This is a genomic window from Salibacterium salarium (assembly GCF_030813635.1).
GTDB classification, from domain to species: Bacteria; Bacillota; Bacilli; order Bacillales; family Marinococcaceae; genus Salibacterium; species Salibacterium salarium.
The window spans coordinates 461,371-576,713 of sequence record NZ_JAUSUM010000002.1; the positions used below are offsets into that span (position 1 = coordinate 461,371).

At 37.3% G+C, this 115,343-nt stretch carries 117 protein-coding genes, 1 tRNA gene, 1 other RNA gene and 1 pseudogene (1 of these 120 running past the window's edge); 63 read left to right on the forward strand and 57 right to left on the reverse strand.

The window, feature by feature from the left end:
• Positions 1-12: 12 nt before the first annotated feature.
• The 4 genes from tkt (at position 13) to J2S78_RS08135 (ending at position 3,664) form a co-directional block, all read left to right on the forward strand.
• The gene (gene tkt / locus J2S78_RS08120; protein ID WP_306897660.1) at positions 13-2,010 is read left to right on the forward strand and encodes a transketolase; all 1,998 of its coding nucleotides are present in this window, start codon (positions 13-15) and stop codon (positions 2,008-2,010) included.
• Positions 2,011-2,206: 196 nt separating this feature from the next.
• Complete coding sequence (sirA, locus tag J2S78_RS08125) at positions 2,207-2,644, forward strand: sporulation inhibitor of replication protein SirA (RefSeq protein WP_306897661.1); 438 nt, start codon at positions 2,207-2,209, stop codon at positions 2,642-2,644.
• A 118-nt stretch (positions 2,645-2,762) separates the two neighbouring features.
• A complete protein-coding gene (locus J2S78_RS08130; RefSeq protein WP_306897663.1) occupies positions 2,763-2,987 on the forward strand; it encodes a YneF family protein in 225 nt (74 codons plus the stop codon).
• A 173-nt stretch (positions 2,988-3,160) separates the two neighbouring features.
• Positions 3,161-3,664, forward strand: coding sequence for a CcdC family protein (locus J2S78_RS08135; protein ID WP_306897665.1), 504 nt, complete (start codon positions 3,161-3,163; stop codon positions 3,662-3,664).
• Positions 3,665-3,714: 50 nt separating this feature from the next.
• Here the strand turns inward: J2S78_RS08135 and J2S78_RS08140 are convergent, their stop codons facing one another.
• On the reverse strand, positions 3,715-4,143 hold the full coding sequence (locus J2S78_RS08140; protein ID WP_306897667.1) for a DUF2621 domain-containing protein: 429 nt from the start codon (positions 4,141-4,143) through the stop codon (positions 3,715-3,717).
• A gap of 158 nt (positions 4,144-4,301) precedes the next feature.
• On the opposite strand from J2S78_RS08140, the gene J2S78_RS08145 reads away from it, so the two are divergent.
• Positions 4,302-4,736: a YueI family protein gene (locus tag J2S78_RS08145; RefSeq protein WP_306897669.1), complete on the forward strand. Its 435-nt coding sequence runs from the start codon at positions 4,302-4,304 to the stop codon at positions 4,734-4,736.
• Positions 4,737-4,818: 82 nt separating this feature from the next.
• On the opposite strand, the gene J2S78_RS08150 is transcribed toward J2S78_RS08145, so the two are convergent.
• Positions 4,819-4,916: transfer RNA gene (locus J2S78_RS08150), tRNA-Sec, on the reverse strand.
• Positions 4,917-5,040: 124 nt separating this feature from the next.
• Here J2S78_RS08150 and selB point away from each other — a divergent pair.
• Together selB and J2S78_RS08160 are read left to right on the forward strand one after the other, a co-directional pair.
• Positions 5,041-6,963 carry a selenocysteine-specific translation elongation factor gene (gene selB / locus J2S78_RS08155; RefSeq protein WP_306897671.1) on the forward strand — a complete coding sequence of 641 codons (1,923 nt, stop codon included), beginning with the start codon at positions 5,041-5,043 and terminating at the stop codon, positions 6,961-6,963.
• The gene (locus J2S78_RS08160; RefSeq protein ID WP_306897672.1) at positions 6,953-7,978 is read left to right on the forward strand and encodes a glycosyltransferase; all 1,026 of its coding nucleotides are present in this window, start codon (positions 6,953-6,955) and stop codon (positions 7,976-7,978) included. The genes selB and J2S78_RS08160 overlap by 11 nt, the downstream gene beginning before the upstream one ends.
• Here J2S78_RS08160 and J2S78_RS08165 read toward each other — a convergent pair.
• Entirely contained in the window at positions 7,975-8,844 is an 870-nt protein-coding gene (locus J2S78_RS08165; RefSeq protein WP_306897674.1) for a selenium metabolism-associated LysR family transcriptional regulator, read from the reverse strand. The two genes, J2S78_RS08160 and J2S78_RS08165, sit on opposite strands and share 4 nt — an antisense overlap.
• 126 nt (positions 8,845-8,970) lie before the next feature.
• On the opposite strand from J2S78_RS08165, the gene phnD reads away from it, so the two are divergent.
• Genes phnD through phnC form a run of 3 tightly spaced genes read left to right on the forward strand, consistent with a single transcriptional unit; the run spans position 8,971 to position 11,436 of the window.
• Positions 8,971-9,876 carry a phosphate/phosphite/phosphonate ABC transporter substrate-binding protein gene (phnD, locus tag J2S78_RS08170; RefSeq protein WP_306897676.1) on the forward strand — a complete coding sequence of 302 codons (906 nt, stop codon included), beginning with the start codon at positions 8,971-8,973 and terminating at the stop codon, positions 9,874-9,876.
• Between the two features lie 33 nt (positions 9,877-9,909).
• Positions 9,910-10,671 carry a phosphonate ABC transporter, permease protein PhnE gene (phnE, locus tag J2S78_RS08175; protein ID WP_306897678.1) on the forward strand — a complete coding sequence of 254 codons (762 nt, stop codon included), beginning with the start codon at positions 9,910-9,912 and terminating at the stop codon, positions 10,669-10,671.
• A gap of 15 nt (positions 10,672-10,686) precedes the next feature.
• Positions 10,687-11,436, forward strand: a complete 750-nt coding sequence (phnC, locus tag J2S78_RS08180; protein ID WP_306897679.1) for a phosphonate ABC transporter ATP-binding protein — start codon at positions 10,687-10,689, stop codon at positions 11,434-11,436.
• Between the two features lie 40 nt (positions 11,437-11,476).
• Here phnC and selD read toward each other — a convergent pair whose 3' ends face one another.
• Positions 11,477-12,529: a selenide, water dikinase SelD gene (selD, locus tag J2S78_RS08185; protein ID WP_306897680.1), complete on the reverse strand. Its 1,053-nt coding sequence runs from the start codon at positions 12,527-12,529 to the stop codon at positions 11,477-11,479.
• A 155-nt stretch (positions 12,530-12,684) separates the two neighbouring features.
• Here selD and J2S78_RS08190 point away from each other — a divergent pair.
• The 16 genes and pseudogenes from J2S78_RS08190 to J2S78_RS17130 all read left to right on the forward strand — a co-directional run.
• Positions 12,685-12,867: pseudogene (locus tag J2S78_RS08190) on the forward strand (Rdx family protein); the annotation flags it as partial.
• Between the two features lie 92 nt (positions 12,868-12,959).
• On the forward strand, positions 12,960-14,399 hold the full coding sequence (gene selA / locus J2S78_RS08195; RefSeq protein ID WP_306897681.1) for an L-seryl-tRNA(Sec) selenium transferase: 1,440 nt from the start codon (positions 12,960-12,962) through the stop codon (positions 14,397-14,399).
• Between the two features lie 150 nt (positions 14,400-14,549).
• Positions 14,550-17,288 carry an aconitate hydratase AcnA gene (acnA, locus tag J2S78_RS08200; RefSeq protein WP_306897683.1) on the forward strand — a complete coding sequence of 913 codons (2,739 nt, stop codon included), beginning with the start codon at positions 14,550-14,552 and terminating at the stop codon, positions 17,286-17,288.
• Between the two features lie 200 nt (positions 17,289-17,488).
• Entirely contained in the window at positions 17,489-17,614 is a 126-nt protein-coding gene (locus J2S78_RS08205) for an FbpB family small basic protein (RefSeq protein WP_306897685.1), read from the forward strand.
• A gap of 194 nt (positions 17,615-17,808) precedes the next feature.
• The gene (locus tag J2S78_RS08210) at positions 17,809-18,330 is read left to right on the forward strand and encodes a VanZ family protein (RefSeq protein ID WP_306897687.1); all 522 of its coding nucleotides are present in this window, start codon (positions 17,809-17,811) and stop codon (positions 18,328-18,330) included.
• An 89-nt stretch (positions 18,331-18,419) separates the two neighbouring features.
• Complete coding sequence (locus J2S78_RS08215) at positions 18,420-20,762, forward strand: AAA family ATPase (protein WP_306897689.1); 2,343 nt, start codon at positions 18,420-18,422, stop codon at positions 20,760-20,762.
• Between the two features lie 16 nt (positions 20,763-20,778).
• Complete coding sequence (locus J2S78_RS08220; RefSeq protein ID WP_306897692.1) at positions 20,779-21,201, forward strand: acyl-CoA thioesterase; 423 nt, start codon at positions 20,779-20,781, stop codon at positions 21,199-21,201.
• 77 nt (positions 21,202-21,278) lie between these two features.
• On the forward strand, positions 21,279-21,587 hold the full coding sequence (locus J2S78_RS08225; RefSeq protein WP_306897694.1) for a hypothetical protein: 309 nt from the start codon (positions 21,279-21,281) through the stop codon (positions 21,585-21,587).
• A 65-nt stretch (positions 21,588-21,652) separates the two neighbouring features.
• A complete protein-coding gene (gene nadE, locus J2S78_RS08230; RefSeq protein ID WP_306898759.1) occupies positions 21,653-22,477 on the forward strand; it encodes an NAD(+) synthase in 825 nt (274 codons plus the stop codon).
• Positions 22,478-22,542: 65 nt separating this feature from the next.
• The gene (locus J2S78_RS08235) at positions 22,543-23,091 is read left to right on the forward strand and encodes a DUF4352 domain-containing protein (protein WP_306897695.1); all 549 of its coding nucleotides are present in this window, start codon (positions 22,543-22,545) and stop codon (positions 23,089-23,091) included.
• 182 nt (positions 23,092-23,273) lie between these two features.
• Positions 23,274-24,182 carry a homoserine O-acetyltransferase MetA gene (metA, locus tag J2S78_RS08240; RefSeq protein ID WP_125556367.1) on the forward strand — a complete coding sequence of 303 codons (909 nt, stop codon included), beginning with the start codon at positions 23,274-23,276 and terminating at the stop codon, positions 24,180-24,182.
• Positions 24,183-24,390: 208 nt separating this feature from the next.
• Positions 24,391-25,608, forward strand: coding sequence for an EAL domain-containing protein (locus J2S78_RS08245; protein ID WP_306897697.1), 1,218 nt, complete (start codon positions 24,391-24,393; stop codon positions 25,606-25,608).
• A 150-nt stretch (positions 25,609-25,758) separates the two neighbouring features.
• Positions 25,759-26,097 (forward strand): cyclic-phosphate processing receiver domain-containing protein, encoded by a 339-nt coding sequence (locus J2S78_RS08250; RefSeq protein ID WP_306897699.1) that lies wholly within the window; start codon positions 25,759-25,761, stop codon positions 26,095-26,097.
• Between the two features lie 263 nt (positions 26,098-26,360).
• The gene (locus tag J2S78_RS08255; RefSeq protein WP_306897700.1) at positions 26,361-26,525 is read left to right on the forward strand and encodes a hypothetical protein; all 165 of its coding nucleotides are present in this window, start codon (positions 26,361-26,363) and stop codon (positions 26,523-26,525) included.
• A 48-nt stretch (positions 26,526-26,573) separates the two neighbouring features.
• A complete protein-coding gene (locus tag J2S78_RS08260) occupies positions 26,574-27,479 on the forward strand; it encodes a dipeptidase (RefSeq protein ID WP_306897702.1) in 906 nt (301 codons plus the stop codon).
• 71 nt (positions 27,480-27,550) lie between these two features.
• Positions 27,551-27,841 carry an iron-sulfur cluster biosynthesis family protein gene (locus J2S78_RS17130; RefSeq protein WP_432653158.1) on the forward strand — a complete coding sequence of 97 codons (291 nt, stop codon included), beginning with the start codon at positions 27,551-27,553 and terminating at the stop codon, positions 27,839-27,841.
• A gap of 103 nt (positions 27,842-27,944) precedes the next feature.
• On the opposite strand, the gene J2S78_RS08265 is transcribed toward J2S78_RS17130, so the two are convergent.
• Entirely contained in the window at positions 27,945-28,871 is a 927-nt protein-coding gene (locus J2S78_RS08265; protein ID WP_306897704.1) for a glycine betaine ABC transporter substrate-binding protein, read from the reverse strand.
• A 445-nt stretch (positions 28,872-29,316) separates the two neighbouring features.
• Here J2S78_RS08265 and J2S78_RS08270 point away from each other — a divergent pair, with 445 nt between their 5' ends.
• From J2S78_RS08270 to J2S78_RS08320, 11 genes are all read left to right on the forward strand, one after another.
• A complete protein-coding gene (locus tag J2S78_RS08270) occupies positions 29,317-30,111 on the forward strand; it encodes an ABC transporter ATP-binding protein (RefSeq protein ID WP_306897705.1) in 795 nt (264 codons plus the stop codon).
• A 98-nt stretch (positions 30,112-30,209) separates the two neighbouring features.
• On the forward strand, positions 30,210-31,016 hold the full coding sequence (locus tag J2S78_RS08275) for a SurA N-terminal domain-containing protein (protein ID WP_306897707.1): 807 nt from the start codon (positions 30,210-30,212) through the stop codon (positions 31,014-31,016).
• 173 nt (positions 31,017-31,189) lie between these two features.
• Complete coding sequence (locus tag J2S78_RS08280) at positions 31,190-32,113, forward strand: chemotaxis protein (RefSeq protein ID WP_306897709.1); 924 nt, start codon at positions 31,190-31,192, stop codon at positions 32,111-32,113.
• Positions 32,114-32,630: 517 nt separating this feature from the next.
• Positions 32,631-34,916, forward strand: a complete 2,286-nt coding sequence (locus tag J2S78_RS08285; protein ID WP_306897711.1) for a DEAD/DEAH box helicase — start codon at positions 32,631-32,633, stop codon at positions 34,914-34,916.
• Positions 34,913-36,163, forward strand: coding sequence for a ribonuclease H-like domain-containing protein (locus tag J2S78_RS08290; protein WP_306897713.1), 1,251 nt, complete (start codon positions 34,913-34,915; stop codon positions 36,161-36,163). The genes J2S78_RS08285 and J2S78_RS08290 overlap by 4 nt, the downstream gene beginning before the upstream one ends.
• 163 nt (positions 36,164-36,326) lie before the next feature.
• Complete coding sequence (locus J2S78_RS08295; RefSeq protein WP_306897715.1) at positions 36,327-36,890, forward strand: SLOG family protein; 564 nt, start codon at positions 36,327-36,329, stop codon at positions 36,888-36,890.
• A gap of 101 nt (positions 36,891-36,991) precedes the next feature.
• The gene (gpsB, locus tag J2S78_RS08300) at positions 36,992-37,318 is read left to right on the forward strand and encodes a cell division regulator GpsB (protein ID WP_306897717.1); all 327 of its coding nucleotides are present in this window, start codon (positions 36,992-36,994) and stop codon (positions 37,316-37,318) included.
• 30 nt (positions 37,319-37,348) lie between these two features.
• Entirely contained in the window at positions 37,349-37,762 is a 414-nt protein-coding gene (locus J2S78_RS08305) for a reverse transcriptase-like protein (protein ID WP_306897718.1), read from the forward strand.
• A gap of 62 nt (positions 37,763-37,824) precedes the next feature.
• An RNA gene (gene rnpB / locus J2S78_RS08310) (RNase P RNA component class B) lies at positions 37,825-38,207 on the forward strand.
• A gap of 149 nt (positions 38,208-38,356) precedes the next feature.
• Positions 38,357-39,496, forward strand: a complete 1,140-nt coding sequence (locus J2S78_RS08315; RefSeq protein WP_306897719.1) for a THUMP domain-containing class I SAM-dependent RNA methyltransferase — start codon at positions 38,357-38,359, stop codon at positions 39,494-39,496.
• Between the two features lie 82 nt (positions 39,497-39,578).
• Entirely contained in the window at positions 39,579-39,764 is a 186-nt protein-coding gene (locus J2S78_RS08320; RefSeq protein WP_306897720.1) for a hypothetical protein, read from the forward strand.
• 2 nt (positions 39,765-39,766) lie between these two features.
• Here the strand turns inward: J2S78_RS08320 and J2S78_RS08325 are convergent, their stop codons facing one another.
• Complete coding sequence (locus J2S78_RS08325; RefSeq protein ID WP_306897721.1) at positions 39,767-40,069, reverse strand: HesB/YadR/YfhF family protein; 303 nt, start codon at positions 40,067-40,069, stop codon at positions 39,767-39,769.
• A 150-nt stretch (positions 40,070-40,219) separates the two neighbouring features.
• Between J2S78_RS08325 and J2S78_RS08330 the strand changes: the two genes are divergently transcribed.
• The 8 genes from J2S78_RS08330 (at position 40,220) to J2S78_RS08365 (ending at position 50,445) form a co-directional block, all read left to right on the forward strand.
• Complete coding sequence (locus J2S78_RS08330; protein WP_306897722.1) at positions 40,220-41,734, forward strand: carboxypeptidase M32; 1,515 nt, start codon at positions 40,220-40,222, stop codon at positions 41,732-41,734.
• Between the two features lie 127 nt (positions 41,735-41,861).
• Positions 41,862-42,929 (forward strand): ABC transporter ATP-binding protein, encoded by a 1,068-nt coding sequence (locus tag J2S78_RS08335; protein WP_306897723.1) that lies wholly within the window; start codon positions 41,862-41,864, stop codon positions 42,927-42,929.
• Positions 42,930-42,938: 9 nt separating this feature from the next.
• The gene (locus tag J2S78_RS08340; protein WP_503167823.1) at positions 42,939-44,462 is read left to right on the forward strand and encodes an ABC transporter permease/substrate-binding protein; all 1,524 of its coding nucleotides are present in this window, start codon (positions 42,939-42,941) and stop codon (positions 44,460-44,462) included.
• A 24-nt stretch (positions 44,463-44,486) separates the two neighbouring features.
• On the forward strand, positions 44,487-44,909 hold the full coding sequence (locus tag J2S78_RS08345; RefSeq protein ID WP_306897726.1) for a CoA-binding protein: 423 nt from the start codon (positions 44,487-44,489) through the stop codon (positions 44,907-44,909).
• Positions 44,910-45,043: 134 nt separating this feature from the next.
• A complete protein-coding gene (parE, locus tag J2S78_RS08350) occupies positions 45,044-47,008 on the forward strand; it encodes a DNA topoisomerase IV subunit B (RefSeq protein WP_306897728.1) in 1,965 nt (654 codons plus the stop codon).
• A gap of 2 nt (positions 47,009-47,010) precedes the next feature.
• Positions 47,011-49,470, forward strand: a complete 2,460-nt coding sequence (parC, locus tag J2S78_RS08355) for a DNA topoisomerase IV subunit A (protein WP_306897729.1) — start codon at positions 47,011-47,013, stop codon at positions 49,468-49,470.
• A gap of 53 nt (positions 49,471-49,523) precedes the next feature.
• Entirely contained in the window at positions 49,524-50,021 is a 498-nt protein-coding gene (locus tag J2S78_RS08360) for a metal-dependent hydrolase (protein WP_306897732.1), read from the forward strand.
• A 133-nt stretch (positions 50,022-50,154) separates the two neighbouring features.
• A complete protein-coding gene (locus J2S78_RS08365; protein WP_306897733.1) occupies positions 50,155-50,445 on the forward strand; it encodes a putative quinol monooxygenase in 291 nt (96 codons plus the stop codon).
• Positions 50,446-50,676: 231 nt separating this feature from the next.
• Here the strand turns inward: J2S78_RS08365 and J2S78_RS08370 are convergent, their stop codons facing one another.
• The 8 genes from J2S78_RS08370 to J2S78_RS08400 form a co-directional block, all read right to left on the reverse strand.
• A complete protein-coding gene (locus J2S78_RS08370) occupies positions 50,677-50,940 on the reverse strand; it encodes a hypothetical protein (RefSeq protein WP_306897734.1) in 264 nt (87 codons plus the stop codon).
• A 58-nt stretch (positions 50,941-50,998) separates the two neighbouring features.
• Positions 50,999-51,289, reverse strand: a complete 291-nt coding sequence (locus J2S78_RS08375; protein WP_306897736.1) for an HAD-IIIA family hydrolase — start codon at positions 51,287-51,289, stop codon at positions 50,999-51,001.
• 4 nt (positions 51,290-51,293) lie between these two features.
• Positions 51,294-51,521: an HAD family hydrolase gene (locus J2S78_RS08380; protein ID WP_306897738.1), complete on the reverse strand. Its 228-nt coding sequence runs from the start codon at positions 51,519-51,521 to the stop codon at positions 51,294-51,296.
• A 262-nt stretch (positions 51,522-51,783) separates the two neighbouring features.
• Positions 51,784-52,293, reverse strand: coding sequence for a YfiT family bacillithiol transferase (locus tag J2S78_RS08385; RefSeq protein WP_306897739.1), 510 nt, complete (start codon positions 52,291-52,293; stop codon positions 51,784-51,786).
• Positions 52,294-53,080: 787 nt separating this feature from the next.
• The gene (fosB, locus tag J2S78_RS08390) at positions 53,081-53,491 is read right to left on the reverse strand and encodes a metallothiol transferase FosB (protein WP_306897741.1); all 411 of its coding nucleotides are present in this window, start codon (positions 53,489-53,491) and stop codon (positions 53,081-53,083) included.
• 694 nt (positions 53,492-54,185) lie between these two features.
• Positions 54,186-54,455: a rhodanese-like domain-containing protein gene (locus J2S78_RS08395; RefSeq protein WP_306897744.1), complete on the reverse strand. Its 270-nt coding sequence runs from the start codon at positions 54,453-54,455 to the stop codon at positions 54,186-54,188.
• 33 nt (positions 54,456-54,488) lie between these two features.
• Complete coding sequence (locus J2S78_RS17100; protein WP_370871538.1) at positions 54,489-54,650, reverse strand: rhodanese-like domain-containing protein; 162 nt, start codon at positions 54,648-54,650, stop codon at positions 54,489-54,491.
• A gap of 76 nt (positions 54,651-54,726) precedes the next feature.
• A complete protein-coding gene (locus J2S78_RS08400) occupies positions 54,727-55,146 on the reverse strand; it encodes an MBL fold metallo-hydrolase (RefSeq protein WP_306897746.1) in 420 nt (139 codons plus the stop codon).
• A 55-nt stretch (positions 55,147-55,201) separates the two neighbouring features.
• Here J2S78_RS08400 and J2S78_RS08405 point away from each other — a divergent pair, with 55 nt between their 5' ends.
• Positions 55,202-55,537, forward strand: a complete 336-nt coding sequence (locus tag J2S78_RS08405; protein WP_306897747.1) for an MBL fold metallo-hydrolase — start codon at positions 55,202-55,204, stop codon at positions 55,535-55,537.
• Between the two features lie 129 nt (positions 55,538-55,666).
• Here J2S78_RS08405 and J2S78_RS08410 read toward each other — a convergent pair whose 3' ends face one another.
• Positions 55,667-56,068, reverse strand: a complete 402-nt coding sequence (locus J2S78_RS08410) for a polysaccharide deacetylase family protein (RefSeq protein ID WP_306898760.1) — start codon at positions 56,066-56,068, stop codon at positions 55,667-55,669.
• A 58-nt stretch (positions 56,069-56,126) separates the two neighbouring features.
• On the opposite strand from J2S78_RS08410, the gene J2S78_RS08415 reads away from it, so the two are divergent.
• Positions 56,127-56,342, forward strand: a complete 216-nt coding sequence (locus J2S78_RS08415; protein ID WP_306897749.1) for a small acid-soluble spore protein Tlp — start codon at positions 56,127-56,129, stop codon at positions 56,340-56,342.
• 72 nt (positions 56,343-56,414) lie between these two features.
• Here J2S78_RS08415 and J2S78_RS08420 read toward each other — a convergent pair whose 3' ends face one another.
• The 10 genes from J2S78_RS08420 to J2S78_RS08465 all read right to left on the reverse strand — a co-directional run bounded on the left by J2S78_RS08420 (position 56,415) and on the right by J2S78_RS08465 (position 69,645).
• Positions 56,415-57,938, reverse strand: coding sequence for a glycine betaine uptake BCCT transporter (locus tag J2S78_RS08420; protein ID WP_306897751.1), 1,524 nt, complete (start codon positions 57,936-57,938; stop codon positions 56,415-56,417).
• A 106-nt stretch (positions 57,939-58,044) separates the two neighbouring features.
• Positions 58,045-59,964, reverse strand: a complete 1,920-nt coding sequence (locus tag J2S78_RS08425; RefSeq protein WP_306897753.1) for a glycoside hydrolase family 127 protein — start codon at positions 59,962-59,964, stop codon at positions 58,045-58,047.
• A gap of 18 nt (positions 59,965-59,982) precedes the next feature.
• The gene (locus J2S78_RS08430; RefSeq protein WP_306897755.1) at positions 59,983-60,837 is read right to left on the reverse strand and encodes a carbohydrate ABC transporter permease; all 855 of its coding nucleotides are present in this window, start codon (positions 60,835-60,837) and stop codon (positions 59,983-59,985) included.
• A gap of 30 nt (positions 60,838-60,867) precedes the next feature.
• On the reverse strand, positions 60,868-61,755 hold the full coding sequence (locus tag J2S78_RS08435; protein WP_306897757.1) for a carbohydrate ABC transporter permease: 888 nt from the start codon (positions 61,753-61,755) through the stop codon (positions 60,868-60,870).
• 35 nt (positions 61,756-61,790) lie between these two features.
• Complete coding sequence (locus tag J2S78_RS08440) at positions 61,791-63,068, reverse strand: extracellular solute-binding protein (protein ID WP_306897758.1); 1,278 nt, start codon at positions 63,066-63,068, stop codon at positions 61,791-61,793.
• Between the two features lie 355 nt (positions 63,069-63,423).
• Positions 63,424-64,914, reverse strand: a complete 1,491-nt coding sequence (locus tag J2S78_RS08445) for an alpha-N-arabinofuranosidase (protein WP_306897760.1) — start codon at positions 64,912-64,914, stop codon at positions 63,424-63,426.
• Positions 64,915-65,134: 220 nt separating this feature from the next.
• Entirely contained in the window at positions 65,135-65,413 is a 279-nt protein-coding gene (locus J2S78_RS08450; RefSeq protein WP_306897762.1) for a hypothetical protein, read from the reverse strand.
• A gap of 158 nt (positions 65,414-65,571) precedes the next feature.
• The gene (locus J2S78_RS08455) at positions 65,572-65,766 is read right to left on the reverse strand and encodes a YfhD family protein (RefSeq protein ID WP_306897764.1); all 195 of its coding nucleotides are present in this window, start codon (positions 65,764-65,766) and stop codon (positions 65,572-65,574) included.
• Positions 65,767-66,045: 279 nt separating this feature from the next.
• Positions 66,046-67,773, reverse strand: coding sequence for an assimilatory sulfite reductase (NADPH) hemoprotein subunit (gene cysI, locus J2S78_RS08460; protein ID WP_306897765.1), 1,728 nt, complete (start codon positions 67,771-67,773; stop codon positions 66,046-66,048).
• Between the two features lie 24 nt (positions 67,774-67,797).
• On the reverse strand, positions 67,798-69,645 hold the full coding sequence (locus J2S78_RS08465) for an assimilatory sulfite reductase (NADPH) flavoprotein subunit (RefSeq protein WP_306897767.1): 1,848 nt from the start codon (positions 69,643-69,645) through the stop codon (positions 67,798-67,800).
• Between the two features lie 805 nt (positions 69,646-70,450).
• Here J2S78_RS08465 and J2S78_RS08470 point away from each other — a divergent pair.
• The gene (locus J2S78_RS08470; RefSeq protein WP_306897768.1) at positions 70,451-71,290 is read left to right on the forward strand and encodes a protein-glutamine gamma-glutamyltransferase; all 840 of its coding nucleotides are present in this window, start codon (positions 70,451-70,453) and stop codon (positions 71,288-71,290) included.
• A gap of 571 nt (positions 71,291-71,861) precedes the next feature.
• Positions 71,862-72,686: a squalene/phytoene synthase family protein gene (locus J2S78_RS08475; RefSeq protein WP_306897769.1), complete on the forward strand. Its 825-nt coding sequence runs from the start codon at positions 71,862-71,864 to the stop codon at positions 72,684-72,686.
• A gap of 271 nt (positions 72,687-72,957) precedes the next feature.
• On the opposite strand, the gene J2S78_RS08480 is transcribed toward J2S78_RS08475, so the two are convergent.
• The gene (locus tag J2S78_RS08480) at positions 72,958-73,284 is read right to left on the reverse strand and encodes a hypothetical protein (RefSeq protein ID WP_370871541.1); all 327 of its coding nucleotides are present in this window, start codon (positions 73,282-73,284) and stop codon (positions 72,958-72,960) included.
• 135 nt (positions 73,285-73,419) lie between these two features.
• Here J2S78_RS08480 and J2S78_RS08485 point away from each other — a divergent pair, with 135 nt between their 5' ends.
• Positions 73,420-73,848 (forward strand): VOC family protein, encoded by a 429-nt coding sequence (locus J2S78_RS08485; protein WP_306897771.1) that lies wholly within the window; start codon positions 73,420-73,422, stop codon positions 73,846-73,848.
• A 146-nt stretch (positions 73,849-73,994) separates the two neighbouring features.
• Positions 73,995-74,744, forward strand: a complete 750-nt coding sequence (locus J2S78_RS08490; protein ID WP_306897772.1) for a sulfite exporter TauE/SafE family protein — start codon at positions 73,995-73,997, stop codon at positions 74,742-74,744.
• 10 nt (positions 74,745-74,754) lie between these two features.
• On the opposite strand, the gene J2S78_RS08495 is transcribed toward J2S78_RS08490, so the two are convergent.
• A complete protein-coding gene (locus J2S78_RS08495; RefSeq protein WP_306897773.1) occupies positions 74,755-75,558 on the reverse strand; it encodes an alpha/beta hydrolase in 804 nt (267 codons plus the stop codon).
• Between the two features lie 134 nt (positions 75,559-75,692).
• On the opposite strand from J2S78_RS08495, the gene J2S78_RS08500 reads away from it, so the two are divergent.
• On the forward strand, positions 75,693-77,249 hold the full coding sequence (locus J2S78_RS08500) for an FAD-dependent oxidoreductase (RefSeq protein WP_306897774.1): 1,557 nt from the start codon (positions 75,693-75,695) through the stop codon (positions 77,247-77,249).
• A gap of 57 nt (positions 77,250-77,306) precedes the next feature.
• Here the strand turns inward: J2S78_RS08500 and J2S78_RS08505 are convergent, their stop codons facing one another.
• The 7 genes from J2S78_RS08505 to J2S78_RS08535 all read right to left on the reverse strand — a co-directional run bounded on the left by J2S78_RS08505 (position 77,307) and on the right by J2S78_RS08535 (position 81,966).
• Positions 77,307-77,888, reverse strand: coding sequence for a thioredoxin family protein (locus J2S78_RS08505; RefSeq protein ID WP_306897776.1), 582 nt, complete (start codon positions 77,886-77,888; stop codon positions 77,307-77,309).
• 233 nt (positions 77,889-78,121) lie between these two features.
• A complete protein-coding gene (locus J2S78_RS08510) occupies positions 78,122-78,805 on the reverse strand; it encodes a M50 family metallopeptidase (RefSeq protein ID WP_306897778.1) in 684 nt (227 codons plus the stop codon).
• Positions 78,806-79,026: 221 nt separating this feature from the next.
• On the reverse strand, positions 79,027-79,881 hold the full coding sequence (locus J2S78_RS08515; protein ID WP_306897780.1) for a CvfB family protein: 855 nt from the start codon (positions 79,879-79,881) through the stop codon (positions 79,027-79,029).
• Between the two features lie 3 nt (positions 79,882-79,884).
• Positions 79,885-80,778 (reverse strand): 5'-3' exonuclease, encoded by an 894-nt coding sequence (locus J2S78_RS08520; protein ID WP_306897782.1) that lies wholly within the window; start codon positions 80,776-80,778, stop codon positions 79,885-79,887.
• A 129-nt stretch (positions 80,779-80,907) separates the two neighbouring features.
• Entirely contained in the window at positions 80,908-81,105 is a 198-nt protein-coding gene (locus J2S78_RS08525; RefSeq protein ID WP_026700837.1) for a cold-shock protein, read from the reverse strand.
• A gap of 170 nt (positions 81,106-81,275) precedes the next feature.
• Positions 81,276-81,617 carry a bacillithiol system redox-active protein YtxJ gene (ytxJ, locus tag J2S78_RS08530; protein WP_306897787.1) on the reverse strand — a complete coding sequence of 114 codons (342 nt, stop codon included), beginning with the start codon at positions 81,615-81,617 and terminating at the stop codon, positions 81,276-81,278.
• A 100-nt stretch (positions 81,618-81,717) separates the two neighbouring features.
• The gene (locus J2S78_RS08535) at positions 81,718-81,966 is read right to left on the reverse strand and encodes a YkuS family protein (RefSeq protein ID WP_306897789.1); all 249 of its coding nucleotides are present in this window, start codon (positions 81,964-81,966) and stop codon (positions 81,718-81,720) included.
• Positions 81,967-82,306: 340 nt separating this feature from the next.
• Between J2S78_RS08535 and J2S78_RS08540 the strand changes: the two genes are divergently transcribed.
• A complete protein-coding gene (locus J2S78_RS08540) occupies positions 82,307-82,582 on the forward strand; it encodes an HPr family phosphocarrier protein (protein ID WP_185819578.1) in 276 nt (91 codons plus the stop codon).
• Positions 82,583-82,610: 28 nt separating this feature from the next.
• Here J2S78_RS08540 and J2S78_RS08545 read toward each other — a convergent pair whose 3' ends face one another.
• Complete coding sequence (locus J2S78_RS08545) at positions 82,611-83,735, reverse strand: helix-hairpin-helix domain-containing protein (RefSeq protein ID WP_306897793.1); 1,125 nt, start codon at positions 83,733-83,735, stop codon at positions 82,611-82,613.
• A gap of 118 nt (positions 83,736-83,853) precedes the next feature.
• Here J2S78_RS08545 and yxiS point away from each other — a divergent pair, with 118 nt between their 5' ends.
• Entirely contained in the window at positions 83,854-84,144 is a 291-nt protein-coding gene (yxiS, locus tag J2S78_RS08550; protein WP_306897795.1) for a protein YxiS, read from the forward strand.
• Between the two features lie 86 nt (positions 84,145-84,230).
• Positions 84,231-84,740, forward strand: a complete 510-nt coding sequence (locus J2S78_RS08555; protein WP_306897796.1) for a cupin domain-containing protein — start codon at positions 84,231-84,233, stop codon at positions 84,738-84,740.
• Positions 84,741-84,771: 31 nt separating this feature from the next.
• On the opposite strand, the gene J2S78_RS08560 is transcribed toward J2S78_RS08555, so the two are convergent.
• From J2S78_RS08560 to J2S78_RS08590, 7 genes are all read right to left on the reverse strand, one after another.
• Entirely contained in the window at positions 84,772-85,767 is a 996-nt protein-coding gene (locus J2S78_RS08560) for an aldo/keto reductase (RefSeq protein ID WP_306897797.1), read from the reverse strand.
• Between the two features lie 94 nt (positions 85,768-85,861).
• Positions 85,862-87,109 carry an ABC transporter permease gene (locus tag J2S78_RS08565; protein ID WP_306897799.1) on the reverse strand — a complete coding sequence of 416 codons (1,248 nt, stop codon included), beginning with the start codon at positions 87,107-87,109 and terminating at the stop codon, positions 85,862-85,864.
• Positions 87,102-88,001 (reverse strand): ABC transporter ATP-binding protein, encoded by a 900-nt coding sequence (locus J2S78_RS08570; RefSeq protein WP_306897801.1) that lies wholly within the window; start codon positions 87,999-88,001, stop codon positions 87,102-87,104. The genes J2S78_RS08565 and J2S78_RS08570 overlap by 8 nt, the downstream gene beginning before the upstream one ends.
• A 250-nt stretch (positions 88,002-88,251) precedes the next feature.
• Positions 88,252-88,389, reverse strand: a complete 138-nt coding sequence (locus J2S78_RS08575) for an anti-repressor SinI family protein (protein ID WP_306898761.1) — start codon at positions 88,387-88,389, stop codon at positions 88,252-88,254.
• Between the two features lie 140 nt (positions 88,390-88,529).
• A complete protein-coding gene (locus J2S78_RS08580) occupies positions 88,530-89,231 on the reverse strand; it encodes a response regulator transcription factor (protein WP_306897802.1) in 702 nt (233 codons plus the stop codon).
• 42 nt (positions 89,232-89,273) lie between these two features.
• Complete coding sequence (locus tag J2S78_RS08585; RefSeq protein WP_306897804.1) at positions 89,274-92,606, reverse strand: ATP-binding protein; 3,333 nt, start codon at positions 92,604-92,606, stop codon at positions 89,274-89,276.
• Between the two features lie 167 nt (positions 92,607-92,773).
• Positions 92,774-93,301, reverse strand: coding sequence for a DUF4178 domain-containing protein (locus tag J2S78_RS08590; RefSeq protein WP_306897806.1), 528 nt, complete (start codon positions 93,299-93,301; stop codon positions 92,774-92,776).
• Between the two features lie 145 nt (positions 93,302-93,446).
• Here J2S78_RS08590 and speD point away from each other — a divergent pair, with 145 nt between their 5' ends.
• Positions 93,447-93,839 carry an adenosylmethionine decarboxylase gene (gene speD / locus J2S78_RS08595; RefSeq protein WP_306897807.1) on the forward strand — a complete coding sequence of 131 codons (393 nt, stop codon included), beginning with the start codon at positions 93,447-93,449 and terminating at the stop codon, positions 93,837-93,839.
• Positions 93,827-94,855 carry a potassium channel family protein gene (locus J2S78_RS08600; RefSeq protein ID WP_306897809.1) on the forward strand — a complete coding sequence of 343 codons (1,029 nt, stop codon included), beginning with the start codon at positions 93,827-93,829 and terminating at the stop codon, positions 94,853-94,855. The genes speD and J2S78_RS08600 overlap by 13 nt, the downstream gene beginning before the upstream one ends.
• A 55-nt stretch (positions 94,856-94,910) precedes the next feature.
• On the opposite strand, the gene J2S78_RS08605 is transcribed toward J2S78_RS08600, so the two are convergent.
• The 3 genes from J2S78_RS08605 to J2S78_RS08615 form a co-directional block, all read right to left on the reverse strand.
• Entirely contained in the window at positions 94,911-96,497 is a 1,587-nt protein-coding gene (locus J2S78_RS08605; RefSeq protein WP_306897811.1) for a polyamine aminopropyltransferase, read from the reverse strand.
• 64 nt (positions 96,498-96,561) lie between these two features.
• Positions 96,562-96,960 carry a DUF350 domain-containing protein gene (locus J2S78_RS08610; protein ID WP_306897812.1) on the reverse strand — a complete coding sequence of 133 codons (399 nt, stop codon included), beginning with the start codon at positions 96,958-96,960 and terminating at the stop codon, positions 96,562-96,564.
• Positions 96,961-96,988: 28 nt separating this feature from the next.
• Positions 96,989-97,534 (reverse strand): DUF4247 domain-containing protein, encoded by a 546-nt coding sequence (locus J2S78_RS08615; RefSeq protein ID WP_306897814.1) that lies wholly within the window; start codon positions 97,532-97,534, stop codon positions 96,989-96,991.
• 292 nt (positions 97,535-97,826) lie between these two features.
• Here J2S78_RS08615 and J2S78_RS08620 point away from each other — a divergent pair, with 292 nt between their 5' ends.
• The 4 genes from J2S78_RS08620 (at position 97,827) to J2S78_RS08635 (ending at position 100,636) form a co-directional block, all read left to right on the forward strand.
• On the forward strand, positions 97,827-98,504 hold the full coding sequence (locus J2S78_RS08620) for a PspA/IM30 family protein (protein WP_306897817.1): 678 nt from the start codon (positions 97,827-97,829) through the stop codon (positions 98,502-98,504).
• A 73-nt stretch (positions 98,505-98,577) separates the two neighbouring features.
• A complete protein-coding gene (gene modA, locus J2S78_RS08625; RefSeq protein WP_306898762.1) occupies positions 98,578-99,375 on the forward strand; it encodes a molybdate ABC transporter substrate-binding protein in 798 nt (265 codons plus the stop codon).
• Complete coding sequence (gene modB / locus J2S78_RS08630; RefSeq protein WP_306897819.1) at positions 99,372-100,034, forward strand: molybdate ABC transporter permease subunit; 663 nt, start codon at positions 99,372-99,374, stop codon at positions 100,032-100,034. Before modA ends, modB begins: the two co-directional genes overlap by 4 nt.
• A 17-nt stretch (positions 100,035-100,051) precedes the next feature.
• Positions 100,052-100,636, forward strand: coding sequence for a molybdenum cofactor guanylyltransferase (locus J2S78_RS08635; protein ID WP_306897822.1), 585 nt, complete (start codon positions 100,052-100,054; stop codon positions 100,634-100,636).
• Here J2S78_RS08635 and J2S78_RS08640 read toward each other — a convergent pair.
• The 3 genes from J2S78_RS08640 to J2S78_RS08650 form a co-directional block, all read right to left on the reverse strand.
• On the reverse strand, positions 100,625-101,431 hold the full coding sequence (locus tag J2S78_RS08640; RefSeq protein ID WP_306897824.1) for a uroporphyrinogen-III synthase: 807 nt from the start codon (positions 101,429-101,431) through the stop codon (positions 100,625-100,627). The two genes, J2S78_RS08635 and J2S78_RS08640, sit on opposite strands and share 12 nt — an antisense overlap.
• A 146-nt stretch (positions 101,432-101,577) precedes the next feature.
• The gene (locus tag J2S78_RS08645) at positions 101,578-102,984 is read right to left on the reverse strand and encodes an MDR family MFS transporter (RefSeq protein WP_306897827.1); all 1,407 of its coding nucleotides are present in this window, start codon (positions 102,982-102,984) and stop codon (positions 101,578-101,580) included.
• Between the two features lie 31 nt (positions 102,985-103,015).
• Complete coding sequence (locus J2S78_RS08650; RefSeq protein WP_306897828.1) at positions 103,016-103,885, reverse strand: TetR/AcrR family transcriptional regulator; 870 nt, start codon at positions 103,883-103,885, stop codon at positions 103,016-103,018.
• A 223-nt stretch (positions 103,886-104,108) separates the two neighbouring features.
• Here J2S78_RS08650 and J2S78_RS08655 point away from each other — a divergent pair, with 223 nt between their 5' ends.
• Positions 104,109-105,710, forward strand: coding sequence for an ABC-F family ATP-binding cassette domain-containing protein (locus tag J2S78_RS08655; protein ID WP_125555403.1), 1,602 nt, complete (start codon positions 104,109-104,111; stop codon positions 105,708-105,710).
• Positions 105,711-105,758: 48 nt separating this feature from the next.
• On the opposite strand, the gene J2S78_RS08660 is transcribed toward J2S78_RS08655, so the two are convergent.
• The 7 genes from J2S78_RS08660 to J2S78_RS08690 all read right to left on the reverse strand — a co-directional run bounded on the left by J2S78_RS08660 (position 105,759) and on the right by J2S78_RS08690 (position 110,670).
• Entirely contained in the window at positions 105,759-106,583 is an 825-nt protein-coding gene (locus tag J2S78_RS08660) for a S1C family serine protease (protein ID WP_306897829.1), read from the reverse strand.
• Positions 106,584-106,902: 319 nt separating this feature from the next.
• Entirely contained in the window at positions 106,903-107,292 is a 390-nt protein-coding gene (locus J2S78_RS08665; protein WP_306897831.1) for a hypothetical protein, read from the reverse strand.
• A 79-nt stretch (positions 107,293-107,371) separates the two neighbouring features.
• Positions 107,372-107,575 (reverse strand): DUF6501 family protein, encoded by a 204-nt coding sequence (locus tag J2S78_RS08670; RefSeq protein ID WP_306897833.1) that lies wholly within the window; start codon positions 107,573-107,575, stop codon positions 107,372-107,374.
• An 18-nt stretch (positions 107,576-107,593) separates the two neighbouring features.
• Entirely contained in the window at positions 107,594-108,016 is a 423-nt protein-coding gene (locus J2S78_RS08675) for a GNAT family N-acetyltransferase (RefSeq protein WP_306897835.1), read from the reverse strand.
• Positions 108,017-108,125: 109 nt separating this feature from the next.
• Positions 108,126-109,340 (reverse strand): NupC/NupG family nucleoside CNT transporter, encoded by a 1,215-nt coding sequence (locus tag J2S78_RS08680; protein ID WP_306897837.1) that lies wholly within the window; start codon positions 109,338-109,340, stop codon positions 108,126-108,128.
• 202 nt (positions 109,341-109,542) lie between these two features.
• A complete protein-coding gene (locus J2S78_RS08685) occupies positions 109,543-110,031 on the reverse strand; it encodes a hypothetical protein (RefSeq protein WP_306897839.1) in 489 nt (162 codons plus the stop codon).
• A gap of 204 nt (positions 110,032-110,235) precedes the next feature.
• On the reverse strand, positions 110,236-110,670 hold the full coding sequence (locus tag J2S78_RS08690; protein WP_306897841.1) for a hypothetical protein: 435 nt from the start codon (positions 110,668-110,670) through the stop codon (positions 110,236-110,238).
• A gap of 335 nt (positions 110,671-111,005) precedes the next feature.
• On the opposite strand from J2S78_RS08690, the gene J2S78_RS08695 reads away from it, so the two are divergent.
• On the forward strand, positions 111,006-111,341 hold the full coding sequence (locus J2S78_RS08695) for a CHY zinc finger protein (protein ID WP_306897843.1): 336 nt from the start codon (positions 111,006-111,008) through the stop codon (positions 111,339-111,341).
• Positions 111,342-111,472: 131 nt separating this feature from the next.
• Here J2S78_RS08695 and J2S78_RS08700 read toward each other — a convergent pair whose 3' ends face one another.
• Both J2S78_RS08700 and J2S78_RS08705 read right to left on the reverse strand, forming a co-directional pair.
• Entirely contained in the window at positions 111,473-112,216 is a 744-nt protein-coding gene (locus J2S78_RS08700) for a ZIP family metal transporter (RefSeq protein WP_306897844.1), read from the reverse strand.
• 85 nt (positions 112,217-112,301) lie between these two features.
• On the reverse strand, positions 112,302-115,343 hold the 3' portion of the coding sequence (locus J2S78_RS08705) for an SbcC/MukB-like Walker B domain-containing protein (protein ID WP_306897846.1). Its footprint extends 369 nt past the window's final position; 3,042 of the gene's 3,411 nt are visible here — the last part of the coding sequence; the start codon falls outside the window, past its right edge; its stop codon occupies positions 112,302-112,304.

The following is a 115,343-nucleotide window of genomic DNA, read 5'->3' on the forward strand; positions in this document are numbered from 1 at the left end:
GGAAGGGAAAATATGACTTCGAAAAAAGTAGAAGAATTAGCTATTAATACGATTCGTACGTTATCGATTGATAGTGTAGAAAAAGCGAATTCAGGACACCCGGGATTACCTATGGGTGCAGCACCGATGGCATATGTACTATGGAGTAAATTTATGAACCATAACCCAGCAAATCCTGAATGGCATAACCGAGATCGTTTTGTCCTTTCAGCAGGTCATGGGTCAATGCTGCTATATAGTTTGCTTCACTTATCGGGCTATGATTTATCACTAGAGGAATTAAAAAACTTTCGCCAGTGGGGAAGTAAAACACCGGGGCATCCTGAAGTAGGTGATACGCCAGGCGTTGAGGCTACAACGGGTCCATTAGGTCAAGGTATTGGCATGGGTACCGGTATGGCAATGGCTGAACGTCATTTAGCTGCAACGTACAATACAGATAGTCATTCAATAGTGGACCATTATACTTATGTATTGTGCGGTGATGGAGACTTGATGGAAGGGATTTCAGCAGAGTCTGCATCATTGGCTGGTCACTTGAATCTCAATAGATTAATTATTTTATATGATTCTAATGACGTTTCATTAGATGGAGATTTGAATCAAGCATTTTCAGAAGACGTGATGAAACGTTACGAAGCATACGGTTGGCATACGATATTAGTAAAAGACGGAAATGATGTAAACGAAATTGAAAATGCAATTGCTGAAGCTAAACAATCGGATAGACCTTCTCTTATTGAAGTAAAAACAGAAATTGGATATGGTTCTCCTAACAAAGGCGGAAGCAGTGCAGCTCATGGTGCTCCCCTTGGTGGAGACGAAGTCAAACTTGCAAAACAGATGTATAAATGGGAGTTTGAGGAAGATTTTCACGTTCCAGAAGAGGTCCGTGCACATTTTGCAGATGTGAAAGCCGAAGGTGCTAAAAAAGAGCAAGAATGGAACAAAGAATTTGATGAGTATAAGAAACAGCACCCAGAACTTGCTGCCCAATTTAGTCGAGCTATGCGTGGCAACCTTCCGGAAGGTTGGGAAAAGGAACTGCCTGTATATGAAAATGAAAAGGCTGCGACTAGAGCAATCTCCGGTGAAGCGCTTCAAACACTATCAAAGTCTGTTCCTTCTCTCTTCGGCGGTTCAGCTGATTTATCGGGATCGAATAAAACGTTAATTAAGGAAGAAAATGACTTTTCATTTAACAATTACAAAGGACGTAATATTTGGTTTGGAGTGCGTGAATTCGCCATGGCTGCAGCGGCTAATGGGTTAAAACTTCACGGAGGAGTCCATCCTTATGTTTCCACCTTTTTAGTATTTTCTGATTACTTACGTCCGGCTTTGCGTTTAAGTGCACTAATGGAACTTCCGGTAACGTATGTGTTAACACATGACAGTATCGCAGTCGGTGAGGATGGACCAACCCATGAACCGATAGAACAAACGACCTCGCTTCGGGCGATACCGAATTTGAATGTGATCCGCCCGGCAGATGGAAACGAAACGGTGGCCGCTTGGAAAGTAGCTTTAGAAAGTGAAACAACACCTACGGCCCTTATTTTGACTAGACAAGGGGTTCCTACACTTCCTGGTACTGCCGAAAAAGCAGAAAAAGGTGTGCAAAAAGGAGCTTATGTGTTGGTCGAAACAGAAAAACGTCCAGATGTTTTACTACTAGCTGCGGGTTCTGAAGTATCTCTTGCTGCAAATGCCCAGGAAGCTTTAGAAAAAGAAGGTGTAAAAGCCAATGTCATCAGCATGCCGAACTGGCACGCTTTTGACCAACAACCTCAAGATTATCAAAGAGATGTTTTACCAGAGGGTGTGCCTGCCCTTGCTATCGAAATGGGAGCTTCTCATGGTTGGCACAAATATACAGGAGCATATGGAGCTGTACTTGGTATTGATACATTTGGTGCTTCTGCTCCTGGGGATCGAAATATTAAAGAATTTGGATTCAGTGTGGACAACGTGGTTGCTAGAGTGAAAACGTTGCTAGATTCTAAATAAAACGATACAAAAGAAAGAGATTGCCGTTATCTAGGCAATCTCTTTTAAGTTATTTGAAGTTCTACTCGATTCGCTCTTTATATCGAAGAAAATATAGGGTTTCGACAAAAACAGTTTTTTTATTTTCAGAAAATGACAGTTCTTTTGCTTCTTATGCGATATGATTTATATAAAGAAGGGAAAGGAGAGCGAATCCATGAGTCGATATCAACTAACAATAATTACAAAAGAAGTGGCGCTCCACTATTACCAATCCGAGGACAAGCTTTATCGGTTATTTCTTGATTATCACAAAGCATATGATTGGGCTCGCCCCGTGCTAGAAAAACAAATACGTTATGTGACAGAAACATTCTTGTATAACGGATTTATAAATACTGTACGAAAAGATTTACAATCGATAGGGTTTAAGGAAGAGCTGAGAAATGGAGAGTATTTCTTTTATTCCAACCATTCATGTAGTAAAATTCATATGCATAAAAGATATATAATATTCGAACATAACGGTAGTGTTAAAGAAGAATGGGAAGTGTTTGATTGCTTGAAAAATATATCACCTTATATCTTTGCAGTAAATATAAAAAAGGGAGCATTTGGTTGGCTTAAACCGCTGAAAGTTTTCTCTGTTTTGTAATCAAATAGTCTCTCCCTCTTTCAATGTCACAAGGGATACGTTATAATTATGTAGGTTAAACGCTTAATAACTATACACTATTCGTTTTATGGTTTTTTAGAAGGAGGAAGAAAACAGGATGGACTGGCTTTGGTTTGTACTCGTCGGTGTTGTTTGTTTGTTGGCGGGTGCTGCATTAGGATTTTTTATAGCTAGAAAAACGATGATGAATTACTTAAAGAAGAACCCACCAATCAATGAACAAATGCTCCGGGTTATGATGATGCAGATGGGGCAAAACCCTTCGCAGAAAAAAATAAATCAAATGATGAAGGCAATGCAAAAGCAACAGGATAAAAAATAAGGACAAGGCTGTTTCAAACGACAATCGCGTAACGTGCGTGTCAATTTTGAAGCAGCCTTTCTTATTTTTGGCCAGCACGTTGCATAAGTACATTTTATCATTGTATGATAGGGATAATTGTTATACATGAAACCCTCTGCATAGAAAAAGCAGAGGAGGGAGTTGGACCTTTAATGAATGCGATGCTAATCATTACAACAGTTGGTGCTGCCTTCATGGCACTGGCTACGATATTTATACGAATGAAGGCGATTAAAAAGCCGGCAAACATAAAAAAAATTATTTTACCGCCTGTTTTTATGTCGACAGGTTTTCTTATGTTTATTTACGAACCTGCCCGATTAAATATCTCACAGATATTGGAAGCTTTATCCGTAGGGATTTTGTTCTCCTTTTTATTAATCAAAACCTCTAGTTTTGAAATCAGGGACAATGATATTTATATGAAACGCTCGAAGGCTTTTGTATTTATTCTTTTCGCTCTTCTCATCGCACGAGTTATTTTTAAACTTCTTATGGGGGATGTTATTAACGTCGAAGAGCTAGCAGGAATGTTTTTCATTCTCGCTTACGGAATGATTATTCCTTGGCGGATTTTTATGTTTATCCAATTCAAAAAAATAGAGAAGAAAAAATTATTAGCCGAAAAAAGCGAATCTGCCATATTTCGGTCTTAACATAAAAACAGACCACCACATTACGATGAGGGGGGGTCTGTTTTTTGTGTTTATAAAAATAAATGTTCATATGGTGACATATCAACCTGTTTTTCATTCAATTTTTTTCTTAAAAATTTATGATCTCGCTTTGGCGTTGCGACGATATAACCGCGAATCAATAAATCTTCATTAATTTGTTTTGCGTTCTCTTCCAAGGCAAGTTCCCCGACTTTTCCTGCAATTTTCTCTCTTGCCGTATCGCGGAACAACTCTGGAACGGGTTCTACTAATTCTTCCAGCAAATCTTTTTTGTCCTGTGGCCATAAATGTATTGTTTTCTCAAGGTAGTGATCCTGCCAGTCTAAAATGGACCTCCCATCTTCCTTAGGAAGACGCTTTAAAAACTTACGAAACATGAAGTAGCCGCCGATAAACATCATAACCGTTATAAAAATAGACCAGAACACAATAAACCACATAAACATATCAGAAGGCATCCGGTTCACCTCATTATCTTATCTCACATTCGATATTTTATCATAAGTAGATAGGAAAAATCATCTGCTAGATACGATTTGTAGATATATCGATAAGCCATTGTTTTTTGATATACTTTGTAAAAGCATAATTGCTTTATGAAAGGATGGGCTGTTTTATGGCGCGTAAAAGTGTGGAAGATTATATTGAAGAAGGTATTTATGGTCCAAAAGAGACGAAACCTGATGAAAAACGTCGATATCTTGGAACATATCGTGAGCGAATTTTGTTAGCTCTTACAAAAGAACAAGTGATGAAAAAAGGAACATTTCCAGAAGTGGAGGAAGAATTAAAACAAAATCAGGATGTTATTATGGTAGTGAATGGAAAACTTGGTTATAAAGCTTTATCCGCTTACACGAAAATGGCTTCAGATTATGGAGTACAAGCCCAACGAGTCACAAGCATAGATAAGACTAGTGACGTAGGGCTGGTTCTTGCTAAAAAATACGCCATTCATCGTGAAACGATATTTATCGAAGAGAATCAAGAAGAAGATATAGAACAACCTGAAAAATCACCGTGGTGGAAAAGGTTACTAGGTATTCACTAAATCAAATAATACAAAAACCTTCCGAATATCATTCGAAAGGTTTTATTATTATTGAGCGGTAGCAACAATTATTTTTAACATTTGGCGGGACCGTCTGGGAATCGAACCCAGCGGAGACGGCACGCGCCTCCCAGGAAAGTTTTGAAGACTTCGGCGTGCACCAGCATCGCAACCGGCCCCATATTATTTCACGGAGTGTATTGTATCGCGTAACACGACACAATGCAAGAAAACAGAATGATTTTCATTCTATTTCTACCTGTAGTAAGATAAATAGCAAGAATTCATATCAGGAATGATTGAAATGAAGGCGGGAATAATGATGGTGAAACGAACATTTACGATAGGCATGGCAGGTCATATTGACCATGGCAAAACGACGTTAACGAAAGCATTAACAGATATAGATACAGATCGATTAAAAGAGGAAAAAGCACGGAATGTATCAATAGAACCAGGATTTGCTCCACTTCACTTAACCGAAGATATGGATGTGTCAATCATAGATGTTCCGGGCCATGAACGTTTTATCAGACAAATGATCGCTGGTGTGGCTGGAATTGACGCAGTTGTATTGACTGTAGCTGCAGACGAAGGTGTAATGCCTCAAACGAAAGAACATCTTGAAATACTGTCGCTTCTTGGCGTGACAGGTGGATTGATTGCTGTAACAAAAGTAGACAACGTTGAAAAGGAATTGCTCGAATTAGCTGCAGAAGACATCCGTGAAGAGGTGCAAGGAACCCCCTTTTCTAACGCAGAAATGGTCTTTGTTGATAGTATTTCACAAAGCGGGATACATAAGGTACGCGAAAAACTAACGGAAGTTTTGCAAACCGTTCCGATGAGAAATACACGAGGGGCATTTCGGCTCCCTATTGATCAAGTATTTAGTGTCCACGGTCAAGGAACGGTTGTAAGAGGAACAGTCTATGAAGGATCTATTACAGAGGGAGATACGATTCAAGTTTTACCTTTGCGAAAAATGATGAAGGTTAGGCAATTACAAATACATGGCACTCAGGTAGAAAAAGGGGTTGCGGGCCAGCGTCTTGCAATGAATTTGAGCGGTGTTGATAGAGAGGAGCTAAAACGAGGCGATGTCGCTGTATCGGCGGAGCATTACGTGACAACTCAACTCATAAATATTGTTTTACATACATCGAAGGAAATGCACTATGCTTTAAAGCAGCGGGGACATATAAAGCTCCATCTGGGTACAGCAGAAGTATACGGAAATATAGTCTTTTTTGACCGCAATGTATTAAAACCTGAGAAACAAGAAGTCCTATGTCAACTTAGACTTAATGATCCTATCGTCACTAAACGCAATGATACATTTATTGTACGCCGTCCATCCCCGACTGAAACCGTTGGTGGGGGCTGGGTGATTAATCCGAATGCCGAACGTTTGAGGTTTGGAGAAACAAGCATCAGACTGCTCGAACAAGAGATGGAAGGAACTCCTGCGGAGCATATAAAAAAAGCAATTTGGGTTAACTATTGGCTCAGCGCAGAAGTACTAGCAAAGGAAACTGGTATTCTTATTGATGACGTGAAGGAAATTCTTCAACAATTAAAAGAGAATGGTGAAGTAATAGAGTATTCAAATGGAAAACTGGTTCTTCGAGAACGGTATGACCAATTTTTAAAAGCTATAAAACAAGAACTACAGGAGTTTCATCAAACTCATCCTTTACAGAAAGGAAAAAATAAACAGGAACTCCAAGCAATGAAAGAAATGGATATGCCTAAAGATTTGACAGAAAGGTTCATAGAAAGAGCTGAAGCGGAGGGTGAGATAAAACGGGACAAACAATTTATTTCTCTCTATCCTTTTAGTCCAGCATTTCCTAAAGGATGGGAAACGAAAATGACACAAGCAAAAGAGAAATGGGTGAAAGATGGCTTAACACCTAGGCCATGGGCGGAATATATGCAAGAACAAAGCATACCAATGGAGCTCCGAGAAGAATTAAAATATTCATTTCTACAAGCGTATGAAGCTATAACAATGGATGAAAAGCATATTTGGCCTGCTTTTAAAGTAGTAGAAGCTGCCAAGCAATTGAAACAGCAATATCCCGCCTCTTTCACATTACAAGATGCAAAAGAGGAACTAAATATTACGCGAAAGTACCTTGTCCCTTTTCTTGAGTGGCTTGATGAACAAAATTGGACGAAACGACAAGAAAATGAAAGAGTGTGGCGTAACTATGACAAATAGAAAAGGATTGTCCATTCTTTATCTTACTCCTTATTTTTATTCGAAGCGAGGCAATGCGACGACAGCAAAGAGGATGAAAAAGTATTTAGAAGAAGCAGGACATCAAGTGAATGTGTTTGCTTTTGAAGAAGAAGATGGACCTATAGAGGATTTAATTAAAGAATCAGATATCATCCATGCTCTGCATGTAAGAAGAACAGCGGAATATGTGGCATCGAAAGGCATTACGTTTCAGAAGCCGTTTGTTCTAACAACAGGTGGAACAGATGTAAATATTGACTTAAACCATCCTAAAAGAAAGAAGCAAATGGAAGAATTTTTAAGTGAATCAGAAGCATTAACTGTGTTCACGGAGGATGGGAAAGATAAAGTAATAGCTGACTTTCCTTGGTTAAAAAACCAAGTGTATGTTATTCCTCAAGCTGTAGAATTTGAGTCTGACACGAGTTTCGTTCCTTATTCGCTTCCTGAAGGCTTTCCGAAGCTCGTTCTTCCGGCGGGTTTAAGACCGGTTAAAGACGTATTATTCGTTTTAGAAGAACTCGATAAACAAGTATTAGATTACCCTAACCTACAATTTTTAATTGTTGGAGAAGTGCTAGATAATAATGTAGCCCAGCAAGTGATGGAAGCTAGTTATTCTCGGCCATGGCTTACGTATAAAGACCCGTTGGATAGTAAACAGATGATAGCTGTGTACAAATGGGCTGATGTTGTGATTAACACGTCTAAGTCAGAAGGACAGCCGATGAGCTTGCTCGAAGGAATGGCAGCAGGTATTCCAGCACTAGCACGAGTAAACCCTGGCAATGACAGCGTAATTATTCCTGGCTATAATGGGTACTTGTTTACCTCTGCCCTAGACTTTTCTCAGCAGTTACAGCGATTGTTTCAGAATAAAAGTCATTATGAAGAAATAGCAGCGAAAGCGGCAGATTATGTCCAAACCCATCACAATCCAGAAGAAGAAGCGCAACATTATATTGATTTATATTACTCGTTATTGTCGTATTAACTTCTGCTCTCGGCTAACTTTTTAAAAGCTTTTATCGTTTCTTTCTCCTGATTTTCTTTTCTAAAAGCTAAATAAAATTGTCGTTTATACGGCAGGATTCCTTTGAATACACAATCTCGTTTTAGAGCAGCATTTAAGGCGTATTCCGATAGAAATCCATAGCCAATGCCTGCTTCTACTAGCGAAAGCAGGCTTTCGGTATTTGGAACGATGGCTGCTGTTTCAAGCTCCGCAAGGGAACCTCCCCACTGTTTTAATCCTGTTTCCACCGCTTGGTATGTTCCTGATGCTTGTGGTCTTTTAACAAATGCATGTGAAGGTAACTCTGAAAAACCATCTATTTCATGCCGATTTTCACCAGGAGGGGCTACAATAGCTAACCTATCGCTTTGAAATTTTTGAGACACAATGTTAGATTGCTCTGTCGGAACTCCTACGATGGCGACATCAATTTCTTTTTCAGTTAATAAAGACAAGACAGTGGAGGAGTCTTCTATATGAAGGTGTAGTCGCCAATTTGGATAATGATAGTGACATTCTTTACACAATGAAGGCAAAAAATAAGTGCCTGGTGTAGTGCTCGCTCCTACGCTTAAGGTTTCTGTGTATTTATTTCCGCGTGATTGACAAACGGATCGTAATTGCTGCCAATCTGTCAACAAGCTCTTTGCTTTTTCATAAACCATTAATCCTTCCTCTGTAAGCGAAACGGTTTGCCGTTGAATAAGGGGGCTGCCAAGTTCATGCTCCAGACTTTGCAGCTGTTTAGTAACAGTGGATTGAGACACATTCAATTGATAAGCTGTTTGGGAGAAACTTCGTTGTGAAGCTAGTTCTATAAATAGTTGTAATTGCTTTTCGTTCATATTGTCACGTCACTTTCTTAACATGCTGATTTCTTTACAATTATCGTAAACAATGATAGCTTAATAACGCAACATTATTCCAAAAACGAATAAAGATTATTATTTTAACGAAACAGGGGGATACATATGAAAAAGTGGACAATGGCTTTGGTAGCAACGTCATTTCTCCTGCTGACAGCATGTGGAGAATCGAACGAAGAAGAACAGGGAGAAAGTTCTGATCCTTTGGAAGTTGCAGTAATTCCGGCTCAATCATCAGGGGAAATGAGTGATGGTTTAAATGCTTTAGAAACATCTTTGAATGAGTCAATGGATCAGGAAGTAAATGTTGATCACTATCCGAGCTATAATGCAGTCGTGGAAGCTTTAAACTTTGAACGGATTGATCTTGCTTATTTAGGGCCGCTTACCTATGTTATTGCGAATGAAGAAAGTGGAGCAGAGGCTATTTTGACTCAGGAAGTAGGAGGGGAACCTTTCTACTATTCATATATTATTTCTCACGTGGACCAACCATGGGACAGCTTGGATGAGATGCTTGAACAGTCCGAGGAGGTTGACTTTGCATTTGGCAGTGTTTCATCTACATCGGGGTCTTTGATCCCAGGACTTGAATTGAGAGATAGAGGTGTATTTGAATCGGAAGAAGAAAACGAATTCGCTTCTGTTCGTTACACAGGGTCCCACGATGTTACCGCAAATGCGGTACAAACCCAAGATGTACAAGCAGGTGCTATTGATAGTGCTATATATAATGAACTTGTTGAAGACGGTACAATAGATGATAGTCAGATCAAAAAAATATGGGAATCTGATCAGTTGTATCAGTACCCTTGGGCTGTTCCACAAAGTATGGATGATGATACGAAACAGCAGTTTCAGGACGCATTTACAAAGATTGAAGATGAAGAGATATTAGAAATATTCGGAGGAGCTTCAGCCTTTGTCGAAACAGATCACAGTAATTATGAAAGTATCGCTCAAGCTGCGGAAGATTTCGGAATGCTTAACATGGAAAGTATTGAAGAATAAGCTGTCTGCAAGTTTATTAAAGGAGTATTAGCAATGAGTTGGTTTCGTAAAAGGGCCTGGATATATGTACTCCTTCTTGTATTATTCGCATGGTGGAGTATGGGTAAAACAGAATTTGAGTGGGGCAACTTCAAAGAGTTTGGCAACGCGGTAACTTTTATTCGGGAGCAGTTTTTTCCAGCCAGATGGGATATACTACCAAATTTGATTGATCCAATGTTAGTTACACTAGCAATGGCGTTTTTAGGAACGTTTATTGCACTGGTTGTCGCTTTGCCGTTGGCTTTTGCTGGAGCTAAAAATACAGCTTCCCATCCCGTTCTTTATTACTTGGACCGTTTTTTCTTATCAATTTTACGATCTATTCCTGAAATCGTATTTGGCTTGATATTTGTCGTTGTTTTAGGGTTAGGTCCTTTTCCGGCGGTTATAGCGATTTTACTTCATAATATTGGTGTGTTAGGGAAACTTATTTCAGAGTTGATTGAAGCAGCTGATCCCGGGCCGCAAGAAGCGATGAAATCAGTTGGGTCAGGCCGTCGTCTTGGTAATATATTCTCGATAGTTCCACAAATATGGCCAAATGTGTTATCTCACTATTTTTATCGGTTCGAAGTTGCGATTCGCACTTCTTTGATTTTAGGATTTATAGGTGGCGGCGGTATTGGGCAAAAGCTTTTCAACGATTTTAATAGTTTTAATTATTCTGCAGTAACGGTTGAAGTTTTATTTATTATGTTATTAGTTATTATCGTCGATTTATTTGGGGCTTTTGTGCGCAAACGAGTGATTTAAGGGAAGGACGATTAGATGATTGAATTAGAGAATGTTAGTGTATATTATCCTAAAGCGGAAGAACCTGCTGTTAAAAACATTAACCTTACCCTGAATCCGGGAGAATTTATATGTGTGCTAGGACCTAGCGGCGCTGGTAAATCCACACTCATCCGTACGATAAATGCATTACAACCAGTGACAGAAGGTTCGGTTTTTATTAATGGACAAGACCTGAAAGAGATGTCAAAAGCTAATCACCGCAAATGGAGAAGTAGGACGGGCATGATATTTCAGCACTTTCATCTTATTCCACGATTAACAGTCGAGCAAAATGTATTAACGGGATTGTTTGGAAAAAGAAAATCATTTTCTAACTTTGCAGGCATATTCTCTCAAACAGAAAAAAACAAGGCGAATCAAATAATGAATGAAGTGGGTCTTGGAGACTTGTCAAACCGCCGTGTTGAATGGTTGAGTGGAGGACAAAAGCAGCGAGTAGGAGTAGCTCGCGCTTTGATGCAGGAACCAGATGTATTTTTAGGAGACGAACCGGTTGCAAGCCTTGACCCCGGAACGGCACGCTCCATTTTTCAGTTACTAAAAAAAGTGCACGATAAACAAAATCTTCTATCCTTGATCAATGTACATGATGTTACATTAGCTAAGTCATTTGCAACGAGAGTGATTGGTCTTTCAAATGGAGAGATTATTTTTGATGGTACTCCGGACCAAATGGGTGAGGGAAACCTAGAAATGATATATGGTAAAGCAATACATGCTTAAAAAGCTTCGTGTTCCCTGTTACGGGAATACGAAGCTTTTCTTACTTTAGATGAATCGCATGACTATTTCTATCTTCAACGTAACCGATAATTGCTGTATCGATTTTCCCTTTATTGTGCATATCACGAACATATTGCTCTGCTTCTGATTTGCTCATTGCAACGAGTAAACCACCAGACGTAATGGCATCACAAAGAATTTGTTCGGTTAGTTCTGTCACATTGTTATTTCTATAGATAGAATCAGCAAGATAGGAAGCGTTAGCCTTGGAACCACCTGGAATTATTCCTTGTTCCGCTAATTCTTTAGCGCCATCCAACATAGGAATGTTATTAGTCTCAAATGAAAAAGTAACTCCGCTTGCATCAGCCATTTCAAACCCGTGCCCAAGCAAGCCAAAGCCAGTAACATCTGTAACAGCATGTGGACGGTAAGGAGCTAAAGATTCGGCCGCTGTTTTATTGAGCTCAGCCATAACGTTGGTGACAGCATCAAGTTGAACAGCTGTAAGTGCATTCCGTTTAATTGCTGTTGTCATTATACCGACGCCGAGCGGTTTTGTAAGAACTAAAACATCACCTGGCACCGCTCCTTTATTTGCCCATACTTTTTCAGGATGAACAATTCCGGTGGCAGCAAGACCGTATTTAGGCTCTTGGTCATCAATCGAGTGACCGCCGACGATTGTCGCTTCAGCTTCCAATACTTTGTCAGAGGAACCTTTCATCATCCCAGCTAATATATAATCTGGTAATTCATTAATCGGAAAACCGACAATATTTAATACTGTTGTTGGTTTTCCGCCCATTGCGTAAATATCGCTTAGAGCATTTGCGGCAGCAATTTGTCCAAAGTGATATGGGTCATCTACAATAGGTGTGAAATAGTCTACAGATTGTACGAGTGCGATTTCATCCGTTAATTTGTAAACACCGCCATCATCAGATGTGTCCATGCCTACTAAAAGGTTAGGGTCTTTTTCTCGTTCTGGTAAGTGACGCAAAACTTGCGTCAGGTCTTCTGGACCGATTTTGCATCCTCAACCAGCTTTTGAAGAAAGACTAGTTAATTTAATATTTTCTTCGTTGTTCATTATTTCACCTCCGTAAATTGTTCTTTCGTTAGTATAATCCGTTTTATTGCGTGAACACAAATAATAAACTAAAATAAAAATAAATAATCATTTTAGAAAGGATGGATATAATGAATATTAGTATTACATTTTGTATGCAGTGAAACTATGCTCCAAAGGCCGTGAGTCTCGCGGATAAATTATATGACGTGCATCAGGCAAACATTGACTCTATACAGTTAATTACCGGATCAGGTGGAGTTTTTGAAGTGACAGTAAACGGTGAAAAAGTTTACTCCAAAAAAGAAACTGGTAGTTTTCCTGATGAAGAAAAACTAGTTGCCGACATAGGTAAATAAAGAACGACGACCGGCTATCAAAAGAATGGTTTATCGATTGCCGGTCGTTTTTTGCCTTTATGCTTGATGCAATAACAAAGAAGGTGTTGAACATGAAAGAGAAAGTAAGATGGATACCACCTGTACATGACTTCCAAAAGAACATAAGGTTTCAAACATTAACGAAAGAAACGGGAGATGTTTCTCTCTTAACTAAATGGCTGCGAACCGAAATCGAAAGTCTGCGAAATGTTTTGTTACAAAATAACGGGCCGGTGCTGCACTCTTCAGAAGAACTGAAAAAGTATATATTGGATCGACTAGAAGAAAAGGCAAATAGTTTTAATCAAGACCGCATCTGTCGGGTTATTAACGCAACTGGAACTATTCTTCATACAAATCTTGGGCGTTCTAACATGAGTGAAGCTGCAGTGGAAAAAGTTTTATTAGCAGCCCGTTATTATTCCAATCTTGAATATGATATAACCACGGGTGAACGAGGTTCCCGTCATGCAATACTAGAAGATATTATTAAAGAAACCACCGGGGCTGAAGCAGCAATGGTTGTAAATAACAATGCTGCAGCCGTCTATTTTGTATTAAAGGCATTAGCCGAAGAAAAGGAAGTGATTGTTTCTAGAGGCCAGCTCGTCGAGATTGGCGGATCTTTTCGCGTGTCTTCTATCATGAAAGAAAGCGGTGCGAAATTGGTAGAAGTCGGGACAACGAACAAAACACATCGATATGATTATGAAGAGGCAATTGGAGAACACACGGCGATGTTGATGAAAGTCCATACTAGTAATTTCAAAACAGTTGGCTTCACAAAAGAAGTCCCATTAACGGAACTTACAAATATCGCTGAAAAGGATGGCAGGCCGCTTGTATACGAAGATTTAGGAAGTGGAGCATTATTTGATTTTAAACAATATGGTATTGGGGATGAACCGACTGTCAAAGAGGCTTTAGCAACAGGTGCTGATCTAGTTACTTTTTCGGGAGATAAACTGCTAGGAGGGCCACAAGCAGGTATCATAGCCGGAAAAAAGCAGTGGATTGATCAGTTAAAAAAACATCAACTTGCAAGAGTGTTACGTGTTGATAAAATGACTTTAGCCGCGTTGGAAGAAACACTGAAAGCATATTTAAAAGGAGAGGAAAGCCTGCAGGAAATCCCAGTTGTCCGAATGGTTTCTGAATCGAAAGAGGTAGTTACTGAACGAGCAGAAAAACTGTTACATAAACTTGAGTTTTCTACCTGGTATGCTGAGATAGAAAACGATGTTTCAAAAGTAGGTGGCGGTACGATGCCAGAGGTAACATTACAGACAGCAATTGTTAGTATCGCCACGAATCTCATCCCACCTGATACTGTTATAGAAAAACTTCGCACAGTATTCCAACCTGCTATAGTGACAAGAGCAAAAGATAATAAAGTATGGTTTGACTTACGTACAGTAATGGAAGAAGAAATAGAAGATATAGCTGCTGCACTCATGCATTTGGAAAAAGAATTTGAAAAAAACGCAAGCGGTGGTGAAACACTAAGCTGATTTTTCAAAAAAAATATTTATATTTCGAAGAAGTTTTGCTATTCTTAGAGAGGGAAACCTTAGCTTTTTTCGATAGAATGATAGAGAAGAGCATTTGTTTCGACTTTTTTATCAATCTGTTATATTATAGTTTAAGAGGAGGGACTACATATGAGTGCAAATCAAGATGTATTTAATGCCCGAAAGTCGTTCGTTTCTGACGGCAAAACGTACCATTATTATGACATTAAGGCACTTGAAGAAGCAGGCGTGGCTAACGTGTCTAAGCTTCCTTATTCAATTAAAGTGCTACTTGAGTCTGTTCTAAGACAGCTGGACGGAAAAGTTATAAAGAAAGATCATGTGGAAAGTCTGGCAAATTGGGGAACAGAAAAGGGCGGTTCAGAGGATGTTCCGTTTAAACCGTCTCGTGTTATTCTTCAAGATTTCACCGGTGTTCCAGCAGTAGTTGACCTTGCTTCCTTACGTAAGGCGATGGCAGATATCGGTGGGGACCCGCAAAAAATTAATCCGGCTATCCCGGTTGATCTTGTGGTAGACCATTCTGTACAAGTTGACCAGTTTGGAACATCAGATTCCCTTCGCCAGAACATGAACTTGGAGTTTGAACGTAACGAAGAACGTTACAAGCTATTAAGCTGGGCAACAAAAGCGTTTGATAACTATAGAGCAGTTCCACCTGCTACTGGGATTGTCCATCAAGTAAATCTTGAATATTTGGCATCCGTTGTACACACAAAAGAAACGGAAAATGGAGAAGTGGATGCATTCCCTGATACCCTTGTTGGTACAGACTCCCATACAACCATGATTAATGGTCTTGGTGTTCTTGGTTGGGGTGTTGGCGGTATCGAAGCTGAAGCTGGTATGCTGCAACAACCATCTTATTTCCCTGCACCAGAAGTAGTTGGCGTTCGTTTGAAAGGGGCGCTTCCAAATGGTGCTACTGCAACTGACTTAGCTCTTAAAGTGACACAAACCCTTCGTGAGACAAACGTCGTTGGTAAATTTGTCGAATTTTTCGGTCCAGGTCTGAAGGAAATGCCGCTCGCAGATCGTGCGACTATTTCCAACATGGCACCTGAGTATGGGGCAACTTGTGGCTTTTTCCCTGTTGATCAGGAATCGTTGAACTATCTTCGTTTAACAGGGCGCTCGGAAGAACATATTAAAATGGTGGAAGAATATTCAAAAGCCAATGATCTCTTTTATGATGACAGTAAAGAGGAACCGGAATTCACAAAAATCGTAGAGATTGATCTTTCCAGCATTGAGCCAAGTCTCTCTGGCCCAAAACGTCCACAAGACTTGATTCCAATGTCGCAAATGAAAGACACATTTAACGAAGCCTTAACAGCACCGGCGGGTAATCAAGGCTTTGGATTAGCACCGGAAGATGTCGACAAAAAAGTAGAAGTGACACATCCAAATGGTAAAACATCTGTTCTTGAAACAGGTGCATTGACGATAGCTGCCATCACAAGCTGTACGAATACGTCTAACCCATACGTTATGATTGGTGCGGGTCTGCTTGCGAAAAATGCGGTTGAAAAAGGCCTTGACGTACCTGAGTATGTAAAAACTTCTCTTGCTCCTGGTTCTAAAGTAGTAACCCGTTACCTCGAAGATGCTGGTTTAATGCCGTATCTCGACGAACTCGGCTTTAACTTGGTGGGTTATGGCTGCACTACATGTATTGGTAACAGTGGGCCGCTTCCAGAGGAAATTGAAAAGGCTATCGCTGATAACGACTTGCTCGTTTCGTCGGTGCTAAGTGGTAACCGTAACTTTGAAGGTCGTATTCACCCGCTTGTAAAAGCGAATTATCTTGCTTCACCGCCACTTGTCGTTGCTTATGCTTTAGCTGGGAATGTCAATTTTGATATGAACAACGATTCTTTTGGTAAAGATAAAGATGGAAATGATATATACTTCGAAGACATCTGGCCATCCGCATCTGAAATCAAGAACTTTGTTCACGAAAACGTATCTCCGAAATTGTTTAAAGATGAGTACGAAAGTGTGTTCGATAATAATGAACGTTGGAATGAATTACAGTCTGATGATAATTCCGCCCTTTATGATTGGGAAGATGAATCAACATATATTCAAAATCCGCCGTTCTTTAGTGAAATGTCAGAGGATCCAGAAGACATTAAACCGCTTGACAACTTACGTGTCATCGGTAAGTTTGGAGATTCAGTGACAACTGACCATATCTCACCTGCTGGTGCTATTGCAAAAGATAGCCCTGCTGGCAGATACTTGTCAGATAAAGGTCTTAAACCAGCTCAATTTAACTCTTACGGATCTCGTCGCGGAAACCACGAAGTAATGATGCGTGGAACCTTTGCAAATATCCGTATTAAAAACCAACTTGCGCCAGGAACTGAGGGTGGCTACACGACTTACTGGCCAAATGGTGATATCATGGCAATTTACGATGCTGCTATGAAATATAAAGAAGACAATACAGATCTTATGGTAATTGCCGGTAAAGATTATGGTATGGGTAGTTCCCGTGATTGGGCTGCCAAAGGTACAAATCTATTAGGTATTAAAACGGTCATTGCTGAAAGTTTTGAACGGATTCACCGCAGTAACCTTGTGTTAATGGGTGTGCTTCCCCTTCAATTTAAAGACGGCGAAAATGCTGAATCCTTAGGCCTTACGGGTAAAGAATCATTTGATGTGAAAATTGACAATAACGTCAATCCGCATGACCTAGTTGAGGTAAAAGCTACAGATGAGAATGGCAACACAAAAACATTTGAAGCTATTGCACGATTCGACAGTGATGTAGAGATGGATTATTATCGTCATGGTGGTATTTTGCAATTAGTACTTCGCGATAAGCTTGCAGAAGCCAAAGGCGAGAAAAAAGTTTAATGTAAGAAGCTAGAGAATGGGGCTGCTCCAAAAGTAATTCACTTTTGAGAGCAGCCTTATTTTATGTTGCCAGAAAATTTCTGTGTAATGAACGAAGCGGCAAGCTAGAGTATCCATCTACAAAAAATAAAATTTCAATTACCGTACTTATTGAATAAAAATAATAAATATAGTTAATAATAAATTAAAAAGGAGGCGCTATGTATACTAAAAGAAATCAATCGATGAAAGAACTCATTGAAGCCAATAAAAAAGAAATTAAAAATAACCCGGCTATTTTAGAGCAAATCGAAAAGAAATGGGAAGAAAAGCGAGCTATGACATAACCCGCCATATACAGGTGGGTTTTTCAATTAAAAAGAAGGTAGATTAGATGGCATAGATATCTTGTTCTGCCTGATTGCAAATGTTGTCATTACCATTTGTTTATTTTTGCTTTATTACGAAGGATTTCTCTTGTCAAACTAACCATCAGAACCGATAATAGAAGAGGGATTAGGTTAGAAGTCAGGAGATAATTATGAAAAATTCAGATGTACATATTAATGAAAAAAACGAAGAACCGAATACAGTTGCTTGGCGGCGTATACTTCTTTTGCTGCTGTTCTTATATTTAGCTATCCTTTTCTATGTTACTCTATTTGCTTGGAACCATGGATCTTCCTACGGTCCTTTAGGACCTGGGGGACGTAATTATAATGTTGTGCCGTTTCGAAGCATATACAGAATTGCTAATTATAGTCCAAATTTGGCAGATCCGATCTTAATTTTAGGCGGTAATGTTATTATGTTTTTCCCGTTCGGGGCAATTATCGCTTTTTTAGTGAAAAAGAAAAGAAAAGCATTATGGCTTATTCCATCTGTAGCAACACTGTTATCTATCTTCATAGAAATGAATCAATATATTTTTACTCATCGTGTAGCAAACGTTGATGATGTGCTGTTAAATTCACTTGGGGGTTTTTTGGGGGCATGGTTTATTTTAATTTTTCGATGGGGATTTCTGAAATTTAAAGAAAAAGATAAAAGGAAAACCGATTAGCTGTTCGTTGAAGGAACAGCACTTTTTTATGAACATAAACCTAATATAATGTAAAATGGCTGAGACATGGTTACTAAAAGGAGAGTTTTATGTTGGACATTTCAACACTCAAGACGGTCCAAAACAAAGTGACCGAATGGGAAAAAGATAGAGATGTTGTTCCCATTTCACAAGCTCAATCTTGGTTGGAACTCATTGATTCAAACAAGCAGGACGAACGAACTTTAGCTGGTGCTATTTATGCTCTACTGGCAAGAGACCGTTTCAGTAAATACTATCGTTTTGACCCAATGATAAAAAATTGGATGGCTAATAGTTTTCAAATGGATCAACATAATCCATTGATAAACAAACTTTATGCGTTGGAACAACTTGAAAAAATAAAACATTCGACTTTTTCACTATCACTCACGTCTATTCGTGAAACCGATCAAAGTAGTGCTAGAAAAAAAGCCGCCTATCAATTGAACGATGTAGCTGAAAAAGAGCTTACTCTCTTAAACGAGGCTTATGACTTGTTATATCATCACCAAACAAACTCATTATATAATGCTGCAGCTGAACACTCCTACAATCTCGAATCCATGCTAAAAATGGTAGAACAAGGATTAGAGGAATATACTGTATTAAGAGAGGCATCAAATGAATATTTAATATCTGCTTCTGGTTCTTTTTATTCCCCTGAACAAGTGAAAAGAATAAAACACACTATTTCGCGGATAACAGAACTAAAAGAACAATGGGAAACGCTTATGGAACAAACAACCACTTCTTCAGCATACGAAACAAATCCGCTGCAAGAGCTGGAACATATGATTGGATTAGAAAGTATCAAAAATCGAGTGCAACGTCTATATCATTATCTTCAGTATCAAAAATCACGCAAAGAAAAAGGATACTATTTAAATGATGAACGAAGTCTTCATATTATTCTAACGGGGAATCCAGGAACCGGGAAAACGATGCTTGCCCGATTATTAGCGCAAATTTATAATCAACTGGGACTTTTACAAAGAGATGAAGTACTCGAAGCTGACCGTTCGCACCTTGTAGGTGGTTATGTTGGACAAACAGAAGAGAAAACGATGAATTTGGTGAAAGAAGCTGTAGGCGGTGTGTTATTTATAGATGAAGCTTACAGTCTAAAAAGAGAAGGAATGTCAGGCAATGATTTTGGTCAAACCGCCGTGGACACTCTGGTTTCCGCTATGACAAGCGGTGAATACGCCGGGACATTTGCGGTTATTCTAGCTGGATATCCGGAAGAAATGAGACACTTTTTAAATACAAATCCAGGATTGCGAAGCAGATTTCCGGAAAGTAATCACATTCATCTCCCTGATTATTCCTTGGACGAACTTAAACAAATAGCAGAGAAAGTAGCTTTAGACAATGATTTCATTCTAAGCAATGAAGCTAATAAAGAACTAGAAAAACGAATTGAAAAAGAACAAGTAGACGAGAGTTTCGGAAACGCCAGAACAGTAAAAAATATTATTATGGATGCAATATTCCAAAAAGGGGCTGAAGTTGGAGGTCAACGTTCCTCTAATATGGATGATTTTGCTTTATTAACGGCTGAAGATATGAAAAACCCTTCTATGAAAGAAGAAATGAATAATGAAGTATCAGCGCTTCATCAGTTAGATACATTAATAGGCTTAGATGAAGTCAAGCAGGAAATGAAGAAACTGGCATCGTTTATTGACATTCAAAATAGAAGAAAAAAAGAAGGATATCAAGCCGTTCCCATTCAACTACATACCGTTTTTTCGGGACCGCCTGGGACTGGTAAAACCACAGTTGCCAGTTTATATGCAGAGATATTAAAAGAAATGGGATTTTTAAAACGAGGACATCTTATTGTGAGTGGCAGAAGTGATCTCGTCGCTGAATACACTGGACAAACGGCGATAAAAACTAGGCGAAAAATACGAGAAGCTCTCGGAGGTGTGCTTTTCATTGACGAAGCATACGCTTTGGCATCACCTGCTCAAGCGGATTTTGGCAGAGAAGCATTAGACACATTGGTAGAAGAGATGACAAAACAAGATGAGAATCTAGTTGTTATTCTCTCGGGTTATCCTGGTCCGATGAATCAGTTATTTAAAGCAAATCCAGGCCTTCAATCTCGTTTTAAAAAATCGTTTTATTTTCCTTCATTTGAAGCAAATGATTTAGTGAGGATTACAGTACAATATAGTAATAATTACGGTTATTATTTTGAAAATGAGGCAGAAAAATATTTAAAAGAAACGTATGAATATATGGATACTTCCGGGAACGCTCGTTTTGCTGAAGATATGGCAGAAGAAATATTCCAACAACAAGCATTTCGACTTTCAAATTCTTCCGAACTAACGAATGAACAACTACAACTACTCACAAAAGAAGATATTCAGGCTGCCCGGGATTATAAACAATCAGAATAAAGAAAAGAGGATCACAATGTTACAGTCAAAAACAGAAATTGAAGTGAGATACGCAGAAACAGATCAAATGGGAATCGTTCATCATTCTAATTATGTAGTTTGGTGCGAACTTGGACGCACGCATCTTATCCAAAAATTAGGGTTTACGTATACAGAACTAGAAGAAACAGGTATTGTTTCTCCAGTAATAAATATTGATCTCCGTTATCGCTTCCCTGTTCATTATGGGGAGGCTCCGACTTTATATACGTGGATTGAATCATATGACGGAGTAAGAGTAGTTTATGGTTATTCTATTGTGAATGCCAATGGTGAACAGTGTGCCGATGGAACTAGCAGTCACGTGTGTGTAAAAAAAGATACTTTTCGGCCAATATCTATAAAAAAGCACCTGCCCGAATGGCATCAAGTTTATGAGAAGAATAAAAAGAAAACATAAAAGAATGTCAATTTTCCTGTCACATTTTCCTCCTAAAAAGTATTTTGTGGTATAAAAAGCAGGAGAGGGGAATAAGTATGGCTTTTGGGATTAACAAACGCGAATTAGAAAATTGGAAACAACAAGCACAAAAAGAAGAAATAGCATTGATTACTCATTTCTGGTATGATCCAAAGTTCCCTCACTACCATTCCGTTACAAAAGCAGCGAATTCCAATGTAAATAAACTAGCCGAGTGGGGACTTCAATATGGATTAAAACCAGAATGGATTCATCATAGAGATCCATTCCCACACTTTGATTTGCTAGGAGAAAAACAAGTTCAAGTACTAAAGGAAGAAGGAAAATATTCTCAAATTGAGCGATTTTGTTTAAATCTTAAATGAAAACAGTGTTTAAGAAAAAGGAAGAACAGGAATATGTAAAACAAAACCCACGGAGGGAACAAATGATGCCAATAACACAAAATGAAATTATTAATGCACTAGAAGTACATCCTTCTATAGACGCAAAACAAGAAATAGAAACTAGAAAAACGTTCTTAAAAAACTATTTAAAAAAAACCGGCGCTAAAGGATATGTTCTTGGTATCTCTGGAGGGCAAGATTCGACCTTAGCTGGAAAATTGGCTCAACAATCCATAGAGGAATTGAATAAAGAAACGTCAGAAACGTATGTATTTATAGCCCTGCGATTACCGTATGGCAAACAATTTGATGAAGAAGATGCGATGGCAGCGATGGACTATATTTCTCCAGATAAGTCTATTACCGTTAATATTAAAGAAGCTGCAGATGCATCGGAGAGAGCTTTTGAAGAGGCCACCGGTCAAAAGATGAGTGATTTTAATAAAGGAAACACAAAAGCGAGAGAGCGCATGAAAGTTCAATATGATATTGCAGCTGCATATCATTGTCTCGTTATCGGGACAGATCATGCTGCTGAAGCGTTAACTGGATTCTTCACAAAATATGGAGACGGCGCTTGTGATATTGCTCCACTTTTTGGTCTTGATAAGCGCCAAGGCAAACAATTACTTCGTGAATTAGAAGCTCCATCTATTACATTTGAAAAAGCACCTACAGCTGACCTTGAAAGTGATCAGCCAGGCTTACCCGATGAAGAGGCACTTGGATTCACCTATCATCAAATTGATGACTTTTTAGAAGGAAACGAAATTGATGCACAAACAAAAGAAAAAATCATAAAAAGATATGAGCAAACAGAACACAAGCGTCACTTACCCGTCACGATTCACGACAGTTGGTGGAAATAACGAAACGCTTCTTTCTCTTTTCGTAAATGTTTTTAATAAATATTAATGTAAAGGAGAAAGAAGAAATGGAGAGAGCAAGGAAAATGGATAAAAAATACTACCTATTACTTGGACTTACGCTGATATTAGGTGTGTTCAGCGGTATGTTTTTACAATCACAACGTACCAGTGTAGAAAGTGAAACAGAGCAGTTTTATCAGACAGTAGCAGCCAATTCAAATCAGTTAATGGAAATGGGAGAAACAGCTAGGATAAACAAGTTTGATATTACGGTACATGATGCATATAAGACCCAAGCAGAAGACTCGCAATACGTGGTAGTTGATTTATCTTTTTTCAACGCTTCAGATGAAGCGAGGGAAATCCCATTATTTAATTTACTAGTAACAGATGAAGAAGGATATACCTCAGAAAATGATTCCAGCCATGAAGATCAACGCCTTGTTGGCGGTCAAGTACGTCCAGAGGGGCTTCGCAGGGGAACTCTTGCTTTTGAAGTAAATCCTTCAGAGCACTATGAACTCTCTTACACAGATCACTCCGGCCGAGGACTTGGCAGTTGGAAACTCGATCTAGATGAGACAAAAAACAAAACAAACAGAGATAAATCATAACAAATGAAGGCAATTTATAACGCACGTAACTACTTCATGATTCATTTTTTTAAGTAAACAAAGATAGAAGGTACGGCGTCTCTTAAGAATTGATTCTTTTCCTATTTCATGATATTTTGTAGAATTAAGATACCTACAATAAAATCATATAGAGAAAAAGAATGAAGGAGTAAGAGAGACGTATGCCAATAAAAGTACCTGATCACCTACCTGCTAAAGATATATTATCAAAAGAAAATATATTTGTTATGAATGAAAGTCGTGCTTATACCCAGGACATTCGTCCACTTAAAATTCTCATTTTAAATTTAATGCCATTAAAGGAAACGACAGAAACACAAATATTAAGAATGCTTGGTAATACTCCATTGCAGTTAGATGTATCATTTCTACATCCAGATACACATCGTTCCAAAAACACACCTCATGAACATCTTTCAGCATTCTATAAAACGATTGATGAAGTAAGCAATCGGACGTTTGACGGAATGATTATAACTGGTGCTCCTGTAGAGAAACTTCCGTTTGAAGAAGTCGATTATTGGGAAGAAATGAAGGAAATTTTAGAATGGAGCAAAACAAATGTAACATCTACATTACACATTTGTTGGGGTGCTCAAGCTGCTCTGTATTATCACTACGGTGTACCTAAACATCCATTAGAGAAGAAAATATTTGGTGTATTTGAACACAAAGTCAACCACGTAAATCATAATCTCTTGAGAGGATTTGATGACGTATTCCATGCACCTCACTCAAGATATACAGAGACAAGAAAAGAAGACGTTGAGCAAGTTCCTGAGCTAAATATATTATCAGAATCCGAAGAAGCAGGTCTATATCTGCTCTCTTCAAACAATGGGAAGCAGATTTATATTACAGGACATAGTGAGTATGACGCAGAAACATTACGAGAAGAATTCAAAAGAGATGCAAGACGAGGAATTTCAACAGAGTTGCCAAAAAACTATTTCCCTGAAGACAATCACTTGCGTAATCCTGCTTTACGTTGGAGGGCACATTCTAATTTGTTATTTCTTAATTGGTTGAACTACTATGTATATCAACAAACACCTTATGATTTTGCGTAATTTTTACTAGTGAAGGTCTGTATAACAGATAGTTTATACAGACTTTTCTAATGAGATAGGGAAATATAAAATTTTGCTGTTTTCTAAGTTTAGCGCAAGATGATCATACGCTCGGACTTTTAGGACACCTTGCGCTTTTCTTGTTGCAAACATTAATACGTTATAATAACGAGGTCGTTTACAAGAAAGAAGAAAAGGTGATAGAGATATGGATGCTCTTGAAATTGTCATGAATAAACAAAATGTCTTTCCTTACTATCAACCTGTCATAAGTGCAGATAGACAAGAAATTACAGGATATGAAGTCATAGGCTGTTACAAGCAAGAAGACGAAACTGTAAGTTTAAGCGCTTTTTTTCGCGATCGGTCTATCCCTGAAGAATACCGCCTCGAAATAGAAGAGCACATCCATCACCAAGCCTTGTCTATTTTTCTTCAAGAAAAACAAAATGATTATATATTTTTAAATATTGATGCTAATTTAATCATTTCGGATGGTGGAGAACACTTTTTTGAAAGGTTATATTCATATAAAGAACAGGGTATTCTATTTGAAAATATTGTTTTAGAAATAAAAGAACACGAGTTTGACGGTGAATTATCACAATTGAAACATTTTATCCAATATGTACAAAGTATGGGAATCAACATTGCTATGGATGATGTCGGGAAAAGCACGATTCATTTAGATGAAATTGCTTTTTTGAAACCAAATATTATTAAAGTTGACTTAGCGTTTATGGAGGATCAATCGTTCCCTGACATATACAGAGACGTATTACAATCACTGTCTGCTTTATCTAGAAAGCTTGGTGCTTCCCTTTTATTTGAAAATATCAGTCAATTTAACCAATTAAATTTTGCTTGGAAACATGGAGCCCGCTACTACCAAGGATCTTATTTAGGACAGCCAAGGTCATATTTTTTAGACAAATGCACGTTTGTTGAAACATTACGCAAAAATTTTAATCACTTTCTTCATTTTGAGAAAAAGAAGATTGAAGCTCAAATTGAATTAACCGCTACTTTAAATAAACGGTTGCGTCATGTAATTAAAGACAATGATGCACCAATTGATATAGATAATCTAACAAAAAATATTGCCGTCAACTTAGAAGATATGACATTTCGAGTATATATTTGTAATTATGAAGGATTTCAACAATCGGGAAATGCAGTTATTGATGATGAAGGAAATTGGCAGTACCATTTTGAAGAACGTAATCGTAACTGGAGCTGGCGTCCTTATTTTCTCGAAAACATTGTGCGAATGCATTTTGAACAAAAAGGGATTCTATCTGACCTATACACTGATATTCATAAAGAAGAACGTATTCGCACGTATTCTTATCCTATCAATGAAGATTTATATGTATTCATTGATATTCCATATTCTTATTTATTTGAAAAAGATTTTCTCTTATAAAATAAGTATATAAACATAGAGCTTGATTGGCTGTTTGTTAAGCAAAATTTGGATATAATAGGATCTATATGATAGAATATAAATGCATAGGCATAGCATCAACTTGTTTTTCCGACGTTCAAACGGAAACTAAAAGGATGATGATGATAAATGGAACGACGCAATATTTTTTTAGACGATGTGAGGCCTGGACCAGATGATCACATTTTAGTGAAAACAGCAGAAGAATGTATTTTGTTACTGAAAGATGAAGAACCTGTTTCTCATCTATCGCTTGATCATGATCTTGGTAGTAAAAGAAAAAATGGTTTTGAAGTGGTCTTATATTTACTCGAAACTCAACAGTTTCCAGACCGTATTACTATACACTCTGCCAATGCTTCAGCTGGTAAAAAGATGTATAATCATCTTGTAGAGGGGAAAAGGTCAGGCTTTATCCCTGAACGAGTGAAAGTAACACATAGACCGCTTCCGTTAACTTTTTCATAATGTAATCATACCGATTGTCTCTTAGTAAGAGAGACAATCTTTTTTCATCTTAAAACATTATAATTTCAATCTTTTCGAGAAGTTTGAAAGGGGAAAAGATAAAAATGAACAAAACGTTAACAATAACAGACAGAGCCACTCAAAAAATACAACGATTTCACAAAAAAAATTCATGTATCACCGTACAAGCTTCTTATTCTGGAGGATGAGCTGGAAATATAAATTACTCCCTGATTCTGGATGAATCGGTTGACCTTGATAAAATGATAGTTAAAACAAGTGATGAAATATATTCGCTCTTAAAACCAGATCCAATGCTCGACCACCACCCAACGTTAGGATGGACTCTTAAAAATAAAAATGAAACGGTAGCAATTGGAGTGAAAATGGCAAGATACGGGAAAAACGAGGAAGAAACGTCTGTGTAATAAAGCGCATAAGATGAGATAAACAATAGTAGGAAGAAGGAATTACTTATGTATACCGCAGATGCTCATTGCGACGCTTTATTAAAAATTGCACAATCCGACTCCCCCTTAGTCAATGTGGACACATTGACTAAGGGAGGAGTTGGGCTTCAAAATTTTGCCCTGTTTGCGCCTGTGGAATCCTCTATTAACGAACAGCAGGAAATGATAAAAAAGGAAATCACTTTATTTCATATGTGTGTAAAACAATCTGACAACCTGCATTCGAATCCTTTCACCTTCATTAAAAATGATAATACTTATACGGACGCCATTTTATCTTTAGAAGGAGCAGGAATGATCGGAGATAATTTAGACATGTGGAATGATTTAAAAAACAAAGGTGTAGAAATGGCTAGTTTAACGTGGAATGAAAAAAATACTTTAGCAGCCGGGAGTTCTCAATCTAATCGACATGGATTAACAAAAGCGGGAAAAAAGGTGATACAGTGGCAAAATAGTAATAATATTGTTACAGACACAGCGCACCTAAATGAACAAAGCTTTTGGCAAGTTATAGAACGAGCTGACACCGTTGTCATAAGCCATACAAATACCCGAGCATTACATGACCACCCCAGAAATGTAACAGATAAACAAGTAGCTGCATTAGTAAATAAAAATGGGTTTATAGGACTCACATTTTACCCGTTGTTTATAAACGGTACAAATAGGGCAGATTTTTCTGATTTTGGCCGTCAAGTGGAACATTTATGTTCTATTGGTGCCTCTGATATTATTGGTCTTGGTTCTGATTTTGATGGAATACCGTCCACCATCAATGGGCTATCCACCCCTTCAGATTATCCTGCTTTAATTGATTGGTTGTTGGCCCGTTTTGATGAAAATATTGTAGAAGGGCTTGTTGGAGAAAATTTTCGTCAATTTTGGAATCGCAGACGAATAAAACGATAAAGAGTTCGTTTTTATTTCTTTGAAAATCAGTTAAATTGTTCTAAAATAGTAGAAGAAAGAGGTGAAAACTTATGCAAATTACAGATGAAGCAAAACAATTTATCGAGAGTGTTATGAATGAACATAACATGTCTACGATTCGTGTTGTTTTTTCCGGCATGGGCTGAGGAGGTCCTAATTTAGGACTGGCTCTGGATGAGCCGGCAGAAGACGACATAAAAAGAGATATTAATGGTATTCACGTTGCCATAGAAGAACAAATCCTTTCGCACGTAGATGGGGTCACTCTTGATGTGGAAACAACGGATGATAACCAACAGGGGCTTGTCATGCATGGTGGACCTGACAGCGATTGCTGTTAACACGTGCACTCTGAATTAAATCTAAAAAAGGCTGTTCCTAATGAGTATGAGTATACTCTATCAAAGGAACAGCCTTTTATTCGTTCATCTCATTCACTTATGCTTATTCGTTAATCCATTCATCTATCAAGTCTTGATTTTCTTCTACCCATTCTTCTGCTCCATCAATTGGTTCTTCAGCTTCATTGACGGCAACCATTAAATCACCGATAGAATCGTCATCCATTTTCCAGTTTTTGAACCATTCATCAACTTCTGGATAATCTTCTGCGAAACCTTGACGAGTTGCGTGGTGAATTTTTTCTGAATCTCCATAAGTGTTTTTAGGATCTTCTAAATACTTCAAGTCATGTTCAGCAAACACACGGTGTGGACTCCATAGCGGAGCAACAATTGGTTCTTCGTCTTGAATTGCTTGATTAATCTCTTCAAGCATAGCTGGTTCAGAACTTGGAAGAAGTTCATAATCTAAGTCATATTCGTCGATTAGAGTTTCTGTTACTTCCATTGTACCAGCGCCTGGATCAAAGCCAGTGATCTCACCGTTAAACTTATCACTATTTTCATTAAGGTCCTCAATGCTATTAACATCTTCCATGTATTCTGGAACAACTAATCCGACTTTGGCATTCTCATACCAAACTTCTTCAGAGAAATTAATTTCATCTTCATATTCTTCAACATAATTAGCATCTTGTATAGGGAGCCAAACTTCTAGACTGACATCTAAGCCGCCTTCAGCCACTGCTGCCATTGTAGTTCCCATATCAAGTACATTAAACTCAACGTCATATCCTTGATCTTCAAGGATAACTTTCCACATATTTGTAACTGCTATATTTTCAGCCCAATTTATTTGTCCCATCATAATCTTGTCATCACTATTTGCTTCTTCGTCGGCAGCTTCTTCATTTTCTTCGCTTCCTTCATCATTTCCTTCAGAAGATTCTGAGTCGTCACTTCCACAAGCAGAAAGACCAATGATAAGAATTAAAAATGTAATAAAACTTAACTTTTTTTTCAATGTCATAAATTACCCTCACTTTTAAGTATTAGTTTTCTTTAGTAATAATGAGCCCCCAATGAGCTTCAGTCCACGTTTTCATGTTTTCGGAAAAACATTAATATTGCATCTTTTAGATGAAACTGGCACAAAGGTTTATTCTCACCCCCTCTTTGTTAATAAAATTAGATTAATTAAATATTTTTTTAACAAAATTAACGTAACATTTTTTGAGGAAAAGTCAAATGATGAAGAATGTATAAATCGACTCTATCTACTGATATAAGCACTATTAAAAAAATTTAAATTTTTTTCGATAATAAACGTTAATTTCATCATACACTAAATTACACAATCTGCATAATCACCTGTAACAGCAGTAAAAAGTATAGCAATACTGTAAAATACCTAAATATTTTGTTATTCTAACTATAGAAAATAAGGGGACAAAGTGATAGATAGGGAGGAACACATGGATAACGAATCAGTGCTCTCGTTTCAGAATATCGATGTTATTAATAACGGGAATGTTCGATTAAAAGATATTTCCTTTGATATAAAAAAGGGAGAACAATGGGGACTTCTTGGTCTAAACGGTTCGGGGAAAACAACCCTTTTACAATTAATTGCTGGATATGTTTGGCCAACTTCAGGAAGTTTATTCAGTTGGCAAGGAAAATATGGACAAATCAATATTCCAGAATTGCGAAAAAGTTTAGGATGGGTAAGTGATGCATTAGAGGATAGGTACCGCACAAGACAAAGTGATACGGCTATTGAGATTGTTTTAAGCGGCCTTTTTGCGTCTGTAGGATTATATGAAAGTACGAATATTACTGAAGTGGAGCTCGCCGAAAAATGGATGCGTTTTTTTGGAATTGAAGAATACAAGGATAGACGCTATTCACAATTGTCCCAAGGGGAAAAGAAGAGGACTATGCTAGCACGGGCATGGATTGCTGAGCCAAGTGTGTTGTTATTGGATGAACCGTGCACCGGTCTTGATGTGAAAGGAAGAGAAGAATTTTTGGAATCCTTAGAATCATTAATGGCATTAAATAATGCTCCGGCCCTTCTATATGTAACGCATCACATTGAAGAACTGCCTCCCTCTATAAAAAATGTTCTGCTGCTGAAGAATGGAGAAATACTTCATAAAGGGAAGAAATATGATGTTTTAAACGATACAAACGTGCAACAAACATTTGATGTAAAGGGCAATGTTCACTGGGAAAATGAACGACCATGGCTTGTAGTGAGCCGTTAAAGAAAAACTCAACCTATCCGAGTACGGTTAAAAATATGTGTTACGAATATGGATATGTTACAATACAAAGAAGTACCAATTACGAAAGGAGAATATATTTGAGTAAAAAACACATACTGGGTATCGCTCTTGCTGTTTCTATATCGATGATTGCAGCTTGTGGAGATGAAGATGCATCAGACGAACAAGAAAACAATCAGCAACAAGAAGAGTCGAACGAGGAAAATACGAATGAGGATGGAGAAAATGAGGGAGAAACAGCGCAAGAAATAGAGATGCCTGAACCTGATTTATCAGAAATCCCCGACGTTGTAGCCCAAGTTAACGCAGAAGATATATCAAAAGATGAATTTGAAACGTCGTATGAAAGACAGTTTCAACAAGCAGCATTACAGGCACAGATGACAGGGGAAGACCTTGACCAAGACCAATTAAAAGAACAAGTTGCCGAAAGTATGATTGTTACAGAATTACTTATACAAGAAGCAGATAATCGTGATATTGAAGCATCACAAGAAGACATAGACAACACATTAAATGAATTAGTGGAACTAAATGAGCTTGAATCCCAAGATGAATTTATATCTACTATCAAAGAACAACAAGATATGAATGAAGAAGAGATTATGGCTGAAGTTGAAACACAAGTGAAAGTAGATCAACTCATTGCTGAGGAATCAGGGGACACGGAGCCAACGGATGAAGAATTAGAAGAAGCTTATGATCAGTTGACAGCTCAACAAGAACAAATGAGTGGAGAAAATGAGGAAGAGGTAGAAATTCCACCATTTGAGGAAGTAAAATCAGACCTTAAAGATCAACTAAAAAATCAAAAAGAAACAGAGCAAATGCAATCTTTAGTAGAAGAACTTCGTGAAAATGAAGATGTAACTATAAATCTTTAATTAAAAAAGAGGGAGCCCGACAGTAAGGATTGTCGGGTTTTTTACATAATATAGAACAAGAGGAAAGTTTGATTTTTAGCATTTTGTTTAAATAATTCTTGCAGTTCTTTCGTAATGCGGTAAAATAGAGACAAAAGTACTAATTGATATATGATTGTTTGGAGGGAGTTTCCATGGCACTTGGTACAAATGAAACTGATATTTTGCTCGAAAGTGGCACAAACGAATTAGAAATTGTCATGTTCGAGGTTGGAACCGGTACATTCGGGATAAATGTATTAAAAGTTAGAGAAATCATCCAGCCAGTAGAGATTACAGAAACACCAAATCGACATGAACACTTAGAAGGGATTGTACGACTGCGAGAAGAGGTTATCCCTGTAGTTGATCTTGCTAAAGTCTTAGGGTATCCTTCGGCTGAGGAACCTGAACACGATAAATTTATTATTGCGGAATTAAATCAAATGAAAGTAGCGTTTCATGTTCACTCTGTTTCTCGTATTCATCGTATTTCCTGGGAACAAATTGAAAAACCAGGTGAGTTATCTCAAGGATATGACGCAAATACGATAGGAATCGTTAAAATGGAAGGTATTATGTCCTTATTGCTCGATTATGAAAAAATTGTAATGGACATTGCACCTGAAGCAGGCATAAACATGTCTCAAACAAGTAACATAAGTTATAAGGACCGCTCTGAAAAACATTTAATGATTGTAGAAGATTCTCCTATTCTAAGAAAAATGTTAGAAGATGTTTTAAAAGATGCGGGTTATCTAGGGACTGTTGTTTATGAGGATGGAAAAGCTGCATGGGACTATTTAGAATCAATAGCTGAAAGTGAAGATGAAGAAGCACAGCATCAGAAACCGGATTTGATTATTACAGATTTAGAAATGCCTAAAATGGACGGGCATCATTTAACCTGGAAAATCAAAGAAAACAAAAGTTTAAAGAACATTCCTGTTATTATTTTCTCCTCTTTAATAACAAATGATCTATATCACAAAGGAGATCAAGTAGGAGCAGATGCTCAAATAAGTAAACCGGAAATTGTTCATCTTGTAGATGAAATAGACAAATTTATTATAGAGTAACGAGGAAAAGCTTCAGACGCACAAGCGTTTGAAGCTTTTTTATAGAAACCATGAGTGAGAAATCACAAATCAATTTTCTAAAAATTCAACCAAAAGCCATTGACTGTATTATAACAACTGTGTATAATAAGCATTACATTATAACAATACAAGGAGTGATCATCATGAAAAAAAGTAACAGTAAACCTAACGACAGACGTGTATTGCCTGAAAAAGACGAAAAAACAGTTCTTCAATTAATTAACGACTACCACATGGAAAGATAAGTTTGGTAGTATCATTTCTCTATTTTATACAATAACGTTTCTATCGTTATTGTATTTTTTCTGTGCTAATAAATACTAAACTACAATAATTCTGTTATACTACAAATTTTTCATGTCTTAATAGTACTCAAACAATAATCCGTACTACCACCGTTTTTAATAATGGTGGTATTTTCTATTACTACCGTCTGTTAAAATGATTGGAAAACAAACGTACATTCTCTATAATAGATGTATGAGGTGAACTAGGAATGCAAAAGCAATCGTTAAACCAACTAATTGAATGGATGAAAACGGATGAAACAATAAAAGACCACATCCAACATTGGCATACTATAAATGAACAACAGGCACAAACAAACCCGTTTCCAGCGGAACTGCACGAAAAATTGATTCGTGCACTCATGGATAAAGGTATTACCGAATTGTATACTCATCAATACTCCGCTTATGTAAAAAGTGGTTATGAAAAAAGAAATACCGTGTCCGTTACCCCAACCGCTTCTGGCAAAACGCTTTGTTATAACCTGCCAGTATTACAGTCCATTTTAAATAACAAAGAAAGCCGTGCCCTATATTTATTTCCGACAAAGGCGTTAGCACAAGACCAAAAAAGTGAAATTAATGAATTAATAGATGCTATGGAAGAAGACATAAAAAGTTTTACATACGACGGAGATACTGCTGCAAATATTAGGCAAGTCGTTCGAAAAGCAGGACATGTTGTGATTACAAACCCGGATATGCTTCACTCCGCTATATTACCGCATCATACGAAATGGGTATCATTATTTGAAAATCTTAAATACATTGTCATTGATGAATTACATACCTATCGAGGAGTATTTGGCAGTCATGTTGCAAACGTGATTCGTCGTCTAAAAAGAATTGCCAATTATTACGGAAGTAATCCTGTATTTATTTCAACTTCAGCCACTATCGCTAACCCGCAAGAACTTGCGGAAAATTTAACTGGAGAAACGTTTGATTTAATAGATAATAATGGTGCTCCGCGGGGAAAAAAACACTTTGTCTTTTATAATCCCCCTGTCATCAATGAAGCGTTAAATATTAGAAAAGGCGCTACATCGGAAGTAAATGAGTTAGCTTCTCGTTTTCTTAATGAAAAAATACAAACGATTATTTTTGCGCGAAGTAGAGTAAGGGTAGAAGTAATCTTAAGTCATTTACAAGAACTAGTGAAAAAAGAATTAGGTCCCAAATCTATTCAAGGATACAGAGGCGGATATCTTCCCAAGCAACGAAGAGAAATAGAAAATGGGCTGCGCAACGGAGATATTATGGGTGTTGTTAGTACGAACGCGTTAGAATTAGGGGTGGATATAGGTCAACTTCAAGTATGTATTATGACTGGTTATCCAGGTTCTGTTGCTAGTGCGTGGCAACAAGCCGGCAGGGCTGGAAGACGTCAAGATGAGTCATTAATTATTTTAGTCGCTAGTTCAGCACCAATAGACCAATATATGATTCAGCAACCTGAATTTTTCCTGGAGCAATCCCCGGAATCAGCCCGCATTCACCCTGATAACCTAATTATATTAGTCGATCATATCAAATGCGCTGCGTTTGAGCTGCCGTTTCAGGACGGAGAAACATTTGACGGGGTCGATGTAGTGGAAATACTTGAGTATTTAACCGAAGAACAAGTTCTTCATCATAGAGGGTCTAAGTGGTACTGGATGAATGATGCCTTTCCTGCCCACGGTATTAGTCTACGTTCTGCTTCCCAAGAAAATGTCGTTATCATTGATCAAACGGATATTTCCAATGTGAAAGTAATAGGGGAAATGGATAGTTTTAGCGCGATGACATTATTACACGAAAAAGCAATTTATCTACATCAAGGCATACAATATCAAGTAGAAGAACTCGATTGGGAAGAAAAGAAAGCCTTTGTCAAAGAAGTACAAGTTGAATACTACACGGATGCTAACCTGGCTGTTGACTTAAAAGTGTTAGAAGAAGATAAAACATCGTCACACCCTAGTTTTGAAACAGCATTTGGTGATGTGATGGTAAATGCTAAAGCAACCATTTTCAAAAAAATAAAAATGACAACATTCGAAAACATTGGTTCCGGTACTATTCACTTACCGGAAGAAGAATTGCATACAAATGCTTGTTGGGTTACCTTCCCGGCACATACTGTACAAGAATTTGGAAAACAGCCATTGGAGCAGGCTCTTATCGGACTTGCTAATGTATTTCGTCATATTGCTCCCATTCATGTTATGTGTGATCGAAGTGATTTACATGTCGTTCCACAAATGAAAGCCACTCACTCGGAACAACCTACGATATTCCTATATGATAGGTATCCGGGAGGTGTCGGATTATCATCAGCTGTCTATCAACTACTTCCGGATATTTTAAGTGATTGTAAAAATTTGATTAAGTCTTGTCCATGCAGCACGGGATGTCCGTCTTGTGTCGGATCTGATTTAAATCTAGATGAAGAAGCCAAAACTTTAACTCTACGTTTGATTCATGTACTCCGAGGAGGAATAACGGATTGAAGCTTAAAAACAAATTGAATCGAATGAAACATCATATGAGTCATGAGCAACAATCAAGTGATGAAGTTAGTAGTTCTGACAATGAAGACCATTCATCCAACGTACAGAATGAAGTTCCTTTTGAAACAGAATGGGAGAACCTCCAATCCAAGCCTTTGTTTTTGGACGATCAATATATGATTAAACGAGAAAAAGAGTACTCGTTTAGTTATTATCATGGGAACCATGCTTTAGGAGAACTGTTTGATATTTGGGATCGTTGGAGTAAAGTAACAGCGTCACATCCGCTTCATCCAAAAGAACGGACACCTGAAGACCTTCTCTTTTTTGATACTGAAACAACTGGATTAAACAGTGGAGCAGGGAATATGATATTTTTACTCGGTGGATCCTATTTTTCTGAGACGAACGTACATGTTCGTCAATACTTTTTACCGGGACCAGAAGCTGAAGTACCACTATATTATTATTTCCTTAACGAAATGAAAACATCGATTCAACATCTTGCTACCTTTAATGGGAAATCATTTGACTGGCCTCAGCTCAAGACAAGGCACACTTTTGTTCGAAATGAAGTTCCGAAACTTCCAGAGTTTGGTCATTTTGATTTATTACATTCCTCACGCCGACTGTTTAAACATGTTCTTCCATCCTGTAAGCTTTCCGTGATTGAAGCAGAAATATTGGAGTTCGAACGAGAAGACGACACTCCTGGTTATCTTGCTCCTATGCTTTATTTTGATTATTTAAATGAGCAGAATCCAGCCTTTATTGAAGGAATACTTACCCATAATGAGTGGGATGTGCTGTCATTAATCACTCTTTATATTAACCTATCCGACCGTGTTCTTCGTTATGGTACAACAAAGAGAGAAACATTTGAAATTGGCCGCTGGTATGAGCAGGTAAAGGAATGGAAACAAGCGGAATGGTGCTACAAGCACGCTTTATCCAACAGGATGACATTAGATGATTGGAAAGAGGATAATTATTTTGCTTTAGCTCGTGTTTTGAAAAAGCAAAAGCGAGACGATGAGGCACAAAGGTACTTTAGCGAAATATTTCTGAATAAAGGCAAACGCAGCATAGAAGCTGCAGTTGAATTGGCAAAATATAAAGAACACATAGAAAAAGATATGGAAGGCGCGATGTTTTACGCACAAGCAGCAAATAGCGAATCACCGAAAGAATATGGTATAGAAAAAAGAATTATTCGATTAGATGATAAAATAAGGAACAGGAAATAACGTCCATCATTATTTCCCGGGCAAGCGCATAATAGCAAGTGTTTATCTAGGAATTATCAATAACCGACATTATTTGAATGCCAACCCTCAATAAATATATCTGTTTTTGTCGAAACAGCAGCTGCATGTAGGAAATTACAATAATAAAGCAGGAGGAACAAATATGAAGGTGTTAGCTGTAACAGGATATAAGCCACAAGAATTAGGCATATTTGATCCAAATGCAAAGGAGATATCTTATATAAAAGCCACTCTTAAATCCAAAATATATGGTCTCTTAGAAAATGGTTTGGAATGGATTGTCATTTCGGGACAACCCGGAGTCGAACAATGGGCTGCAGAGGTTGTGATTGATTTGAAGATGGAATGGTCTCAACTTCGTCTCGCCGTGCTTCCTCCTTTTCTTCATCAAGATAGCATATGGCCAGATCATGCAAAAGAACGATATCAGCGTATTATCCAATCGGCTGACTATTGTGAAGCCATATCGAAAAAAGAATATGACAACCCAGGTCAATTACGTGCTAAAAATGATTTTATTATCATGAAAACGGATGCGTTGTTACTTTTGTATACCGAAGAACAAGAAGGAACACCGAAATATTATTTAGAAGCAGCCGAACGACGATCGCAGCAAGGTTATCCAGTGTATCGAATTACCCCAGACGATTTACAAGAAGCCGTTGAACATGAACTAGAGTCTCAAAGTCTTGATAACGAATGGTAAACGGATTGAAAATTGACTTTTCAAAGAAGTTCTGAAAAAATAAAATACAAATAACGTTTTAGATATTCAATACGATAATTTATTCGGGGTGAATCATAACGATGCAAAATATTCAATTAACTGGAAAAGAAATTTTAGATAAAGACTTTAAAAGCAGTATGAAAGGGTATAATAAAGACGAAGTGGATCAATTTTTAGATATGATTATTCAAGATTACGAAGCATATGAACAACGGGTGCGTGATTTAGAATCACAGTTAGAACAGAGTAAAAACCAAACAACTCAACGAGAAACCCGCTACAGCCGTGAACATAATACTGCTTCAGAGGAACAACCTATGCCAAACACTGGTGGGACTAATTACGATATATTAAAACGTTTATCTAACTTGGAAAAAGAAGTCTTTGGAAACAAACTTTATGATTAATATGAACGTTTGTATAACGGAGGGATTTGCTTGTTAAAAATTTTTATAGATGGAGCAAGCGCTGGAAATCCTGGTCCTGCTGGCGCGGGTATCTTTGTCAAAGATGGAAACGGCAATAACGAACACCATGCTATTCCACTCGGTACGATGACAAACCACGAGGCGGAGTTTGCTGCTTTGTTACAAACATTAAAGCTTTGTTACAAACGAGGATGGTCTATGGCATCTATTAACACCGATTCTAAATTGGTAGATGAAGCTGTTGAAAAGGAGCATACGAAACATTCATTATACAAACCATATTTAAAAGAAATATTGTCCATGTTTGATTCATGCGAGTTATGTTTCGTGAAATGGATTCCTTCTACTAACAATAGAACTGCTGACCAGTTATCTAAAAATGCTATTAAGAAAAATAAATCTTCTCCTGCGTTTATGAAATGACGACTTGCCAAACTATGTTGAACAGGATATAATGGCATTTGCATTAACAAAAGACGCTAAAAACATTCTGGCAGTTGCTGCGCTTAACAGCGTAGAGGAAAGTCCATGCTCGCACAACCTGAGAGGGTTGTAGTGTTCGTGCCTGACTAAACAATAAGTCAGGGCGGCCTGGTATTAGACTGGGCTGATGGCGGGGAAGAGACCTGTGTCTATTGGATATGGTCTTATTACCCTGAAAGTGCCACAGTGACGTAGTCTGTTTGGAAACGAACAGAGTGGAACGCGGTAAACCCCTCGAGCGAGAAACCCAAACATTGGTAGGGGCACTTTTCTGATGGAATTCAACAGAAGAAAAGGCAGATATAATCTGCAGATAGATGACTGCCCCCGGAGTGCAAGGTGAATAACCGTAGCAGCACAAAGGGACAGAACATGGCTTATATGAATGTTTTGGCCTCTGATGACCCCTGTACAAGGGGTTTTTTCTTTATCTAAATGACTAACAACAAACAACAATAAAAATACTTAGAAGAAACGAAACATACAAATAGCTGCATAAAGCGTACAAATTTGCAATTCAAAGGAGTAAACTATATGGAGGATCACGTTACATTAATAGCAACAGCTACAATGGGGCTAGAATCACTCGTTGCCCGTGAAATAAAAGATCTCGGATACCAAGATGTGAAAGTAGAAAACGGACGAGTAGAATTCAACGCTCCCACAGAAGCAATCGCACGAACTAATATGTGGTTACGAACAGCAGATCGTGTGAAATTAAAAGTGGCAGAATTTAACGCTTATTCATTTGATGAGTTATTCGAAAAAACAAAAGCTGTGTCTTGGGAAGATTATTTACCGGAAAATGCAGAATTTCCGGTTGTCGGTCGCTCGGTAAAGTCAACACTTTACAGCGTTCCAGATTGCCAATCCATTGTAAAAAAATCCATTGTCGAACGACTGAAGCAAACGTATAACAAAGATTGGTTCAGCGAAAATGGAGCTTTGTATAAGGTAGAAGTGGCTCTTAACAAAGATGTCGTGACGTTAACGATAGATACATCCGGACCAGGCCTTCATAAACGCGGGTACCGGGCTGTACAAAACTTAGCTCCATTAAAAGAGACACTTGCTGCAGCGTTAGTTATGTTAACGAATTGGAAGCCGGATCGTCCGTTCGCTGATCCTTTTTGTGGTTCAGGGACAATACCAATTGAAGCGGCTCTTATTGGACAACGTATCGCACCTGGGTTTAACCGTGAATTCATTGCAGAAGACTGGACATGGCTCGAAAATGCCATATGGGAACGGGCGCGAGAAGAAGCAGAAGATAAAGCAAATTACGACCAACCGCTAGATATACAAGGATCAGATATTGATCACCGAATTGTTGAATTAGCCGAAGAAAATACGATGGAAGCTGGGTTGTATGGGGTGATTTCATTTAAGCAAATGCAGGCTTCGGATTTCACATCTAAAAAAAACTATGGTTGTATAGTGTCCAATCCCCCATACGGAGAACGTCTTGGCGAAAAAGAAGAAATAGAAGCACTGTACAAAGAAATCGGACAAGCGCTACGCCCGCTTGAAACGTGGTCTGTCTATATGTTGACATCAAACGAGAATTTCGAGTCCTTGTACGGGAAACAAGCGACGAAAAGACGCAAACTCTACAACGGCAAGATAAAGACCGACTACTACCAATTTTGGGGACAGCGTCCGCCAAAATCATAGGGAAAGTTTGAAAAAAATAAGCATATTTTCCCCTCCACCTGGATACTCTTTAAAGTAGAACCATTTCAGGGAGGGAATCAGGTTGGAACGAATTCAAAAAGAACAACGCCTGCATTCATTGCAAAAAATTGAAAAGGCAATTGGAAATGCCGAAAAAGCACTCCAATCGCCGGATAAACAATCCATATCACAACCGCTACAGTCACTCATTCAAGCGAAGCAGACATTAAATATGGCCTGGGACTATCATTTAAAACAACATATATAACCTTATTTAGGGTTAGTAACATCATATATCTTAGGATTTTCAAACTCAAGCAAGTCAATGGTTTTATCATAAGATATCGTCATACCATCTAGATACCATTGATCTTGCGGATTAACAAAAAAGAATATTCCTTTTGCCTGAAGCGTATATGCACCAGCTTCAGGTTTTTCTTTGGACACTCCAATGGAATAGCCCCCGGAACCAACGCCTCCAATGCGAACAAACAAGCGAAGATATTCTTCATCTTCTAAATTCATTTCTTCTTTGTAAAGCCGGGCAGCCTCAGGTTTTATTGTGAGTTCCATTATTATTGCTCCTTTCTGCTCTGTTTTGTTATATCATGATTTTTGAAACGTTTCAAAAATGAAAAATGGATTAGGAATGTGTTAGGCTGAAAGTATAACAAATTTTCCTATATACTAACATTATCATGCAATAATAAGGAGCGATTATTTTTGACAAAAACAATAAAACAAACAGAAAAAGATTTTAAGGAACTAATGCAAAAAATGTCCTCCTATGAACAAGCACTTGGTCTTTTGCAGTGGGATGCACGAACAAAAGCACCAAAAAAAGGAGCAGATCAACGTTCAGAAGTGATTGGTTCGTTGTCGACTGAATTATTTAAATTAAAAACATCGGAAGAAACAGGAGGACTTTTAGAAGAAATATTGCAAGCGGACAAAGACGTTGTATCAAATGTTACTCGTCAATCAGCAAAGGAATTAAAAAAGGAATACGACCGTTCTATCAAAATACCTGAAGATGAATTTCGGGAATATAGTATTTTAACCGCAAAGTCCGAGTCCATTTGGGAAGAGGCCAAAGAACAAAATGACTTCGAGATGTTTCGTCCTTATTTGGAGAAAATTGTGCGGTTCAGCCGCAAATTTGCTGATTACTGGGGATACGAAGGTCATCCCTACAATGCCTTACTCGAAGATTTTGATCCTGGAATGACTGTTGACACGCTCGATCAAGTGTTCAGTCGATTGCGCGATGGATTGATTCCCTTGGTAGAAGGTGTTACATCGTCTTCTAATAAACCGCAGACTGATTTTATTTTCCGTTCTTTTCCTAAAGATAATCAAAAGCAATTTAGTTCAGAAATATTGTCTCAAATGACATATGATTTTGAAGCAGGAAGATTAGACGAAACCGTTCACCCATTTGCCATTGGTTTAAATCCTAAGGACGTACGGGTAACAACTAAATATGACGAGAATGATTTTCGCACTGCTGTGTTTGGTACTATCCACGAAGGAGGTCACGCTTTATACGAACAAAATCTTCCTGAGGAACTCGCAGGCACTGTTCTCAGTGATGGCACATCTATGGGAATTCACGAATCTCAATCACTGTTTTGGGAAAATTTTGTCGGTCGAAACAAAATGTTTTGGGAGAATAATTACGATTTATTACAATCCTATTCTAATGGACAATTTGAAGATGTAAATCTCGATCAATTTTATCATGCTATCAATGAGGCTAAACCTTCTCTTATACGTATAGAAGCAGATGAAATGACATATTCGCTTCACATTATATTACGATATGAAATAGAAAAAGGGTTGATAAATGGAGATATAGAAGTGGCGGATCTCCCGAAAGTATGGAATGAAAAAATGGAAGAATATCTCGGTGTAATCCCACCAAATGATAGCCAAGGGGTATTACAGGACGTCCATTGGTCTTTTGGTGCATTTGGTTATTTTCCATCTTACGCTTTAGGATATATTTATGCTGCTCAACTTCATCAGGCAATGCGTAAAGAGATACCAGAGTTTGATCAATTGTGTCAAAAGGGAGAGCTTTCCTCTATCAGAGAATGGTTAACTAAACATGTTCACCAGTACGGACGTATAAAATCTCCAGCTGAGATTATTAAAGATGCCACCGGTGAAAATATCAATCCAGAACATTTACTGAATTATTTATCAGAAAAATATAAACCACTCTATCAATTTTAACAACTTGGAACAAAGCCTATTGTATAAAGATAGGCTTTTTCTTTTTACTCAGTAGTTTAAAAACTTGTTCACGTGATATAAAGTACTACTTACTAATACTCGGCTTTGCCAAGAAAGGAATGCAGCAATGATTACGTTTGAGAATATCTCTAAAGAATTTCCAGATGGGACAAAGGCGGTTCGTCAATTTACAACGACGATACAAAAAGGAGAACTATTCGTATTAATAGGTCCGAGCGGGTGTGGTAAAACAACAACATTGAAGATGATTAACCGTTTGATAGCTCCTACAAATGGAACAATTTATATTGAAGGAGTTGATATAAATAATTGGAACAAGCAAGCATTACGCTGGAATATAGGGTACGTTCTGCAGCAAATTGCACTATTTCCAACAATGACCATAGCAGAAAACATTTCTGTTGTTCCAGATATGGTGAATTGGAGTAAAAAGGAAATATCAGAAAGAGTGGATGAGCTGCTTCGTATGGTAGATTTAGATCCGGCCACTTACAGATCAAGGAAGCCAGTCGAGTTATCAGGCGGGCAACAACAACGAGTTGGCGTGTTGCGAGCACTCGCGGCAGACCCTAATATTTTAATTATGGATGAGCCTTTCAGTGCTTTAGATCCGCTCACCAGAGAACAGTTGCAACGAGATGTGAAGGAGTTACAATCTCGTATACAAAAGACGATTGTGTTTGTTACTCACGATATGGATGAGGCAATGGCTTTAGGAGACCGAATTTGCATGATGAATGAAGGCAAAATCGTTCAGATAGGAACACCTGCAGAGATTACGAGAAATCCCGTTAACCAATTTGTGAAGGACTTTATCGGAAATCGAACAAATGAATGGGAATCTCCAGTAAAAGATATAATGGATCCGTATAGTGATTATATCGTGAATATTAATGAGCTATTACAGCTGTCGTTACAAAATGAACCAGTTTACGTTATTGATAACGAAAGTTATTTTTTGGGACGAAAACAAGGACATGAAGTAATGGAACATAATATTACGTTGTCCCCTGATATGTCATTAAATCAATCTATTTATTATTTTGATGTAATAGATGTCGATGTGCTCCCAGTACTAGAAAACAATACACTTGTTGGAACAATGAGTTACAAAAATATCGTCTCTTACATGAAATCTACAACCATGGATACAAAAAGAAAGGGGGAGATATAATTGAATACAATCCAGTCCGTAATTGAGCTTTTCCAAAGCCGTCAATCCATGTTTTGGACATTGGTATGGGAACATATACATATGTCCCTGCTTGCTTTATTATGTGCCGTATTTATTGCGATCCCCCTTGGCATTTATTTATCAAGAAAAACAAAAATCGCAGAACCTATTATTGGGATTGCTGCTGTTCTGCAGACAATTCCTAGTTTAGCTCTACTTGGGTTTATGATTTTATTATTGAATAAAATAGGCACTTTACCTGCTGTAGTCGCCTTGGCTGTCTATGCCTTACTGCCTGTATTAAGAAACACATATACTGGTATTAAAGAAGTGGATCCAGCCATCATTGAAGCTGCCACAGGTATGGGAATGTCCTCTTTTCGACGTCTTCGAAAAATCGAATTGCCAATGGCGATGCCAATCATTATGGCAGGTATTCGTACTTCTATGGTACTGATTGTTGGAACAGCTACGTTGGCTGCTCTAATAAGTGCCGGCGGACTCGGTGACTTTATTATGACAGGAATAGACCGCGCAGATAATGCTTACATATTGTTAGGTGCGATTCCTGCTGCCTTATTGGCATTATGTTTTGATATCATACTACGAATCGTAGAGAAAACGTCTCAAGGAAAATCCTTGTTTCCTATTGGAGCCGTTCTCACCGCATCTTTTTTGGTGGTGGCAGCACCATTAATATCATTTGACCAAGAATCCGATATAATTATCGGAGGTAAACTAGGGGCTGAACCCGAAATTATTGCTAATATGTATAAATATCTCATTGAAGACGAAACAGACCTTCAAGTATCCGTCGAATCCGGTTTCGGAAGTACAGATGCTGCATTTAACGCTTTGTCCGTTGATGAAATTGATATCTATCCTGAATTTACAGGAACAGCAATGTCAGCATTATTAGAAAAAACACCTGAATCAGGAAGTACAGAAACAGAAGTGTATACCCAAGCAAGACAAGGTATGGCCAATGAGTACAATATGGCATATTTAGAACCAATGAAGTTTAATAATACATATGCGATAGCGATGAGAGAGCAGCATGCTCAAGAATTGGGTATTCAAACCATATCAGATATGGAACCCTATACTGACGAATTGACGGCAGGATTCACATTTGAATTTGCTGATCGAGAAGATGGTTATCCAGGAATTCAAGATGTGTATGGATTTAGTTTTGAAACCGTTGAAACAATGGACGCTGGTCTTCGTACAAGAGCCGTCGAGACGGGAGAAGTAGACTTCATTGATGCCTATTTCACTGATGCTGATATGGTTGAGTACAACTTAAGAGTATTAGAAGATGATAAAAATTTATTCCCTCCATACCAAGGAGCGCCTTTGATGAAACAAAAAACATTAGACAAACACCCGCGTCTAGAAAATATATTGAATCAACTATCCGGGAAAATAACCAATGAAGATATGCAACAAATGAACTACATGGTTGATTACAATGATACTGATCCTTCAATCGTAGCAAGAGACTACTTGACGGAAAACGGGTTTTTTGAATAACCTGTATAAAAGGAGATGGTATAAATGAGTCAAATCACAAATCCAAATCAAGAGAAAATTGCAGAAATACTAAAAGCAAGTAAAACAATTGCTGTCGTCGGGCTTTCTGATAACCCATCACGAACGTCTTACCAGGTGAGCAAGGTGATGCAACAGTCAGGATATTCGATTATTCCAGTGAATCCTAACGTGTCGGAAGTACTTGGAATAAATGCAGTGCCATCTCTAAAAGATATAGAAACTCCTGTTGATATTGTTGATGTATTCCGACGGAGTGAACACCTTCCTGCAATAGCGAAGGAGGCCGCTGACATGGACATCACCCCCAATGTGTTTTGGACTCAATTAGGTCTTGAAAATGAAGAAGCCTTTCGCATAGCGGAAAATGAAGGTATGATTGTGATTATGAATAAATGTATTAAAGTAGAACATTCAATGATAAAATAAATGTTCGTCTACGCTCATCCGTAATCAGATGAGCGTTCTGTTTTGAACCATTGATAAAAAATAAAACATGTGTTCTATTAATATGTTATAGTGTAGAATACACGCTTTTCTTTTGTAGAAAGGAGAACACGTCATTGACACAGGCCTTTGATTATAATGATGATGCAATTCAGGTATTAGAAGGACTCGAGGCTGTTCGAAAAAGACCTGGCATGTATATTGGCAGTACGGACAGTCGCGGCCTTCATCACCTCGTATTTGAAATACTCGACAATTCTGTCGATGAAGCACTAGCTGGATTTGGTGATGTGATCGATGTAATTCTTCACCATGACCAAAGCATTTCTGTCATAGACTATGGTAGGGGAATTCCAACTGGCACACACCGTACAGGAAAATCAACCCCGGAAGTTATATTTACCGTATTGCATGCCGGAGGAAAGTTCGGTCAAGGTGGATACGTTACGAGCGGGGGATTACACGGCGTGGGTGCTTCTGTTGTAAATGCACTTTCTGAGTGGCTCACAGTTACGATACATCGAGACGGTGAAATTTATAGACAAGAGTTTGCCAATGGAGGCAAGCCGGTAACATCTCTAATTCAAGAGGGAACGACAAAAAAATCAGGAACAACTATTCGATTTAAGCCTGATTCTAATATTTTCAGCACGACAACATATCAATTTGAAATGCTATCAGAACGCTTGCGTGAAGCTGCGTTTTTATTAAGCGGAGTTTCTATTCGTTTAACTGATGAAAGGTTAGCTGAACCACATACAGAAACTTTTGAATACGAAACAGGCATTAAAGCATTTGCGGAATACTTGAATGAAGATAAGGAAGTCCTTCATCCGGTTGTTTATTTCGACGGGAAAAATCAAGACATCGAAGTGGAAATAGCGTTCCAATTTAATGATGCTTATACAGAAAATGTACTATCTTTTGTAAATAATGTGCGTACAAAGGATGGAGGAACACATGAATCCGGAGCAAAAACTGCTTTGACCAGAGCCGTTAATGAATACGCAAGAAAAATGAACTTTTTGAAAGACAAAGATAAAAATTTGGACGGATCTGATATTCGTGAAGGTTTTACAGCGGTTATTGCTATTCGAGTGCCAGAATCTATTTTACAGTTTGAGGGACAAACTAAAAGTAAACTCGGTACGACGGAAGCTCGCTCAGCCGTGGATCAGGTGGTATCGGATAAACTTACTTACTTTTTTGAAGAGAACCCTACCACTAGCTCCATGCTCATAAAAAAAGCAATAAAAGCTTCTCAAGCACGCGAAGCAGCCCGTAAAGCAAGAGAAGAGGCAAGAAATGGAAAGAAGAGCAAAAGGAAAGAGCTCTTAAGCGGTAAATTAACACCGGCTCAGTCTAGAAATCCTGAACGAAACGAATTATACTTAGTCGAAGGGGATTCAGCAGGAGGGTCGGCAAAACAAGGCAGAGACCGTAAATTTCAGGCTGTACTTCCTTTGCGTGGGAAAGTGATCAACACTGAAAAAGCAAAATTGGATGACATTATGAAAAATGAAGAAATCCGCACCGTTATTTATGCGATAGGAGCTGGTGTAGGTACAGATTTCAACATGGAGGACAGTAATTACGACAAAGTTGTTATAATGACGGACGCCGATACAGACGGTGCTCATATCCAAGTGTTACTTCTCACATTTTTTTACAGATACATGAGACCACTCGTGGAAGCTGGTAAAGTATTTATCGCCCTCCCGCCTTTATATAAAATAAGTAAAGGAAGCGGCTCAAAACAAAAGGTTGAATACGCTTGGGATGAAGACGGCATGAAAGAAGCGATCCAAAAGGTAGGAAAAGGGTATACAATCCAGCGATATAAGGGTCTTGGTGAGATGGATGCGACCCAATTATGGGAAACGACAATGGATCCTGATACACGGACATTAGTTCGCGTAACAGTTGATGATTTGGCACGAGCAGACAAACGTGTGACAACTTTAATGGGCGACAAAGTCGAGCCACGTCGAAAATGGATTGAATCCCACGTGAAATTTGGGATGACAGAAGATGCTAATATACTTGAAAATGAAAACCTTCATGTTACGGAGGAGGAGTAAGCGTGACCGAAGCTGAAAAACATTTAGATTTACCTTTAGAAGATGTACTGGGCGATCGTTTTGGTCGCTACAGTAAATATATTATTCAGGAAAGAGCGCTGCCTGATGCAAGAGATGGGCTGAAACCGGTACAGCGTCGTATTTTATATGCGATGCTGCAAGATGGAAATACGGCCGATAAGCCATTTCGTAAAGCGGCTAAAACGGTCGGAAATGTCATTGGTAATTACCATCCTCACGGGGATTCGTCCGTTTATGAAGCAATGGTGCGAATGAGTCAGGACTGGAAAGGAAGAAATTTACTCGTTGAAATGCATGGTAATAATGGTTCTATTGACGGTGACCCACCAGCTGCTATGCGTTACACCGAAGCAAGACTTTCTTCTGTTTCAGCTGAAATGTTAAGAGACATTGAGAAAAATACAGTGGAACATATTCCTAACTTTGATGATTCGATTGAAGAACCAGTTGTACTTCCGGCAATGTACCCCAATCTGCTCGTGAACGGTTCCATGGGAATATCATCAGGGTATGCAACAGATATCCCTCCGCATCAATTAGGAGAGGTAATCGATGCAGCATTGATGGAAATAGATAAACCTAACTGTACAGTTGAAGAATTAATGACAGTTTTAAAAGGGCCTGATTTCCCAACTGGTGGAATTATTCAAGGAACAGATGGCATCAAAAAAGCGTATGAGACAGGAAAAGGAAAAGTCGTTGTCCGATCCAAAACCGAAATTGAAACACTACGCGGGGGCAGAAAACAAATTGTAATCTCGGAAATACCTTATGAAGTGGTGAAATCCAACTTAGTTAAAAGAATGGATGAAATCCGATTCGACAAGAAAATCGATGGGATTGCAGAAGTCCGTGATGACACAGATAGAACGGGCCTCCGCATTGTCGTAGAGTTGAAAAAAGAAGCAGACCCGACTGGTGTACTCCATTATTTGTATAAAAACACGGATCTTCAAGTTTCTTATAACTTTAATATGGTTGCCATTCATAACAAAACGCCGCAATTGCTCGGTTTAAAGCAGTTGTTACAAGCATATATTGCTCATCAACGCGAAGTAGTTACAAATCGGTCACGCTTTGAACTTGATAAAGCAGAAAAGCGTCAACACATCGTGGAAGGTTTGAAGAAAGCCATTTCCATACTTGATCAAGTCATTGAAACAATACGAAATTCGAACGATAAAAAAGACGCTAAACATAATATAATGGAGTCGTTTGAATTTACAGAAGAACAAGCAGAAGCAATTGTCACATTGCAGCTTTACCGATTAACGAACACTGATATCACTACTTTAGAAAAAGAAGCGGAAGAATTGGCAAAAAACATAAAGAAATTAAAAGACATTTTAGCAAGTGAAGAAAAACTTCTCCGTGTTATAAAGGATCAATTAACCTACGTAAAGAAAACGTATAACGATAATCGATTAACAACAGTAGAGGAAGAGATTGAAGAATTAAAGATTGATCTTGAAGTAATGGTCCCTTCAGAAAATGTTATTGTAACAGCAACGAAAGAAGGATACGTAAAACGAACTAGTACACGTTCTTATTCTGCTTCTAACGAAGATCCACCGGGAATGAAAGAAACGGATGATTTGTTGTTTTTCGATGAATTGAATACGACGGACACTTTGCTTTTATTTACTAAAAAAGGACAGTATCTGTATATGCCTGTGCATGAACTATCAGAGATTCGTTGGAAAGATAACGGACAGCATATAGGTAACATTGTCCAATTAGATTCAGATGACAGTTTAATAAAAGCTATTCCAGTTTCTGCATTTAGTGAAGATCAGTACTTAATCTTTTTTACAAAACAAGGTATGGTAAAGAAGACAGCCTTATCTGCCTACAAAGCACAACGCTATTCCAGGGCATTAGTAGCTGTTAAAGTAAAAGAAGAAGATGTTGTTGTAAATGTCGAATTGACAAACGGGGAACTTGATGTATTCCTTGCAACAAATCACGGATATGGATTACGTTTTTCTGAAGAAGAAGTTGCTCCAATAGGGCAAAGAGCAGCAGGGGTAAAAGGCATAAACTTAAAAGATGGAGACTTTGTTATAAATGGATTTGTAGTTCATCCTACTCAACTTCCCAATGTAGCAGTCGTTACTCATAGAGGATCCGTAAAAAAAATGTCTCTTAATGAATTTGAACGTAGTTCTCGTGCGAAACGAGGGCTTGTATTACTCCGTGAATTGAAAAAAAATCCACACCTTGTAGCAGGCCTTGAAAAATTAACCGATGAGTCTAATATTTTTAGGATTCAGACAGAGGGTGGAGAAGTAGAAACAGAAGATATCGGAAGTTTGAGAAAGAGTGATCGATATAGTAATGGTTCATTCCTTGTTGACACACAGGAAAAAGGCACCGTAACAAGTATGTGGCCAGCAATCGACTATGAATCGCTAAACAAGAAAAATGAAAACAATGATTAATTCACGATAATATAATTATGTAAACTAAAGATAGAGTTGAAAGGTAGAACAACATGAATGCAGGCACACACGTTATAGGAGCAATCGCAGCAGGAGCAGGAATATATTCATTATATGCCTTGCCTTTTTCACTCACTAGTCTAGAAGGAGCCGTGTATACCGGAAGCATTATCATGGGCGGCCTCCTTCCAGATATTTGCCAACCTTTTTCTTGGATAGGAAGAAGAATTAAACCGATTTCTAAACTGATAAATAAGGTATTTGGCCATCGCACTATCACACACAGCATACTTTTTGTTTTATTTCTTTATCTCATTACAGGATCTCTGCAAAATAAATGGGGCGAAGCGGCACACTTTGGTATAACTATAGGGGCAGGCAGTCATCTATTACTCGATATGCTTACACCACGTGGTATTTCCTTATTGTATCCTGTGAAATATAAAATGAAATTTCCTGTAACAACAAAAACAGGTTCCTTTACAGGGGAAGGACTAATATCTACGATTATGTTACTATGGATCGTTTATTTTAGTGTGCACTACTTTTAAGTCCGTTTTCAAAAAGCAGGAAAAAGCGCAAAGACGTAAGCTAACGAAGAAGTTCATAGCGATTTTCCTGAGCTTTTTGAACAACCTCTCAACAAAAATATTGATAATTAGTGATAAAAAGGAGAAGAACTTATTGATTATTATCCACGCACACATGAAAGTAAAAACTGACGTTCATCACACGTTTTTGGAAAGAACGAAGGAATTAGTAAAACAATCTCAATTAGAAGAAGGAAACATAAGTTATAAATTGTACCAAGACACTGATCATCCGAATACTTTTGTTATGATAGAAGAATGGAAGGACCAACACGCGGTTGATCACCATTTCGAGTCATCTCATTTCAAGGAATTTGGTAAAATCACAGAAGAGCTTTTGCAAGAACCGCCGCATGTTGTTAAATATTCTGCAACCTCGCAATAATCTTAGCGGGGTTTAAATTTACTTTAAAATTTTTCTACGTCTCAAAACAACAAGTTTACTTAGGTTTTGATACACCAAACCTTCATTTTCATTAACTTCCTATAATATATATTATGTAAACTAGAAATAAATTAAAATAGCAATTAAAATAGCAAAGAATTTCTCTTCTTCATCCCCTCCTTGTCCGTTGAAGCAATTCATATTCCTCTAAACCTTTTAATATTGTCCGCCTTATCCGTGTTTTTGAGGAATAACTGACAAACGATAGAAATATAAGCCTTCGTTTTTTATTTGAAAACATCCCATGCCCACTGGTTGATTTTCTACATAAGCAATTAATGCTTTCTCCTCTCTTTCTAGTGCTTCTGAAACAGATTGCACCGTTTCTTCTAAAGCACTAGAGGGAGATGGATCGTTCTTATATTCCATGAACGCCTTAATCATAAGTTCATGAATGACTGGTGCATCTGGCATGTCTTCTAGTTTCAGTCTCATTTTAATCTTCCCACCTTGCTGAAAAAACTGCCCTATCCTTCTATTACACAAAGTAGCTTTATATATAGTTAATCAAGTCACTCACATTTTTGAGTTTTGTTATATTTGGATGGGTAGTATCTATTCCTATACCAAATCCTCTCATGTTCATATTTACTGCTAAATTTACGTCGGCTTTAGAATCACCAACCATGAACGATTCATTAATATTAATCTCAGGATATTTTTGCACCGCCTCTTTAATCATCCCTGATTGAGGCTTCATACAGTTGCATCTTTCATCTCTTCCATGAGGACAGTAAAATATATCGAGGATTTGTATGCCTTGATTCGTTAGTTCACTAAGCATTTTTTTACTTATCTTTTGATTTACTTATCTTTTGATACTGTTGCAAAGATATAAATCCTTCATTTATAAGGTATTGATTTGTAACGATTATAATTTCATATCCTCTCTGTTGTACCTCCCTTAATGTCCAAACAGAGTTTCGAAGAAATACAGGTCTGTCAACCAATGTCCATTTTCTATCGGCGTAATCTTTAATAATCGTGCCATCCCTGTCAAAAAAAGCAGCTTTCACCTATTTCTCCCCCGTTCTCGTAATTGGTATAGGAGTCTTCCTTGTAAAAACCATTTTTTATAATAAACGATTATTAACATTTCATTATATTATTCTAAATTTACTTGGTAAAACCTGCTATAACGTAAAACTAATCCATAAAAAAGGACTAGTCTTGTTACAGATTAGTGCCCTTTAGTTGAATAAAACTTCTGTAATTATCCCTTATTTTAAAAAAATTGGCTTATCAAAGTTCGATAAGCCAATTCCATACATAATTGTATTACTTTGATAATGCAATTTTTATATGGGCTAAGTGGTGCTCTTCGTGCCAAGCTAACTTTGCAACTTTTGTTGCAACTGTTATTTTACCGTTTTTCTGGTGATTGAAAACTCGATTTAATTGCTCTTCAGTTAAACTATTTCCTAAAGATACGATGCGCTCATTTATACCTTCTAGCATTTTAATAGAACTTTCTATAGGAAGCTTTGTATCCGGTTGAATAGCCCACTTATCTTGATCAAAATCTGGTACTGTTGGATTCTCATCTGTTAAAGCCAGCTTTAAACGTTGATACATGTTCAACTGAGAATCTGCAATGTGATGAACAAGTTGACGAACTGTCCAGCTACCGTCACGATATGTTCTGCTTAATTCCTCATCACTTAATGAGTCAACAGTTTCTCTTAATCGAATCGTGTAAGTTTCGATTTCCTTTAGCCATTCTTGAATATTTTCTAATGTTACTTTTTTAGGAACTTGTAATTTCCCAATTGGATATCTTACATCCATTTTCAATCCCCCTTTTCCTGTTCGTTATTTTTTTACTTATTTATTATTACATAAATTATTTCATAATTCTCTTTATATTTTAACATAAATATCTAATTCCATTATTAAGTGTATTCAAGAAAATGCCCTATAAATCAATAAAGAGCGCAATTCACTACTTCAGAATCGCGCCCAATTCAGTAGAAAACTTATTATTTCAAGCAAAAGGCCTTTTATACATATTTATAGGTATTAATATTAATTTCAAATGATGTTTACGAATTATTTCAGCATATTGATATAACTCGCGTTTTTCCAACACCTCAACAAATTTAGGCCACGGAGGTACGTTGCTCATATATGGGGTGGGACCCAATGAGAGAGCACCCCCAGGACCTCTTATTTCTATTCCACATATCAACACCCTCCTTAAATAATTGAAAATAAAGAATGAGAAAACATAAGAGAATTTATTTTCGTTAATTTCTTTTCAGATTATTCTATCACCTATTGTCTCAAAATCCTACGATAAAAAGAAATCCAAGAACAATGGAAAGTTGCTTGGTTTTGGTATCTACTTGAGTTTTTTGTAAGCCTCACTATTCAACAATATGGCTCGATTCAGAAGAACGCTCTCTTATTCGATTAGTGCGCCCGATTGCGGATTCACGAAAGTTACTAAGCAGTCCCTTTAAATGTTAACAAACATATATATTTACGTTATCAATAACTAACCTGTTCGTTACTATAAGCTCCTGGAAATGAAAAGGCTGAGAATATCTCAACTCAATCGTGGTCGTACTCTCCTCTACCATTTATTAATATCCTGTTTGTAGTACTCCAACCTGTCTTGTAAGGTACCTGTATGAAATTCAAACTTGTGTCCGTCCGGATCCGTAAAGTAAATGGAATTCTTATCTTTTTCATCCCTTGGGCGACCTGGAAGTATGTTTACATTTAAGTCATACAGTTTTTTGGTAACTACTTCAAAATCCTTTTCATCTATAGAAAATGCTATATGAGTGTAAGAATCATTTTTCTCCTTGCGAGGAATACCTTCTTCCTTATTAAGGGCCAGCCACATCCCGTTTAACTCAAAATAAGCCGTATTTCTTCCCTTTACTAATAGTTTGGCGTTAAATACATTTTCATAGAATGAAATAGATTCTTCTAAATCGGAAACGGAAAATAAAAAATGATTTAACCCTTTTATGGTCATGTCACTCCTCCTTAATTATGAAATTTTTTGGTTAGTTTTCTACTCATTTCGATAAGAGTCTGTTTACTCGCTTCTTACTGCGTAGATATATTAGAACATAGAAGCGACATGGACGTGCAAATGTTCTATATCGAAATCTACAACTACTACTCCTACTTTTCTGGTTGGAATAGTCTTATCTATTAGCTTGTTATCTTTCTGACGGTTCTCAGTAATTTATGTAAGCTTTTATCCACGCATCTTCATAATTATGATAGTTGTGTAATGTGCCTTGCACGATTATTCAATAAACCCCCTAACTATGAAGAAGAAGATTATTTTCCCTGTGTAACAACATCTGATCTGTTTCTTTAAATCCAAGTGATTGATATAGTTCTTGCCTTGCCCTTGCGCGTGGTAACTACTTCAACAAAAAATTGGAAATACCTTCTTCTTTCAATCATTATTTAAGGAGGTTCTGCGCACTAGAAACCTCCTAATACCGTTTAATATTTTTGGAATTTATCTTTGATATTCGTCAGTATTCTTTCTAAACATATGGGGAGTGTCTCTAATGTAAATTTATTTAATAGTTCCCTTCTTCCATCAATTCATTTCCAACTCTGGCTTTTTCCAGTTGTTCATCATTCCGCCTTGTAAATTCTTCACGTGATACCCCTTGTTCAGAAGAATGCTCGCGGCGATTGCTGAACGTTTACCGGATCCGCAGTGGACCGCCAACCGGTTTATCCCTCGGCGGTAGTTCCTGGTCCATCTTAGAAGGTAAATAACCGAGCATGATATGTTGCACTCCTGGGATATGCTCCCTTTCCCTTTCATCTTGAAAACGGACATCGAGAATACGAACGTTTCCGCCATCATTTTCTTTTTGCAGTTCCTGCGGCGAAATATTTTCGTACAAACGCATGTTTTCAGAATTTTCGCATTTTTGACCACTTTCGTTCGATACCGTACAGGGCATCATCCTTCATTGCTTCATGATTGGTTTTCTCTCCGATCAGATAGATATTCGACTCATAGTCGGTAGCCACCCCATCCATTCCGTAAAAGCTTCCAGATACGCAATATTGATCGTTCCGGGAATGTGGCCGCGAGCATAGGCAGCCGGTTTTCTCGTATCCACCACCATTTTGGTACTTTCTTCTGCCAGCTTTTCCACCTCTTCAGCTCGATGGACAGACGAACTGGAGGACGGACCTCGGATAATAACGCCGCACCGTATTTATTCATTTCTTTCATATTCGCAAAATAGGCAGGAGGTTCCGGCTGTCCATCCAGCAGAAAATCAACAAATTTCTGTTCCTTTTCCGGCTGGAAAGCTGGATTGAACATCTTTTCATATCCGTCGATGTCGGCACCGCACCAAGTGCTTTACCGCAGGAACTGCCTGCTCCGTGCCCGGGCCAGATCTGCAAGTAATCTTCAAATTGTTTGAACGTCTGAATCGAGGAAAACATCTGTCTTGCCCCGGCATCTGCCGAGTCTTTCACGCCGACGGACTTTTCCAGAAGATCGGGGCGTCCGACGTCTCCGACAAACACAAAATCACCGGTAAATACACCGATCGGTTTCTCCGGGTTGGTTCCATCTGTGAGCAGATAGGAAACGTGCTCCGGCGTATGGCCCAGGGTATGAAGAACATCCATCCACTTCAAAAATACCATACCGTGTAGTGTTAAGAATGAGTTAACAAGAAGGAAGTTACTATATATGTATTTAAAATATTTTTACGAAAACGAACTAGCGCAAGCGTCCTACATGGTCGGCTGTCAAAAGACCGGAGAAACGATGGTCATCGACCCATCCCGGAATGTAAATGAGTATCTAAAAATCGCAGAAGAACAGAGATTCACCATTACAGGTGCGCTGGAAACACACATTCATGCGGATTATGTATCAGGCACGGTGGAATTGGCTAGCCGCACGGGCTCGGTGATCTATCATTCTGTAGAAGGAGCGGAAAACGGTGGCTATACCTTGGCTTCTGACCTGAATACGAAAGGTGCGTGCGATCAGGACAGAATCCATGTCGGGAACGACATATAATTTTTACTCCTCAATCTGTATCGTATTGCTAAAATGTATATATAAACTCGAATTTTTCTAACACATATCATGTTCTAACATTCATTTCTTTAATTCTTTCATTTATTTAAACAGTAAAGAATTAGAAAATTATTTCAAATGTAAATCAGGGTCGGACTCTTTTATCTTTGACAACAAAGAAAATTCAAAACCTTTGTTTCTAATTTCGTCAATAAGTCTGGGTAGAACAAACCTGGTTTGTTCTAATTCATGAAGAAGGATAATGGATCCATCCTTCATATGCTCGACAACATTATAAATGATCATTTCAGGATTCATTTTGTATTGCCAATCAAAAGAAGAAATTTCCCACATAACAGGGATTAAGACCATCTCCTCAAGAATTTTCATCGTTGTCTCATTATATTGACCAAATGGCGGTCTGATAAAAGAAACTTTAGTTCCCGTTATTTTCTCGATGTGATGTACACTATTTTTTATTTGCTTATACTGTCGTTTTGTTAAAGCTGTCAAAAGTTTATGGTTGTATATTTTTAAGCTTCTGCATCACACTAAGAGTCCATTACTTTTACAGAGGAGGAATTGTTGAATGACTAAATCAAATAGGCGGTCAAACTTTAATAATAAAGAAGTTGTAGAAGAAATTATAGATGACACGAAAGAGAATTTAAACGCTACCTCCGAATTTGCTAATGAACATGGGGAAGCACTTAATGAAAAAGAAAAGCAACAGATTGAAGAAAAGAATCGGCATCGTAATCAATCCATCGAAGAAATGCGTCAATCTATTACTAAAGATTCGTAAATATACAAAAAAGAGTTCGTCTAATGAGACGAGCTCTTTTGTATGAAGAGAAAAACTGATCCGTAACTCAGATCACCCTTTGCTTGAATTCGTTTTTTTATGTTCTTTTTCAGCTTTTAAATTCGGCTTTTCTTCTTTTAACGCTTTAAATAATGCCAAAATCATTAGTAGGATGATAACTGAAAATGGAAAGGCGGCCACAATCATCGTGTTTTCTAAAGCTTGTAGTCCCCCTGAATATAGCAGTATAACTGCTGTAGCAGATAGCAAAATTCCCCAGATAAACTTTACTTTTTTCGTAGGATTTAACGAGCCATCCGACGTTTGCATACCTAAAACAAACGTAGCAGAATCAGCTGAAGTAATGAAGAATGTCCCAATTAGCCCTATTGCCAATATCGACATAATAATACCGAACGGGTAATGTTCAAAAACTCCAAATAGAGATTCTTCTGTTGCTAACTCTGAGATAGCCGCTGTGCCCTCAGATTCAAGTAAAATAGAAGCCCCTCCAAACACAGAAAACCACAAAAATCCGACTAACGAAGGAACAAAAAGGACTCCGGCCGTAAATTGACGTAATGTTCTCCCCTTTGAAACTCTAGCTATAAATGTCCCGACAAAAGGAGACCAAGCAATCCACCATGCCCAGTAAAATATAGTCCAATTATCGATCCAATCACGCGCTTCATCTGTCAACGGAGCAAGACGAAAACTCATAGCCGGTAACGTCTGAAAGTATTTCCCCAACGTGTCGGTAAAAATATTTAAGGAGTACAATGTTGGTCCGAAAATAAGGACGAACACAAACAAGAAGGCTGCAATAACCATATTTGTATTACTTAGTATTCTAATTCCCTTATCTAAGCCTGTAGATGCCGACAATAAAAATAAGATCGTTACTACAACAATAATAACAAACTGTGTCCAAAACCCGTTATTGATATTTGTCATAAAGGATAACCCACCATTAATTTGAACAGCTCCAAAGCCAAGTGTTGTAGCAACACCTGACACCGTAGCCGTAACAGCGATGATGTCTATAATTTTTCCAATAGTGCCCTCTGTGTTCATAATCGTATTAAGCGTTGAGCTAACCGTTCCTCTAGCATCTCTTCTGAATTTAAAATAAGCGAGACATAATGCAATGATAGCGTATATTCCCCACGCATGGATTCCCCAATGAAAAAAAGTAAAACGCATAGCCTCTTTGATTGCTTCATCTGTGCCAACTTCAGCAGTAGGTGAATTTGTAGCATAGTGATAGACGGGTTCAGCTGCTCCCCAAAAAACAAGCCCAATCCCCATACCTGCACTAAATAACATCGCAAACCAAGTCGCCATATTATACTCCGGTTTATCGTCTGGTTTCCCTAGCTTGATTTTGCCATAAGGACTAACAATTATATACAAACAAACCAGTACGAAGAGAGACACTACAATTAAGTAATACCAACCAAAACGTGTTGAAATAAATGACTGGGCATTGGACGTCATATTTTCTAATGCATCTGGAGCAAAGATGCCAACAAGAACAGCTAAAACCAAAATTGCTACTGAAATATAAAAAACAAGACCTATTTTTGCTTTTTCCATGAAATCGACCTCTCTTTCAGTAAGAATAGTATGTATGTACTTCGTTTTTCTTATTCGGAAAAACAAAAGCACATTGCAGTTGTTTTAACCGCAATGTGCTTTTCGTTTACTTTTCATTTATCCATACAAGCATTTCGCCGGGGTCTCTGTTACACCAAGTATAATAAGGAACGGCCATCATAGTGATAGGTTGCTTTTCTCGCGTTGCCGCTGAGTAAAGTTCGTCCCCCCAATCCGATGAATCTGTTTTTTCAGCCTCAGCTTTTATAACTAAAACGTCGTTTGCAATATCATTCCCATGTTCCACTCTTAGCTGTGTATTATGTTTTAAGCTAATATTCTGTAATGCTGGTCCGTTATCTATTTCTTCGAGACAATAAACAATAGGTCCACGCTGCAAAGCAACCTTGCTAGCGTTATGACGAAGGTTAGGATGAGATCTCATTTTTTGAATTTCCAATGGTAAATAAAGTTCGACTTTATCACCATCAAACCATGTTCTATTAACATAAACATAACCATCTTCTATACTTTTTTCTATACTGACACTTTCACCATTTACTTTCAGCGCAGCATCACTTGTCCATGCAGGTATTCTTAAAGCAAGCGTAAATCTTTCTTTTTCTTTTAAAGACACTTCGAAGTTTACGTTTTCATCCCACGGGTAATCTGTTTGTTGAGACAATGTTACGTTTTGGCCAGCTACTTCAAAATCAATTTCACTACCAATGTATAAGTGTACAAACACTTCATTTTCACTAACGTTATATATATAATGATTTAACGATGCAATGATTCGGGCCAAGTTTGGAGGACAGCAAGCGCAAGCATACCATGGTTGTCTTACCGGTTTAACATGTTCTTTATCTTTTCTGGCCTGAACAGATTCTGGCCAAACTTCCAACGGATTAACATAAAAAAACTTTCGTCCATCCAAATCCATTCCACTTAAAATTCCATTATATAAAGCTCTCTCCATTACGTCTCCATATTTATGATTAATATCCATTTTAAGCATTCGATTCGCCCAAAATACAAGCCCAATAGAAGCGCAGGTCTCTGTATAACACAGATCATTTGGCAAATCATAATCAAAGGAAAAAGACTCCCCAAATTCTTGCGATCCCAGTCCTCCAGTAATGTACATCTGTTTAGTGGTTACGTTTTTCCATAAGTTATGGCACGCCTGTACTAATTCTTTTTCCTCCGTTTTTGCAGCCATGTCTGCCATTGCAGTATACATATACATCGCTCGTACAGAATGTCCTACCGCTTCTGTTTGATTCCGAACTGGTAAATGGGCTTGTTGGTAACTGTAACGTTTAAAGTAACCATCCCAATCAGCAGGACCCGGTTCCCCTCTTTCTTCCTTTTCTTTATCAAAATAATGAGGTTCTTTCCCCCTTTCATCTAAGAAAAACCGACTTAGGTTTAAATACCGTTCTTCTCCTGTTGTTTCATAAAGTCTCAAAAGTGCCAGTTCTATTTCTTGATGACCGGGATACCCTTGAATTTGATTTGCTTCAGTGCCGAACACATCATCTATTTTGTCAGCAAAACGGCAGGATATGTCCAAAAGTTTTCGTTTTCCAGTAGCATGAAAATAAGCAACGGCTGCCTCAATTAAATGACCAGCGCAATATAGTTCATGCCAATCACGCAAATTTTTCCATTTCATCTCTGGTTCTTTTACAATAAAATACGTATCTAAATATCCGTCATCCTGCTGTGCTCTTTGAAGAAGATCAATTACAGTATCTGCTGTTTCTTCAAGCTCTTCATCAGGGTGATGTTCAAGAATATAGGCAACGGCTTCCAACCATTTCATTACATCACTATCTTGAAAAACCATTCCTTTGAACTCTCCTGATTCATCCCCCGCAGCAATACGAAGATTTTTAATGGCGTGACTAGGCTCTACATCCGGCAGGCGATCATTCAACGCTTCCCATTGATATGGGATGACTTTTTTTCGCACGATATCCATACGTTCATTCCAAAAAGTATCTTTTATTTTTACATTCATTATTTCTAAACTCCTTTATTATCCTTTAATTCCTGTGAAACTTACCCCTTTCACAATTTGTTTCTCAAAAATTAGAAACGCAATAATAACCGGAATTGAAGCTACTGCATTGACTGTCATCGGCAAGACATACGTAGTGGAGTACGTTGAATTAAATGATGGAATACCGATAGGAAGCGTATACAATTCTTCTGATACAATAGCTAAAAACGGCCAAAGGAAATTATTCCATGAACCAATAAACGTGAATATGGCTATAGCAGCCATGGCTGGTTTTGCTAGCGGCAGGACAATATTCCAATACAATCTCCAATGGGAGCAACCATCAATCTTGGCACTCTCCATTAGTTCATCTGGAACACCGTCAAAAAAACTTTTTAAAATAATGACCCCGATTGGTGAGGCGACCATTGGTAAAATTAAACCGGCATAAGTATCAAGCATGTTCATGCTTTTAACGATTTCAAAAAGCGGTATGATTGTAGCTTCACCTGGTACCATCATACCTGCTAAGAAAAATAGAAAAATAAATTTTTTATATCTAAATTTAATTTTAGAGATGGCGAATGCAGCAAGAGAGGTAACAATCAATGTAAGAATAGTGGTAGCTATTCCAATAAATGCACTATTCCACAACCAAAGTAAAACATCACTTTCTGCCATAACGGACAAATAATTTGTGAAGGTATACGGCGGTAAAAACCATTTTATAGGATCGGTAATGGACATATCCTCTGGTTTTATAGATACAAATAACATCCATATAATTGGAAAAAGAAACACACTGGCCAGAATGATTCCCATAAGCATTTTAATGCGGATAAATGGGTCGCGATTTCGCTGCAGTAATGTACTATTTGCTCCTTTACTCATAGTAGAACCCCTCCAGTTTTATTAAGTTTATTAAATCATGCGTCCACCTTGACCGCCACTGCGGAGTTGGAATATAGACAACACGAGAAGTATAAAGAATAATACATAAGACATGGCAGCTGCATACCCAAGATCATAACGTTCAAATCCCATTTCATAAATGTATTGAATAAGCGGACGCGTTGCCGTTCCTGGTCCGCCGTCTGTTATTAAGAGGATTTGTGCAAATACTTTAAAGGAAGCAAGTACTTGCAACAGTAATATGACCCTAGAAATAGGAACAAGCTGAGGCAGCGTAATACTTTTAAACATCTGCCAACGCGTGGCGCCGTCAATTTCGGCTGCTTCATAATAATTATCAGGAATATCCTGCAAGGACGTTAAAAATAGAATCATATTAAACCCTACCGTCCACCAAAGCGTCACGCCAACGATACTAATCCATGCCATTGTTGGATTTGTAAGCCAAAACACTTGTTGCTCATAACCAAGCGAATTAATAATGTTATTGACAATACCACTGTAAGGTTGAAGCATGAATATAGCAATATATGAAATAACCGAAACAGATAATATGCTAGGTATAAAATAGGAACCTCTCAAAAAAGTGCGCAGTTTCGATCCAACATTAATATTTGCAAGCAATGCCAAAATGAGGGCTAAAATAATCATACCCGGAGTTGATAACAATACAAAAAATGTTGTATTCCAGAGAGAACTCCAAAAATCTGGATCAGTAAATAAGGACGTATACTGGGAGAATCCAACGAATTCTCCCTGTTCAATAAGCGTCCATTCAAAAAAGCTCATTTGCAGACCTTTGAAAATTGGGAATATTGTAAACACCATGTAAACGATGAAAAATGGAAGTAAAAACAATCCAGCAAGCAGATCATTCCTCCACACTTGATTCTTCATTTTAAAACCTCCATATAATCAATATTGCGTTGTTATTATTTCACCAAATCATCCAGTTCCTTTTCCAAATTATTGATACCGTCTTCAGGAGTCTCTCGACCATTCCAAATCTCATCTAAATTTCTCATAATAGTATCTATTGACATATTTGAATAAATCGTTCCAGATGGTTGTTCCACATCTTCTACAACTTCTGCATAGTCAGAACGATAAGGGAGTTCATTAAATTCCTCAGAGTCTACCACTTCATCATTGGCAGGAATATGACCGGCTTGGGACCATTCAGCTTCATTTTCATGCAAGTATTTCATGAATTCTACAGCACCCGTTGCTTTTTCGTCGGTGGTACTTCCTTGATTAGGAATAAACAGTGTATGAGAATCACCATATGTAGCCGGTTTCTCAAATAATTGCGGAACAGGCATTGCTTTAAAATTAAACTCTTCGTCCGTTTCCCATACTCCCGTTCCCCAAACTCCTGTTATCAGGCTTAACGCGCGATTAGTTTGAAATTGCTCGTAAGGGTCAGTTAGATTTAAAGGAATAACTTCCTCGTCTTGGAATAATCTCCGCACATATTCTGCTGCTTCAATGGCAATATCTTTATCCATTGTTACCTCCGGCTCCCTTAAATCATCGGAGTATATTGGAGTTCCACCCATTTGAAAATAAAATGCCCACCAAATAGTAAACACATCATAACCCGATGATGGTACTGCTGCAGGAACAATATCAGGAAGTTCTTCCTGTGCCTTTTGGAAAAAGTCAATAAACCCTTCCGGTGTTTTTTCCATCTTAATATTGCCCTCTTCATCAACTAAATCTGCTTCTTCTAAAAGGTCTGTGTTAAAATACATCACTGTAGGATGTGTATCGATAGCCAAAGCATGGTATTTATCATCTTCCATTTTCAATGTTTCAAGAATATTTTCGTTTACTTCTGTGAGATCAAGGTCAGCAGACTCAGCTAATTCATTCAAATCTTTTGTTAAACCCTGATTAAACAGTTCAGGTATTTTTGAAGCGTGTGAAATTGCAATGTCTGGACCTCGATTTGCTGCAACACTAGTTACTACTTTTGTATAATAGTCATCTGCGGCAGAAGGTGCTGGCATAACGACTTCATATTTTTCCTGACTATTGTTAAAACCGTCAATTAATGACTCCATATAGGCAAGATCACCACCTGTGAACAACGACCACATTTCCACTTCAATTGGTCCCTTTTCTGCACTCGATTCTGAACTATGCGGACTACAACTCGTTAATACCAAAAGGTTGCAAATTAGAATGATATTCACGATTTTTTTCATATCATTTCTCCCTTCTTTAATGTTTTTTCTGTAATTTTGTGAAGCGCTTTCAAAACATCATGTTCGTACATTCCGCTGAAAGAATAATGATATTAAATATCTTATACGTATAAGTTATAAGTAATTATATCGGCTACTCTTCAAGATAGCAACAAATAATTCATAAAATTTTTACAATTATCACCTAGAAAATTTATTAAATGCGATTACAAGCACACATACAGATATTTCAATTTATTTATTCAACTTGTAAGTACTAGACAGTAATCTTTATAATTTTCATAAACAGTTACGTACATGTCAAAAAGCACAAAAAACCTCCCCTGTTAACTAGGAGAGGTCATGCTGCAAAATATTATTCTTCGATGGAAAGCACAACAACGGACATTGCTGGAATGTTAAGTTCTAATGTTGTATCTTTCGTTACATATCCATTAAACGTTTCAGGTTTAACATTTTCGGGTTGTTCAAACGTATTTCTGGCATTTTTTTCAGATGCCGTTAATATTTTTCCAGAAATATTGCCAGGGCTTATCATACCCCGTAAGTCAATATTTGTATCTGCAGAACGATAGGCATCCATATTACAAAGACTGATATGGACAATCCCCGAGTCGTTTTTTGATGCTGACGCATTAATTTGAGGAAAAGAATCTTCGTCGGTTGCAACCGTACGAGCGTTGTTAATATGAAGCGGAATTTTCACGGCATCCTGATGAACTTGATACATATCGAATAAATGATAAGTCGGTGTTAAAATCATTTTCTCTTTATCAGTTAGTATCATGGCCTGAAGAACATTAATTGTTTGGGCTATGTTTGCCATATGAACACGTTCAGCGTGATTATTAAAAATATTAAGAGTTACACCAGCAACAATAGCATCACGAATAGTATTTTGTTGATAAAGAAACCCTGGATTTGTACCCGGTTCGACATCAAACCATGTTCCCCATTCGTCTATAATAAGACCGACTCTCTGATCGGGATCATATTTATCCATAATTGCACGATGATTTGTAATTAGCGTATCCATATGAAGAGCTCTTTGCATTGTCAGAAACCATTCATTGTCACTAAAATTAGTAGCTGAACCTTTTCCTTTCCAAAAATCTCCTGGAATCGTATAATAATGAAGACTCAATCCATCCATCATGGATCCTGCTTCACGCATAAGGACTTCAGTCCAATTGTAATCATCCACGTTCGGCCCGCCGGCAATTTTATATAGTGTATTATTCCCGTATTGTCTAACGTACGTCTGATAACGACGATAAAGATCAGCATAAAATTCCGGACGCATATTACCGCCGCAGCCCCAATTTTCGTTACCTACACCAAAATATGTAAGTTTCCATGGTTCTTTTTTGCCGTTCTCTTGACGCCAATCAGCCATTGGAGATTCGCCATCAAAAGTCATGTATTCCACCCATTCTGACATTTCCTGTACCGTACCACTTCCCACATTTCCACAAATGTATGGTTCTGTTTCAAGCATTTGGCACAACATCATAAATTCATGGGTCCCAAAATGGTTATTTTCAACCACCCCTCCCCAATGCGTATTGACCATACGCTTACGATTGTTCCTTGGACCGACGCCATCCTTCCAATGATACTCATCAGCAAAACAACCTCCCGGCCATCGTAACACGGGAATATTTATTTTTTTTAATGCTTCTACGACATCGTTTCGAATCCCATTTGTATTCGGAATATGTGAATCTTCCCCTACCCAAACACCTTCATAGATACAACGTCCCAAATGTTCTGCGAAATGACCATAAATATGTTTGCTAATTTTGGCTTGTTTTACATCAGTATTTACAATAATATTTTGAACCATATATTTACCTACCTCCATATTAAAAATATTTTGAATTCAATAGATACAAAAAGTACGTACTTCATACCACCAATTCAATAATTGATTTTAACTCATACGTACGAGTTGTGGTAGAAACTTAATTGTAAACACTTTCATGAAAACTGTCAAGATACCACTTCGTAAAGGTAGACAAACAAAACAAAGACTTGAGGAAGCCTCAAATCTTTGTTTTGTTTGTCTATTCATTGCTTTCGTTCTTTGAAGTATCGGGCATAAATTCTTTAGCAAAAGCTGTCTCCGTTTCAGGCATAGCATGTTTCATATCAGCCAATCCTTTTTGAATCGGATGACTGTCCTCACGTTGCGATAGGCCATACCATACAGCACCAGCTCCGACACCTAATAATGTTAAAATCATGCCCATCCGACCGCGATTATTATTAGACCGATTCCGGCCGAAAAAATTTTTTCTTCGTCCTATATTTGAGAATGGATCTGTCCAACGGAAATTATTCATCCTTCTTTCTCCTCTTTTCATTCAAAAGTATGGAGTGCGATTCCTCCACAAACTTTATTTTTTACGTATTTCATCATATTTATCAGAAAAAATATTTCCACTCTCATTTGATACATTTTCGTTAATAATTCACGGATGTTTATATCTAGCTCATTCGTTTATTTATTTTGAGAGTGTGCTCTTCTATCGGCTTCTTTTGAACGTTGTTGTGCTTCTACATCTTCTGTATCGGCTAACTCTTCGGAATACTCAACATCCAATCCATCATTGGTTTTCTCTATATCTTTGTCTGGGGTTTGTGACAGCTTTGCTTTATTTTTATGTTTGTTATTTTTTGTTTGTCCTCGTGTCATTTCAGTCTCCCTTTCATTTGTTTTGTAAGTATAGCGTTCGTATTTATTTACTGTTTTATTCTTTTTCATATGAAGAAAAACGAAGCTTGTTTTTGTCCCTAAGTTGAATGACCAAAGCTGTAAATGAGCGCTTTCAGCAGAGCTGACTCGTATTCCGAAGTTGGCAAGGAAGAAATCCCGAGTGTCTGGACGCTGGATTCCGAATATCTCAAAATTTTATACCTTCCTATTTTGTAAAAAAAATAAGATCCCTAAAAGCGGGATCTTACTTTATTTACACTATTCACTATGAAAATCCAAACCAGATAGTACCTCTTTCACATGCCCAGCACGGACAACGTAATCACCGAAATGCTCTCCTTCTGTGCGTTCTTTTGCATATTCAAATAAGATTGGGCGCAATGATTGTAAGATTTCTTCTTCTCCTACGTTTTCAAGGTAAAGCTTATTTAAACGTTCCCCTGCAAAACCAGCACCCATATACATATTATATTTACCAGGGCCTTTTCCGATAAAACCAATTTCGGCCAACGCTGGACGAGCACATCCGTTTGGACAGCCTGTCATTCTTATCGTTATTTCGTCATCTTTCAAACCAGCTTCTTCAGTAATTGTTTCAAGCTTATCAATGAGAGAGGGAAGATAACGTTCTGATTCAGCCATTGCCAATCCACAAGTAGGAAAGGAAACACAGGCCATAGCATTTCTGCGTAAAGCGGAATCACGATTTCCATCGGACAAGCCGTATTCTTCGATTAACTCGTTGATTTTAGTTTTTTTCTGACTAGTCACATTACCTATCACTACATTTTGGTTTGGAGTGATTCGAAAATCGCCGGTGTGAATATTGGCGATTTCACGAAGTGCTGTCATCAGTTGATAATCTTCGGAATCTTTAATTCGACCATTTTGAATGAAGAGCGTAAGGTGCCATCTATTATTTGTTCCCTTCACCCAACCATATCGATCACCATTATGATCAAAATGATAAGAACGTTCTTCTTCTAAGTTCCATCCTAAACGGTTATTAAGTTCACTTTTAACCCAATCTAAACCTAGAGCATCCACCGTATATTTGAAACGAGCGTTTTTACGATTAGATCGATTACCATAATCACGTTGTATAGTTACAATATTTTCGGCAACTTCAAGTATATCATCTGGTTTGCAAAACCCTATAACACGAGCTAGCTGAGGATAAGTATCGGTTTCACCATGTGTCATGCCCATACCGCCGCCAACAGCTATATTATACCCTTGTAGTTCACCATCTTCAACAATTGCAATAAGACCAATATCTTGAGAAAACACATCTATATCATTAGATGGTGGTACTGCAATCCCTATTTTAAATTTTCTAGGCAAATACAGTTCTTTATATATTGGTTCTACTTCTTCTTGGGCTTGGCTGCCATCTACAATTTTTTCTTCGTCAAGCCAAATCTCATGATATGCTCTAGTTTTAGGTAACAAATGGTCACTAATATCTTGAGCATGCTTCTGAACTTGCGCGTGCACTTCAGATTGATACGGATTTGGATTATTCATTACATTCCGATTCACGTCCCCACATGCTGCTATAGTATCCATCATCGCTTCGTTGATGGCTTTCATATTATTTTTCATATTCCATTTCAAAATACCATGCATTTGAAACGTTTGACGAGTCGTCAATCGAAGGGTCTGATTCCCATAATCATGAGCAACACGATCCATTGTCAGCCATTGTTCGGGAGTGAGAACCCCGCCTGGTATGCGTACACGTACCATGAAAGAATATGCCGGCTCTAACTTTTGTTTTCGTCGTTCATTTCTGAGATCTCTATCGTCCTGCATATAGCTTCCGTGAAATTTTGTTAATTGTGCATCATCTGCGGATACAGAAGCTGTGAGAGGGTCTGCAAGCGACTCTTCTAACGTTCCCCTGAGATAATTACTTTCGCGTTTAATTCGTTCATTGTCACTAGGAGGCCCATTCTGTGTAGGTGCCGTGTTATTTTTCTGCATAGTTAACTCTCCTTCCCTCACCTATCAATATACGTCACGTTGATAACGCTTCTGTTGCTGTAAGTCTTCAAGATAGGTATCTGCTTCTTGTTCATTCATACCGCCTTCTTGCTGAAGAATTGTCTTCATTGCGTCATGAACATCACTTGCCATATACTGTTCATCACCACAAACGTAAACAACTGCTCCATCCATCAGCCATTTATAAAACTCTTGACCTTTTTCAAGCATTCGATGTTGTACGTACACTTTTTCTTCCGTATCACGAGAGAAGGCCACATCCATTTTGGTTAAGACACCTTCTTTAAGCCAACGTTGCCACTCCACTTGGTAAAGGAAATCAGTAGTAAAGTGCTGCTCTCCAAAAAACATCCAAGATTTACCTTCCGCTTCTATTTCCTCACGCTCTTCCATAAAGGATCGAAACGGTGCTGCACCTGTACCTGGACCTATCATAATAATAGGGGTTTCAGGGTCTTCGGGTAGTTTAAAGTTCGGGTTACGTTGAATATAAACAGGTAGCGTGTCCCCAAGTTCTGCTCGTTCTGCACATTGACCGGAACATACGCCGGTTCGTTCTCTTCCATGCGCATCATATCTTACCGTTCCTATTGTCAAATGAACTTCTTCCGGATTAGCTGTTGCACTGCTTGCAATCGAATATAAACGCGGCGGAATCTTTCTAAGAATGGAGACAAACTCGTCGGCTGGAACGTTCCACGGTGAAAAATCCCGTCCTAAGTCAACAAGATCCCTTCCATAAATATAATCTTTTAGTTCCTCTTCATTACCTTCTTTCACAAGTTCGTGAAGTTTATTATTATCAGATAGTGGAGCTGCTTTTTCTAACAACGGTTTTGTTAATACCGTGATCTCATACGTTGACCGTAAAGCATCACGTAATGAACGCCGTTCCCCTTTTTTATTTATTACTATTTCTTCATCAGGATTCCAACTCATTTCATCAATGAGTTTATTTACCAATTCCGGGTCGTTCTCAGGGTAAATACCGACACTATCTCCTGGTTCAAATTGGAGATTCGATCCTTCCAATGATAACTCCAGATGGCGCGTTTCTTTGTTGGATCCTCGACCATTAAGTCTTAAATTTTCCAACAATTCTGCACGAAATGGATTGGTCCGCGAGTAATTCGATTGCACTGCTGTTGCTGAATATTCTGGTGTCTCTACCTGCGGGTTTGACACAACAGCTTTTTGCGTTTCATTCAACGCACTAATAATTCCCTCAAACCATTCTTCAGCTGATTCGTCAAAATCAACATCGCAATCCACTCGTTCGTAAAGGCGTTCCCCTCCTAATTCTTCTAATCTTTTATCAAAGTCTTTCCCCGTTTGACAAAAGAATTCATAGGAAGTATCCCCTAACGAAAGTACAGAAAATTTCAAGTTCTCTAATTTCGGAGCCCGTCTTCCATTAAGAAATTCATAAAAAGATAATGCATTATCAGGAGGATCTCCTTCCCCATGTGTACTTACGATGACAAATAAATTTTCGACTTTTTTCAACGTATTTGTTTTAAAGTCATCCATAGACGAAAGAGTAACATTATAATCTTGTGCTTTTAATTTTTGAGATAAATCTTCTGCTAATCCTTGACCATTCCCAGTTTGTGAACCAAACAAAATGGTTACGTCTTTGGAAGGGGCAGGACCAGCAGGTTGAGAGTGCGGGGCCGCTTCCGGTACATCCTGTAAAGTAGCTGCGGAATCAGCTGTTGGAGCTGCCGACTGGGCGGCCGCAATGTAACCACTCAACCAAACCTTTTGTTGATCCGTCAAGGTCGGTAAAAGACGGTTGAGAAGTTCTATTTGTTCTTCATTAAATGGGCTGTTGTTAATTTGAAGCTGCAACGAAAATACACCTCACAAAGGAATAATATGAATCCATCTAATTTACCGTTTTCCTCTATTTATATCTGAAAAGAAATGAGCTTTCTTTGCACCTTTATGGAGATGCTATTATAGAAGTCTTTCCCTAAAAATAGCGGTACAATTAAACTAGCAAATTCACTGACAAAATGATTATTATTAATCGTATCTTTATTATCCCTATGTGTCAAGTTGGATTTAAATGAAATAAATATTATTTTGAGGATTCGTCATAAAGACACACACATCTTGTCGTAAACCTTTTGTTTACTGTTGAAATATTCATCATAAAAAGGTTGCTCTTTGCATAAAATAATGAATAGGATGAAGGAGGAATGTTCTTGAAAAATGGAAAACGGAATAAACCCATTCAAAATAGTTCTGATTACTATGACTATTACCTTGATAATAGGATATCGGTGACATCTAATCTATTCACTCTAATGAAGTTTTGCAATAAAAATAATACAATGTCCATTGACCTCACTAAATTTCATTCCAATAAATGAATAGGCGCCATCCTTTTTTAGGTTGGCGCCTGTATTATGTCTTCTTATTTCTTAATCTATATTGCCTTGCAATTCAACTGATTTCATTATGCTAGTCGCACCTTACACTTTAGTTACTTCTTAATCAGGAGAAAATTCATTCCCTTCATCACTTACTATACCTATTGGAAATACAAAATATAATATGCATTCTTTTATAATCTAATGAGATTCATACTCTCACTGTACCTAAAATATACTTAAGTATTCATGATTTTAGAGTTTGAAATGAGGTATGAATGATGATTCAAGTATCCGATACTCCATGGACAGGAGAAAACGATTGGCCACCTGACAGTATAGAATTTGATATTTTTGAACGTTTAAAGGATGATTCGGCAATGCATGCCTACCGTTCAAGTAATGCATTAACGTATGATATCAATATAAGAAAACATATTACTTTAAGTGCAAAAGCTTTAAATGAAAGTCAAGCAACATTTGAATTGTTCACTGCAACACGTGCGAATAAAGAATACTGGGAGATCACAAACGCCGGGGGAATACGATTGCGATACGGGGTAGAACCATCTCGAGGAATCCAGGATATTTTTGATAACAGCGACCTCTATGGATTTGAATGTGCAACAGCTATGGTCATCATTTTTTATCATGCAGCGCTTCAAGTTATAGGTTCGCGTGTTTTTAACGAACTATTTCCTAACATTTACTTATACAGCTGGCATTTTGATTCTGACTTCGGGCTAGAATCTGTAAAAACCCATTATTTCATACCTGGGGATGTCGTTTACTTTAATAATCCGGATTTTAACGTAGAATCTCCACAATGGCGCGGAGAGAATGCAGTTGTTCTTGATAATGATACCTACTTCGGACATGGGATAGGAATACAAACCGAGGCGGAAATGATTGATATTTTAAATGATCTTAGAAATCCTGATAGTACCCAATCTGCTTATCTCACAAACGTCGTAACGAGAACGGATAATGAGCATTTATTCAACCAAACACTATCTTTTCGCAGTCCTTGGATTCAAAAACAGCCATCTATTGTTGTTCAACATAATAAAAACTCCATCTCCCATCAAAACTACTTAAGGTATTTAAAAAATCTCTAACAGATTTAGTTCTTAAGACTTCTATATTAAAAAGTTATATATTACCTACCTTTTCCTCAAATAAAAATATGTTCGGGATTCTCTTTCATTTCTGATTGTTATACCTCGCCCCCTAAAAATATTTCGATCTTACGGCTTCTTTAAAAAATTGATTGACGAAGAGCGATACGTTCTGTGCCAACCCTCACCCAGCTGACCTTAAGGAACGTCACAGTCATATAAGAATTCTTATATGACGACGTGGCGGGGTGCCTCATGTATCGAACTTGATCGTTTGCTGCTATCAAAAAGTCATTATGAATTTTTGTTGTTTATATGCGAAGATATTGTTAATCTGAAATCAAACATTCATTTAAGTATTGTATATTTTTTTAAGTATTTTTGTGACAAAGTTTACATATCTAGCCGAACATAAAAAATCACGTATTCAACTCGTTCGACATAGAATCGCTGGAAATTAACTATTTAGGGGTTAATTTTAGCTTTTATTGGATTTGTTATTAGGTTTGCGATAAGATTGAAACATTCTAAGTTCTTGTCATTATTCGTTTATTGGAGGAGGATTATAAACATGAAGGACGAAAAAAAATTACATAAAGAAGCCATGACAGTGTTGAAACAAACGAGCAGAACCTTTTATATACCTATCACTTTTTTAGAACCTACTTTGAAAAAAACTGTTGCTTCTGCGTATTTGTGTATGCGAGCCATTGATGAAATGGAAGATCACGAAAATCTTGACGGAGAAACAAAACAACATCTATTACGATCTACAAGTTCTTTATTGCAACACCCTTTTGACGAAGAAGCATTTGGCCAACTTGTCCACCCTTATAAAGATTTGTTACCAGAAGTCTCCTTGCGTCTAGGTGACTGGGTTTCTCTTTGTCCAACAGAAATTGCACCACGTGTGAAGGATTATACTAGTACAATGGCAAAAGGCATGGCTGATTGGACGGAAAAGGAATGGAACATACAAGACAAAGACGATTTGGATGATTATACTTACTATGTCGCGGGTTTAGTTGGTGAGATGTTATCTGATATATGGGAATGGAGAGATGGGACAAAAACAGACCGTGAACTAGCGGTAGCATACGGTCGCGGATTACAAACCGTTAATATTTTGAGAAATCAACAAGAGGATCTTGAACGGGGTGTTTCGTTTATACCGGAAGGATGGAGTACCGACGATTTATTTGAATATACAGAACATAATCTTGCATTAGCTGATGAATACATAAAAGATATTAACAGCCGAAGTATTAATATGTTTTGTAAAATCCCGCTGGCCCTTGCTAAAAAAACTTTAAAAGCTCTGAAGAACGGAAGAGAAAAAATGTCGAGAAGCGAAGTCGAAAAGACAATCGAAGAAATAAAAGAAGAATCTTTATAATATGAATGAGTGAAACAATATATACCCAAAAGTAATTAGCACAACGAGTTAAAAATTTATAGTTGAAATACACTTCGCTATCTAGGGCAATGCTTCAGCTTCTGAGCCAAGGACGCTCACTACGAAAACCCATTGAAGTTTACGTGTATTTCAACTGTTATAGGATGCCATTAGTTGAGGTAGCCATTATCTATTTGCAAAGCTTTTTTATTCTTAATCGACCAACATACTGTCCACTACGATATAATTATTGCACCTACTCCCGTGTATTTTATTCCTCCTTAGATGTCGCCATCGCTCTACTTTTATTCAACGGCTTTAATATAGTACGTTGAAGCGGAACGCCTCCCATTGGTAATGTTCGTGTCACTAGCATAAATGTTTCTCCATCTATGAGAAAATAACCGTGACCTTTATAAACTGCGCTCTTTCCTTGATTTGTCAACTTCTCTTCTACAGCTTTCGCATGGTCATTTAAGCTATAATAACGATTCCTTAGATTGAAAGCGATATAACCTTTTCGATAACCCATTAACCAATTAAATAAAACAAACGAGCCAATCAATACTGTAATCACAAATAAAATTTCTAGTGGCACAAACATTCCTCCCTTTCTTTTTTCTTTTTTTACGAATAGGTATTAAATTCGTTTCATTTATTTGTTAATTTTCAATATAGAAACCATTTCTTTTGCTATGATAAAATAATGATATATTATAAGAGGAGCAAAATTATGAATAGAGAATTTGATCATATCGGCATTGCTGTTCGCGACTTGGAACAGTCGATTCATTTTTATACAGAAATATTAGGTGGAGTATTGATTGATAGATACAGAAGTGAAGCAAAAGGCGTAGAAAGCGAAATTGCAATAATACATGTTAATGACAGTAGAATTGAATTACTCCTCCCAACCAACAACACTACCTCTCCCATTGCTCGTTTTATAAAGCAAAAAGGCAAAGGCGTGCACCACTTAGCATATCGAGTGGATGACTTAGAACAAGCGATTCAATACCTAGACTCTCAAGGTATTCGCACTATGAAAAATACACTGCGTACAAATAAGCATGGCAGGCGGCTGATTTATTTAAACCCAGCGGACACAGAAGGAACAATTATTGAGTATTGTGATTACCCATACCACAATAACGGATTATAATTACTTACTTGAAGTATTCTTACATTGTATTCAAGAATACTTCTTGTATGATTAAATTGCGCTATGTTCACGTTCACTTCCAATAACATCTCCTTTTCTACCTACAAATGCTGTTTTCCTTTACCTTAGTTAAGGAGTGAAACGTCATGTATGATTTAGGAACGATGCAACTTGTTCTTATTGTTTTATGCTCTCTTTTGATTGGGGTTTCAAAAACAGGCATGCCTACCCTTGGTATTTTAGTTGTAGCAACAATGGCATCAATTTTTCCAGCGAGAGCATCGATTGGTATCGTTCTTCCGATGCTTATTACAGCAGACGTTATTGCAGTTACCTATTATCGGCGTAGTGTCAATTGGAGAACATTAATATCCCTATTGCCTTGGGTACTGGGCGGTTTAATTATCGGGTTCATTGTTTTATTTTTCATTGAAGCGAGTCGGCCTGTAGAAATTATTTTAGGTATTATTATTCTGCTGATGATTGGTATTCAATTTGCTAAAGAACGCTCTAGTGCTCAATGGATGGCAGCCATACCGCAATCCAGTTGGTTTGTAGGAGTAATGGGAACGTTGGCTGGATTTACTACTATGATTGGGAATGCAGCCGGCCCCATTATGGCTATATTTTTACTAGCAATCGCACTGCCTAAACAAGAATTCATCGGAACAGGAGCCTGGTTTTTCCTGTCCGTTAACTTAATTAAAGTGCCGTTGTATATCAGCTTAGGTTTAATTACAATGGACTCCCTCACTTTTAATGTGTGGCTCATTCCGGGTATATTAATAGGAACTTACATTGGGATAAAAAGTTTACCGTATATTCCTCAAAAAATCTTTAACATTATTATTTTACTGCTAGCGGTGTTTGGAGGAATACGCCTTCTCATGGCGTGATCATTTTATTTCAATTAAAAAAATGTTTTTTAAACCAGTTTTCACACAGTTCTGTCCAAATGGAAACATCCGAATCATTTGCTACTAACCCTAAACCATGTCTTCCACTTTCGAATGTGTGACACTCAAATGGCACATTCATTTTGCTCAAGGCACTGGCAAACAACAAGCTGTTTTCTACAGGGACAGCTTCATCATCTGCCGTATGCCAAATAAAAGTCGGAGGTGTTTTTTCACTGACTTGTGTTTCCAACGATAATGAGTGTTGTAGTTCTTTGTCCTTATCATCTCCGAGTAAGTGTTCCATTGAGCCTTGATGGCGATGTTCTTTGAAAGAAATTACCGGATAACATAATGCTATTGCATCAGGGCGGCTTGATTCTTTTTCTATTGAATCAGCCGCCTTTATGTTACCTTCATCAAAATATGTACCAGCAGTAGCAGCCAAATGTCCACCAGCAGAAAAACCAAGTATTCCAATTTTCTCGCCATTTATGTTCCACTCTTTTGCATGTCTTCTAACATAACGAATCGCACGTTGCAGATCCATTAATGGTGCTGGATGTTTGTAAGGATGTACCCTGTAATTTAACACGAATGCAGATATGCCAATTGTGTTTAACCATTGAGCCACCGGTTCCCCTTCATGTTCTGCTCTATGCGTGTATCCACCGCCTGGGCATACAATTACAGCAGGAGTCGGTTGAGTCGAGTGTATTACATAGGTAGTGAAAGATGGAATTACTTCCCCCTCTTCCTCCATTGCAAAAGGAAAAGAACCTTCCCACAGTTTGATTATTTGGTTATCTGTCATTTTCTTGCCTCCTCCATTCCTTTTACTATAAACTTCTGGACGTAATAGTAATATCCCTTTTATATGCCCGAATAGATATAGTATTTCTTGCAAACACTTCTTATTAAATGACTATGGAATAAGGAGGAATAAAAGTGTCAGACCGATTACCAACATATCCAGAACCTTATTGGCAAGATACCTTTGACTTACCCGATTTTGGCACATTAGAGAATGATGAATCAGCGGATGTCGTTATTGTAGGTGGGGGTATTACCGGTATTACAGCAGCTTATTTGTTATCGAAAGAAGGTAAAGAAGTTGTCTTATTAGAAGCCAATAACCTATTAAACGGAACAACCGGTCATACAACAGCAAAAATTACTGCTCAACACGGTTTGATATACGATGAATTTATCCAGCATTTTGGAAAAACAAAGGCGAGACTTTATTACGAATCCCAATCAGAAGCATTAAAATTTATAAAGCAAACGATAAATGAAAAAAAGTTAGAATCTGATTTTAAAATCGAAGATGCGGTTTTATACGCGACAACAGATGAATATGCAATGAAATTGGAAAAGGAGTATGAAGCTTATAAAGCATTGCATATCGATGGAGAGCTCGTTGATAACATTCCATTTCCCATAGATGTACATAATGCGCTTTCCATGAAAACTCAGGCTCAGTTTCATCCACTCCATTACTTAAAACATCTCGTGCAAGAAGTTTTAGATAACGGAGGACGGATTTATGAAAAGACAACGGCAGTCAATATAGAAAAACCAGAAGCAACTGTGTTAACTCGTAATAACAAACGTATTATGTGTAATTACGTTTTGGCCTGTTCTCATTTCCCTTTTTATGAAGGGACGGGCTTCTACTCTACTCGTTTGCATGCCGATCGTTCCTACGCGCTGGCTGCAAAAACGAACACAACTTATCCTGGTGGTATGTATTTAAGTGTTGATCAACCATCACGTTCTCTTCGTTCAGCCACAATGAATGGAGAAGAAATTGTCATCATCGGCGGAGAAAGTCATAAAACGGGACAGGGGAAAGATACGTTAGAACATTACAAAGCATTACAAAATTATGCTGACAGCATTCTTGAAAAACCAGACATTCTTTATCGCTGGTCCGCTCAAGATTTGATAACTTTAGACAAACTTCCTTATATTGGAGAAATAACTTCTTCACAGCCTAATGTTCTCATTGCAACAGGATTTAGAAAATGGGGTATGACGAACGGAACCGCAGCTGCACTTTTATTGAAAGACATTGTGTTAGGTAACGACAATCCATATAAACGTTTATATACTCCATCTCGATTTTATGCTAATCCTAGTTTGAAGAATTTTTTAATGGAAAACGCAGACGTGTCCAAACATTTAATAAAAGGAAAACTAGAAACTCCTTCAACATCAATTGAAGACATATCTCATGATGACGCAGCTGTTTTCAAAACAAATGGTCAACGAAAAGGAGCTTATAAAGATAGTGACGGAAATGTTTTCGTTGTTGATACTACCTGTACCCATATGGGTTGTGAAGTAGAATGGAATCACGGTGACAGGACATGGGACTGTCCTTGTCATGGGTCAAGGTTTTCCTATAAAGGTGAAGTAATAGAAGGACCGGCAGAAAAGCCGTTACAGCAACATGACCATACGATTCTCGATAACATTACTAGCGAGAACTCTGGATATTAAGGGCAAAATAAAGAAAAGCATGAATCAATAACAGACCCATGCTTTTCTTTATTTACTTTATACTAAATCACAAGCTTCGCCCGGTATCCAGTGCTCATCTTTACCTTCCCATTTTACATTACAGCCAATTGGATTCGTTAATGGTGTCGTAACGGTTTTCCCTTCCAAATGCTCGGATAACGCATTTTCAAGGTCATTTACTGTTATTTGGCTGACGTGTTTTGGCTGATCGACACCTCTTCCGGTATATACTAATTCCCGATTTTCATCAAACACGTAAAAATGCGGCGTACGTAATGCTCCATAGAATTCAGCCACTTCTTGGGTTTCATCATGCAAATATATCCATGGAAACTGCTGATCATCCATTCTTTTCACCATATCTTCAAAAGAATCATCAGGTTTGGTATATTTACTATTTGCATTTATTCCAACAAACATAACGCCCTGTCTTTGAAATTTTTCTGCAGTGTTTCTTGTTACTTCATCGGACCCAACTACAAAAGGACAATGATTGCACGTGAAAAATAAAACAAGTAATTTCGCATCCGAAAAATCAGTAAGTGTATATGTGTTTCCGTCTGTTGCAGGTAACGAAAAGTCTGGTGCTTTTTCACCAATTTGTAATGTAAAAGCCATTCGTAATACACCCTCCCCTAATTTTTAAATATGTCCTCATCCCTTCTTTAAAAAATCTTCAACAATATTCATGGAATTTCCTGTGTTATAATTAAAATAAATATTTCATTTATGGGAGAGAGTATATATGGACGAAAATCAGTATAAGAGAGATAAATATTTAGCACAAATAGCAGAAGATATTAGATGGATTAAATGGATTCTCATTATTCTTTTCATTTATCTCATTCTATCTAATTCATTATAGTGTTTAGAAATGGATTATATCCTAACCAAACCGCACACCCCAACACAAAGAAAAGCAATCCTTGAATGAGAAACAAAAAGCCCCAAAATGAAGCTGGTACATAAGTTAATCTAGCTAAAATAGACGCATCTCCAGCGGATTCAGGTGATTTTATACTTATAATAAAAACCTGGCAACAGCTGATCATAGCCTGTACTAATAAAATAAAACCAAACCCTGTCAGTATATATGCTATCACTTGGTTTGCATCATGACTCCACAAAAAATATGCCATTATGAACATTGAAATAATCCAAAAAACACCAAAACTATTCCTAACCCAAAAGACTAAACTAAGCGTGAGAAAAATCAATAGAACGATTCCTAATCCACTATACCATTCATTTCTAATTACATACATAATTAATACGGCTATCACGGATGCAAATGGGTAGCCCGCTATTGATGTTATAAATAATCCAAACTTGTGATTACTTGTGGCGGCCAGTCCTTCTGTATTTTTAAATAGAGAAATAGATTTTACTTTTCCTCCAGTCACAACGGCAGCTAAAGCATGCCCGCTTTCGTGTACCAAGGTATGGAAGATAGATAAGTATGGTCCGATTATCGGGATATATGTCAAAACAATAACACTAATCCCTACAAACAAAAAAGTCATAAATATATCCAAAGGAACACCTCACTATCCAAATGCTGAATATAAAAAAATAGTAACAAATTCGCCCTATTACTTATTCACTGTTTTCAATACAGCGAGTATTGTAGTCATAAAAAATACTTTATGTAATTTTGACGATGAAGATTCTGCAGATAGCCGTTAAACTGCTTAGGACGTGCGGCCTGCAGAGTCTTGACTAACTAAAATAAAAACCTCTGGTAAGAATCCAGAGGTTAGTCTTTCATTTTTATGGTACCTTCCTTCGTCTGTTCCACAATATCCTGTTTCATTAAGCGGCCAAGCGCGCGTTTGAAAGCTGCTTTGCTGATTTCAAACGTCTCTTTTATGTCTTCAGGATCACTTTTGTCACTAAATGGTAATTCCCCTTGATTTCTCGTAAGTTTCAATAAAATGGCATGGGAATCCTTGTCCATACTTTCTAATTTGTTTGGACGAAATGAAACATTTATCGTGCCATCCTCTTTGACGTCAATCACTCTTGCCTCTACCGCTTCTCCTAACCTTGGTTCCCTAGTTCGTTCACTCTCGTGCAGAAAAGCTCGGTATTTATCTGTTGTCCAAATAAAAGAACCTACTTTTCCTACTCGGTATACAAAACCTGTTATCGTTTGGTTTTTTAATGAGGCTGGGGCATCTTCCGCTTGATCCATAATCACATCTTCTGTTGCCGGTTTCGCAAAAAGACGACCTTGTTTATCTTGTATCAATGTGCTATATAACTGATCGTCCAGCTGCGGCCACATCTCTCTTAAATAAGGTAAATCATCTTTTGAGACGAGTAGATCTTTTGGTGCCCCGATGTCTAAAAATACTCCTAAGCTTGGCACAACATTAACTACAGGGGCAAAACCGAAAGAATCTTTTGTTACCTCCGGCAGTGTCATCGTTGCTTGTGGTTTTCCTAGTTTGTCGGTGTAAATAAAAACGCGCACATCTTCTCCTACCTCTAAGTGTCTTGTCGTATTACGGACAGGAAGATCTATGTGGTCGTTTTGCTGAGTTAATGTGAAAGTGTCAGCCGTTTCGTTTTTAATGTTCCATGTTTGAATCGTACCTGGTTTTATCATCACTTACCCGCTTTCTGCTGTTTCTTGATTACTATAAAGATCTTGTAGAGATATTTTTATCCCCATATTCCCAAGACTGTTTATTGCTTTTTCCTCTTTCGCTGTCCAGATTGCTTCTTCAAACGAATACTTAACGGGAGCATCTATACGTATTTCAGCCAATTGCCTCGATAAATGCAGCATTTCCTGCCCTGCTTCGAGCTTCTTTTTCAACCCAGGTGATAAGTTATTCATATTCGCAAGCAGTTCTTCCACCGTTTCGTATTCTTTTAAAAGCTTCAAGGCTGTCTTTTCTCCAATACCTTTCACACCTGGATAATTATCACTCGAATCTCCCATTAACCCTTTCATATCTATCATTTGCCTAGCCGTACAACCTTTATGCTCAAAAAGGTTCGTTTCATCATATAGTTGGTAATTTCCTCTTCCCTTTTTCATAATAGCAATGGTTATATTTTCATCAATCAGCTGCAATAAATCTTGATCTCCGCTGAGTATATATACAGAAGACTGTGGTGCTAATTGGTCTGCTAACGTTCCAATACAATCATCTGCTTCAAAATCTTCGACACCTACGTTCGGTACTTCAAAACCATCCATGGCTTCTTTAGCCATATCGAATTGCGGTATTAACTCTTCAGGAGGTTGTGACCGATTCGCTTTATATTCAGGAAAAAGTCTCGTTCGAAACGTTTTACTTCCCATATCCCAACAACAAATGACATGTGTCGGTTGAAATGTATCCAAAGCATTTAAGAAGTATTTTATAAATCCATTAACCGCATTTGTCGGAATCCCTTTGTCATTGTACATGAAATTACCATATATAGAAGTGGCAAAAAAACCACGAAACAGTAAAGCCATACCATCTATAAGCAATACCTTGTCTTTGCTCATTAGAAAAACTCCTCCCGATTTTCTTCCCTACGTATCATATCATTTTTTCCCTTCCTACAGGAATGTAAAATATTAATTATACGTTTATATTGCAAATAAAAAACCGCCAACGAATGGCGGTTTTGATTATTACTTTTGAACGTTAGAAGCTTGTGGTCCACGTTGTCCTTCGACTACCTCAAAAGAAACGCTTTGACCTTCATCTAAAGTTTTAAATCCCTCGTCTTGAATAGCGGAGAAGTGTACAAATACATCATCTGCTCCTTCGCGCTCAATAAAACCAAATCCTTTTTCTGCGTTAAACCACTTAACTGTACCTTGTTCCATGTTACAATTCCTCCTTGTATGCTACACGCACACAATCTGTATTCTTAAAACTTGCTCCACTTGATGTTAAGACGAAATAGGATTTTACCTTTTTCTTACTTTAAGAAGCACGAACAATCTTAAGTTAGTTAAGTTTAGCATGGTTTCAAAAATAAAGCAAGAACAATTTACTATAAAGTTGCTATTAAATTTTCGGTTAGCTGTTCATTGGTTATACTTGAATGAGACGTATTCCAAACAGATGACTTATCTTGAATTAATATGGCTTGAGGAGACTCATGTTTGATATTTAAATCTTCAGCTATTTGGTTGGATAACGATCGAGATTCAATCACTTTGACATAAAAAAAATCACTCTCTTTCGAATTATTATCATCCGCAAAATGATGAAATTCTTCCCATGCTCCCGCACTTATTGGACAAGTCGTACTATGTTTAAGAATTATGACAGGCCTACTCTCAGAGAGCTTTAACACACTTTTCCAATCATCACTATCTCTTAATTCTTGCATTACTAATAACCCTCCCTGTTTAAATATTATTTCTATAACGTACAGTATACAAAATTTAAAAACATCCAGCCATCATTCACTTGGCCAGATGTTTTACAAATTATTGTTGAGCTAATTTCTGTTCTACTTGATCACAGACTTCATTTGAATTAAATCCATGTGCATTAATAACACTTCCTTGTAGTGCTGTGTTTTGAATGTTCATCATATTTTGGTCTTGACCAGAAATAACGCAACAATCACAACCGTTGCTGTCTTGCTCTTGTCTTAAGTCAACAATCTCATGCCCTTGATTTTGTAACTGCTGTCTAATATCAGTTAAGGTTTCTTCTACTCCTATTTTAGCCATTACTAATCGTTCCTCCTTGCTAGGTTATATCTTTAAAAGTAACCTATTTTCTCACTTTTATACACGGTGTTTATTATCTAACATCTCTTAAACAAATGAAGTATATTTTCTAACAAAGATATAGAAACCTTACTTTTTTTCTTTTATACTTTATTCAAACCAAACAATAATGATTGAATCTAAGTTCTAGGATAACTACTTTTCTCATATGGTCTTAAGTATGTTTTGATGTAAGGAGGTTATTCTGATGTAAACGGTAGGCTGCTTTTCTTTGCTCTCTTTTGGTTATATACGCGCGAATAATCATTATCTTACCAACCAGGGGAAAGGATGGATGAAAATGAACGACAATATGGAAACCACCGCTACCATTCATCTAGAAGAGAAGTCATTTTTTGATAAGTTGATGACCGTTGCAAAACAGGCGAATCAATACGAAAGTTATATCGTCCTTGAGTCAAACAGTAAAACCGTAAATGGAAAAAGTATATTAGGTTTATCTTCTTTTCTAAAACCATCAGAATTCATAACACTTCGGGCAGTCGGAACTGATTCCAAACAAGCTGTTCAAAGCATACAACAATTATTTGTAACCAATGAACAGGAAATGGGTTAAAGGAAGGAGCCACTGCTTCTTCCTTTACTTATGCGATAATATGAGGTCTTATTTTTTCAAGAGTCGCCCTCCCAATACCATTTACCTTTAATAAATCTTCTGCTTTTTTAAACGTTCCATGCTTTGTGCGATATTCCACAATGAAATAGGCAACCATAGGACCAATATCGGGAAGTTGCTGCAACTCTTCGACAGTCGCTCCATTAATGAAAATCGACGACTCTAATTCATCTTTATTTGGTGAAGAGGGTTTGATTTTGGGAGTCGCTTTTGGATATAATTCTCCATTACCTTTCCATATGCTGTTGAATGTGTGTAAACCGACCCCAGTTAAAGCAATGTAAACCGGCCCAGATTGGTGTGTACTATAAAGGGAAGCACCAGATCGACGCAACCGTTTTACTACTTCCGCATTAGGATGACCGAATTCATTTTTTTTATCAAACGGCAGGATAGCCATTTGAGGATGAACCGCTTGTATAAATGAATCATTGCTCGAAGTAGCTGAACCGTGATGGGCGACTTTTAATACATCAGCCTCTACGGAGTAATCACTCATCATGTCTTTTTCTGTTTCTACCGTAGCATCCCCTGTAAGCAACAAGGAATCCCCTTTATACGTCACATGCAGGACAATCGAAGATTCATTTTGAACTTTACTATCCGAATATCCATTCAAAATTTTCACGTCAGCTACGGAAGTCTGAAGATTTTCTCCTTCTTCGGCTACAAAAAAGTTAATGTTCTGTTCTTTTATTGTCTTTATATATTCCTTATATGTGTTTGTCGTATGTGTTCTTCCACTGTCTAATACATTTTCCACTTCTAATTCGTCTAATACATCTATTAATCCACCGATATGATCCAAATCAGGATGTGTAGCAACCACCCATTCTAACTCTTCGATTCCTGCTTGTTTCAACGTTTTAACAATCATTTCTCCTTTATCTGGACGTCCTCCATCAATTAACATCGCTGTTTTTTTGTCATCAGAGACAAGCAAAGTACTATCTCCATGCCCGACGTCAAAAAAATATACATCCAATGATTTCACTTGATCATAAGAGGGTAATGCCTCCGCTTCATTTATAAACGCAAAAACAGAAAAATAAATTAACAAAATAATGAAAAATCGTCGCCATATGTGTTGCAAATATAATCCCTCCCTCTTTGTACTATGCTGCAAGATATGCAAAATTATGATAACCTGGTTTGTGCTTTTTGTTTATTGTTATGATAGAGACAATCATAGTCAAAAGGAGAACTACAATATGAATGAAAATGAGATGAAAGACAAAATTATCGAAAGTTACCAGCAAGATGAAAAGATGATGATTATGGTATTTGCACAATGGTGCGTGAATCAAGAGCTTGATCCAAATGAATTGTATAAAAAAGCATATCCAAACCAAACTGCTAATCCGATGTTGAAAGAAGCAGTTGAATTAACGGTACCAAAAGAAGAATCTGAAGATATCGCGAACGATACTTTACTCGGTGTCCTGTCCTTGTTTGGAAACGATGACTTAGCAATGGTTGTAACAAAAGAAATGAAGAAATAACAATAATGGTTTGATATATCAACAAAAAGGATATAGCCTTAAGCGACTAGTTATTTCGTATGTATCAGAAAGGAGGAACGATTTTTATGAAACAAGCTCAAATAACGGATATGATTTTTACGGATGATGGGAAAATTCCCAATAACCAAGAACTTCCTGTATTACTTTATTCGGGTGCATTTGCTGAAAACCCCGATGAATGCCGCGAAACATTTAAACAAAATAACTGGACCAACAGTTGGGCCGGCGGTGTTTTCGATTATCACCATTATCATAGTAACGCCCACGAAGTATTGGGAATTATTAACGGGAAAATAAAATTAAAAATAGGCGGCAAGAAAGGAACAACTTTTGATTTAAAAACAGGAGATGTTGTTGTACTTCCAGCAGGAACAGGTCATAAAGAAATGAGTTCAAGCTTTGAGTTTGAAGTTGTCGGGGCGTATCCTGGCGGATCAAATTATAATCTAAAGACAGGTGATCCGAGCGAACGTCCTGAAGTTCTTGAGGAAATTAAGAATGTGCCATTACCTGATAACGACCCTGTATATGGAGAAAACGGACCTTTGATAACAATGTGGGTAGATAAAGAATGAGAAGGGTTTGGCCCCTCTCATTTTTCTTCTACTATAATTGGCGCCTAAATTTTTCAATAAAACGATTTGGATATTCTGGAGGTAAAGCGCTGACTTCTTCAAGCTGATTTTTGTGTTCTTCACTTAAAGACCAGCCGATAGCCCCCATATTTTCTTCGTACTGCTCTAACGTACGTGCCCCAAAAATTGGAGCGGTAACCCCTTTTGTTTCTAATAGCCAATTCAACGATACTTGAGCAGGAGTTTTCCCTATATCGTTTGCAATTTCTTTCACTTTTTCAAGAATAACGAAATTACGTTTGAGCGCTTTATTTTCCCATACGTACTCCCCGGGTCCGGCTGTCGCCAATCTCCAGTTCTCATTAGGTCTTTGAAAGCTACTATATTTTCCAGTTAAAAATCCTCCGCCAAGTGGGGCCCAAGGAAGTAATCCAATACCTTCCTCGTTACATAATGAAAGCACTTCGCGGTCTAATTCTCTGTGCAACAAACTATACTGCGATTGAATCGTAATGAAAGGAGCATATTGTTTTCTCTCACTAACTGAGAGAGATTTCATCAATTGCCAGGCCAAAAAGTTAGAACATCCTATATACCGCACTTTTCCAGAACGAATCAAATCATCAAGAGTACGGAGCGTTTCCTCTATCGGAGTTAAATGATCCCATACATGCAATTGATACAGATCAATATAATCTGTCTTCAAACGTCGCAGACTTTGTTCTACTCCATCCATGACACGTTTACGTGAATAACCTACGTCATTAGGTGTTTCCCCGACTTTCATTCTTACTTTTGTTGCCAATACCACTTCCGAACGTCTATCTTTTAATGCTTTGCCAACAATTTCTTCGGATTTGCCTCCAACATATGTATCCGCAGTATCAATGAAGTTACCACCTTCATCAAGAAATTGGTGCATCATTCGAATCGATTCTTCTTCGGACGTTCCTTTTCCAAACGTCATGGTTCCAAGGGCTAGTTCTGACACCAAAGCACCGCTGTTACCTAATCTTTTATATTGCACATGCTTCACTTCCTTTCTTTCACCGATCTTTATTTTAACAGCTTTTCTTCTAAACAAAAAGAAAGAGGAAGGTATCCTCTTTCGGAGCTGATATTCATTCTTTTTTAGATAGCTGCAATGCTTTTGTCAAATCTTTTAATGAATTAGATTTTCCATACATCAGTACCCCGCCTTTATACACTTTTCCGCCAATAACAGCTAAAATAACTATCACAGCAATCATAAGTCCAAAAGAAAGTGCGATTTCCCAAATAGGTACATGTAACATGGTTACTCGTAAAAACATAATCATCGGCGTGAAAAATGGAATAAACGATGTAACCGTAACAATGGTACTGTCGGGAGAACTCAATCCATATATTGCTACGAAAAACGCTATCATTATCAAATAAATGACCGGTGCCATTAATTGATTGACATCTTCGGTACGACTTACTAATGAACCGAGCATAGCCGATAGCGTAGCATAAAGTAAATACCCCAGTAAAAAGAAGATTAAAGCATAAATGAACGTGGAGGCCGTGGCACCTTGCAACCCAAAATATTCAAATACACCTCCTGTTAATTCCTCCTGTTTAGACTGAATAACAAAATAGGCAACCAAAATGATTGTTAAAAATTGAGTGAACCCAAGAAGTGCAATTCCTACTATTTTCGCAAACATTTGGGTGATAGCAGGAACACTGGAAACCAAAATTTCCATTACTCGAGATGACTTTTCAATGGCAACATCCAAGGCAATCATATTTCCATACATAATCACAGATATATATAGTAGAAACAACATGACATAAACAAGTCCCCTCGCGCTATCCATTTCTGCCGCTGATTTAGTATCAGCTTCTAGAGCTGTTGTTTCAAAGGATACAGGGGAAGTAATCGATTCTACTGTTGATGGGTCTACGCCAGCACTATCGGCAGCCATTTTTAATTTTATAGGCTGCATTCCTTGTTGTATGGTACTAGTAATAGAGGATGGGTTTCCTTGCAGCGAATAATAATGCCCTTCTGGCAGACCATTCGTTATTGAAACATGTAAATACCCTTCATACTCTCCTTCATGTACTTTATTCATAGCTGACTCGTTGGACCCTGAAAATTTTTCAAGTTCTAATGGATGCTCTATTGTATCTATTTGCTGCTTTAAATCAGCAAAAATTTCGTTTGAATCATCTTTTACTGCAACAACTTCATTGTCGTTTCCTTCAAACAAATTCATTATCGATTGAATATTTCCAGCTAAGAATATAAGGGCAATAGTCAGCGCCGTTGTAATTAAAAACGATTTTGTCTTAAGACGAGACAAGTAAGTATGTGCAACGATAATACCAAATTTATTCATAAGACGTCCCCGCTTTCTCAATAAATATATCATTAAGAGAAGGTTCTTCTAATTCAAATTTTCGTACAAAACCTTTATATTGAAGAGTATCAAAAACCTGTTTTGCTACGTCTTCTTGGATAATTTGTAAGGAACATCCATTTGTCATAGGCTGATACTTTAGGACACCATTCATTTTTTCTAAATAAGCTAGACTAAAATCAGCATGAATGCGAAGATTCTTCTTTCCGAATGAACGTTTAATTTCTGCTAACTTTCCTTGTACAATCGGTTTCCCTTTTTCTAAAATACATAGATATTCACACAATTCCTCTACGTGTTCCATGCGGTGCGACGAAAAAACAATGCTAGTTCCGTTTTCTTTTAATTCAATGACTGCTTGTTTGAGCAGTTCTACATTGACAGGATCCAATCCCGAAAAGGGTTCATCTAGAATAAGAAGTTTAGGTTTATGAAGAACAGCTGAAATAAATTGAATTTTTTGTTGATTCCCTTTGGACAACTCTTCTACTCGCTTATTCCTATATTCAGGAACATTAAAACGCTCTAACCAACGTGTAATCTCATGGTTAATGTCTGTTTTTTTCATTCCTCTTAATCTACCAAGATAAGTCAACTGTTCGTTCACTTTTAATTTTGGATATAATCCTCTTTCTTCAGGCAAGTACCCGATAATATTATTTTCATGATAATTAATTTTTTTCCCTTGCCAAAGCACCTTTCCTGATGATGCTTCAAGTAATCCGATAATGATTCGAAACGTCGTTGTTTTACCTGCTCCATTTGCTCCAAGCAAACCAAAAATTTCGCCCTCCGGTATCTCCAACGAAAGATCTTGAACAGCAGGAGTTCCCGAAAACGTTTTCGTTACTTGATTCAGCGATAAGCCCATTTTCGCATTCTCTCCTTTCGTTTTTCTTACTATTTCATTATACGACCTGTGAAGAAAATAGTTGCAATGCCATGATAAAAATAATAGATCAACGTATAAAGGAAAAACTGAGCTAGGGAAAATCGACCAAGCTCAGTTTGCTACTTATTTTGACATTTTGTTTCGGTATCTTCCCTTTTTAAAATGGTCAAAATAAAAAACCCTATAAAAATAAGGTTTTAAAAAAGGGACTGGACATGTGGGATGCGCTTTAATTTGCTGCAGAACGATTGTTAGTGGTTCCGTTTTTTTGAAGGAAAACTTGTATCTCTTCCTTAGAAATACCCAAATCCTTTGCCATCTTCATTAATTCCACCCATTCTCTATCCAATTCGTCTACTTTATTCATTCGACTCACTTTAATCCCCTCCGAGTTATAATTCCTATAATTCGGTCTGCTCTTGCTAGTTCCATGTTCACATACACTAGGATATAAGAAAGAGGTTAAAATGAGGTAAAATAAAGAAAAAATATTGAAAATAATTCTAACTATGTTCTTGAAAATTTGTATCCAAATCCTCTAACCGTAATAATATGTTGCGGCTTTGCTGGATTTTTTTCTATTTTTTTTCGCAAATTGCTTATATGAACGGAGACTGTTTTGAGGTCCCCAAATCTGTCTGTTCCCCATACGCTGTCATACAATTGTTCTGTACTGAACACTTGATTTGGGTTTTGAGCTAGCATTAATAACAATTGCATTTCTTTTGTAAACAAATGGAGTGGTTGACCGTTTTGAGTGACGGAATAACTATTCATATCAATTTCTAAATCGCCAAGCATCAGCACGTTTTCTTTAGAATGTTGTTGAACGACATTTGTGTTGGTTCGACGTAAATGAGCTTGAATTCTTGCCATTAATTCTCCAGGATCAAAAGGTTTTGTTATATAATCATCTGCTCCTAATTCCAATCCTTGAATTTTATCTTCAAAGTCTCGTTTCGCACTTAAAAACAAAACCGGGGTTTTTACATCAGTTTCTCGTAACTTCATACACACATTCATGCCATTCATACCCGGAAGAAGAATGTCTAATAAAATTAAATCTGGTTGATGTTCTTTGATAACTGTTAAAGCCGATAAACCATCATTTGCAGTAAGAACCTTATATTTATTTTGTAAATAAAGCACAATTAAATTTCTAATATCTTCCTCATCTTCCACTACTAATACTGTTTTAGCAGTATCCATCACATGTCCCTCCAAAAACAATCCGTTTACATTGACTTGTATTTATTTTTTATCATCGGTATAAAGAGGAAGGGCGATGTAAAATGAACTTCCTTTTCCTTTCACACTTTCCGCCCATATTTCTCCTCCATGGTATTCGATAATTTCTTTTGAAATGGCCAAACCAAGACCTGTACTGCCGTCATTTGTTGTCCTTGACGATTCCCCACGAAAAAAACGATCAAAAATAAAAGGGAGAGAATCTGAAGCTATTCCATTACCGTTGTCATGCACCCCGATAATAAGGTTACGATGATCACTCTCTAAATACTGCTCCTTCGAGTAATCCTTGTCCTTAGTATAATACTTTTCTTCGTGAGAGAAAAAGATTGTGGATGGAGTGACAGTAATTTGCAATTGAGCTGCTTCGCCATCTGAGTGTTTCATAGCATTATAAATTATGTTTGTTATCACCTGCTCTAAACGATCTGTATCTACAGAAAGAACCTCCTGATAAGCAGGGTAATCATAGTTATTTTCTAGTGAAAACCAGAGGTGATGACTTTCTGCTTCTGTTCTAAATGGCAAAAGGAACTCATAAATAAACTGTTTAACAGATATTTTTTTCCACCAAAAACTAACTTGGCGTGCTTCTAACTTAGAAAGATCATATAGATCTTGGATCAAACGGTCAATAAACAACACTTTTTTATATATTAAGCTAAGATAGTTAGCATCATCTGATGAAATAATTCCATCCATCATAGCTTTCACATACCCTTGTAAAGAAGTCATTGGTGTACCTAATTCGTGTGAGATGTTAGATAATAGATGACGTCGTGACTTCTCCATCTTTAATAACTCATTTGTTTTACGTTCTAATTCTGTCGTTCTGTCCTTCACACGATTTTCTAACTCTTTATTTAACGATGCAAGTTGTTCATTGACATCATGTAAATTTTCTTTTTGTTCCACTGCTTCCTCCATGACTTGCTCTAATGTAAGTAGTGTATGGACACGAGCTAGCAATTCTTCTTTATAACAAGGTTTGGACAAATAATCATTTGCTCCAGCGGAAAAAGCTGTTACAATATCTTCTAATTGATTACGTGCTGTAAGAATCAGTATTGGCAGTTCTGTCAATGTATAGTGTTCCCTTAACGTTTGACTCACTTCATACCCTGACTTTTTTGGCATCATAACATCAAGTATAATTAAGTCAAAAGTTTCTTCAGCATCAATACGTTGTAATACTTCCTCCCCATCATAAGCTGTAGTAACTTCATATCCTTCTTGTGTAAGTTGATTCCATAACACTTGAATATTGACAGGTTCATCATCAGCAATTAAGATTCTTCCTTTTCCAGCTTCTACAACAGATGCTGCTGTATAATCTACAGATAGCCCACCTATCTCTTCGTACAATGGAACGTTTACAGATGATGGTGCTGCCTTCGATTCTGTGGACGTCGGAAGTTGTACATGAACAGTTGTTCCTTTAGACAGTTCTGATTCAACTGAAATGTCACCTCCATGTAACTCTACTAATTTTTTTGTGATGCTAAGACCAAGACCAGTCCCACCTTGTTGTTGATTTTTGGCGGCTTGTCCTTGTTCAAATTCGCAAAACATCGATGCTTTGTCTTCAGCTGTCATTCCAACTCCCGTGTCTTTCACCTTCACTATGACATATTCTGTGATTGAATATGCAGAGACGGTGATCGAACCGACATCTGTAAATTTAATAGCATTTCCAATGAGATTGTACAAAATTTGTTGCAATCTATTTTCATCTGCTAAAACAAAAGGCAAATCCCCGGGAAGATTATTTATCAATGTTACATCTTTGTTTTTTACAAATGGTTCAGATATAGACAACACTACTTGTACGGCATCATTCAACTGAACAGGTTTTCGTTCAAGTTCTATATCTTTATGTTTTAATTTGGAAAAGTCCAGCAGGTCGTTCACAAGATGAGACAACCGTTTACCGCTTCTAATAATCATAGACAAATTATTTTTATGCGGTGGGCTCATCCTATTAGCTTCAGCATCGTACATCGATTCAGCAATTCCGATAATACCATTTAAAGGAGTTCGTAATTCGTGAGATGTATTAGCTAAAAATTCATCTTTTAAGCTATTTGCTCTTTTTAATTGCTTTACTGCTTCCTCTTGACTTTCCCTAGACTTACGTTCAGCACGCTCTTTCTCTGTTCGCAATACATTAAATTTATCAGCCAAAGCTAACGAAAATAAAACAATCTCCAATGCTGATCCCATTTGAGAAGCATACTTTGTATAAAATGTAATCGGAATAATGCCTGCATCAGCCAAAGATGAGATTAACACCCCTATTAAAAAAATGACCCATCCAACGAAAAAATATCGAGCCGGTCGGTACCCTCGTTTCCAACAAAGTCCGGCTGTCATCAAGACGCTGATGACCAACAATACAGACGAACCGATCGCCAAGTTTAATGCATTTTCATAACTTACCATTAAAATCATAAGAATAATAAGTTGGATTACAGCAAACACGCTGAAAAACTTGTTCATTTTCGGAGTATGAACTTTCGTATTTAAGAAACTTTTTACAAACAATAATGCTAATCCTTGAGATGCTGCAATAAAAAACACGATAGCTCGATTATTCCACCACATACTCTCCGGCCATAAAAACTGGAAGGCTAGTCCATTCAACGTTAAATGCGTCAAGACAAGACTAAAAATAAATAAGACATACCATATGTAACTACGAAGACGAAGAGAAAAAAATAAGAAAAGATTATATAGAATCATAACAGCTGCCAAACCATAATATATTCCCAGAATAATATATTCGGTTTGACTTTTCTCTGAAAAAGTATCTTCTTCCCACAACTTAAGTGGAAGTTGCATGGAACCTTGACTATCTATTTTTATATAATAAGAATTGATTTCTCCTTTAGGTATGTCGAGTTCAAATGCAAAATTCCGATGGTTTATATCTCGTTTTTCAAACGGTAGATGATCTCCTGATTCTCTTTGCATAAAAGAACCATCTTCTCTTTGCTCAAACAGTGTGATGGAATCGTGAGGCGGATATTCTATTTCAAGCACCCATTCTTCTAGCGAAGAGGTATTATTTAACTGAAAATGAATCCAATAATCTGACTCGGTATACCCAAAATTAGGAATCCCACTTTTGTTTTGAGCAAAATTATCAGTGGATGCGACAACGTCATTTATTGATAAAATTCCATCAGCATCTTCGAGCAGCTCCATCTCGTGTGTCATATCATATGATGTCTGCTCTTCATCCAGTTGTAACATCGCATAAGTTGTTTTTACATTTGATTGTATAATTAAAAAAAGGAGGATACTAAGAAATATGGCCAACCATTTTTTTCTCACGTTACCCCTCCTATAGTTTTTCACATAACAAAATCATACTAAAACTTCAGTTTAAAAAATAGATAATTTTGTATATTCCTACAAAGAAATGTACAGTTATAGATTGTTCTACATAAAACAGGGCTGCCTCCAAACCGCTTCAATCAACTTTTGGGGCAGCCCTATTTTTACGTTCCAGCTATAATAGATATTTCTTTTTCCGTTATTTCCTGGCCAACACTGGCCTCTAAACTCCCTCCCCATTTTTCAATCGATAATAACTTTTCCTGTGTTTCTTTATCCACCATATCCCAGTATTGTACCGTTTGATTTACCGAAGCCCCCACGCTTCCTTCCACTTCTGTTATTTTTGCTGTGCCGTGTTCCTGAAGTTGAAACTCTGTCCCTTCATAAGTCAAAGTACGGCTATTTGGTTCCTCAATAGGAGTACTGCTCTTATCGTATATACCGATTATCCATTCGTCATCCTCTTCTAATGATAGCCAGCGGTTATTCCTTTCTCCTTCTAGGTGATAAACTGTCCACTCCCAATCGCTGTCTTTGTATGTGATTTTTCCGACAACAATGTAATCTTCTAAATCAAAAGTGACGATATCATTTAAGGCTAGAGTCTGAATAGACCGTGTTTCCTTTTCCTTTTCTTTATCTACATTTCTCGATCGAAATATTTCTTTAACACGTGCCATTACTCCCATTCGTTATCCTCCTTTTTCTTCCTGCTATTATAGCATATTCCATCTTTTTGTTTAAATTAATAGATAACAGACCAATGGAATGGTAAAATAAAGTGCGAGTTTTTCTTTTTGTTATTTTAGACTGAAACAAAGGAGAGTTCAATAGATGCCATATACGACGGAAGGAAAACATGACATCGCTGACTTATGGGGCTGTTCATTTTCTCTTCTTAATGATGAGCAAACCTTAATACATCATATCAAACAAGCGATATTTCGTTCAGGGGCTACCATTCTTTCTATTCAATCCCATCGTTTTCATCCTCAAGGGATTACGATTCTAGCTATGTTATCAGAGTCTCACATGAGTCTTCACACGTATCCGGAAAAAGGGTTTTGCGGGATGGATTGTTATACATGCGGTGATTCGATTAACTCAGACGCTTCTATCACCTATATGATAGATTATTTATCTCCAACGTCCGTTCAACGAAAGTTACTAAAACGTGGAGATGGTGAGATTTTGGACGAACAAGGAGTGTCACAATGTATATACTAAGGCAATTATACGAAAAAGCGATAAACATAGGATACTGGTCTCTTGCCATTTTTACGTTGCTTTTCATCGCAGTCTCCGTTTTTGGTATTCAATCCATCGAACCAGAAACGTTTGATTTCATGAATGCTTTGTGGTGGGTAATGACTACATCTACAACCGTAGGATATGGAGATATTTCTCCAGTTACTACCGGTGGGCAGTGGTTTACGATGCTGTTTGTGTATCCAGTCGGTATCGGTATTATAGGAGTTGTCATTTCAAAAATATTTGATTCGATACTTCATTACAAACAAGCGAAGGAGGAAGGTAGAGTGCCATTTAAAGAAGCGAATCACACCGTTTTTATTGGCTGGGCAAATGGAAAAACGGTAAGTGCAGTAGAAGAACTTTTAACCAATGAAACAAACCATGTTGTATTGATTGACCGAAACTTACAAAAGTCACCATATCAGCATGAACGTTTTCATTTTGTGAAAGGAAGTGCAACAGACGAACAAACATTAAAAAACGCAAACATAACAGAGGCCAAAACCGTAGGGATTTTCGCTCCTCACGATATTGATGATTTGGATTTAGCAGACGGGAGGACATATCTAGTTGCATCAACCATTGAGCAATACGGTGAAAAACATGGAACTTCTATTTACACCATAGCTGAAATTATGTCTGATAAGCACGAGGAACTTTTTTTGCGGGCTGGCATTAATGAATGCATTCCATCATATCAATCGATTTCCAATCTGATTGCAAAATCAACGGAATATCATGGGTCCAGCACCTTTTTTATGCAATTGTTGAGTAAACAATATGGTGATGATCTTCATTTAATACCAAAAAAAGAAAAGTGGCATACATATCGCGAAGCTCGGGATGATTTGGAAAAACAAGAAGCTATATTAATCGCAGATGACAAGTCCTTCATAACAAAAGGCTGGGATACATCTATCTCAAAAGATACGAAACTAGCTGTAATATGCGACCAAGAGACTTACGAAAAAATTCTAAAAAATAGCTAACGAGAATACAAAACCCTTTCCTATATAAAAACCGCAAACACAAACGTTTGCGGTTTTAATAAAATCTCCACGCTTTATTATACAAATCAGCCAAAACCGGATGATTGATTGTATTTTCCTGATAAGAAAAGCCGTCTATTGCTTTTGTTTCATCTTTCCCAAACTGAAATAAACTTGAAACCATATCTGTATGTAGATATTTTGTGTCAGCTTGTTCTGGAATGTTTATATCACTTACATTAAAAGGTTTTTTGGTAGCTATCGTGAACCCCCAGTTTCCAAATGAAGGTATATCGACATGAAAATTATCAACATAAAACCCAGCACCTCTGATCGTTTCAGAAATCGTCCAATACGATTTTCTTGCAAATACGGGACTTGTGGATTGGACAACAGCTACACCATTTTCATCAAGTCTGTCATACATTAATCCATATAACTCCCTAGAATATAACTTGCTTAATTCTAAACTGTTCGGGTCAGGCAAATCTGATAAAATTAAGTCATATGTTTTTTCGCTTTCTTTTATAAATGAGAAAGCATCACCATGAGTGATGGAAACACGTTCATCTTCTAGGGAATGTTCATTGATATCGGTCAAATGCGGATTGGATTTTGCCAACTCTGTAACTTTTGGATCCAGGTCAACTAACTTCATTGAATCAATGTTGTCATAAGGAATCATTTCTCGAATGGCTAAACCATCCCCGCCTCCCATTATTAATACATCGATTCCTGTTTCCTCCCCCTCATCTTCCGTATTATTTGCATCTTTTTGTTGATGTTGTAACAATCCCATTCCTGGATGAACCAATGATTCATGGTAACGATATTCATCTGATTCTGCGAACTGCAGATTCCCATTTAAATAAAAACGAAAATCTCCTGGAGCAATGGTTCCTACAATCCTCTGATAAGGTGTATCCTCATTAATGACGACCGGATTATCATACATACGCTGTTCCAGTAATGCTGCGTAACTATTGCCAAACAAAAAGCCAGACCCCAATATAATTAGTAAAATAATACCTATTATTTGAGAGCTTCTTGGTTTTTGTATTTCTTTTCTAAAAGCTAAGCTAAGCCAAAATGCTATCGCAACGTTAATCAGGCCGACAAAAAAAGCAGTTTGAATATAACCTAACCAAGGACTTAACAGCAAGGCGAATCCTAAAGTCCCAATCAGCGAACCTGCATAGTCACTGAATAACGTACGAGCTGCACTTTTTTTTAATTCATCCCCACGCTTTTCAGCTTCTCTGATGAGAATGGGAAGTTCCATTCCCGTGAGACATCCTAATATAAAAATCAATAAGCAAAAGAAGACGGAAGCCGTATCACTTCCAACAACCGAAAACATCATGTAAATAATAAGTGTGGAAGAAGCACCTACAGGACCTATAATATATTCAATGCCGATGATGCGTTCGATTAAATGCTTTTTCATTCGTTCTGAAATGATAGCACCTACGCCCATCCCTGATAAACTACCTCCCACGGCAATGGCGTAGGATAAAATGGAGCTACCCATGAGATAAGAACCAGCAGCCCCTAATAACATCTGATAAATGATTCCGCATATGGACACGATAAATGACGAAATATACAGCAAGTGTGTCGGTTTTTTCCAGACTTCAAACATAAAATTACCTTTCTACCATTATTTGTAACGGCAAACAAGAAAAAGGACGCTGCGCGTCCCTTTTTTAGATGATAGCAATGGATACCGCGTGAGCAATAACAATCGATATTGCAAGTGACAGAATTCCTACCGCCTTATTATCTTTGGCAAGTTCATCATCAACTTTAAATGACGGCGTTAGAAACTCAAATAAGAAATAACCAATAATTAGAAACACAAAACCGGTCAATCCCCATGTCAACGTTTCTGTGAGCGAAAAAGCATATTCGGCGGATGTCTTCATAATATAAGACAATCCATAAATTTTACCAGCAACGGAAAGTGAAACAGCAATGTTTCCGTTTTTGATTTCTTCCATGTCCTTGAATTTAGTCACCTTTTCAAAAATAAACATGGCAACAAAGATAATAGCCATAATAATAACAAACCATCTTACTGAGTCCATTAATACTGTCCATTCCATTATAAATTCCTCCTCGATAAAAGTATATTTATTTTCCTGTCCCTAGACCGCCACCACGGTTATTTGTTGAACTAACAGATCCCGAGCGATTCGATCCTCGCTCTCCTGGATTTTGATGGTAGTTCCCTCCCGTGCCAACATAGCCTTCATATCCTCTATCTCTATTCTGATTTCCCATGTTGTATAGATCCCCAATTATACGAAACATTGCATACGTTTCAAGCATAGAGGGACTATAATTGTTCTCAACAAATTCTTTTTCAGACACTTCTACTAATGTATCCTGTTGTTCCTCTGGATCTTCCATTACTTGTACAAGCCGGTCTTCATAAGCTAAAAACATCCGTTCTTCATCTTCTTCAGATATATCTTCTGGTTCGTCTTCTCCTTGAATGGTTTGAGCCACTTCAGGAACGGTTTCCCCCGCCGCACGGTAAACATACGATTCATTGTTCGCATCGTCTTCCATCACATTTTCCAAATCATATGTATCGGCTATAAAGTCACCTGAGGGGATACAACCGGTAAGTAGAACGGCTGTTACAATAAAACCGATTATTACTTTTTTTGGCACGACGTTTCCTCCTTTTCCCTCGTTATATGTATATACAGACAAATGATTTCTTGGATTACCTATCCACTTTCGGTCATATAGTGAAATATAATGGTTTTCGCACGACTTTTATTTTACGAGATAAACAACTAAATGAAAAGTAAAAATACAGGATTTATATAAAAATTATAAATGTTGGATTTGAATAGTTAAAAATATTTTAATACAACAAGAAATCAAGTATAATGTAAAGTGTACAAATACTAGTTGAATAGGTATTAAAAAATATAAATAGAGTTTCAGGAGGATTTCGATGAGTATTTTTAAACGACTAAAAGATGTAACACTTTCCAATATGAACGCTTTGTTGGATCGAGCGGAAGACCCGGAGAAATTATTGGATCAGTATTTGCTTGATATGGAAAAAGACATGACGGAAGCAGAAAAGAGCGTCGCTCAACAGATAAGCATTGAGAAGAAATTTAAAAAACAATTAGATGATGCCGAAGAAATGAGAGATAAACGACAATCCCAAGCAGAAAAAGCAATTGAAAAAGGAGACGAAGACCTTGCCAGAAGGGCATTAGAAGATAAAAATCAACACCAGCAAACGATGGATGACCTATCTTCTACTTATGAAGACGCAAAACAGTCGAGCCAACAACTGCGTGATCAATTGCAAGATATGAAAAGAGAATACGAAAAAATGAAAGCGAAAAAAGAAACCCTAAAAGCAAGGGCCAGTTCTGCTAAAGCTCAGAAGAAAATAAACGATTCTATGTCTGGTTTTGGTTCAGATAATGCTTCCGCTGGATTTGACCGTATGTCAGATAAAGTGAATGAACTAGAAGCAGAGGCAGAAACAAGCCAGGAACTTAGAGGATCCAATACATCACTTGATGATGAGCTGGATGCTTTAGATAATAATGACGTGGATGATGAGCTAGAAGCACTTAAATCCAAAATGAACAACAAAAACAAGTCAGAATAATCATCTCCCCTCCTTAAAGGAGGGTTTTTTCTATACATAAAACAAAGGAATAGAAAGAAGGTACTTCATCGTGATGCGCCCCAATAAGATTTTATATTTCACAGAAATCATGGCTGTCTTTTCTATTATCACAGGTTGTTCTCTTTTCGAGGATTCCTCTACCAAGGATATGACTATTCGGATTTCAGCAGCGAGTAGCCTTCAAGATGTAATGGGGGAAGTTGAAACAATCATTGAGACACGTCACCCGACGATGGATGTTGTTTTTAATTACGGATCTTCAGGTTCCCTAAAGCAACAACTTTCACAAGGTGCTCCTATTGATTTGTATCTATCCGCTTCAACAGACACGGTACATGCGTTATTGGAAGATGGAACATTGAAAGAAAAAAACGTGGTAAACTTTCTACAAAATGAACTTGTTCTGATTGAACCAGTTAACAATGATTCATACATTGAAAAGGTAGAAGACATCACTGATGAGAGGTTCGAAAAAATTGCAATTGGTACACCTGAAAGTGTTCCTGCAGGAAAGTATGCTGTAGAAACGTTGAAGAACATTAACGTTTTTCAAGATGTAAGTCCCCATTTCATTCAAGCTAAAAATGTTCGACAAGTACTAACCTATGTTGAAAATGAGAACGTGGACGCTGGTTTCGTTTATAAAACAGATGCGAAGTTATCTGATGAAGTAAACATTGCAACAGAAGTGGACAATAACTATCATTCTCCTATTATTTATCCTGCCGCAATGACAAATAGAGGAGCAGAGAATGACGAAGTACAAGCGCTATTTAATTTTTTCCAAAGCGAAGAATTTAAAAACATTGCTGAAGAATACGGTTTTAAAGCGCAGGTGGGGTCAAATTGATATATACGGTCTCTTTTTGGAATCCAGTTATATTATCTCTAGAAACAGCTCTGGTCGCACTTGTTATTATTATTTTATTAGGGACTCTTGCTGGAAAAAGTATGGCGCGGTCAACATTCCCTGGTAAAACATTTCTAGAAACAATCTTTCTGCTTCCGACCGTATTGCCCCCCACAGTAACCGGCTTTTTACTTATAATTATATTTGGCAGTCAAAGTTTCATCGGAAAGTTTATTGAGGTTATTTTCCAACAGTCCCTTATGTTCACATGGACTGCAGCGGTTATTACAGCAACGGTCGTAGGCTTTCCATTTATGTATCAATCAGTAAAAACGGGATTAAACCAAGTAGATGAGAATATAGAACATGCGGCAAGAACGGATGGTGCAAACGAATGGCATGTGTTTTTCTTCATTTCGCTCCCCCTTTGCTTTCGATCTATTGTCTCAGGCATTATACTTAGTTTCACTAGAGCTTTAGGAGAATTCGGAGCGACATTTATGTTTGCTGGAAATCTGCCGGGATTAACTCAAACTGTTCCTATTGCTATTTTCACTTCCATGGAGGCCGGAAATATGGAGCTAGCATGGGCCTGGGTCTTATCTATTGTGATTATATCTTTTTTAATGTTGTTTTTCCTTCGTACATATACTGATTAACTAAAGGAGAGGTGAAAATGAACATAACCGGTGTTGTACTTGCTGGCGGGAAATCGTCTCGGTACGGAAAACAGAAGATATTTGAATCCTACCAAGATATTCCCTTTTATAGACATAGTGTTCAAGCTTTTATACAAGGCGGAGTATCTTCGATTTATATCGTTACGAACCAAGAACTATCCGTTTCTTTCTCAACAAACGATTCTCCTGTTATTCCTCTTATTATAGAGCAATCAAAGCACGAAGGTCCGTTAAATGCACTTGCCGCAGCAATGCAAACATTAAAAAAGACAGACTGGTTTTTCATCCTGCCTGCCGATGTCCCATTTATTCAACCTGATTTTGTCCATAAAATGATTTCTACTGTAACAGAAGAATTTGATGCTTTTATTCCTGTGACAAGAAAAAAACAGCAGCCACTTCATGGAGTGTACCACTGCTCTTCTCTTCCCATTATCGAACAACTACTTGATCAAAATGAAAAAAGTATGAAACAACTTATTGAAAAACTGTCCGTCTATTTTCTGTCTTTTTCAAATGAATGTCTTGATTTCACTAATATAAATCATAAGGAAGACTGGCCGTCTTCCTTAGATATATGATTTTGATAATTCAACTATCATTGCTCCCATACGTTCATTTTCAGGTGTTAAAAATCGATTAATTCCCTCTTCAGATAACGCTTCAGCTGTAACTTTACCAACAGCAACTGCAAGGGTATGTTTTTCAAACATTGCCCGAAGGTCTTTATCAAATTTTTGTTCCCTTGCATAACGAAACAACGAATGAACTTGCATTTGTGTTGTAAAACAAATAGCATCATAGCTTTGACTAAGTATTTCTCTTTGAACGGCTTCCAATGTCTTTGATTCCGGTGCAATATGTTTGTAGGGCAACAATTCTGTAACAGAAGCGGCTCCTTTTGATTTTAAAAATTCCGTTAATTTTGGAGCTCTCACGCCATGAAGTTGGACTGTTACGTGCATGTTATCAAAATTTTTATCTTCTAAAACTCTTATTAATCCAGAAGTTGTCCCATCACTATCTCTTGCATCAGGAGTTAGTCCGATGTTTTTTAAAACATTGGCCGTTTTGTACCCACGAGCTGCTACATTAGCTCTTAGAATTCCTTTTTCAAAAAATTCTTTCTCTCCCATTTTTTCAGCAACATCTATAAGAGAGTTTAACCCCATGCCTGTTGTAAATACGTACCAGTCTTGTTGTTCATCTAAAATTTTTTGTAAATCCGATTTGAGCTCCTCTTCAGCTAAAAACGTCGTCCCCTGTAACGGACGAACAACGGCCTCTCCTCCTTGCTTATTTATTAGCGATTCCATTTCTTCTGTTTTTCTTGAGGCTGCGATCATTACTCGCTTTCCAGTCAAACCTTTCCCCAATACCATCCACTCCTTTTCTTAAACTATAAAATGTAACGGCACATCAAACAAGTCTTTTCTTTAGAACAAAAGCCAAAGGCTAATTATCTTACTGTCTTAAACTAAAAGACAGAAACCAAAAAATACAGGTCTCTGTCTCTTTTTATTTATTCTACACTTTTGTGTTTGATAAAGAAACTTAGAATAAGTCCTAGAATACCAAGTATAGATGCTACCCAAAATGCCATATTCACACCATGAATTAAGCCTTCGACGTTTACGTTCGGTGGTTCTCCCAAAGTCATCGTCGTCATTACAGTAACTAGTAAAGCGGTGCCTATAGAACCAGCTACTTGTCTCAACGTATTGTTCATGGCAGTACCGTGAGGAATAAGATGCCTTGGAAGTACATTTAAACCGGCTGTTGTAACAGGCATCATAACCATCGACACTCCAAGCATTCGCATAGCATATAACACTGTCATATAAGTGAATGTCGTTGACGTCGTAAGATCTGTATACATCACATTAGATAAAGTTACAAGCGTAAGTCCTATCACAGCAAGCCATCTTGCTCCGATTTTGTCAAAAATCCTTCCTGATATCGGCGACATTATTCCCATGAGTACTGCACCTGGCAGCATCATTAAACCTGATTCTGTAGCTGTAAAGTCACGCATGTTCTGCATATAAATCGGCAAAATTGTCGCTGCTCCAATCATAGCCATGAATACGAGCATTCCAACACCTGTGGTTAAGGTAAACATGCCATATCGTAACACCCGTACTTCTAAAATAGGTTCTTCGAGCTTTAATTGACGGAACGTAAAGATGACTAAACAAACAATGCCTATAATAAATGATAAGATTACTCCAAAACTGCCCCAGCCTTCGTTTCCAGCACTGCTGAATCCATAAAGAATCCCCCCAAAACCTAACGTAGATAATATAATTGAAGAAACATCTACTTTTGGAAATCTGCGTTCTGTCACGTTCTTCAATACGTAGTACGCAAAGAATATATCAATAACGGCGATTGGAAATACAATATAAAACAACGTTCTCCAGTGAAAATGATCAACCATAAAACCAGATAACGTTGGACCAATAGCTGGTGCAAATGCGATAACCAGTCCTAAAAATCCCATCGCTTGTCCCCGCTTTTCAACAGGGAAGATAAGAAGTACGACTGTCTGCATTAATGGCATCATCACACCAGCAGCACTAGCTTGAACAACTCTTCCTACCATTAAAATTTGGAAATCAGGAGCTAAAGCACAAATCAAAGTACCTATCGCAAATGTAGTAATGGCTGTTAAAAATAACTTTCGTGTTGTAAACGTTTCAATTAAAAAGGCAGTAACGGGTATCATGATACCATTCACAAGCATAAATATCGTTGTTAGCCACTGGGCTGTATTTTCTGTTATATTTAAATCTTCCATAATTGGAGGTAAAGCAGTTGCAAGTAACGTTTGGTTTAAAATAGCAACGAATGCTCCAACTAATAATACAGCCATAATAGGAACCTTTTTTATTTTTGTTGGATCTTGTAAGTTATCTCTTTGAGTCATGATATACGCCTTCTTTTCTTTAATATTACTTTTACTCTATGAATTGTTCTATTGCTTCGATGTCACGTAATGAAGGGGTTTCTTTCAAATAAGAAATAACGGCTTTCATTAAAAAGACGCGTGGTGCCTGCTGTTGTAACTCTTCTTCTAAAAAGTCTAAAGAAGCTAATAACTCTTCTTTCTGTTTCTCGTTTGTCACACACGTTTCAATTTCACTTTTTATCGCAGCTAACGTCTCATCTCGCTCTTCCTCTTTTGTCTTTTTCTCCGGATATTTCCCCATCTCTTCATATTCTTTCATTAAATCATTTGTTAATATTGGATTTAAATGAGATCCGTGTTCAACTAATACATCTAACTTCGCTACAATCTCTTTAGCAAAGGTTTCAGGATTCTCAGTCTCATTATTTTCTTTTATAAGTGTAATATACTCTTTCATTGCCCCCTGTAAAAACAAAACATGGTCCCAAATTTGAGGTCTTATCACATCACCGTACACTTCCGTCAGCCATTCTTTATGCCAACTAATCATTGCTGCTTTTGTTTTTTTCATAAGTGGCAGCAACTTTTTGTTTTCATGGATAGGTACGACCTTATACAGCAACAGGAAGAACTCACGATTGTTGTACAGTCCCTCTAATTCCAAAGATATTTTTTTGATAAGTTGTTCTTTAGCAGATAATGACTGATCTAGATTCACATTTTTTGCCCGCCAAAGCATTTGCTGATGGTTATAACGAAATACTTCAATTAATAAATCTTCTTTTGAAGCAAAATAATTATAAAAGCTTCCTTTAGATATACCGCAATAAGATACTATTTCCTGCACAGATGTTGAAAAGTAACCTTTCTCCGAAAACAATTTTAAAGCTGCAACAACAATGGTTTCATGTTTATCCATTCGTCATTCATACTTCCTTTCTACGAAGTGCAATGTATGACTATAAAGTCATTATAGAACCAGTAAGTTTTTGAAACCTATTATATTCTATATCTCTCTTATTCACTTGTCAAAATAAGAAACTTACTTCTTACGAAAAATCTTTGCGCTTGAAAGACATCGTCTCGTTACGGTAAAGTGTGTTATCATTACAATTAGTTTATATAGTAAAGGATGTATGTTCATGTTAACCTGCCAAAATGTTGAACTCCGTTTTGGAGATAAAAAATTATTTGAAGATGTGAATATTAAATTCACTCCTGGTAATTGTTACGGTTTGATTGGCGCTAATGGCGCAGGAAAATCAACCTTTTTGAAGATTTTATCCGGCGAAATTGATTCGCAAAGTGGTCACGTTAGTATAGAAAAAGGCCGACGCCTTGCTGTTTTAAAACAAGATCATTTCGCTTATGAATCCGAACGTGTGATGGATGTTGTTATTATGGGGCACAGTCGTCTCTTTGACGTAATGAAGGAGAAAGACGCTATTTATATGAAGCCGGATTTCTCGGACGAAGATGGTATGAAAGCGGCAGAATTAGAAGCTGAGTTTGCAGAATTAGGCGGATATGAAGCAGAAACAGAAGCGGCACAGCTATTACGCGGCTTAGGTTTGCAGGAAGAATACCACGACAAGCAAATGTCCGAACTAGCTGGTTCTGAAAAAGTGAAGGTTTTGCTCGCTCAAGCTTTATTTGGCTCACCAGATATTTTGTTAATGGACGAACCGACAAACAATTTGGATATCGCTGCTGTCCAATGGCTGGAAGAATTTTTGATTAACTTTGAAAATACAGTAATAGTTGTCTCTCACGATCGTCACTTTTTGAACAAAGTCTGCACACACATCGCTGATGTCGACTTTGGAAAAATTGAGCTTTATGTTGGAAATTACGATTTCTGGTATGAGTCCAGTCAACTTGCTCAAAGAATGGCAAAAGAATCTAATAAGAAAAAAGAAGAACAAATTAAAGAATTAAAAGAGTTTATTGCCAGATTTAGTGCCAATGCTTCGAAGTCAAAACAAGCCACCTCTCGGAAAAAAACGCTTGATAACATTACACTAGACGATATCAAGCCTTCTTCTAGACGTTATCCGTTTATTCAATTTAAACCAGAACGTGAATTGGGTAAAGACTTATTAACGGTCGAAGGACTTACAAAAACGATTAACGGTGTAAAAGTACTCGACAATGTCAGTTTTGTACTTGGCAGCGGGGATAAAGTCGCTTTCGTTGGTGATCAAGAAATAGCTAAAACGACGTTATTTAAAATAATTACAGGGGAAATGGAACCTGACAGCGGAACGTATAAATGGGGACTTACCACTTCTCTTTCCTATTTTCCAAAAGATAATTCCGCATATTTTGACGATGTAAATATGAACTTAGTGGAATGGTTACGTCAATATTCTCCTAATGATCAAACAGAAACGTTTATACGAAGTTTTCTTGGGAGAATGCTTTTCTCCGGCGAAGAAGTATTTAAAAAAGCGAGCGTATTGTCCGGTGGAGAAAAGGTACGTTGCATGCTCTCTAAAATGATGTTAAGCGGCGCCAATGTATTAATATTAGACGAACCAACGAACCACTTGGATCTAGAATCAATTACTTCATTGAACAATGGGCTTATTAACTTCTCAGGATCATTACTGTTTTCTTCACATGACCACGAGTTTATTCAAACAATCGCAAACCGCATTATTGAATTTACTTCAGATGGCTTCATCGACAAGCAAATCACATATGATGAATATATCGAAGAACAAAAACTTCAAAAAAAATAATACCGTTTCAAAAAAGCAGGCTACCTTCCAAGAGGACAGCCTGCTTTTTCATTCGTTGAAATCATCAAGAAATGTATGAACATCCTCTATCGAAACAGCTAAACCGATAGATTCCCGATTAGAATCAGTTAATGTTCGTTTTGCATAAACAACCCCAGTTACCTCACCTTTTTCTGTGATAATCGGGCTTCCACTATTTCCTTTATAAATAGGAGCGGATATACCTAATTCATCCCCACCTGTCTCTTCTGTACCTAACACCCTTCCCTCATTAGCAATCTTAGTAAAGGAAAGCGGATTTCCAATGACATAAATGTGTTTATTTTCGTCTGAAGTATTTTTTCGCAAAGACAAAGAGTTGAATCCATCTCCTTCTACATCAAGCAAAGCTAAATCTTTCTCTTCATCACTTTTTATTAATTCTGCCTCATACACTTCCCCATTTTCTGCACTGACTCCGATTGAATCTTGATTCTCAATAACGTGATGATTAGTTAAGACTAGCCCATTTTCTTTGATAAAAAAACCAGTTCCCTGCGAACGTAAATATTTTCCTTCTCCTTCAATTGTAACGACAGATTCTTTCCATTCTTGAACATCTTCATCTTGTGAAAGTTTATAAGATGTTTTCAAAAATTCAATAGCATCAAGACGAAATGTATCAAATAAAACAGCCGATGTTTGAAAGACGAGCGCCACTGCTATAACAACTGCTACGATTCGAATCCCCAAACGCTTTTTTTGTTTTTTCTTTTTCTCTTTCGGATTTCTTCTTGGTTCAGCTTCTAATGCTTGCTGAAATTCTTCATAAGAAAGCTCTTCATATTCTTCGTCATACATATCATCTAGTTTGTTTTTATCCTTACGTCGCATTCCAATAAACCCCTTTGTATCACATGACCATTATATACTCAACTATACTATATAATAGCGTTGTTTCGAAAAATTTATATATACCAACACAACATTTTATGAAAAATAATATATTAATATAAAAAGACGACTGCACCAAAATGAAATCCGTGCACTCCAGAAGGACATTTTTTATTCTGTACCACCAGGTCCATATAATACAGACATAAGAATAGCACAAGTGGGCCTCCAAACGGCTGGACGTTGAAGCAGGATCCCGCAAACGCCAAAATTTTAGATATTAAAAAACTATCTGCCTAATATAGCAGATAGCTTCCATTCAACCTTTTTTTATGTTTGGAAATGATTGATCAAATTCTTTTAGCACGTAAACTATAATCGGAAAGTTTTTTCCCCAATCACCTGCTTTATTACGAATAGAAGATACAATGTCAATAGCTGTCTCGTTGGGACCAACTTGAACAATTGTCATAATGACGTCAAAGCGGTCTTTCCCATTAGTCGCTTCAACGAACACTTCCCCTCTCTCTTCATCCGCTTTAATAAGTTTATTAATATTACCGCTTTCATTTTCGAGTTGCTTCGCCTTTCTAAAAACACGTGTGAAGCTTGCTCCATAATATCTAGTCTTTAAATCAGGATGCTTAGCATGATCAGATGTTTCTTCTCTCGGTTTCATCACACGGCTTATTTTGTACCAAAAACTCATATACATCAACCTTTTTCTCTTTACTATCTAGTATACTTTTATTTGGACAAAACATCTAGTATTTTCACGAATGAAACCACTATATTTCTTCAAAATAATCCTTTTTAAAACCACCAATTTTGCCTGTATCATCTATAATAAAATAAAATTCCTCGGTTTCATTTTTCACATCATATATCTGTTCCGGTGTTAATACATTATCTACTTTATATTTTTCTGCATTAGCATGTACACATTTTAACTGTTTTATCGTCTCAGAGGTTGTCCATGTCTTATGAATCATTCTCACTCGACCCCTTCTTTACAATTTTTTGAAATATACATAGCTTTTCTTTCCATAATTCATTTTGTTCTCATAAAAGGAGTGCGCCTGTTTACGACTAAGTCCAGAAGATAATACGACTTTCGAGGCACCTTGTCGTTTTGCGAAGCGTTCAATTTCGACAAGAGCTTTTTTTCCGTTCCCTTGAGAGCGTTTCGTTTCATCAGTAACTAAATCATCTAACCATAGATGGTATCCGTCATACAAATTTTCCTGAAATTTCAACCCTGCTATCATCACATATTGTCCGTCATCATCTATCCACGCAAAAAGTTGATAACCATCATTCTGACGCATTCTCTCAAGCGCTTCTAAAAAATGTTCTTCCTCTAGATAAGGGCGCAGTTGCTTCATAATAAAGAAAGCATTCCTAAATTCTATATCCGTTTTTAGTTCCTTCACCCTTCTTCTACCTCCCTGCAGCATCTTGTAAATCATATCAAGAAGTGTCCAGCTTCGCAACAATGAAAAAGACAGCACCTTCTCTTACAGATGCTGTCTTTTTCTACTTTTAAACAAACATTCCTGCTATAGCAGCGCTAAGGAGAGAAGCAAGCGCACCAGCGATAACTGTTCGTATACCGAGTTGTGCTAACTCTTTTCTTCGTTCAGGTACAAGTGAACCGAAGCCACCTAGAATAATTGCCATCGATGATAAATTAGCAAAACCACAAAGTGCAAAAGTGATTACAGTTTGGGATTTTTCTGTAAATGAATCGATTTCTGGAGCAAAAGCAGCATAAGCTACGAATTCATTGACAACCAGTTTTTGGCCGATAAAGCTTCCTGCCTGCAATGCTTCCACCCATGGAACACCAATCATAAATGCGACTGGAGCAAAAATGTACCCTAATATAAGTTCTAATGACAATTCATCAAAACCGAACCATCCTCCAACTAATCCAAACAAAGAATTAATAACAGCGATTAAGCCGATAAAGGCGAGTAACATCGCACCGACATTAATTGCTAATTGAACCCCGGTGGAGGCACCCTTTGCGGCTGCATCGATTACGTTTTGTGAATCTGTATCCTTCTCCATTTTAATTGAATCACTTGTCGTGGATACCTCTGTTTCGGGCAGCATCATTTTTGCCATAATCAAACCTGCAGGAGCTGCCATAAAACTAGCTGCGAGCAAATATTGTAAAGGGATACCTAGTTGTGAATATCCAACTAATACCGAACCAGCAACAGAAGCAAGTCCTCCCGTCATAACAGCGAATAATTCTGACTTGGTCATATCAGCTAAATAAGGACGTACCACAAGCGGAGCTTCGGTTTGTCCAACAAATATATTGGCTGCTGCTGACATAGATTCCGCTTTACTTGTACCAAGCACATAAGATAAAAAACCACCAATGATTTTTATCAACCATTGCATGATACCGATATAATATAAAACAGCAATTAGAGAAGAAAAGAAAATGATAATCGGGAGCACTTCAAAAGCAAAGACGCTTTGTACCCCTTCAAGATCGAGCAAATCACCGACAAGGAAATTAATTCCCTCATTGGCATTGTCAATGATTGCTTGTACGCCGACTGTTAACCCTTGGAGCATATCACGGCCGAATTCCCATTCCAATACGATGAATGCAAATAAAATTTGAAAAGCTAATCCTCCCAAAATAGTACGAGGATTAATTGATTTTTTTCGACTTGAAAGTAAAAAAGCCAAAAACAAAACAAATGCTATCCCCATTAAACCCCAAAGCAAATTCATGACTGCACCCCTTTTTTTAAAATTGTCCAATGTAAAAAGAAAACGCTTAATAACTGTGAGAAAAGGACATTGATAACTTATCAAATAAAATAGGAAAAGTAAATAATATTTAGAAAATATTATAGAAGAAAATCTTTCAATTCTATCTGATGTCAAAATAAAAACCCTCCCATTATATGGAGGGTTTGTTCAGCAGGTCTTGTTATTCTACACTTAAACGTAAATCTGGGAGATGATTTAAAATAAACTGAGATTTATCAGAGTCAGCTTTCACAGCAAATTGCCGATAATACTTTAATGCCGTTTCAAAATGAGCCGGCATGCTCTCATATTCATCAAGTACCTTGTCAAACGCATTGTAAGCTAACATTAAAGAGGCTACTAAATCCGTAAACGGCATAATATACGTATTGGAATCATGATGCGGAGCAGTACAAAGTGTCATTTGCTCAACTTGTTCATCAAAAAAAGCTGATGCTTCTTCTATATAAGGACGATATAACGGGTTAACATTTTTAGAAGCATCTTCAAAAAATGTACGCCACTCACGGCAAAAACTGATTAAATAAGGTAAATCATTTTTCAAGACCGTAAGATCAAATCCTGCTTGTTTTATACGATCCATGCTCATAGGCTCTAATGTTTCTTGATTCGTTCCCAGATAGAAAAATTTACGACGATACGCTTTCATTCCGCACCCCGTCTTTCAGTTATTTGTCTAAATTTAAAGTTTAGGTAATTGTAACATGTATAAAAAGAGTTTCCTACTCCTTTGTAAAAAAAACACGCATGAATCTGCTGTAAATATTTGAGAATATTATTTTAAAATAAAACTTTTTCAAAAATAAAGCGCACCCGGAAAGGGTGACGCCTGTGTGGTTCGTATTATTTTAAATTATAAGCAGGCCAAACGTCTAACATCACTGACAAATTCCATAATTTCACTATTGCGAAAGGCAATATTTTTTAACTCTGTCGTATAAAGATAAATAACAACTGTATCTCTATCCCTATTATCAATAACTCCAACAGAGCTTATGTGATTGTCCGTTTCCACAACAGGAAGATCCAATCGACCACTAACTTCTTCTGCGTCAATTTTTCCTCTTGGTACATCTAAAACCAATTTAAGATGATCTTCCATATCATCACATATCATGCCCCAACGTTTTCCGAACCACGCACGACATCCCGTCATACTAACCAGTGTATAACCATAAGGAGGCGTAGGTACAAATTTTGTACTTGCCCATCCTCTAAGCTCCATTGCACTGCAGAGCTCTTTTGCTTTCGTATTAACCAGTGTTTCTTGATTTTCTTTAACAGGCATATAATCCCTCCTTAAAAATTACACCGTCTTATAAACCACTCCTCTACGATAATGTAGAAAATATTCTAAACATTACACCGTAAGTGTAATATACCATAAAAACAGGCGGATGTCGAACAATTGAAGAAAAATTCTAACTTTTGTCACAGATTAAATCATCAATCGATTATTTATACTGTTCACTTATAAATGTAAGAGAATTTCTATGGAAGATTTTTGATTTAATTGTTTTAAGATGTTATCTGCCAATAATACAATTCCCTTTTTCAATAAAAATAAACATTTTTGTTCTGAACTGTTATAATAGTATAAAAGTTCACAGGTGGTGACAGATAATGAAACGAGAGATAAATGGCACGACAATATATGGCATTGCCCTTGACACAAACAGCCGTTGTTTTCACTATCAACAACCCAACGATATTATATCTATTCGATTTTTCTGTTGCGGTGACTATTACTGTTGCTTTAAATGTCATGAAAAACTAGCCCATCATAAAGCAGAACAGTGGCCAAAAGAGATGTTTAATCATAAAGCTATTTTATGTGGTTCTTGCGGCACACACATAACAGTACATGACTATTTAGAAAGCGGGTATTTATGCCCTTCATGCAATGCATCGTTTAATCCTGGGTGCCGCAACCATTATCATTTGTATTTTCAACAATAACTGTTTTAAAAAAAATCCATAAAGCTTCTTAGTAATGAAATAAATAATAGAATACCGACAATGACACATATAACAGCTAGTCTTTTTTCAAGTTTATTATTATCCATTTAATCGGACACCTTTCTGAATGTCTAAAAAAACCAGGTCATAGCTATCATCAATAGCAAGCCACCTGTAAAACTGTAGGTGGCACTTAATGCATAGCCATCCCCGTGACTTTCTGGTATTAATTCTTTATATACAATGTATATCATTGAACCAGCTGCAAATGCTAATCCAATCGGGACTATATTGCTTACGAATGCAGTCATCCAATACCCAGTGAAAGCAGCAATCCATTCCATTAATCCAGTACTAGCAGCAATAAGAAAAGCATTTCTTTTTTTTATTCCCTGCTGCACTAAGAAGAATGCAATAATAAATCCTTCAGGTGCATTTTGAACACCAATAGCTAGTGCAATAAGTAAACCTAAACCCTCAACACCGCTGTTGTAGCTCACTCCAACTGATAGTCCTTCCGGAATATTATGCAATGTAATAGCAGTGATAATTAAGATTGCTGTCCGATCCATTTTTTTATTCTCAAGCAATCCCCTGCTTGGACTTCGTTCAATATGTTCATGAGGAATAGTTTGTTCTAATATTGTTAGAACCAGCATCCCCATGGTGATGCCTATAATAACAGACATATATCCACCCAAGTTTAAACTTTCTGGAATTAGCTCAAAAGTTGATGCAGCCATCATCATTCCCGCACTAAAAGCAAGCAGTATATCTTTTGCCTGATGGGTTGTATTCCTTAGAATAATCGCAGGTATGGCTCCAATCGCTGTTGCAAAAGCGGATAATCCACTGGCTACTATAAATTCCTCCATACCTTTCACCTTACCTCTAGTCTTATACACACACATTATTTTTGTTTACATAATAATATTATAGGTTACTTTGGTAAATATATAATCAATCATTTTGCAAGTGTACTCTGCTCCCGATACCACTTGGTTCCGCTGGAGATACGAACACTTTTTTTGCTAAACGTTCTTGTATTTCAGGAACATGGCTAATAATACCAACGGCTAAATTATTTGTTTGAAGTTTTTCAAGTGATGTCATTACGGTATCCAACAGTTCCTGATCCAAGGTTCCAAAGCCTTCATCTAGAAAGAAAAATTCTAATGGGTATTGTCCTTTTAATTGAATAGAAGAAGACAATGATAGGGCCAATGCCAGACTCGTCAAAAATGTTTCTCCTCCCGATAATGACGTAACCGGTCTCTTCAAACCACCATTTGCGTCGTCTCTAACAATAAATCCTCCTTGAGAATCTACTTCTATAGCATAGCGACCTTTCGTTAGTCCATGCAATCGTTCTGACGCTGTTCGGCTTACCTGCACTAACTGTTCTTCCGCGAGAAATTCAACAAATCCTCTTCCGCGAAAGACATTATCTAATTTCTTATATTGATTGTAGTTTTTTTCCCAGTTTTTTCTTTCTTGTTCAAGTGCTTGATATCGTTCCTTCCTTTTTTGCATTTCCTGTAACGACTCTACAGCGGCTCCCCGTTTTTCTCTGGCTTCATCTACATTAGCATGTATTTCTGATTTTCTTTGTTCTATTTGCGTCCACTCTTCTTCAGAAATTTTTCGATCAGCAATTTTATACTCGAGATTATCTTTTGTACTTTGCCACTTATTTTGTTCTTTTTCATGTTGTTGTATTTCTTCTTCGAATTGCTGCTTTTGTTCATTTGTTAGAATTTCCTGTCTTAACGCTGACGGGGCTATTTCCATTTTTCCAAGCTTTTGTAATTGTTTATTCCATTTTTCTTTAGAATCTTCTAAGCGCTTGGATGCTTCTTGCAAAGAATGCGTCGCGATAGATTGAGTATTTATTGCTTCTTGTTTCTGCCGCTTTATTTGCTCTGTTTCATTAGCTATTTTCTCTTCATTCGCTGCCCAAGTAGATTCCTCTGTTTGCACTTCTTTTTTCAGTTGAGAAAGGGAGTATCCCTCTAACATTGCGTCTAACTGTTGTTTTCTTATATCAAGATTTGATTTTAATTGCTCTGTTTGAGCTTTAACTTGGGTTTGTTCTATCATAATGTTATGACGTTGATGAATCCACTGTTCTAATTCAGATTGCAACTTTTGAATATGAGCATATCCTTGATCTATTCTTGTTTGTAATTTTTCCTTTTTCTCATCTTTAGCCTGAAGATTTTTATATTCCTCTTCTAATGTATCAAAATAAAAATGGGGATATGAATGTTTCCATTGTTCCATCGCTTGTTGTTCTTCTTTTTCTAACTGTGCGTATTGGTCTGATTTCTCTGAGTAAGTGGTATAAACGGTTTCGTGTTGGTGATAGATATCTTTATACTCTTCTTGCTTTTGCTGATACTGCTCCTTTTCGTTTTCGATATGGTGGTGCAAATTTTCTATTGTTTGCTCTTCTACTTTCCATTGTTTCAACTGATCTTCGATTATATTTTCCCAATCATTCGATTTCGAAATTGTTTTGTAGGTAAATTCTATTGTAGTCTCCCTATCCGTAGATAAAACTGTTTCCTTCATCGTTTCCGTTAATAAATTGGATAAATGTTGTAATTTCCATTCACGCTGACTCACTTCAAACTCAAATTTTTTTAAGTGTTCTAACCAGTTGTCAATTGCTTTTTTTTCATTAGAAATATTCTCTGTATTACCAACATCATGAGCTAATTGCGGAGCGGGATGATTCAGTGCACCGCATACAGGACACGGCTGATCCGATTGTAGTTGTGAGGCCAAATGTATAGCCATTTCTTGATGTTTTATTTGTTCTTGTTTTTCAGCATACGTATTCGACCATTGTTGCAATACATTCATGCTTGTTTCAAGCCACTCTTTATCCTCAGCACTTTTATTGTACCAATACATAACCTGTTGAAAACGATTTTTTGTGTTTTCCTGTTTTGTATTTAATTCTTTTTCTACGTTCTTTTTTTGCTCTTGTACATGAGCGAGTTTTTTGGCTGCTTCGTCTATTTCTTGTTTTCGTTGAGCCAATTGATTTTGCAAATAGGTAATCGATTGTTTGTCTTCTTTAGCTTGAAAAACAGTATACTTATTCGCCGTTTCTTTATTTAAAACAGCCAGTTCTTCTTGAAACTCTTTTACTGCTTGATTATATTTTTCCAAGTTTTGTTGCATTTTTTCTTCTTCATTTTTATAGTAGTCCGCTTTTTCTGTGATTTTCTCTAGTGCAGCGTCTAAATCCGATTTTTCTTTTACGTCTGTAGTCATCTCTTGCTCGATTTCTTCGGCTTTGTCAATCGTCTGTTTTTGTTCACTTAATTTCTTATCTATTGTTTGTTTATCTATTATAAATTGATTGTATCTTGATGTGATTTCCTCTTCTTTTAATTCAAGATTTTCTAATGCTGTTCTTGCATCCTTATCTTTTTTTAACCATGTTTCCTTTTCCTGTTGAGATTGTAGATAAGCTTCTCCAAAAGGAAGTAATGATTCAGCTTGATCAGAATTCGTTAGAAAGGTTTTGTATTTCTCTATTTGCGTTTGTTGTTCCTCTAATTTTTGAAGCTTTTGTTGAGCATCTTCCCATTCTTCCTGCCAATTTTTAAGTTGTTTAGCTTGTTCTGCTTGTTTGTCAACTTCTTTTTTTTCGGTTATCCATTCTTCTAGTTTGTGATTCCAATATTTCACTTGTTTTTCAGCTGTATCAATAGCTTCTTTGGATGCCTCTCCCAAACCTTGTTGTTCCGATTCAATCCGTTCTTTTTCATGAGTTGCGTTTTGTAAATTTGTTTTCACCTTTTTAATTAAATCGTCTCCATATTTTTCAAGATGAAAGATACGCTGCAGCATTTGTCTTCTGTCATTTCCTCGAAGCTTTAAAAATTCGGAAAACTTGCCTTGTGGAAGTACTACCGCCCTAGTGAAATCTTCAATCGAGAGTCCGAGCATATCCTCCACTTGTTTATTAACTTCAACTGTTTTATC

Bases quoted from the DNA above. Each gene is read 5' to 3' on its own strand.
- J2S78_RS08620 (WP_306897817.1), top strand. From the start codon at position 97,827: ATGAGTATTTTTAAACGACTAAAAGATGTAACACTTTCCAATATGAAC.
- J2S78_RS08610 (WP_306897812.1), bottom strand. From the start codon at position 96,960: ATGGAATGGACAGTATTAATGGACTCAGTAAGATGGTTTGTTATTATT.
- J2S78_RS08635 (WP_306897822.1), top strand. From the start codon at position 100,052: ATGAACATAACCGGTGTTGTACTTGCTGGCGGGAAATCGTCTCGGTAC.
- J2S78_RS08145 (WP_306897669.1), top strand. From the start codon at position 4,302: ATGGCGCGTAAAAGTGTGGAAGATTATATTGAAGAAGGTATTTATGGT.
- selB (WP_306897671.1), top strand. From the start codon at position 5,041: ATGAAGGCGGGAATAATGATGGTGAAACGAACATTTACGATAGGCATG.
- modA (WP_306898762.1), top strand. From the start codon at position 98,578: ATGCGCCCCAATAAGATTTTATATTTCACAGAAATCATGGCTGTCTTT.
- yxiS (WP_306897795.1), top strand. From the start codon at position 83,854: ATGAATGAAAATGAGATGAAAGACAAAATTATCGAAAGTTACCAGCAA.
- J2S78_RS08225 (WP_306897694.1), top strand. From the start codon at position 21,279: ATGGCTTTTGGGATTAACAAACGCGAATTAGAAAATTGGAAACAACAA.
- J2S78_RS08210 (WP_306897687.1), top strand. From the start codon at position 17,809: ATGAAAAATTCAGATGTACATATTAATGAAAAAAACGAAGAACCGAAT.
- phnC (WP_306897679.1), top strand. From the start codon at position 10,687: ATGATTGAATTAGAGAATGTTAGTGTATATTATCCTAAAGCGGAAGAA.
- J2S78_RS08590 (WP_306897806.1), bottom strand. From the start codon at position 93,301: ATGGGAGTAATGGCACGTGTTAAAGAAATATTTCGATCGAGAAATGTA.
- J2S78_RS08255 (WP_306897700.1), top strand. From the start codon at position 26,361: ATGATAGTTAAAACAAGTGATGAAATATATTCGCTCTTAAAACCAGAT.
- J2S78_RS08580 (WP_306897802.1), bottom strand. From the start codon at position 89,231: ATGGATACTGCTAAAACAGTATTAGTAGTGGAAGATGAGGAAGATATT.
- J2S78_RS08660 (WP_306897829.1), bottom strand. From the start codon at position 106,583: ATGCGACGTAAGGATAAAAACAAACTAGATGATATGTATGACGAAGAA.
- J2S78_RS08685 (WP_306897839.1), bottom strand. From the start codon at position 110,031: ATGAAAGCGTATCGTCGTAAATTTTTCTATCTGGGAACGAATCAAGAA.
- J2S78_RS08405 (WP_306897747.1), top strand. From the start codon at position 55,202: ATGTATTTAAAATATTTTTACGAAAACGAACTAGCGCAAGCGTCCTAC.
- J2S78_RS08605 (WP_306897811.1), bottom strand. From the start codon at position 96,497: ATGTTTGAAGTCTGGAAAAAACCGACACACTTGCTGTATATTTCGTCA.
- J2S78_RS08575 (WP_306898761.1), bottom strand. From the start codon at position 88,389: ATGAATAAAGTAGACGAATTGGATAGAGAATGGGTGGAATTAATGAAG.
- J2S78_RS08280 (WP_306897709.1), top strand. From the start codon at position 31,190: ATGGCACTTGGTACAAATGAAACTGATATTTTGCTCGAAAGTGGCACA.
- J2S78_RS08495 (WP_306897773.1), bottom strand. From the start codon at position 75,558: ATGACAGATAACCAAATAATCAAACTGTGGGAAGGTTCTTTTCCTTTT.
- J2S78_RS08690 (WP_306897841.1), bottom strand. From the start codon at position 110,670: ATGCCTGTTAAAGAAAATCAAGAAACACTGGTTAATACGAAAGCAAAA.
- J2S78_RS08345 (WP_306897726.1), top strand. From the start codon at position 44,487: ATGAGTCAAATCACAAATCCAAATCAAGAGAAAATTGCAGAAATACTA.
- J2S78_RS08470 (WP_306897768.1), top strand. From the start codon at position 70,451: ATGATGATTCAAGTATCCGATACTCCATGGACAGGAGAAAACGATTGG.
- J2S78_RS08565 (WP_306897799.1), bottom strand. From the start codon at position 87,109: ATGAATAAATTTGGTATTATCGTTGCACATACTTACTTGTCTCGTCTT.
- ytxJ (WP_306897787.1), bottom strand. From the start codon at position 81,617: ATGCAAGAATTAAGAGATAGTGATGATTGGAAAAGTGTGTTAAAGCTC.
- selA (WP_306897681.1), top strand. From the start codon at position 12,960: ATGAAAGAGAAAGTAAGATGGATACCACCTGTACATGACTTCCAAAAG.
- tkt (WP_306897660.1), top strand. From the start codon at position 13: ATGACTTCGAAAAAAGTAGAAGAATTAGCTATTAATACGATTCGTACG.
- J2S78_RS08370 (WP_306897734.1), bottom strand. From the start codon at position 50,940: ATGAGACTGAAACTAGAAGACATGCCAGATGCACCAGTCATTCATGAA.
- J2S78_RS08680 (WP_306897837.1), bottom strand. From the start codon at position 109,340: ATGAATTTGCTTTGGGGTTTAATGGGGATAGCATTTGTTTTGTTTTTG.
- J2S78_RS08315 (WP_306897719.1), top strand. From the start codon at position 38,357: ATGGAGGATCACGTTACATTAATAGCAACAGCTACAATGGGGCTAGAA.
- phnE (WP_306897678.1), top strand. From the start codon at position 9,910: ATGAGTTGGTTTCGTAAAAGGGCCTGGATATATGTACTCCTTCTTGTA.
- J2S78_RS08360 (WP_306897732.1), top strand. From the start codon at position 49,524: ATGAATGCAGGCACACACGTTATAGGAGCAATCGCAGCAGGAGCAGGA.
- J2S78_RS08670 (WP_306897833.1), bottom strand. From the start codon at position 107,575: ATGATTCATAAGACATGGACAACCTCTGAGACGATAAAACAGTTAAAA.
- cysI (WP_306897765.1), bottom strand. From the start codon at position 67,773: ATGCAGAAAAATAACACGGCACCTACACAGAATGGGCCTCCTAGTGAC.
- J2S78_RS08250 (WP_306897699.1), top strand. From the start codon at position 25,759: ATGGAACGACGCAATATTTTTTTAGACGATGTGAGGCCTGGACCAGAT.
- gpsB (WP_306897717.1), top strand. From the start codon at position 36,992: ATGCAAAATATTCAATTAACTGGAAAAGAAATTTTAGATAAAGACTTT.
- fosB (WP_306897741.1), bottom strand. From the start codon at position 53,491: ATGACCATAAAAGGGTTAAATCATTTTTTATTTTCCGTTTCCGATTTA.
- J2S78_RS08420 (WP_306897751.1), bottom strand. From the start codon at position 57,938: ATGGAAAAAGCAAAAATAGGTCTTGTTTTTTATATTTCAGTAGCAATT.
- J2S78_RS08515 (WP_306897780.1), bottom strand. From the start codon at position 79,881: ATGATAAAACCAGGTACGATTCAAACATGGAACATTAAAAACGAAACG.
- J2S78_RS08455 (WP_306897764.1), bottom strand. From the start codon at position 65,766: ATGACACGAGGACAAACAAAAAATAACAAACATAAAAATAAAGCAAAG.
- J2S78_RS08375 (WP_306897736.1), bottom strand. From the start codon at position 51,289: ATGCTTAGTGAACTAACGAATCAAGGCATACAAATCCTCGATATATTT.
- J2S78_RS08130 (WP_306897663.1), top strand. From the start codon at position 2,763: ATGGACTGGCTTTGGTTTGTACTCGTCGGTGTTGTTTGTTTGTTGGCG.
- J2S78_RS08295 (WP_306897715.1), top strand. From the start codon at position 36,327: ATGAAGGTGTTAGCTGTAACAGGATATAAGCCACAAGAATTAGGCATA.
- J2S78_RS08165 (WP_306897674.1), bottom strand. From the start codon at position 8,844: ATGAACGAAAAGCAATTACAACTATTTATAGAACTAGCTTCACAACGA.
- J2S78_RS08520 (WP_306897782.1), bottom strand. From the start codon at position 80,778: ATGAGCAAAGACAAGGTATTGCTTATAGATGGTATGGCTTTACTGTTT.
- acnA (WP_306897683.1), top strand. From the start codon at position 14,550: ATGAGTGCAAATCAAGATGTATTTAATGCCCGAAAGTCGTTCGTTTCT.
- J2S78_RS08650 (WP_306897828.1), bottom strand. From the start codon at position 103,885: ATGGATAAACATGAAACCATTGTTGTTGCAGCTTTAAAATTGTTTTCG.
- sirA (WP_306897661.1), top strand. From the start codon at position 2,207: ATGAGTCGATATCAACTAACAATAATTACAAAAGAAGTGGCGCTCCAC.
- J2S78_RS08285 (WP_306897711.1), top strand. From the start codon at position 32,631: ATGCAAAAGCAATCGTTAAACCAACTAATTGAATGGATGAAAACGGAT.
- J2S78_RS08695 (WP_306897843.1), top strand. From the start codon at position 111,006: ATGAAACGAGAGATAAATGGCACGACAATATATGGCATTGCCCTTGAC.
- speD (WP_306897807.1), top strand. From the start codon at position 93,447: ATGCCATATACGACGGAAGGAAAACATGACATCGCTGACTTATGGGGC.
- J2S78_RS08600 (WP_306897809.1), top strand. From the start codon at position 93,827: ATGTATATACTAAGGCAATTATACGAAAAAGCGATAAACATAGGATAC.
- J2S78_RS08475 (WP_306897769.1), top strand. From the start codon at position 71,862: ATGAAGGACGAAAAAAAATTACATAAAGAAGCCATGACAGTGTTGAAA.
- J2S78_RS08450 (WP_306897762.1), bottom strand. From the start codon at position 65,413: ATGAATAATTTCCGTTGGACAGATCCATTCTCAAATATAGGACGAAGA.
- J2S78_RS08140 (WP_306897667.1), bottom strand. From the start codon at position 4,143: ATGCCTTCTGATATGTTTATGTGGTTTATTGTGTTCTGGTCTATTTTT.
- J2S78_RS08260 (WP_306897702.1), top strand. From the start codon at position 26,574: ATGTATACCGCAGATGCTCATTGCGACGCTTTATTAAAAATTGCACAA.
- J2S78_RS08535 (WP_306897789.1), bottom strand. From the start codon at position 81,966: ATGGCTAAAATAGGAGTAGAAGAAACCTTAACTGATATTAGACAGCAG.
- J2S78_RS08430 (WP_306897755.1), bottom strand. From the start codon at position 60,837: ATGAGTAAAGGAGCAAATAGTACATTACTGCAGCGAAATCGCGACCCA.
- J2S78_RS08435 (WP_306897757.1), bottom strand. From the start codon at position 61,755: ATGAAGAATCAAGTGTGGAGGAATGATCTGCTTGCTGGATTGTTTTTA.
- J2S78_RS08245 (WP_306897697.1), top strand. From the start codon at position 24,391: ATGGATGCTCTTGAAATTGTCATGAATAAACAAAATGTCTTTCCTTAC.
- J2S78_RS08570 (WP_306897801.1), bottom strand. From the start codon at position 88,001: ATGGGCTTATCGCTGAATCAAGTAACGAAAACGTTTTCGGGAACTCCT.
- J2S78_RS08425 (WP_306897753.1), bottom strand. From the start codon at position 59,964: ATGAATGTAAAAATAAAAGATACTTTTTGGAATGAACGTATGGATATC.
- J2S78_RS08395 (WP_306897744.1), bottom strand. From the start codon at position 54,455: ATGATGCCCTGTACGGTATCGAACGAAAGTGGTCAAAAATGCGAAAAT.
- J2S78_RS08445 (WP_306897760.1), bottom strand. From the start codon at position 64,914: ATGGTTCAAAATATTATTGTAAATACTGATGTAAAACAAGCCAAAATT.
- J2S78_RS08135 (WP_306897665.1), top strand. From the start codon at position 3,161: ATGAATGCGATGCTAATCATTACAACAGTTGGTGCTGCCTTCATGGCA.
- J2S78_RS08415 (WP_306897749.1), top strand. From the start codon at position 56,127: ATGACTAAATCAAATAGGCGGTCAAACTTTAATAATAAAGAAGTTGTA.
- J2S78_RS08385 (WP_306897739.1), bottom strand. From the start codon at position 52,293: ATGGATGTAAGATATCCAATTGGGAAATTACAAGTTCCTAAAAAAGTA.
- J2S78_RS08700 (WP_306897844.1), bottom strand. From the start codon at position 112,216: ATGGAGGAATTTATAGTAGCCAGTGGATTATCCGCTTTTGCAACAGCG.
- J2S78_RS08485 (WP_306897771.1), top strand. From the start codon at position 73,420: ATGAATAGAGAATTTGATCATATCGGCATTGCTGTTCGCGACTTGGAA.
- J2S78_RS08335 (WP_306897723.1), top strand. From the start codon at position 41,862: ATGATTACGTTTGAGAATATCTCTAAAGAATTTCCAGATGGGACAAAG.
- J2S78_RS08505 (WP_306897776.1), bottom strand. From the start codon at position 77,888: ATGGCTTTTACATTACAAATTGGTGAAAAAGCACCAGACTTTTCGTTA.
- J2S78_RS08440 (WP_306897758.1), bottom strand. From the start codon at position 63,068: ATGAAAAAAATCGTGAATATCATTCTAATTTGCAACCTTTTGGTATTA.
- metA (WP_125556367.1), top strand. From the start codon at position 23,274: ATGCCAATAAAAGTACCTGATCACCTACCTGCTAAAGATATATTATCA.
- nadE (WP_306898759.1), top strand. From the start codon at position 21,653: ATGCCAATAACACAAAATGAAATTATTAATGCACTAGAAGTACATCCT.
- J2S78_RS08665 (WP_306897831.1), bottom strand. From the start codon at position 107,292: ATGAGTTTTTGGTACAAAATAAGCCGTGTGATGAAACCGAGAGAAGAA.
- J2S78_RS08270 (WP_306897705.1), top strand. From the start codon at position 29,317: ATGGATAACGAATCAGTGCTCTCGTTTCAGAATATCGATGTTATTAAT.
- J2S78_RS08205 (WP_306897685.1), top strand. From the start codon at position 17,489: ATGTATACTAAAAGAAATCAATCGATGAAAGAACTCATTGAAGCCAAT.
- J2S78_RS08645 (WP_306897827.1), bottom strand. From the start codon at position 102,984: ATGACTCAAAGAGATAACTTACAAGATCCAACAAAAATAAAAAAGGTT.
- phnD (WP_306897676.1), top strand. From the start codon at position 8,971: ATGAAAAAGTGGACAATGGCTTTGGTAGCAACGTCATTTCTCCTGCTG.
- J2S78_RS08220 (WP_306897692.1), top strand. From the start codon at position 20,779: ATGTTACAGTCAAAAACAGAAATTGAAGTGAGATACGCAGAAACAGAT.
- J2S78_RS08525 (WP_026700837.1), bottom strand. From the start codon at position 81,105: ATGGAACAAGGTACAGTTAAGTGGTTTAACGCAGAAAAAGGATTTGGT.
- J2S78_RS08655 (WP_125555403.1), top strand. From the start codon at position 104,109: ATGTTAACCTGCCAAAATGTTGAACTCCGTTTTGGAGATAAAAAATTA.
- J2S78_RS08540 (WP_185819578.1), top strand. From the start codon at position 82,307: ATGAACGACAATATGGAAACCACCGCTACCATTCATCTAGAAGAGAAG.
- J2S78_RS08215 (WP_306897689.1), top strand. From the start codon at position 18,420: ATGTTGGACATTTCAACACTCAAGACGGTCCAAAACAAAGTGACCGAA.
- J2S78_RS08490 (WP_306897772.1), top strand. From the start codon at position 73,995: ATGTATGATTTAGGAACGATGCAACTTGTTCTTATTGTTTTATGCTCT.
- J2S78_RS08265 (WP_306897704.1), bottom strand. From the start codon at position 28,871: ATGACATTGAAAAAAAAGTTAAGTTTTATTACATTTTTAATTCTTATC.
- J2S78_RS08555 (WP_306897796.1), top strand. From the start codon at position 84,231: ATGAAACAAGCTCAAATAACGGATATGATTTTTACGGATGATGGGAAA.
- J2S78_RS08325 (WP_306897721.1), bottom strand. From the start codon at position 40,069: ATGGAACTCACAATAAAACCTGAGGCTGCCCGGCTTTACAAAGAAGAA.
- J2S78_RS08235 (WP_306897695.1), top strand. From the start codon at position 22,543: ATGGAGAGAGCAAGGAAAATGGATAAAAAATACTACCTATTACTTGGA.
- J2S78_RS08160 (WP_306897672.1), top strand. From the start codon at position 6,953: ATGACAAATAGAAAAGGATTGTCCATTCTTTATCTTACTCCTTATTTT.